The organism is Pseudomonas umsongensis (assembly GCF_012647205.1).
GTDB lineage: Bacteria > Pseudomonadota > Gammaproteobacteria > Pseudomonadales > Pseudomonadaceae > Aquipseudomonas > Aquipseudomonas umsongensis.
This window is the reverse complement of sequence record NZ_CP051487.1, coordinates 472,892-588,234: the sequence shown is the minus strand read 5'-3', so window position 1 is coordinate 588,234 and position 115,343 is coordinate 472,892. Positions and strand designations below refer to the sequence as shown.

The 115,343-nt window shown below is 60.6% G+C and carries 96 protein-coding genes and 2 pseudogenes (2 of these 98 running past the window's edge); 54 read left to right on the top strand and 44 right to left on the bottom strand.

Annotated elements, in window-relative coordinates:
* On the bottom strand, positions 1-987 hold the start of the coding sequence (glnE, locus tag HGP31_RS02580) for a bifunctional [glutamate--ammonia ligase]-adenylyl-L-tyrosine phosphorylase/[glutamate--ammonia-ligase] adenylyltransferase (protein ID WP_020796213.1). 1,953 nt of this gene lie to the left of the window's left edge; 987 of the gene's 2,940 nt are visible here — the first part of the coding sequence; it begins with the start codon at positions 985-987; the stop codon falls past the left edge of the window.
* A 383-nt stretch (positions 988-1,370) separates the two neighbouring features.
* Here glnE and aceE point away from each other — a divergent pair, with 383 nt between their 5' ends.
* The 5 genes from aceE to msrA all read left to right on the top strand — a co-directional run bounded on the left by aceE (position 1,371) and on the right by msrA (position 11,292).
* The gene (aceE, locus tag HGP31_RS02575; protein ID WP_020796211.1) at positions 1,371-4,016 is read left to right on the top strand and encodes a pyruvate dehydrogenase (acetyl-transferring), homodimeric type; all 2,646 of its coding nucleotides are present in this window, start codon (positions 1,371-1,373) and stop codon (positions 4,014-4,016) included.
* A gap of 11 nt (positions 4,017-4,027) precedes the next feature.
* The gene (gene aceF / locus HGP31_RS02570) at positions 4,028-6,004 is read left to right on the top strand and encodes a dihydrolipoyllysine-residue acetyltransferase (RefSeq protein WP_168757119.1); all 1,977 of its coding nucleotides are present in this window, start codon (positions 4,028-4,030) and stop codon (positions 6,002-6,004) included.
* Between the two features lie 259 nt (positions 6,005-6,263).
* A complete protein-coding gene (locus HGP31_RS02565; protein ID WP_168757118.1) occupies positions 6,264-7,658 on the top strand; it encodes an alkaline phosphatase D family protein in 1,395 nt (464 codons plus the stop codon).
* A 230-nt stretch (positions 7,659-7,888) separates the two neighbouring features.
* A complete protein-coding gene (locus tag HGP31_RS02560; protein WP_020796208.1) occupies positions 7,889-10,582 on the top strand; it encodes a putative bifunctional diguanylate cyclase/phosphodiesterase in 2,694 nt (897 codons plus the stop codon).
* A 62-nt stretch (positions 10,583-10,644) separates the two neighbouring features.
* Entirely contained in the window at positions 10,645-11,292 is a 648-nt protein-coding gene (gene msrA / locus HGP31_RS02555; protein ID WP_020796207.1) for a peptide-methionine (S)-S-oxide reductase MsrA, read from the top strand.
* Positions 11,293-11,338: 46 nt separating this feature from the next.
* On the opposite strand, the gene HGP31_RS02550 is transcribed toward msrA, so the two are convergent.
* Together HGP31_RS02550 and putP are read right to left on the bottom strand one after the other, a co-directional pair.
* On the bottom strand, positions 11,339-12,175 hold the full coding sequence (locus HGP31_RS02550) for a 23S rRNA (adenine(2030)-N(6))-methyltransferase RlmJ (RefSeq protein ID WP_020796206.1): 837 nt from the start codon (positions 12,173-12,175) through the stop codon (positions 11,339-11,341).
* A gap of 338 nt (positions 12,176-12,513) precedes the next feature.
* Positions 12,514-13,998, bottom strand: a complete 1,485-nt coding sequence (gene putP, locus HGP31_RS02545; RefSeq protein WP_168757117.1) for a sodium/proline symporter PutP — start codon at positions 13,996-13,998, stop codon at positions 12,514-12,516.
* 274 nt (positions 13,999-14,272) lie between these two features.
* Here putP and HGP31_RS30680 point away from each other — a divergent pair, with 274 nt between their 5' ends.
* The 3 genes from HGP31_RS30680 (at position 14,273) to HGP31_RS02535 (ending at position 20,454) form a co-directional block, all read left to right on the top strand.
* Entirely contained in the window at positions 14,273-14,407 is a 135-nt protein-coding gene (locus HGP31_RS30680) for a hypothetical protein (RefSeq protein WP_020796203.1), read from the top strand.
* A 51-nt stretch (positions 14,408-14,458) separates the two neighbouring features.
* Entirely contained in the window at positions 14,459-18,409 is a 3,951-nt protein-coding gene (gene putA / locus HGP31_RS02540; RefSeq protein WP_020796202.1) for a trifunctional transcriptional regulator/proline dehydrogenase/L-glutamate gamma-semialdehyde dehydrogenase, read from the top strand.
* A gap of 242 nt (positions 18,410-18,651) precedes the next feature.
* Complete coding sequence (locus HGP31_RS02535) at positions 18,652-20,454, top strand: acyl-CoA dehydrogenase (RefSeq protein WP_168757116.1); 1,803 nt, start codon at positions 18,652-18,654, stop codon at positions 20,452-20,454.
* A gap of 113 nt (positions 20,455-20,567) precedes the next feature.
* On the opposite strand, the gene HGP31_RS30875 is transcribed toward HGP31_RS02535, so the two are convergent.
* The 4 genes and pseudogenes from HGP31_RS30875 to HGP31_RS02520 form a co-directional block, all read right to left on the bottom strand.
* A complete protein-coding gene (locus HGP31_RS30875; RefSeq protein WP_420850693.1) occupies positions 20,568-21,299 on the bottom strand; it encodes a methyl-accepting chemotaxis protein in 732 nt (243 codons plus the stop codon).
* Positions 21,300-21,434: 135 nt separating this feature from the next.
* A pseudogene (locus tag HGP31_RS30870) lies at positions 21,435-22,460 on the bottom strand (HAMP domain-containing protein); the annotation flags it as partial.
* A 146-nt stretch (positions 22,461-22,606) separates the two neighbouring features.
* Positions 22,607-22,906, bottom strand: a complete 300-nt coding sequence (locus tag HGP31_RS02525) for a cell division protein ZapA (RefSeq protein ID WP_033045280.1) — start codon at positions 22,904-22,906, stop codon at positions 22,607-22,609.
* Positions 22,903-23,133 carry a hypothetical protein gene (locus tag HGP31_RS02520; protein WP_033045282.1) on the bottom strand — a complete coding sequence of 77 codons (231 nt, stop codon included), beginning with the start codon at positions 23,131-23,133 and terminating at the stop codon, positions 22,903-22,905. The genes HGP31_RS02525 and HGP31_RS02520 overlap by 4 nt, the downstream gene beginning before the upstream one ends.
* 355 nt (positions 23,134-23,488) lie before the next feature.
* Between HGP31_RS02520 and HGP31_RS02515 the strand changes: the two genes are divergently transcribed.
* The 4 genes from HGP31_RS02515 to trxC all read left to right on the top strand — a co-directional run bounded on the left by HGP31_RS02515 (position 23,489) and on the right by trxC (position 30,635).
* Positions 23,489-25,231: a potassium/proton antiporter gene (locus tag HGP31_RS02515; RefSeq protein ID WP_033045283.1), complete on the top strand. Its 1,743-nt coding sequence runs from the start codon at positions 23,489-23,491 to the stop codon at positions 25,229-25,231.
* A 34-nt stretch (positions 25,232-25,265) separates the two neighbouring features.
* A complete protein-coding gene (mscK, locus tag HGP31_RS02510; protein ID WP_033045285.1) occupies positions 25,266-28,616 on the top strand; it encodes a mechanosensitive channel MscK in 3,351 nt (1,116 codons plus the stop codon).
* Between the two features lie 48 nt (positions 28,617-28,664).
* A complete protein-coding gene (gene selO, locus HGP31_RS02505; RefSeq protein ID WP_020796195.1) occupies positions 28,665-30,128 on the top strand; it encodes a protein adenylyltransferase SelO in 1,464 nt (487 codons plus the stop codon).
* Positions 30,129-30,200: 72 nt separating this feature from the next.
* Entirely contained in the window at positions 30,201-30,635 is a 435-nt protein-coding gene (gene trxC / locus HGP31_RS02500; protein ID WP_168757114.1) for a thioredoxin TrxC, read from the top strand.
* Positions 30,636-30,768: 133 nt separating this feature from the next.
* On the opposite strand, the gene HGP31_RS02495 is transcribed toward trxC, so the two are convergent.
* A complete protein-coding gene (locus HGP31_RS02495) occupies positions 30,769-31,539 on the bottom strand; it encodes a ParA family protein (RefSeq protein WP_020796193.1) in 771 nt (256 codons plus the stop codon).
* 355 nt (positions 31,540-31,894) lie between these two features.
* Here HGP31_RS02495 and HGP31_RS02490 point away from each other — a divergent pair, with 355 nt between their 5' ends.
* Genes HGP31_RS02490 through HGP31_RS02400 form a run of 19 tightly spaced genes read left to right on the top strand, consistent with a single transcriptional unit; the run spans position 31,895 to position 49,267 of the window.
* Positions 31,895-32,620 (top strand): beta-ketoacyl synthase chain length factor, encoded by a 726-nt coding sequence (locus tag HGP31_RS02490; protein ID WP_033045287.1) that lies wholly within the window; start codon positions 31,895-31,897, stop codon positions 32,618-32,620.
* Positions 32,596-33,399 (top strand): lysophospholipid acyltransferase family protein, encoded by an 804-nt coding sequence (locus HGP31_RS02485; protein ID WP_168757113.1) that lies wholly within the window; start codon positions 32,596-32,598, stop codon positions 33,397-33,399. The genes HGP31_RS02490 and HGP31_RS02485 overlap by 25 nt, the downstream gene beginning before the upstream one ends.
* Positions 33,386-33,646, top strand: a complete 261-nt coding sequence (locus HGP31_RS02480) for a phosphopantetheine-binding protein (RefSeq protein WP_020796190.1) — start codon at positions 33,386-33,388, stop codon at positions 33,644-33,646. The genes HGP31_RS02485 and HGP31_RS02480 overlap by 14 nt, the downstream gene beginning before the upstream one ends.
* A gap of 9 nt (positions 33,647-33,655) precedes the next feature.
* The gene (locus HGP31_RS02475) at positions 33,656-33,910 is read left to right on the top strand and encodes an acyl carrier protein (RefSeq protein ID WP_020796189.1); all 255 of its coding nucleotides are present in this window, start codon (positions 33,656-33,658) and stop codon (positions 33,908-33,910) included.
* Positions 33,907-34,452 carry a COG4648 family protein gene (locus HGP31_RS02470; RefSeq protein WP_168757112.1) on the top strand — a complete coding sequence of 182 codons (546 nt, stop codon included), beginning with the start codon at positions 33,907-33,909 and terminating at the stop codon, positions 34,450-34,452. The genes HGP31_RS02475 and HGP31_RS02470 overlap by 4 nt, the downstream gene beginning before the upstream one ends.
* Positions 34,449-36,128: an acyl-CoA synthetase family protein gene (locus tag HGP31_RS02465; RefSeq protein WP_168757111.1), complete on the top strand. Its 1,680-nt coding sequence runs from the start codon at positions 34,449-34,451 to the stop codon at positions 36,126-36,128. The genes HGP31_RS02470 and HGP31_RS02465 overlap by 4 nt, the downstream gene beginning before the upstream one ends.
* On the top strand, positions 36,121-36,855 hold the full coding sequence (locus HGP31_RS02460; protein ID WP_168757110.1) for a glycosyltransferase family 2 protein: 735 nt from the start codon (positions 36,121-36,123) through the stop codon (positions 36,853-36,855). The genes HGP31_RS02465 and HGP31_RS02460 overlap by 8 nt, the downstream gene beginning before the upstream one ends.
* Complete coding sequence (locus HGP31_RS02455; protein ID WP_083350029.1) at positions 36,852-37,793, top strand: LpxL/LpxP family acyltransferase; 942 nt, start codon at positions 36,852-36,854, stop codon at positions 37,791-37,793. The genes HGP31_RS02460 and HGP31_RS02455 overlap by 4 nt, the downstream gene beginning before the upstream one ends.
* Positions 37,774-39,318 carry an HAL/PAL/TAL family ammonia-lyase gene (locus HGP31_RS02450; RefSeq protein WP_020796184.1) on the top strand — a complete coding sequence of 515 codons (1,545 nt, stop codon included), beginning with the start codon at positions 37,774-37,776 and terminating at the stop codon, positions 39,316-39,318. Before HGP31_RS02455 ends, HGP31_RS02450 begins: the two co-directional genes overlap by 20 nt.
* Positions 39,311-39,736, top strand: coding sequence for an acyl-CoA thioesterase (locus HGP31_RS02445; protein WP_020796183.1), 426 nt, complete (start codon positions 39,311-39,313; stop codon positions 39,734-39,736). Before HGP31_RS02450 ends, HGP31_RS02445 begins: the two co-directional genes overlap by 8 nt.
* A complete protein-coding gene (locus HGP31_RS02440) occupies positions 39,733-40,425 on the top strand; it encodes an outer membrane lipoprotein carrier protein LolA (RefSeq protein ID WP_020796182.1) in 693 nt (230 codons plus the stop codon). Before HGP31_RS02445 ends, HGP31_RS02440 begins: the two co-directional genes overlap by 4 nt.
* On the top strand, positions 40,409-42,748 hold the full coding sequence (locus HGP31_RS02435; protein ID WP_033044225.1) for an MMPL family transporter: 2,340 nt from the start codon (positions 40,409-40,411) through the stop codon (positions 42,746-42,748). The genes HGP31_RS02440 and HGP31_RS02435 overlap by 17 nt, the downstream gene beginning before the upstream one ends.
* Positions 42,745-43,905: a cation:proton antiporter gene (locus HGP31_RS02430; protein ID WP_168757109.1), complete on the top strand. Its 1,161-nt coding sequence runs from the start codon at positions 42,745-42,747 to the stop codon at positions 43,903-43,905. Before HGP31_RS02435 ends, HGP31_RS02430 begins: the two co-directional genes overlap by 4 nt.
* Positions 43,892-45,139, top strand: a complete 1,248-nt coding sequence (locus HGP31_RS02425) for an NAD(P)/FAD-dependent oxidoreductase (protein ID WP_151143865.1) — start codon at positions 43,892-43,894, stop codon at positions 45,137-45,139. The genes HGP31_RS02430 and HGP31_RS02425 overlap by 14 nt, the downstream gene beginning before the upstream one ends.
* Before the next feature lie 46 nt (positions 45,140-45,185).
* Positions 45,186-45,668, top strand: a complete 483-nt coding sequence (locus HGP31_RS02420) for a hypothetical protein (protein WP_020796178.1) — start codon at positions 45,186-45,188, stop codon at positions 45,666-45,668.
* Positions 45,665-46,858, top strand: a complete 1,194-nt coding sequence (locus HGP31_RS02415; RefSeq protein ID WP_168757108.1) for a beta-ketoacyl-[acyl-carrier-protein] synthase family protein — start codon at positions 45,665-45,667, stop codon at positions 46,856-46,858. Before HGP31_RS02420 ends, HGP31_RS02415 begins: the two co-directional genes overlap by 4 nt.
* The gene (locus tag HGP31_RS02410) at positions 46,855-47,316 is read left to right on the top strand and encodes a hotdog family protein (RefSeq protein ID WP_020796176.1); all 462 of its coding nucleotides are present in this window, start codon (positions 46,855-46,857) and stop codon (positions 47,314-47,316) included. Before HGP31_RS02415 ends, HGP31_RS02410 begins: the two co-directional genes overlap by 4 nt.
* A complete protein-coding gene (gene fabG / locus HGP31_RS02405) occupies positions 47,313-48,041 on the top strand; it encodes a 3-oxoacyl-ACP reductase FabG (protein ID WP_020796175.1) in 729 nt (242 codons plus the stop codon). Before HGP31_RS02410 ends, fabG begins: the two co-directional genes overlap by 4 nt.
* Complete coding sequence (locus HGP31_RS02400) at positions 48,041-49,267, top strand: beta-ketoacyl-ACP synthase (RefSeq protein WP_033044227.1); 1,227 nt, start codon at positions 48,041-48,043, stop codon at positions 49,265-49,267. The genes fabG and HGP31_RS02400 overlap by 1 nt, the downstream gene beginning before the upstream one ends.
* Positions 49,268-49,405: 138 nt before the next feature.
* Here HGP31_RS02400 and HGP31_RS02395 read toward each other — a convergent pair whose 3' ends face one another.
* Positions 49,406-50,308, bottom strand: coding sequence for a LysR family transcriptional regulator (locus HGP31_RS02395; protein ID WP_020796172.1), 903 nt, complete (start codon positions 50,306-50,308; stop codon positions 49,406-49,408).
* 119 nt (positions 50,309-50,427) lie between these two features.
* On the opposite strand from HGP31_RS02395, the gene HGP31_RS02390 reads away from it, so the two are divergent.
* A complete protein-coding gene (locus HGP31_RS02390; protein ID WP_033044055.1) occupies positions 50,428-51,708 on the top strand; it encodes an MFS transporter in 1,281 nt (426 codons plus the stop codon).
* Here the strand turns inward: HGP31_RS02390 and gspM are convergent.
* The 23 genes from gspM to HGP31_RS02275 form a co-directional block, all read right to left on the bottom strand.
* Positions 51,701-52,162 (bottom strand): type II secretion system protein GspM, encoded by a 462-nt coding sequence (gene gspM, locus HGP31_RS02385; protein WP_020796170.1) that lies wholly within the window; start codon positions 52,160-52,162, stop codon positions 51,701-51,703. The two genes, HGP31_RS02390 and gspM, sit on opposite strands and share 8 nt — an antisense overlap.
* Positions 52,159-53,265, bottom strand: coding sequence for a type II secretion system protein GspL (gene gspL, locus HGP31_RS02380; protein ID WP_033044052.1), 1,107 nt, complete (start codon positions 53,263-53,265; stop codon positions 52,159-52,161). The genes gspM and gspL overlap by 4 nt, the downstream gene beginning before the upstream one ends.
* A complete protein-coding gene (locus tag HGP31_RS02375) occupies positions 53,262-54,092 on the bottom strand; it encodes a type II secretion system protein GspK (RefSeq protein WP_033044050.1) in 831 nt (276 codons plus the stop codon). The genes gspL and HGP31_RS02375 overlap by 4 nt, the downstream gene beginning before the upstream one ends.
* Positions 54,089-54,631 carry a type II secretion system minor pseudopilin GspJ gene (gene gspJ, locus HGP31_RS02370; protein ID WP_020796167.1) on the bottom strand — a complete coding sequence of 181 codons (543 nt, stop codon included), beginning with the start codon at positions 54,629-54,631 and terminating at the stop codon, positions 54,089-54,091. The genes HGP31_RS02375 and gspJ overlap by 4 nt, the downstream gene beginning before the upstream one ends.
* Positions 54,624-55,007, bottom strand: coding sequence for a type II secretion system minor pseudopilin GspI (gspI, locus tag HGP31_RS02365; protein ID WP_033044049.1), 384 nt, complete (start codon positions 55,005-55,007; stop codon positions 54,624-54,626). The genes gspJ and gspI overlap by 8 nt, the downstream gene beginning before the upstream one ends.
* Positions 55,000-55,467 carry a type II secretion system minor pseudopilin GspH gene (gspH, locus tag HGP31_RS02360; protein ID WP_033044047.1) on the bottom strand — a complete coding sequence of 156 codons (468 nt, stop codon included), beginning with the start codon at positions 55,465-55,467 and terminating at the stop codon, positions 55,000-55,002. The genes gspI and gspH overlap by 8 nt, the downstream gene beginning before the upstream one ends.
* A gap of 3 nt (positions 55,468-55,470) precedes the next feature.
* On the bottom strand, positions 55,471-55,920 hold the full coding sequence (gspG, locus tag HGP31_RS02355) for a type II secretion system major pseudopilin GspG (protein ID WP_020796164.1): 450 nt from the start codon (positions 55,918-55,920) through the stop codon (positions 55,471-55,473).
* A 2-nt stretch (positions 55,921-55,922) separates the two neighbouring features.
* Positions 55,923-57,131 (bottom strand): type II secretion system inner membrane protein GspF, encoded by a 1,209-nt coding sequence (gene gspF / locus HGP31_RS02350; protein WP_168757107.1) that lies wholly within the window; start codon positions 57,129-57,131, stop codon positions 55,923-55,925.
* Positions 57,132-57,134: 3 nt separating this feature from the next.
* Positions 57,135-58,613, bottom strand: coding sequence for a type II secretion system ATPase GspE (gspE, locus tag HGP31_RS02345; RefSeq protein WP_168757106.1), 1,479 nt, complete (start codon positions 58,611-58,613; stop codon positions 57,135-57,137).
* Positions 58,610-60,538 carry a type II secretion system secretin GspD gene (gene gspD, locus HGP31_RS02340; protein ID WP_020796161.1) on the bottom strand — a complete coding sequence of 643 codons (1,929 nt, stop codon included), beginning with the start codon at positions 60,536-60,538 and terminating at the stop codon, positions 58,610-58,612. The genes gspE and gspD overlap by 4 nt, the downstream gene beginning before the upstream one ends.
* A gap of 8 nt (positions 60,539-60,546) precedes the next feature.
* Positions 60,547-61,065 carry a type II secretion system protein N gene (locus HGP31_RS02335; RefSeq protein ID WP_168757105.1) on the bottom strand — a complete coding sequence of 173 codons (519 nt, stop codon included), beginning with the start codon at positions 61,063-61,065 and terminating at the stop codon, positions 60,547-60,549.
* Between the two features lie 109 nt (positions 61,066-61,174).
* Positions 61,175-62,641, bottom strand: a complete 1,467-nt coding sequence (gbpA, locus tag HGP31_RS02330) for an N-acetylglucosamine-binding protein GbpA (protein ID WP_033044044.1) — start codon at positions 62,639-62,641, stop codon at positions 61,175-61,177.
* A 287-nt stretch (positions 62,642-62,928) separates the two neighbouring features.
* Positions 62,929-63,996: a uroporphyrinogen decarboxylase gene (gene hemE, locus HGP31_RS02325; protein ID WP_020796158.1), complete on the bottom strand. Its 1,068-nt coding sequence runs from the start codon at positions 63,994-63,996 to the stop codon at positions 62,929-62,931.
* Between the two features lie 252 nt (positions 63,997-64,248).
* Positions 64,249-65,667, bottom strand: a complete 1,419-nt coding sequence (locus tag HGP31_RS02320) for an FAD-dependent oxidoreductase (protein ID WP_168757104.1) — start codon at positions 65,665-65,667, stop codon at positions 64,249-64,251.
* Positions 65,668-65,699: 32 nt separating this feature from the next.
* Positions 65,700-70,145: a glutamate synthase large subunit gene (gltB, locus tag HGP31_RS02315; protein WP_168757103.1), complete on the bottom strand. Its 4,446-nt coding sequence runs from the start codon at positions 70,143-70,145 to the stop codon at positions 65,700-65,702.
* Positions 70,146-70,494: 349 nt separating this feature from the next.
* Entirely contained in the window at positions 70,495-72,084 is a 1,590-nt protein-coding gene (locus HGP31_RS02310; protein ID WP_168757102.1) for an AAA family ATPase, read from the bottom strand.
* 10 nt (positions 72,085-72,094) lie between these two features.
* The gene (gene aroB / locus HGP31_RS02305) at positions 72,095-73,195 is read right to left on the bottom strand and encodes a 3-dehydroquinate synthase (RefSeq protein ID WP_020796154.1); all 1,101 of its coding nucleotides are present in this window, start codon (positions 73,193-73,195) and stop codon (positions 72,095-72,097) included.
* 151 nt (positions 73,196-73,346) lie between these two features.
* Entirely contained in the window at positions 73,347-73,865 is a 519-nt protein-coding gene (gene aroK, locus HGP31_RS02300; protein WP_032831512.1) for a shikimate kinase AroK, read from the bottom strand.
* 4 nt (positions 73,866-73,869) lie between these two features.
* Complete coding sequence (locus HGP31_RS02295; RefSeq protein ID WP_168757101.1) at positions 73,870-75,921, bottom strand: type IV pilus secretin PilQ; 2,052 nt, start codon at positions 75,919-75,921, stop codon at positions 73,870-73,872.
* Between the two features lie 13 nt (positions 75,922-75,934).
* Positions 75,935-76,459, bottom strand: coding sequence for a pilus assembly protein PilP (locus HGP31_RS02290; RefSeq protein WP_033042554.1), 525 nt, complete (start codon positions 76,457-76,459; stop codon positions 75,935-75,937).
* Positions 76,459-77,079 (bottom strand): type IV pilus inner membrane component PilO, encoded by a 621-nt coding sequence (locus tag HGP31_RS02285; RefSeq protein WP_033042556.1) that lies wholly within the window; start codon positions 77,077-77,079, stop codon positions 76,459-76,461. Before HGP31_RS02285 ends, HGP31_RS02290 begins: the two co-directional genes overlap by 1 nt.
* Complete coding sequence (locus HGP31_RS02280; protein WP_168757100.1) at positions 77,076-77,639, bottom strand: PilN domain-containing protein; 564 nt, start codon at positions 77,637-77,639, stop codon at positions 77,076-77,078. The genes HGP31_RS02285 and HGP31_RS02280 overlap by 4 nt, the downstream gene beginning before the upstream one ends.
* Entirely contained in the window at positions 77,639-78,700 is a 1,062-nt protein-coding gene (locus HGP31_RS02275) for a pilus assembly protein PilM (protein ID WP_020796149.1), read from the bottom strand. Before HGP31_RS02275 ends, HGP31_RS02280 begins: the two co-directional genes overlap by 1 nt.
* 214 nt (positions 78,701-78,914) lie before the next feature.
* On the opposite strand from HGP31_RS02275, the gene HGP31_RS02270 reads away from it, so the two are divergent.
* Positions 78,915-81,356 (top strand): penicillin-binding protein 1A, encoded by a 2,442-nt coding sequence (locus HGP31_RS02270; protein ID WP_033042561.1) that lies wholly within the window; start codon positions 78,915-78,917, stop codon positions 81,354-81,356.
* A 241-nt stretch (positions 81,357-81,597) separates the two neighbouring features.
* Here the strand turns inward: HGP31_RS02270 and HGP31_RS02265 are convergent, their stop codons facing one another.
* Positions 81,598-82,866: a malic enzyme-like NAD(P)-binding protein gene (locus HGP31_RS02265; RefSeq protein WP_020796147.1), complete on the bottom strand. Its 1,269-nt coding sequence runs from the start codon at positions 82,864-82,866 to the stop codon at positions 81,598-81,600.
* Between the two features lie 286 nt (positions 82,867-83,152).
* On the bottom strand, positions 83,153-83,371 hold the full coding sequence (gene rpmE, locus HGP31_RS02260; RefSeq protein ID WP_008047849.1) for a 50S ribosomal protein L31: 219 nt from the start codon (positions 83,369-83,371) through the stop codon (positions 83,153-83,155).
* Positions 83,372-83,546: 175 nt separating this feature from the next.
* On the opposite strand from rpmE, the gene HGP31_RS02255 reads away from it, so the two are divergent.
* The 10 genes from HGP31_RS02255 to HGP31_RS02210 all read left to right on the top strand — a co-directional run bounded on the left by HGP31_RS02255 (position 83,547) and on the right by HGP31_RS02210 (position 96,536).
* Positions 83,547-85,766 carry a primosomal protein N' gene (locus HGP31_RS02255; RefSeq protein WP_020801245.1) on the top strand — a complete coding sequence of 740 codons (2,220 nt, stop codon included), beginning with the start codon at positions 83,547-83,549 and terminating at the stop codon, positions 85,764-85,766.
* A 237-nt stretch (positions 85,767-86,003) separates the two neighbouring features.
* Positions 86,004-87,740, top strand: a complete 1,737-nt coding sequence (gene argS, locus HGP31_RS02250) for an arginine--tRNA ligase (protein WP_033044373.1) — start codon at positions 86,004-86,006, stop codon at positions 87,738-87,740.
* Position 87,741: 1 nt separating this feature from the next.
* On the top strand, positions 87,742-88,452 hold the full coding sequence (locus HGP31_RS02245) for an SPOR domain-containing protein (protein WP_008058118.1): 711 nt from the start codon (positions 87,742-87,744) through the stop codon (positions 88,450-88,452).
* Between the two features lie 232 nt (positions 88,453-88,684).
* The gene (gene hslV, locus HGP31_RS02240; RefSeq protein ID WP_020801247.1) at positions 88,685-89,215 is read left to right on the top strand and encodes an ATP-dependent protease subunit HslV; all 531 of its coding nucleotides are present in this window, start codon (positions 88,685-88,687) and stop codon (positions 89,213-89,215) included.
* 54 nt (positions 89,216-89,269) lie between these two features.
* Complete coding sequence (gene hslU / locus HGP31_RS02235) at positions 89,270-90,607, top strand: ATP-dependent protease ATPase subunit HslU (protein ID WP_020801248.1); 1,338 nt, start codon at positions 89,270-89,272, stop codon at positions 90,605-90,607.
* Positions 90,608-90,722: 115 nt separating this feature from the next.
* Positions 90,723-91,100, top strand: coding sequence for a gamma-butyrobetaine hydroxylase family protein (locus HGP31_RS02230; protein WP_008058116.1), 378 nt, complete (start codon positions 90,723-90,725; stop codon positions 91,098-91,100).
* Positions 91,101-91,358: 258 nt separating this feature from the next.
* Positions 91,359-93,038 carry a class II poly(R)-hydroxyalkanoic acid synthase gene (gene phaC, locus HGP31_RS02225; RefSeq protein ID WP_020801024.1) on the top strand — a complete coding sequence of 560 codons (1,680 nt, stop codon included), beginning with the start codon at positions 91,359-91,361 and terminating at the stop codon, positions 93,036-93,038.
* A 157-nt stretch (positions 93,039-93,195) separates the two neighbouring features.
* Positions 93,196-94,050, top strand: coding sequence for a poly(3-hydroxyalkanoate) depolymerase (gene phaZ / locus HGP31_RS02220; RefSeq protein WP_168757099.1), 855 nt, complete (start codon positions 93,196-93,198; stop codon positions 94,048-94,050).
* Between the two features lie 128 nt (positions 94,051-94,178).
* The gene (gene phaC, locus HGP31_RS02215; RefSeq protein WP_033045329.1) at positions 94,179-95,861 is read left to right on the top strand and encodes a class II poly(R)-hydroxyalkanoic acid synthase; all 1,683 of its coding nucleotides are present in this window, start codon (positions 94,179-94,181) and stop codon (positions 95,859-95,861) included.
* Between the two features lie 57 nt (positions 95,862-95,918).
* A complete protein-coding gene (locus tag HGP31_RS02210) occupies positions 95,919-96,536 on the top strand; it encodes a TetR/AcrR family transcriptional regulator (protein WP_020801021.1) in 618 nt (205 codons plus the stop codon).
* Positions 96,537-96,677: 141 nt separating this feature from the next.
* Here the strand turns inward: HGP31_RS02210 and HGP31_RS02205 are convergent, their stop codons facing one another.
* From HGP31_RS02205 to HGP31_RS02195, 3 genes are all read right to left on the bottom strand, one after another.
* A complete protein-coding gene (locus HGP31_RS02205; protein WP_020801020.1) occupies positions 96,678-97,535 on the bottom strand; it encodes a phasin family protein in 858 nt (285 codons plus the stop codon).
* Between the two features lie 10 nt (positions 97,536-97,545).
* Positions 97,546-97,968: a phasin family protein gene (locus HGP31_RS02200; RefSeq protein WP_020801019.1), complete on the bottom strand. Its 423-nt coding sequence runs from the start codon at positions 97,966-97,968 to the stop codon at positions 97,546-97,548.
* A gap of 245 nt (positions 97,969-98,213) precedes the next feature.
* On the bottom strand, positions 98,214-98,489 hold the full coding sequence (locus tag HGP31_RS02195) for a polyhydroxyalkanoic acid system family protein (protein WP_033045330.1): 276 nt from the start codon (positions 98,487-98,489) through the stop codon (positions 98,214-98,216).
* A gap of 155 nt (positions 98,490-98,644) precedes the next feature.
* On the opposite strand from HGP31_RS02195, the gene ubiE reads away from it, so the two are divergent.
* From ubiE to HGP31_RS30860, 11 genes and pseudogenes are all read left to right on the top strand, one after another.
* Positions 98,645-99,415, top strand: a complete 771-nt coding sequence (gene ubiE / locus HGP31_RS02190; RefSeq protein ID WP_033045331.1) for a bifunctional demethylmenaquinone methyltransferase/2-methoxy-6-polyprenyl-1,4-benzoquinol methylase UbiE — start codon at positions 98,645-98,647, stop codon at positions 99,413-99,415.
* Positions 99,415-100,038, top strand: coding sequence for a ubiquinone biosynthesis accessory factor UbiJ (locus HGP31_RS02185; RefSeq protein WP_020801016.1), 624 nt, complete (start codon positions 99,415-99,417; stop codon positions 100,036-100,038). Before ubiE ends, HGP31_RS02185 begins: the two co-directional genes overlap by 1 nt.
* Positions 100,035-101,639, top strand: a complete 1,605-nt coding sequence (gene ubiB / locus HGP31_RS02180) for a ubiquinone biosynthesis regulatory protein kinase UbiB (RefSeq protein WP_020801015.1) — start codon at positions 100,035-100,037, stop codon at positions 101,637-101,639. The genes HGP31_RS02185 and ubiB overlap by 4 nt, the downstream gene beginning before the upstream one ends.
* Before the next feature lie 80 nt (positions 101,640-101,719).
* Complete coding sequence (hisI, locus tag HGP31_RS02175; protein ID WP_033045332.1) at positions 101,720-102,121, top strand: phosphoribosyl-AMP cyclohydrolase; 402 nt, start codon at positions 101,720-101,722, stop codon at positions 102,119-102,121.
* Complete coding sequence (locus HGP31_RS02170; protein WP_007899279.1) at positions 102,114-102,446, top strand: phosphoribosyl-ATP diphosphatase; 333 nt, start codon at positions 102,114-102,116, stop codon at positions 102,444-102,446. The genes hisI and HGP31_RS02170 overlap by 8 nt, the downstream gene beginning before the upstream one ends.
* A gap of 25 nt (positions 102,447-102,471) precedes the next feature.
* Positions 102,472-102,744, top strand: a complete 273-nt coding sequence (locus HGP31_RS02165) for a twin-arginine translocase TatA/TatE family subunit (RefSeq protein WP_020801012.1) — start codon at positions 102,472-102,474, stop codon at positions 102,742-102,744.
* Positions 102,745-102,754: 10 nt separating this feature from the next.
* Positions 102,755-103,180 carry a Sec-independent protein translocase protein TatB gene (gene tatB, locus HGP31_RS02160; protein ID WP_033045334.1) on the top strand — a complete coding sequence of 142 codons (426 nt, stop codon included), beginning with the start codon at positions 102,755-102,757 and terminating at the stop codon, positions 103,178-103,180.
* Positions 103,177-103,971 (top strand): twin-arginine translocase subunit TatC, encoded by a 795-nt coding sequence (gene tatC / locus HGP31_RS02155; RefSeq protein WP_008058092.1) that lies wholly within the window; start codon positions 103,177-103,179, stop codon positions 103,969-103,971. Before tatB ends, tatC begins: the two co-directional genes overlap by 4 nt.
* Entirely contained in the window at positions 103,968-104,675 is a 708-nt protein-coding gene (locus tag HGP31_RS02150; RefSeq protein ID WP_033045335.1) for a 16S rRNA (uracil(1498)-N(3))-methyltransferase, read from the top strand. Before tatC ends, HGP31_RS02150 begins: the two co-directional genes overlap by 4 nt.
* A gap of 180 nt (positions 104,676-104,855) precedes the next feature.
* Positions 104,856-105,917, top strand: a pseudogene (locus tag HGP31_RS30865) (methyl-accepting chemotaxis protein); the annotation flags it as partial.
* Complete coding sequence (locus HGP31_RS30860; RefSeq protein ID WP_371106624.1) at positions 105,909-106,772, top strand: methyl-accepting chemotaxis protein; 864 nt, start codon at positions 105,909-105,911, stop codon at positions 106,770-106,772. The pseudogene HGP31_RS30865 and the gene HGP31_RS30860, both read left to right, overlap by 9 nt.
* Positions 106,773-106,906: 134 nt before the next feature.
* Here HGP31_RS30860 and HGP31_RS02140 read toward each other — a convergent pair whose 3' ends face one another.
* From HGP31_RS02140 to pip, 7 genes are all read right to left on the bottom strand, one after another.
* Positions 106,907-107,641, bottom strand: coding sequence for an amino acid ABC transporter ATP-binding protein (locus HGP31_RS02140; RefSeq protein WP_168757097.1), 735 nt, complete (start codon positions 107,639-107,641; stop codon positions 106,907-106,909).
* Positions 107,634-108,593 carry an amino acid ABC transporter permease gene (locus HGP31_RS02135; RefSeq protein WP_042955487.1) on the bottom strand — a complete coding sequence of 320 codons (960 nt, stop codon included), beginning with the start codon at positions 108,591-108,593 and terminating at the stop codon, positions 107,634-107,636. Before HGP31_RS02135 ends, HGP31_RS02140 begins: the two co-directional genes overlap by 8 nt.
* Positions 108,594-108,732: 139 nt before the next feature.
* On the bottom strand, positions 108,733-109,530 hold the full coding sequence (locus HGP31_RS02130) for a transporter substrate-binding domain-containing protein (RefSeq protein ID WP_168757096.1): 798 nt from the start codon (positions 109,528-109,530) through the stop codon (positions 108,733-108,735).
* A gap of 242 nt (positions 109,531-109,772) precedes the next feature.
* On the bottom strand, positions 109,773-112,343 hold the full coding sequence (gene mdoH, locus HGP31_RS02125; RefSeq protein ID WP_033042739.1) for a glucans biosynthesis glucosyltransferase MdoH: 2,571 nt from the start codon (positions 112,341-112,343) through the stop codon (positions 109,773-109,775).
* Positions 112,336-114,153 carry a glucan biosynthesis protein G gene (locus HGP31_RS02120; RefSeq protein WP_033042742.1) on the bottom strand — a complete coding sequence of 606 codons (1,818 nt, stop codon included), beginning with the start codon at positions 114,151-114,153 and terminating at the stop codon, positions 112,336-112,338. The genes mdoH and HGP31_RS02120 overlap by 8 nt, the downstream gene beginning before the upstream one ends.
* 320 nt (positions 114,154-114,473) lie before the next feature.
* Positions 114,474-114,911 carry a D-aminoacyl-tRNA deacylase gene (dtd, locus tag HGP31_RS02115; RefSeq protein WP_020798516.1) on the bottom strand — a complete coding sequence of 146 codons (438 nt, stop codon included), beginning with the start codon at positions 114,909-114,911 and terminating at the stop codon, positions 114,474-114,476.
* Positions 114,908-115,343: the final stretch of a prolyl aminopeptidase gene (gene pip, locus HGP31_RS02110; protein WP_033042745.1), read on the bottom strand. 536 nt of this gene lie beyond the right edge of the window; the window shows 436 of its 972 coding nt (coding positions 537-972); its start codon lies off the right edge, out of view — the gene reads right to left on this strand; the stop codon is at positions 114,908-114,910. The genes dtd and pip overlap by 4 nt, the downstream gene beginning before the upstream one ends.

Below are 115,343 nucleotides of genomic sequence, written 5' to 3'. Positions count from 1 at the left end.
GCCCTTGCGCCGCACTTCCTGCTGGATCAACTGCTTCATGGTGCGCAATGCTTCGATCGCCGAGAAGTCCAGGTAGCGTCGATACACGAACGGTCGCAGCATCTCTTGCAGTTGCGCACCGGCCACTTGATCCCCGGCCACTACCCGCGACTTGATCATCGCGTAGCGTTCCCAGTCGCGGCCCTGGTCCTGGTAGTACTGCTCCAGCGCGTTGAAGCTCAACACCAGGGCACCCGACGAACCGTAGGGCCGCAAGCGCATGTCGACACGGAACACAAAACCGTCGACGGTCATCGGGTCCAGCGCCTTGATCAAGCGCTGGCCAAGACGGATGAAGAATTCCTGGTTGTCCAGCGGGCGCTTGACCCCGACCGTTTCGCCGCCTTCGGGATAGGCAAAGATCAGGTCGATGTCCGACGACAGATTGAGTTCGACCGCGCCCAGCTTGCCCATGCCGAGGACGACCATCTGCTGCGGCTCGCCGCTGCGCCGGCCGGTGGGCACGCCGAACTGCTGGCAATGCCGTGCGTACAACCATTGATAGGCCTGGTCGATGCTGGCATCGGCCATGTCCGAAAGGTCGCGGCACGTCTGGACCAGATCGGCCTGGCGGGTCAGGTCACGCCAGACGATCCGCACCTGGTGGCGCGCCCGTTGGCGGCGCAATGCCCGGCCGAGTTGTTCATCGGTCTCGGCGGCATTTACGGCTGCAGCGATCTGCGCGCATAACTCGCCGGGGGCATAGCCACGGTCCAGTTCACCGGAGCGCACCAGTTCCAGCAGCATCAGCGGATCGCGCACCGATTGCTCGGTGACAAAGTCGCTGGCGGCGGTTACCCGGGAAAATTGCGCCCAGCGCTCGGGCGTCCATGTGGACAGGCCATGGTCGTCATCCAATGCCTCGACAGCATCGCGCAACGACTGCTCGGCGCGGGTGACAAACGGCAAGAGAATAGCGGGCAGGTCGACAAGCGGGGGCAGGCTCATGGTCTATCCTTGATCGGCGTGTAACAGGCTGCATGTAGTGAATCTCGCATACCCACTACCTGAAGGAGTGTCGAACAAAAGTTAGAAATAGCTGAAAATTCTTTTTTATTGGCAGCCAACATCAAGGTTTCACCTTTTTCGGTTGGCAAAAGACCAACCTTAACGATTATTCTCACAACGCAGCCGGGGGCCACAAGCCGCTCATCTGTAGTTTTACTACTCGTATATACATTAGCAAGGCTGAAATGCCGGATGATTTGTAGTAAAACTACACACCGCCGGAACAACCTATCGGCAATCCAAGAATTCATAACGTCTGCCCACAAGGCCAGTCGCTAACTCAGGCAACCGATTCTGGTAGCCTTTCCGCCCTGGAGCAAGCCATGCAAGACCTCGATCCCGTCGAAACCCAGGAATGGCTGGACGCCCTGGAATCGGTTCTCGACAAAGAAGGCGAAGACCGTGCTCACTATCTGATGACCCGTATGGGTGAACTCGCGACCCGCAGCGGTTCGCAGTTGCCTTACGCCATCACCACGCCTTACCGCAACACCATCCCGGTAACCCACGAAGCACGCATGCCTGGCGACCTGTTCATGGAACGCCGCATTCGCTCGCTGGTACGCTGGAACGCGATGGCCATGGTAATGCGTACGAACCTGAAAGATTCTGACCTCGGCGGTCACATCTCCAGCTTCGCTTCCAGCGCGACCCTGTATGACATCGGCTTCAACTATTTCTTCCAGGCCCCGACCGACGAACACGGCGGCGACCTGATCTACTTCCAGGGCCACACTTCGCCAGGCGTCTACGCCCGCGCGTTCATGGAAGGCCGCATCACCGAAGACCAGATGAACAACTTCCGCCAGGAAGTCGACGGCCAGGGCTTGTCGTCCTATCCGCACCCTTGGCTGATGCCTGACTTCTGGCAGTTCCCGACCGTATCCATGGGCCTGGGCCCGATCCAGGCGATCTACCAGGCGCGTTTCATGAAGTACCTGGAAGCCCGTGGCTTCATTCCTGCCGGCAAGCAAAAAGTCTGGTGCTTCCTGGGCGACGGCGAGTGCGACGAGCCGGAATCCCTGGGCGCGATCTCCCTGGCTGGCCGCGAGAAGCTGGACAACCTGATCTTCGTCATCAACTGCAACCTGCAGCGCCTCGACGGCCCGGTTCGCGGCAACGGCAAGATCATCCAGGAACTCGAAGGCGTGTTCCGCGGTGCCCAGTGGAACGTGACCAAAGTCATCTGGGGCCGTTTCTGGGACCCACTGCTGGCCAAGGACGTCGACGGCATCCTGCAACGTCGCATGGACGAAGTCATCGACGGCGAGTATCAGAACTACAAGGCCAAAGACGGCGCGTTCGTACGTGAACACTTCTTCAACTCGCCAGAACTCAAGGCGATGGTTGCAGACTTGTCCGACGACGAGATCTGGAAACTCAACCGTGGCGGCCACGACCCGTACAAGGTCTACGCGGCGTACCACGAAGCGGTCAACCACAAAGAACAACCTACCGTCATCCTGGCCAAGACCATCAAGGGTTATGGCACCGGTGCCGGCGAAGCGAAGAACACCGCGCACAACACCAAGAAAGTCGATGTCGACAGCCTGAAGTTGTTCCGCGATCGCTTCGACATCCCGGTCAAGGACGAAGAACTGGAGAACCTGCCGTTCTTCAAGCCTGAGCCAAACAGCGCCGAAGCCCGCTACCTGAGCGAGCGTCGTACCGCACTGGGTGGCTTCGTGCCGCAGCGTCGCGCGCAAAGCTTCAGCGTGCCGACTCCACCACTCGATACCCTCAAGGCTATCCTGGACGGCTCGGGCGACCGTGAAATCTCCACCACCATGGCCTTCGTGCGCATCCTCGCGCAGCTGGTCAAGGACAAGGAAATCGGCCCACGCATCGTGCCGATCATTCCGGACGAAGCCCGTACCTTCGGTATGGAAGGCATGTTCCGTCAGTTGGGCATCTACTCGTCCGTCGGCCAGCTCTACGAGCCAGTCGATAAAGACCAGGTGATGTTCTACAAGGAAGACAAGAAGGGCCAGATCCTCGAGGAAGGCATCAACGAAGCGGGCGCCATGAGCTCCTTCATCGCTGCCGGTACTTCGTACTCCAGCCACAACCAGCCAATGCTGCCGTTCTACATCTTCTACTCGATGTTTGGCTTCCAGCGTATCGGCGACCTCGCGTGGGCCGCTGGCGACAGCCGTACCCGTGGCTTCCTGATCGGCGGTACCGCCGGCCGTACCACCTTGAACGGTGAAGGCCTGCAACACGAAGACGGTCACAGCCACCTGCTGGCTGCCACCATCCCGAACTGCCGCACCTACGATCCAACCTACGGCTATGAGCTGGCGGTGATCATCCAGGACGGCATGAAGAAGATGACCGAAGAGCAACAGGACGTCTTCTACTACATCACCGTGATGAACGAGTCGTACCAGCAGCCAGCCATGCCGGCCGGTGCCGAAGAAGGCATCAAGCGGGGCATGTACCTGCTCGAGGAAGACAACCGCGAAGCGGCACACCACGTTCAACTGATGGGCTCCGGCACCATCCTGCGTGAAGTGCGTGAAGCGGCGAAGATCCTGCGTGAAGAGTTCAACGTCGGCGCCGACGTGTGGAGCGTTACCAGCTTCAACGAACTGCGTCGCGACGGCCTGGCCGTTGAGCGCACCAACCGTCTGCACCCTGGCCAGAAGCCTAAGCTGAGCTATGTGGAAGAGTGCCTGAATGGCCGCAAAGGTCCGGTCATCGCCTCTACCGACTACATGAAACTGTTCGCCGAGCAGATCCGTCAGTGGGTACCGTCCAAGGAATTCAAAGTCCTGGGTACCGATGGTTTTGGCCGCAGCGACAGCCGCAAGAAACTGCGTCATTTCTTCGAAGTCGACCGTCATTTCGTGGTGTTGGCAGCCCTGGAAGCACTGGCTGACCGTGGTGACATCGAACCTAAGGTTGTGGCTGAAGCCATTGCCAAGTTCGGTATCAACCCGGAAAAACTCAACCCACTGGACTGCTGAGGAGAGATTCTGTGAGCGAACTCATTCGCGTACCTGACATCGGCAGCGGTGAAGGTGAAGTAATTGAACTGTTTGTGAAGGTCGGCGACCGCATCGAAGCTGACCAGAGCATCCTGACACTTGAGTCGGACAAGGCGAGCATGGAAGTGCCTGCGCCGAAGGCCGGCATCATCAAGAGCCTGAAAGTGAAGCTGGGCGATCGCCTGAAAGAGGGCGACGAACTGCTGGAGCTGGAAGTCGAAGGCGCCGCTGCTGCGGCTCCAGCGGCTGCCCCTGCGCCTGCTGCAAAAGCTGCAGCTGCACCTGCTCCTGCGGCAGCTCCAGCGCCGGCCGCTCCAGCTGCTGCACCGGCTGCCGCTTCGGTACAGCAAGTGCACGTGCCGGACATCGGCTCGTCGGGCAAGGCCCAGATTATCGAGATCCAGGTCAAGGTCGGCGACACCGTCGAGGCTGATCAGTCGCTGATCACCCTGGAATCCGACAAGGCGAGCATGGAAATCCCGTCGCCTGCCGCTGGCGTGGTCAAGGCCATCAGCGTCAAGCTCAATGACGAAGTTGGCACTGGCGACCTGATCCTGGACCTGGAAGTGGCCGGTGCTGCTGCACCTGCCGCCGCGCCTGCCCAGGCTGCCGCTCCTGCACCTGCCGCTGCGCCTGCTCCGGCAGCTGCTCCTGCTGCTCCCGTTGCAGACAGCGTTCAGGACATCCACGTTCCGGACATCGGTTCGGCGGGCAAGGCCAAGATCATCGAAGTGCTGGTCAAGGCCGGTGACTCGGTTGAAGCCGATCAGTCGCTGATCACCCTGGAATCCGACAAGGCGAGCATGGAAATCCCATCGCCTGCCGCTGGTGTGGTGGAAAGCGTTTCCATCAAGCTGGACGACGAAGTCGGTACCGGCGACCTGATCCTCAAGCTGAAAGTCAAAGGCGCAGCGCCTGCTGCTGCCCCGGCACCTGCTGCCGCTGCTGCGAGCGCGCCTGCGCCAGCCGCTGCTCCTGCTCCTGCTCCTGCTGCCGCCGCACCTGCTGCGGCCGCTCCGGTTGCTGCTCCAGCCAAGCCTGGCGCCAAGGTTCACGCAGGCCCGGCCGTACGCCAACTGGCCCGTGAATTCGGTGTCGAGCTGAGCGCTGTCGGCGCCAGCGGTCCGCACGGTCGCATCCTGAAAGAAGACGTGCAGGTATACGTCAAGGCCATGATGCAGAAGGCCAAGGAAGCACCGGCCGCCGCTGCTGCTGGCGCAACCGGCGGCGCGGGTATCCCGCCGATTCCGGTCGTGGACTTCAGCCGCTTCGGTGAAATCGAAGAAGTGCCGATGACCCGCCTGATGCAGATCGGTGCGTCGAGCCTGCACCGCAGCTGGCTGAACATCCCGCACGTGACTCAGTTCGATTCGGCTGATATCACCGAGCTGGAAGCGTTCCGTATCGCTCAGAAAGCCGTTGCAGAGAAGGCCGGCGTCAAGCTGACCATCCTGCCGCTGCTGCTCAAGTCCTGCGCGCATCTGCTCAAGGAGCTGCCGGACTTCAACAGTTCGCTGGCACCAAGCGGCAAAGCAATTATCCGCAAGAAATATGTGAACATCGGCTTCGCCGTCGACACCCCTGAAGGCCTGCTCGTACCGGTCATCAAGAACGTTGACCAGAAGAGCCTGTTGCAACTGGCAGCCGAAGCCGCTGCGCTGGCCGCCAAGGCCCGCGACAAGAAGCTCACCGCTGACGACATGCAAGGCGCCTGCTTCACCATTTCCAGCCTCGGCCACATTGGCGGCACCGGCTTCACGCCGATCGTCAACGCGCCGGAAGTGGCGATCCTCGGTGTTTCCAAGGCAACCATCCAGCCAGTCTGGGACGGCAAAGCCTTCCAGCCGAAACTGATGCTGCCGCTGTCGTTGTCCTACGATCACCGTGTGATCAACGGCGCCGCTGCTGCACGCTTCACCAAGCGTCTGAGCGACCTGCTGGCGGACATCCGCACCATCCTGCTGTAACACCGGCGGGCCCTCCTTCACGGGAGGGCCTGTCGCGTTTCACGTTTTCCGAGCGCCACGCTCGTACCTCAACCCCGCCAATTTGGCGGGGCTTTTTTTTGTCCGGCGTTCTAACCTCAACAGATACTTTCCTACATTTGTGGCTGATATCCCCCACAAGTCGAATCCATTTCCGCCCGGTATTTTTCAAGGCCAAATAACTAGCCTTGCCTGCAAGGCCATTTAAAGCCAATTGATTAAAAACCGAATGGATTCGAATATGTTCAAACCAACTGTCGGGCCAATCATTGGCCACACCACCACGAACCATGCACGTATATTCTTGCGTGGAGAATCAAGTAAAGACGCCCATGCATTCGCCGGCATTCGCTATCGGCAACTCGATGACGAGCATTGGTCAAACGGAATTTTCGCTGAACTCGAGAAAGCCCGGGACATGTCCGCCGTCCTGGCTCTCAGCGACCTGGCTGCCGACACCGTGTATGAATATCAGGCTGGATGGTTCAGCGCGATGCAGCCTGTGTGCTCTGCCAAGGCAATGCAGGAACTGAGCTTGCAATGGCCAGTGCGGATTCATCGCCTGCGTACCCGCTCGAACCAGGCCGGAAAATCCAGGGCCTATGTTGTGGGCTCATGTCGCTATCTACGCCTCACCGCAGGCATTGCCGCCGAACCTCATCTGGGTGACAGGATGTTCGCGACAATCTCAAGACTGGCCGAGCAGGCCGAACCGCCTATCAGCGCCATGCTGATGACCGGCGACCAGATCTATGTCGATGACTTGAACCTCATTGCTCCGGACCGCGAGCTCAAGGATATTCTTCTCAAGTATCGCGTGGCTTTTTCCCAGCCAAACATTGCAAAGTTAATGTCGACCCTGCCGACTTACATGATCCTGGATGATCATGAGATCGAAGACAATTGGCCGGCCAACAGAAACAAGTCCGATGACTTCCTATATGCCAATGCGATAAACGCCTATGAGATCTACCAGGCCAGCCATGGCCCGTCACACCCACTCTGCGCCGATGGCCAAATCGACAGGAAGCTGGACAAATACTGGTACTTGTTCGCCGATGGCGATATCGAGTGGTTTGTCACCGACAGCCGAACACGGCGCAATCTTGCAGCCAGCGACCGACGCATCCTCGATATCGAGCAGGAGCAGGCCTTGTGCACCTGGCTGATCAACAGTTCGGCCCGGGTCAAATTCGTGGTCACCAGCGTCATGTTCTACCCCGACAGCAAACGCCAGGGTGATGACGCCTGGAAAGGCTTTCCCGAACAGCGGCTGCGGCTGCTGGAAACGATTCGCACACACGCGATCAAGAATGTCTTTATCGTTTCAGGCGACGTCCATGGTTCACTGATCAGCCGCCTGACCCACAGCGAGGACCCGGCCTTTGAAGTTCATACCATCGTCTCCTCGCCCCTGTGCAACAGCAAACTGCTGCCCTATGCGCAAGCGTCTACCTTCCTGCTGGATCAGCCGCTCGCGCGAACCGCTCAAGGCAATTATCGGCACGAATTGAAGGGCAAGGTCATCAGCCAGGATAACTTCGCGCATGTGATCGTCGATACGGAACAGCTTCACGTGCGATATCACGACCGGGATGGCGGCCTTTTGCAATCGATCGCTATTTCGCTGCATTAAAAAGCAAAGATCGCAGCCTGCGGCAGCGCCTACAGGATGCGATTTTTTCGGCTCAATCCAATCTTTTAGTCGCGTGCTGGAGAAATCTTCTCCTCTGCCGACATATTCTTATAGCACTTGGCCTTCATCTCTCTTGTCAGTCAGTGTCGCAATGATGCAACCTTGCCGCAGGCAACAGTAAAGAGGGCGAGAGCCCGGCGCGATCAGCAAATTCGAAGCGAGTCCCCTCCATGAAAAGCCAACCCGATGCCGCCAGCCGTATGGTGGCCGAGGTAGTGACGCAGTTGCCTGTGCCCTCGCGGCTCGGCATGCTGCGTTTCGAACGGCTGAACGAACCAAGCTGGGCACTGCTGTTTCTCGATCCCAATTGCGAACGCCAGTTCGGCCTGCCGGCCGTGGAATTGTGCGCCCTGGTCGGTTCGCCCTACGCCAGCCTGATGGAGCCGCAAGCACGCTATCAGCTGCATGACGCGATTCAGGCGCAGTTGAGCGAGAGCACCCACTATCTGATCCGCTACACCCTGCACACCGCCTCGGGCGCGTTGAACCTGCTGGAGCTGGGTGAAGCCTACAAACAACACAATCGACATCTGCTGCGCGGCTACCTGCTGGTCATCGACGGCCTGTTCGAGGATGACCCACTGCTGCCAGCGCTGGATCTCGAAACCCAGAACTCGCGCCTGCAAATCGCCCTCGAACTCAATCAGCGCGCCCAGCGGGAACAATTGCAGCATCTGGATCGGGTCCGTGCCCAGCAGGACCTTATCCTGCTGCTGACCCGCCAGCGCTACAGCAGCAACAATTCCCTGCAGGAAGCCGCCGAACTGATCACCCGTAGCGCCTGTGAGATTTACCAGATCGACTGTGCCAGTCTTTGGCACCTGGAAGGATCGATGCTGGCCCCCATCTCGGCCTACCACCGCTCAACCCAGGAATACCTGCTGCCGGCGCCGATCGACGCCAGCGGTTTCCCCGATTACCTCGACGCCCTGCATACCGGTCGCGCCATCGACGCCCACAACGCCATGCGCGACCCGCGCACCCGGGAAATCGCCGAAAGCCTGCGCTCGCGTGATGTCAACGCGATGCTCGATGCCAGCATTCGAGTCGACGGCCAGGTGGTCGGCGTGTTGTGCCTGGAGCAAACCGGCGCGACCCGCGCCTGGCAGCAGGACGAAATCGCCTTCGCCGGCGAGCTGGCGGATCAGTTCGCCCAGGTCATCAGTAATCACAATCGACGCACCGCCACCAGCGCCCTGCATCTGTTCCAGCGTGCGGTCGAGCAAAGTGCCAACGCCTTTTTGCTGGTCAATTGCGATGGCATCGTCGAGTACGTCAACCCGAGCTTCACGGCGATCACCCAGTACACCACCGAAGAAGTCCACGGCCAGCGCCTGGCGCAACTGCCGGCACTGGAGAACCTCAGTGAACTGCTGTTCGACGCGCCCTCGGCGCTGGCCATGAGCAACAGTTGGCAGGGGGAATTCAAGAGTCGGCGCAAAAACCTCGAACCCTATTGGGGTCAGTTGTCGATATCCAAGGTCTATGGCGACAACCGCGAGTTGACCCATTACATCGGTATCTACGAAGACATCACACAGACCAAGCTCGCCCAGCAACGCATCGAGCGCCTGGCCTACACCGATAACCTGACCAACCTCGGCAACCGCCCGGCTTTCATCCGCAACCTCGATGAACGCTTCGCCCGCGACAGCGACGCGCCTATCAGCCTGCTACTGGTGGACATCGATAACTTCAAGCGGATCAACGACAGCCTCGGCCACCAGACCGGCGACAAGCTGCTGATCAGCCTGGCCCGGCGCCTGCGCAACAGCCTCAACCCGGGCGGCAGCCTGGCGCGGTTTGCCAGCAACGAGTTCGCGGTCTTGCTTGACAACACTGGCCTTGAACTCGGGCAGCAGGTCGCCAACCAGTTGCTCACGACCCTCGACAAACCGATGTTCGTCGACAACCAGCTGATCAGCGTGACCGGCTCGGTTGGCCTGGCTTGCGCGCCCCTGCATGGACGAGACCCGCAGACCCTGATGCGTAATGCCGGCCTGGCCCTGCACAAGGCCAAGGCCAACGGCAAACATCAGGTGCAGGTTTTCACCGAAGCCCTGAACGCCGAAGCCAGCTACAAGTTGTTCGTCGAGAACAACCTGCGCCGCGCCCTGACCCAGAACGAACTGGACGTGTTCTACCAACCCAAGCTCTGCCTGCGCAGCGGTCGCCTGCTGGGGATGGAGGCGCTGTTGCGCTGGAACCACCCGGAAAAGGGCATGATCCGCCCGGACCAGTTCATCAGTGTTGCCGAAGAAACCGGCCTGATCATTCCGATCGGCAAATGGATCGCCCGCCAGGCCTGCCGCATGAGCAAAGCGCTGAGCGCCGCCGGCCTGGGCAACCTGCAGGTAGCGATCAACCTGTCACCCAAGCAGTTCTCCGACCCGGACCTGGTAGCATCCATCGCCAACATCCTCAAGGAGGAAGCGCTGCCGGCGAGCTTGCTGGAGCTGGAACTGACCGAAGGTTTGCTTCTGGAAGCCACCGAAGACACTCGCCTGCAACTCGACCAGCTCAAGCGCCTGGGCCTGACCCTGGCCATGGACGACTTCGGCACCGGTTACTCGTCGCTCAGTTACTTGAAAAAATTCCCCATCGATATCATCAAGATCGATCGAAGCTTCATTCACGAAATCCCGGATAACCAGGACGACATGGAAATCACCTCCGCGGTGATCGCCATGGCCCACAACCTTAAACTCAAGGTCGTGGCCGAAGGCATCGAGACCGCCGAGCAGTTGGCTTTCCTGCGTCGCCACCGTTGCGACGTCGGCCAGGGCTACCTGTTCGACCAACCGATCCCGGGCCTCGACCTGATCGACAAGCTCAAACGCTATCCGCGCGGCCCGATTGCCTGACATCGCGTCAACACTCGGGCAAACTGCATTTCTGATTATTCCAACGACTGAGAGGACTGACGATGGTTCTGCGCTCGGAAATTCTGGTGAACAAAAACGTGCTCCCAACAAAAGAACAAGCTCTGCCTGGCCGCGAAACCCCCATGACCGTGCCGGAAAAACACTTCGTCCACGACGCCCCGCTACTGGGTCCATTCGCGATGGATGTGGATTTCGCGATCTTCGGCCTTGGCTGCTTCTGGGGCGCGGAACGCAAGTTCTGGCAGCGTGAAGGCGTGGTCAGTACGGCCGTGGGTTACGCTGGCGGCTTCACCCCGAACCCGACTTACGAAGAAGTCTGCTCCGGCTTGACCGGCCATAGCGAAGTCGTGCTGGTGGTCTACGAGCCGGCGAAAGTCAGCTACGAAGCGCTGCTGAAGATGTTCTGGGAACTGCACAACCCGACCCAGGGCATGCGCCAGGGCAACGACCTCGGCACCCAGTATCGCTCGGTGATCTACGCCACCAACCCGACCCAACTGGAAGCCGCGAAAAAAAGCGCACAGGTGTTCCAGGTCGAACTGACCAAGGCCGGCAAGGGCATCATCACCACCGAAATCGACGAAGCGCCGACGTTCTATTTCGCCGAGGCGTACCACCAACAGTACCTGGCGAAAAACCCTGAAGGCTATTGCGGCATTGGCGGCACCGGCGTGACCTGCCCGATCTGACCACTGACCGATCGTTCCCACGCTCTGCGTGGGAACGATCATCGCCTCATTCGGCGATCAACCAATCCATCCGCCACCCGCCCTGGGTCTGCCCAAGCTTCTCGGACAACCACGGCAGCAACTCACGCAACTCTTCCTCCAGCCCCCACGGCGGATTGGCAATGGCCAGACCGGAGCCGTTGAGGCTGTTCGGCGTATCCAGCGGATGCACCAGCAGCTCGACCCGCAACAACTTCGGCGCACCGGTACCGGCCAGGTCCTGATAGAACCGGCGCAGCGCGCGCTGATCCTTCACCGGGTACCAGATCGCCGCTACAGTCTGGCGCATCCGCCCGACCGCCTCTTTCAAGGCCGCGGCGCAGCGCTGCATCTCATCCAGTTTTTCGAAGGGCGGATCGATCAACATAACCGCACGCTTCTCCGGCACCGGCAGCAACGCCCGCGGCACATGCCAGCCTTCGCCAAGATGCACCTTGACCCGACGATCACCGGCCATGTTGTCCTTGAGCAGCACGCCATCTTCCGGATGCTTCTCGTTGAGCAACACGCGGTCCTGCGGGCGCGTCAGGCGCCGCGCCAACTCCGGTGAGCCCGGATAAAAGCGCAACTGGCCGTCCGGGTTCATCTCATGCAACACCTGCATGTAATCGGCGGTCAGGATCGGCAGATCCGGCTGATCCCACAACCGCGCAATGCCTTCCAGATACTCACCGGTTCGGCTGGCCTGATCGCCCTGGAGGTCGTACAGGCCAATGCCGGCGTGCGTATCGAGATAGGCAAACGGCTGCTCCTTGCGCGACATCAGGGCGATGAGGCGGGTCAAGGTCAGGTGTTTGAACACATCGGCGTGATTGCCGGCATGGAAGGCGTGGCGATAATTCATGGTTGCTCCTGCGAAGGCCGGCAAGTTTACCTTTTACTGGGCGGCAAGTCAGGAGCTCGCGGCTGAGTGGCAAACCCAGCCCTGTAGGAGCCGCCGGAGGCTGCGATCTTTTGATCTTGACCTTGTGGCATTACCTACCCCTGCTGAAGGCCGACCCCGCAACCAGTGCCCAACCACATCCAGCACATCGCATCCATCGCGCAACGCAATGGCGCAGAGCAAGGCAAGGTAGAAATGGACCTGCCATTAGCCTTCTGCCCACCCCCCAAAAAAAACGGCCCGCCTCCTGTAGGAGACGGGCCGTTTTTGCGAAAGGTTAGAGCCTCAGCTCATCCCCATCACTTGTTCAAACGGAAATCTGCCTCGGCAGCAGCAAAGCGCTGCAGCATGCCAGCAGTCGGCGTGCCCAGCTTGCTGACGATGTAGATCGCCAGGCTGGCGAAGATGAAACCAGGGATGATTTCGTACAGGCCCAGCAGTTCGAAGTGCTTCCAGACGATCACGGTGATCGCGCCGACCAGGATGCCAGCCAGTGCGCCGTTGCGGGTCATGTCTTTCCAGATCACGGAGATCAGCACGACCGGACCGAATGCGGCACCGAAACCTGCCCAGGCGTAGCTCACCAGGCCCAGTACACGGTTTTCCGGGTTGGCCGCCATGGCGATGGCGATCAGGGCAACCAGCAGCACCATGGCGCGGCCGACCCAGACCAGTTCAACCTGGGAAGCGGATTTGCGCAGGAAGGTCTTGTAGAAGTCTTCGGTCAGGGCGCTCGAGCACACCAGCAACTGGCAGCTCAGGGTGCTCATGACGGCAGCCAGGATGGCCGACAGCAGAACGCCGGCAACCCATGGGTTGAAGAGGATTTTGGCCAGTTCGATGAACACACGCTCGTGGTTTTCACTGACCGGCATGGCCACGGCCGGATTGGCCGAGAAGTAGGCGATACCGAAGAAACCGACAGCCACGGTGCCGCCCAGGCACAGGATCATCCAGGTCATGGAGATGCGACGGGCATTGGCAATCGACTTCACCGAATCGGCCGCCATGAAACGCGCCAGGATGTGCGGCTGGCCGAAGTAGCCCAGGCCCCAGCCCATCAGCGAGATGATGCCGATGAAGGTGGTATTTTTCAGCATGTCGAAGTTGCTTGGATCTTGCGCTTCAATGGCCAGGAACGTGGTGTCGACGCCGCCGGTGGCCAGCAGCACGATGATCGGCGTCAGCAACAGGGCGAAGATCATCAGCGTGGCTTGCACGGTGTCAGTCCAGCTGACCGCCAGGAAACCACCGACGAAGGTGTAGGCAATCGTCGCCGCAGCACCGGCCCACAGCGCCGTCTCGTAGGACATGCCGAAGGTGCTTTCGAACAGACGGGCGCCAGCCACGATGCCGGAAGCGCAATAGATGGTGAAGAACACCAGGATCACGACGGCGGAAATGATCCGCAGCAAGCCGCTTTTGTCTTCGAAACGGCTGGAGAAGTAGTCCGGCAGAGTCAGCGCATCGCCATTGTGCTCGGTCTGCACGCGCAGACGGCCGGCGACGAACAGCCAGTTCAGGTAAGCCCCGATGATCAGGCCGATGGCGATCCAGCTCTCGGACAGACCGGACATGTAGATGGCGCCCGGCAGGCCCATCAACAACCAGCCGCTCATGTCGGATGCACCGGCGGACAACGCGGTCACGACACTGCCCAGGCTACGGCCGCCCAGGATGTAGTCGGAAAGGTTGTTGGTGGAGCGATAGGCCATGAAGCCGATCAGCACCATTGCTGCGATGTAGATCACGAACGTGATCAGGGTTGGATTGCTTACGCTCATTGAGTGATGCCCTGGCTTTGTTTTTATGTAGCGGCGGCTGGTGAAGCGCTGGCAAACGGTGACGATTGACAGACGATCCGGGATCCCGCGCATTTATGACCGATGTTTCCCCAGGAAAGCCATCGGCCGGCACACCGGTCTTGCGACTGGTTGCACCTTGGGCGCGAATGCTATGCAACAAAGCAAATAAGGTGCAACCCATTTCTGGGGAATAAGTTGCACCTAGTCGGAAATTTATATCAAACCAAGGTTTTTGCTCCTTTTCGGAGCAAGAATGATCGTCTATCCATCCAAAAAGCACCAAGGCAACGCGGTAATGGCGCAGTGGAATTTTTTTCCTGACGAACTGCCGTTTATTCCCGTAAAAAAAGGGTTGCACCCGGTTGCACCTCATTCATCACACGGCTAATCTTTGCGCCAGCTGATGCCACGCAGTCGTGGCAAACATGAGGATAAAAACATGGCTACCACCACCCTTGGGGTCAAACTCGATGACCCGACCCGCGAACGCCTCAAGGCTGCCGCGACCTCGATTGATCGCACGCCGCACTGGCTGATCAAGCAGGCAATTTTCAATTACCTGGAAAAACTCGAGGGTGGTGCAACCCTGTCCGAGCTCAACGGTATCGCCCGAGACACTGACGAAGCGGGCGACGTCCATGTCGACCACGCGCACCAGTGCTTCCTCGAGTTCGCCGAGAGCATCCTGCCGCAATCGGTCTTGCGTGCGTCGATCACCGCCGCGTACCGTCGCCCGGAACCGGAAGTGGTGCCGATGCTGATCGAGCAGGCTCGCCTGCCGGCGCCGATGGCCGAAGCCACCAACAAGCTCGCTGCCTCTATTGCGGAAAAACTGCGCAACCAGAAGAGCGCCGGCGGCCGTGCCGGTATCGTTCAGGGCCTGCTGCAAGAGTTCTCCTTGTCGTCCCAGGAAGGCGTGGCGCTGATGTGCCTGGCCGAGGCGCTGTTGCGCATTCCGGACAAAGGCACCCGTGACGCCCTGATCCGCGACAAGATCAGTACCGGCAACTGGCAGCCACACCTGGGCAACAGCCCGTCGCTGTTCGTCAACGCCGCGACCTGGGGCCTGCTGCTGACCGGCAAGCTGGTGTCCACGCATAACGAAGCGGGCCTGACTTCGTCCCTCAGCCGCATCATCGGCAAGAGCGGCGAGCCGATGATCCGCAAGGGCGTCGACATGGCCATGCGCCTGATGGGCGAGCAGTTCGTCACCGGCGAGACCATTGCCGAAGCCCTGGCCAACGCCAGCAAGTTCGAAGCCAAGGGCTTCCGCTATTCCTACGACATGCTCGGTGAAGCCGCACTGACTGAGCACGACGCGCAGAAGTACCTGGCCTCGTACGAACAAGCCATCCACTCGATCGGCAAAGCGTCCCACGGTCGCGGGATTTATGAAGGTCCGGGCATTTCGATCAAGCTGTCGGCCTTGCACCCGCGCTACAGCCGTGCCCAGTACGAGCGCGTGATGGATGAGCTGTACCCGCGCCTGCTGTCGCTGACCCTGCTGGCCAAGCAATACGACATCGGCCTGAACATCGACGCCGAAGAAGCCGACCGCCTCGAGCTGTCGCTGGATCTGCTCGAGCGCCTGTGCTTCGAGCCGCAACTGACGGGCTGGAACGGCATCGGTTTCGTGATCCAGGCTTATCAGAAGCGTTGCCCGTACGTGATCGACTACGTGATCGACCTGGCTCGCCGCAGCCGTCATCGCCTGATGATCCGCCTGGTGAAAGGCGCGTACTGGGACAGCGAGATCAAGCGCGCCCAGGTTGAAGGCCTGGAAGGCTATCCGGTCTACACCCGCAAGGTGTACACCGACGTGTCCTACATCGCTTGCGCACGCAAACTGCTGTCGGTGCCGGAAGTCATCTACCCGCAGTTCGCCACGCACAACGCCCACACCCTGTCGGCCATTTATCACATTGCCGGTCAGAACTATTACCCGGGCCAGTACGAGTTCCAGTGCCTGCATGGCATGGGCGAACCGCTGTACGAACAAGTTGTAGGAAAGGTTTCCGAAGGCAAGCTGAACCGTCCGTGCCGTGTGTACGCACCGGTCGGCACCCACGAAACCCTCCTGGCTTACCTGGTACGTCGCCTGCTGGAAAACGGCGCCAACACCTCGTTCGTCAACCGTATTGCCGACCAGTCGATTTCCATCCAGGAATTGGTGGCCGACCCGGTAGCAAGCATCGAGCAGATGGCGACCGTGGAAGGTGGCTTCGGCCTGCCGCATCCTCGCATTCCGCTGCCGCGCGATTTGTACGGCTCCGAGCGCGCCAACTCCAGCGGCATCGACATGGCCAACGAACATCGCCTGGCGTCCTTGTCCTGCGCTCTGCTGGCTACTGCGCACAACAACTGGAAGGCCGCGCCGATGCTCGGTTGCGCTTCCAGCAGCGAAACCCCTGCACCCGTCTTGAACCCGTCCGATCTGCGTGACGTGGTTGGCCACGTACAGGAAGCGACTGTCGAAGACGTCGACAATGCGATCCAGTGCGCACTGAACGCCGCGCCGATCTGGCAGGCTACCCCGCCGGCCGAACGCGCCGCGATCCTCGAGCGCGCCGCAGACCTGATGGAAGCCGAGATCCAGCCGCTGATGGGCCTGCTGGCTCGCGAAGCCGGCAAGACTTTCGCCAATGCCATCGCCGAAGTGCGCGAGGCCGTGGACTTCCTGCGTTATTACGCGGTGCAGGCTCGCAACGATTTCACCAATGATGCCCACCGCCCGCTGGGTCCGGTGGTGTGCATCAGCCCGTGGAACTTCCCGCTGGCAATCTTCAGTGGCCAAGTGGCTGCGGCGCTGGCTGCCGGTAACCCGGTATTGGCCAAGCCTGCGGAACAGACGCCGCTGGTCGCCGCTCAAGCCGTGCGCCTGCTGCTCGAGGCCGGGATTCCACAAGGTGTCCTGCAACTGTTGCCGGGCCGTGGCGAAACCGTCGGCGCCGGACTGGTGGGCGACGATCGCGTCAAAGGCGTGATGTTCACCGGCTCCACCGAAGTTGCGCGCCTGCTGCAACGCAACATTGCCGGTCGCCTGGACAGCCAGGGTCGTCCGATTCCGCTGATCGCCGAAACCGGTGGCCAGAACGCGATGATCGTCGACTCTTCGGCACTGACCGAACAGGTGGTGATCGACGTGGTTTCGTCGGCCTTCGATAGCGCCGGCCAGCGTTGCTCGGCCCTGCGCGTGCTGTGCCTGCAGGAAGATTCTGCCGACCGCGTGATCGAAATGCTCAAGGGTGCCATGGCTGAAAGCCGCCTCGGCAACCCTGAGCGCCTGTCCGTGGACATCGGCCCGGTGATCGACGCCGAAGCCAAGGCTGGCATCGAGAAGCACATCCAGGCCATGCGCGACAAAGGTCGCAGCGTGTACCAGGTGGCCATCGCCGACGCCGAAGAAGTTAAACGCGGCACCTTCGTGATGCCGACGCTGATCGAACTGGAAAGCTTCGACGAACTGCAACGGGAGATCTTCGGCCCGGTGCTGCACGTGGTGCGCTACAAGCGCAAGGACATCGATCAACTGATTGCCCAAATCAACGCTTCCGGCTACGGCCTGACGCTGGGCGTGCACACCCGTATCGACGAGACCATCGCCAAGGTGATCGACAACGTCAATGCCGGTAACGTCTACGTCAACCGCAACATCGTGGGTGCCGTGGTCGGCGTGCAGCCATTCGGCGGCGAAGGCCTGTCGGGTACTGGCCCGAAAGCCGGTGGTCCGCTGTACCTGTACCGCCTGCTGTCGACCCGCCCTGCCGATGCGATCGAACAATCCTTCGCTCGCGGCGACGCTGCCGTAGCACCGGACGTTCGCCTTCGCGATGCCATGAGCAAACCGCTGACCGCCTTGAAAGCCTGGGCCGACAGCAACAAGTTCGCCGACCTGAGCACCCTGTGCGCGCAGTTCGCCGCACAATCGCAAAGCGGTATCACCCGCGTCCTGGCCGGCCCGACCGGCGAACGTAACAGCTATGCGATCCTGCCGCGCGAGCACGTGCTGTGCCTGGCGGAAGTCGAAGGCGACCTGCTGACGCAACTGGCTGCGGTATTGGCTGTCGGCGGTTCGGCGGTATGGCCGGAAGCTGAACTGACCAAGGCCTTGCTCGCCCGTCTGCCGAAAGACATCCAGGCACGCATCAAGCTGGTTTCCGACTGGAACAAGGACGACGTGGTGATTGATGCGGTTCTGCATCACGGCCATTCCGACCAGTTGCGCGCGGTTTGCCAGCAAGTGGCAAAGCGTGCCGGTGCCATTGTCGGCGTCCAGGGTCTGTCGCAGGGTGAAACCAACATTGCGTTGGAGCGCCTGGTGATCGAGCGTGCGTTGAGCGTTAACACCGCTGCTGCGGGTGGTAATGCCAGCCTGATGACCATCGGCTAAAACCGGTAAACCGGGCTGCCGCAATAGCCGCCCGGCACGCAATACCCTGTGGGAGCGGGCTTGCCTGCGATAGCGATGTATCAGTCACTGATGATGTTGACTGGTCTGACGCCATCGCGGGCAAGCCCGCTCCCACAGTTACTTATGGCGTCTGCTAAGTCACCATCACGCAGATCAATCATCCTGTTCAGCCTCTATTCCCCCGCCTAGACTCGCCCTACTCCAACAAAAGGTAGGCCGCCATGTCCGAGACGTTGCTCAGTTCCCGCAATCTGGCTTTCGAGCTGTATGAAGTCCTCGATGCCGAGGGCCTGACCCAGCGTGAGCGTTTCGCCGAACATAATCGCGAAACCTTCGATGCCGCCTTGGGCACCGCCCGCAACATCGCCGAGAAGTTCTTCGCCCCGCACAATCGCAAGGGTGACGAGAACGAGCCGCGCTATGAGGACGGTCAGGCAATCCTGATTCCGGAAGTGAAACCGGCAGTCGAGGCGTTCCTCGAAGCCGGCTTCCTCAATGCAGCGCGCAGTTTCGACGCTGGTGGCATGCAACTTCCTACCCTGTTGTCGCAAGCCTGCTTCGCGCATTTCCAGTCCGCCAACGCGGCGTCGACCTCCTACCCGTTCCTGACCATGGGCGCGGCCAACCTGATCGAAAGTTTCGGCACCGAGGAGCAGAAACGCCGCTTCCTGCAACCAATGATCGACGGCCGCTTCTTCGGCACCATGGCCCTGACCGAACCCCACGCAGGTTCGTCGCTGTCGGATATTCGTACACGAGCCGAGCCTGCGTCCGACGGCACCTATCGACTCAAGGGCAACAAGATCTTCATCTCCGGCGGCGATCATCCGCTGTCGGAAAACATCGTGCACATGGTCCTGGCCAAGCTGCCGGATGCCCCTGCTGGTGTGAAGGGCATTTCGCTGTTCATCGTGCCGAAATTCCTGGTCAACGATGACGACAGCCTCGGCAAACGCAACGACGTGCTGCTGGCGGGGCTTTTCCACAAGATGGGCTGGCGCGGCACCACCTCAACCGCGCTGAACTTCGGCGATAATGGCGAGTGCGTAGGCTATCTGGTAGGCAAGCCGCATCAGGGCTTGAGCTACATGTTCCAGATGATGAACGAGGCGCGAATCGGCGTCGGCATGGGTGCGGTGATGCTTGGCTACGCCGGCTACCTGTATTCGCTGGAATACGCCCGCGAGCGCCCTCAGGGTCGCGTGCCGGACAGCAAGGACCCGAACACCGCTCCGGTGGCGATCATCCAGCACGCCGACGTCAAGCGCATGCTGCTGACGCAAAAAGCCTACGTCGAAGGATCGTTCGACCTGGGGCTGTACGCGGCGCGGCTGTTTGATGACACCACGACACTGGAGACCGAGGCCGAACGCAAACAGGCCCATGAACTGCTGGACTTGCTGACCCCCATCGTCAAATCCTGGCCGTCGGAGTTTTGCCTGAAGGCCAACGAACTGGCGATCCAGATCCTTGGCGGCCACGGCTACACCCGCGAATACCCGGTGGAACAATACTACCGCGACAACCGTCTGAACCCGATTCACGAAGGCACCCACGGCATTCAGTCGCTGGACCTGCTGGGGCGCAAACTGGCACAGAACGGCGGTGCGGGCCTCAAACAACTGGTCCGCCTGATCGCCAACACCGCCGAGCGCGCGCACGCCCATGACTCGCTGACCGCGCTGCGTGAACCACTGGAGAAACTGGTGGCGCGCCTGCAGGCCGTGACCATTGGCTTGCTGACCGACCTGGCCCAGGGCAAGGTCAACAGCAGCTTGGCTAACTCGGCGTTGTACCTGAAAGTTTTTGGTCACACGGTAATTGGCTGGCGCTGGCTGGAACAGGCGATTCGCGCCGAGGAAGGGCTGGCCAAAGGCAATGCGGTCGATGTGAACTTCTATAAAGGCAAGCTCCAGGCGGCGCGGTACTTCCTGACCTGGGAAATCCCGGCTTGCCACCATGAGTTGACGATTCTTGAGGCGCGGGATGATGTTTGCCTGGGCATGCAGGATGAGTGGTTCTGATCCAAGTCTGAGGTGCTGCCGAAATCCATTCGCGAGCAGGCTCGCTCCCACAGTTGAACGCGTGACACTGTGGGAGCGAGCCTGCTCGCGAAGAGGACATCACCGACAACAGATCAGCTCAGACGAAACCCACCCATCTGCCGCGCCAGATCATCCGCCAACCGCTGCAACGTCAGGCAATCCTCCCGACAAGCCTTGACCTCCCCGGCAGTCGCCCGCGCCAGATCGGAAATCCCCTGCACGTTGCGGTTGATCTCTTCCGTTACCGCCGACTGCTCTTCCGTCGCCGTCGCCACCTGGTGGTTCATGTCGCTGATGCGCTCGACCTGCCCGGTAATCGCCGTCAACGAAGCCCCGGTGCGCTGGCTCGACTCGACACCCGTGCCCGTCGCGGCCTGGCCGGAATGCATCGACGACACCGCGTTCTCCGCGCCCTGCTTGAGGCTGCCGATCATCTGCTGAATCTCGTCGGTGGATGTTTGCGTGCGTCGCGCCAGGGTGCGCACTTCATCGGCCACCACCGCGAATCCGCGTCCCATGTCGCCGGCCCGCGCCGCTTCGATAGCGGCGTTCAGCGCCAGCAAATTGGTCTGCTCGGAAATTCCGCGAATCACCGCGAGCACCTGATCAATCGATGCCACCTGGTCTGCCAATGCGCCCACGGCTCTGGCGGCGACGCCGATTTCATCGGACATGCTTTCAATATGGCGGATCGAACCCCCGACCACTTCCCGCGCCTGCATTGCTTCATCACGGGCGTTTTGCGAAACGACTGCCGCGTTGCCGGCGTTTTGCGCAATTTCCTGCACAGTCAGGCCCATTTCGTGGACCGCGGTGGCGACCATGTCGGTCATCTCCTGCTGGCGCCCGGAACGCTCTGCGGTGTTATCCACCACCCGTGCCACCTGCCCGACCGCTGCGCGCAAGCGGTCGCTGGTGGTCAGCACTTCGCCGATCATTCCGCGCTGGCTTTCCAGGAAGCGATTGAACCCGCGCGCCAGGTCGCCCAGCTCATCGGCGCGGCTGGAATCTAACCGATGGGTCAAATCTCCACCACCGCTACCGATGGCCACCAGTGCCGCTGTTACCTGACGAATCGGTCGTACCAACCCACGGGCCAGCAACACCACCAGCAACAAGCACACCAGGGCCACCGCCAGGCCGATACCACCGCTCATCCACATGGCGCGACGGGCCTCGGCGTAGATTTGCGATTGCGGCACTTCGGCCACCAGGGTCCAGCCCAAATCCCTTAACGGCAGACTCAGCGCCAGATAATCCTCACCCTCACGGGAAAAACCGCTGCTGGTGGCAACTATTTGACCCATGACTGCTTGTGCCGCCGAGCCGCCGATTTGTTCGACCAGAGTACGCTTGCCGCTGAATTGAGCCTCGGGATGCACCTGGATCAAACCGTCGGAGCGCACGAGATAGACCTTGCCACGCTCACCAAAGCTGAAGTTGTGAATCAGCTCGGACAGCTCTTTCATGCTCAGGCCCAGTCCGGCGACGCCCACGACCTTCCCGGCCTTCTCGACTTTAATGTCGATGAAAAGCGCCAATTCTCCGGTGGCCGCGTCGTTGTCAATATTAAGGGTGCGCGGCTGGTCGCTGTCGAGGAACGCATAGAACCAGGCGTCTTTTGGATTGGAACGACTGAGGGTACGGTCCAGGCCTTTTTCGTTGAAGTAATGGTGGGTAGCCGTGCCGACCATCAACGCGGTAAAGGCTTTGTGTTCGGCACGCACGCCTTCGAGGTAAGTGGTAAACGTGCCGGCCTGGGCACTGTCTTCACCCGCGGCCAGCCAGTCGCGCACCATGCTGTTGCTGGCGATGTCCTTGGCGGCGGTTAGAGGCTGGACAAGGATGCGTTCGATGTCGTTGCGCATCGCCTCGATGCTCGACGGCAAGGCTTGCTCGACCAGATAGCTTTGAGCAAGGCGGTTGACCACGAGGGTATAAATGCCAACCACGATCAGAATGCTGACCAACAGGGCGGTGCCCATGCTCAGGATCAACTGCCACTGAATACTGCGTCGCCAGAACTGCATGGAGCACCCCCAAAGAATAAGAGGCTGAAACACTGCAACAGCCGTGCCGATTGTATACAACTAAATCGACAATTTTATTCTTTGGTTGTGCGCAAAGCCGATCAGACCTGATTGATCGTCTTGGAAATCACTTCAACCGTGGCGCTGACTTGCTCTTGGTAACGGTCGAGTTCCTGCTTGTGGCGCTTTTGCATTTCGATCTGTTGGGAACACAGATTCATAGCGGCCAGCACCAGTAGTCGGTCACCGATCAGGGTCGGGTACTTCTTCTTGGTCTCGGCCAGGGCAGCCTTCAACATCAATGCGGCGTCCAGCAGGGTCTGTTCTTCCCCGGCCGGCGCCTTGATCGAATAGTCTTCCCCCAGGATCGAGACGACTTTCACACCTGGGCCATAACTCATGCGTTGACAGGGCCAGCGCTGACGCGCTCAACCAGGGCCTGGATGCGTGCCACGGTGGCGCCTTGTTTCTCTTCCTGTTCCATCAGGCTCAGTTGCAGGCTTTCGTTTTCATCCTTGGCCTGGGCCAGTTCGGCGCTCAGGGTCTGGTTAGTGCTGACCAAGGCCTGGTTCTGTTGCACCAGATCGCTGACCAGTTGTTCCAATTGGCTTAGGGATGCTTCCAACATTTTGATTTTCCGGGCATTTTCAAAGGGCGCGTACGATAAAGAAAAGTCACGGTGGATGCCAGGGTTAAACAGGCGCAAGGCCTTGATTTTCCTGACCAGTGACCCTTCTCGCGAACTGTAGAGACTGTGATTGTCCCATCTGGTTCCTGCAGTTCGTCGCCATGAAGCGCAAAAGATCGCAGCCTTCGCCAGCCCTGCAAGAGATTCGCGTTTTCCTGTAGGAGCTGCCGCAGGCTGCGATCATTTGATTGGCAAAAGCTTTTTGACAGCATCACATTTCAACAGGTTAGAATCGCTGGCACGCAGACTGCATGGTCAGTTTGTGCCCGCTTTTCAGCCTTCCGGAGTACTGCCTTTGAATGCGACGACCATCAACAGCCTGTTCTTGATCGGCGCGTTGCTGGTAGGTGCGAGCATCCTGGTAAGTTCACTTTCGTCGCGCCTCGGCATCCCGATCCTGGTGATCATCCTGGCCGTGGGCATGGCCGCCGGCGTCGATGGCGGCGGCATTATCTTCGACAACTACCCCACCGCTTATCTGGTCGGCAACCTGGCATTGGCGGTAATCCTGCTGGACGGTGGCTTGCGTACTCGCGTATCGAGTTTTCGCGTGGCCTTGTGGCCGGCGCTGTCGCTGGCCACTGTAGGCGTGCTGATTACCACCGGGCTGACCGGCATGGCCGCGGCCTGGCTGTTCGACCTGAACCTGATGCAGGGCCTGCTGATCGGTGCCATCGTCGGCTCTACTGACGCCGCCGCAGTGTTTTCCCTGCTAGGCGGCAAAGGCCTGAACGAACGGGTGACCGCCAGCCTGGAAATCGAATCCGGCAGCAACGACCCGATGGCGGTGTTCCTCACCGTGACCCTGATCGACATGCTCGCCAGCGGCCAGACCGGCCTGCACTGGAGCCTGTTGACGCACCTGCTGCGCGAGTTCGGCATCGGCGGCATCATCGGCCTGGGGGGCGGTTGGCTAATGCTGCAACTGGTCAACCGTATCAACCTGGCCACCGGTCTCTATCCAATCCTGGTCATTGCCGGCGGCCTGGTGGTGTTCGCCCTGACCAACGCCCTGCACGGCAGTGGGTTCCTGGCCGTGTACCTGTGCGGCCTGGTTATCGGCAACCGCCCGGTGCGTAGCCGTCACGGCATTTTGCACATGCTCGATGGCATGGCCTGGCTGGCGCAGATCGGCATGTTCCTGGTACTGGGGCTGCTGGTCACGCCCCACGATCTGTTGCCGATTGCCCTGCCGGCACTTGCGCTGGCGCTATGGATGATCCTGTTTGCCAGGCCGTTGTCGGTGATGGTCGGCCTGCTACCGTTCAAGGCGTTTCACGGGCGCGAAAAGGCGTTCATTTCCTGGGTTGGACTGCGCGGTGCGGTTCCGATCATTCTGGCGGTGTTCCCGCTGATGGCGGGCCTGCCCAACGCCCAGCTGTACTTCAACCTCGCCTTCTTTATCGTGCTGGTATCGCTGCTGGTGCAAGGCACAAGCTTGCCGTGGATCGCCAAACTGCTGAAGGTGACGGTGCCACCCGAGCCTGCGCCAATCTCCCGCTCGGCCCTGGAAGTGAACGTCACCAGCGAGTGGGAACTGTTCGTTTATCGCCTCGGCGCCGAGAAATGGTGCATCGGTTCGCACCTTCGCGAGCTGAAAATGCCCGAAGGCACCCGTATCGCAGCCCTGTTTCGTGGCGAACAACTGCTCCATCCGTCGGGTAGTACGGTGCTGGAAGTCGATGATTTGCTGTGTGTTATAGGCCATGAACACAACCTGCCGGCCCTCGGAAAACTGTTCAGCCAGGCGCCGCAGCGGGGCCTCGATTTGCGTTTCTTCGGCGACTTCGTCCTTGAAGGAGACGCCCAGCTGGCCGCTGTTGCCGCCCTGTACGGGTTGAAGGTCGAAGGCATCGATCCGGACATGTCCCTGGGGCACTTCATTGCCCAGAAAGTTGGGGGTGCGCCCGTGGTCGGTGACCAGGTTGAATGGAACAACACCATCTGGACCGTTGCGGCCATGGAAGGGAACAAGATCGGCAAAGTGGGCGTCAGATTTCCCGAAGGAAGTCGCCCCGGCCCGGGACTCTTCCTCTAAACTCCATTCTTCGTCTCGTTTTCGATCGGTCACTATGTCAAGCCTGCGCACGTTTTTCGTCATGGTCCTGTTGGGCCTGAGCCTCTCTGTCGGTACCGTACAAGCCGCCGAACCGCCCACCCGTGAATCCGTACAGGCAAGCCTGGACAAGATCGCCGACCGCAAACTGCCGGAAGCCGATCAAAAGGCCCTGCAATCCGTCCTGCAGAGCACGCTGACACAGCTCAACAATCAGCGTGATTACGAGCAGAAGCTGGTCGAGCTCAAGCAACAGCTGGCCAGCGCGCCCAAACTGACCATTGAGAACCAACGCGAACTGGCCCGCCTGAAGGCCAGCAGCGTGGTACCGGTGGCGCAACGTTTTGCCAAAGAGTCGATTCAGCAACTTGAGCAACTGCTCACCGAACGTTCGACCCAGCAAAGCGATCTGCAAAAAGCCCTGGGCGACGCTAACAGCCTGATCATTACCGCCCAGACTCGCCCCGAACGCGCCCAAGGGGAAATTTCCGCCAGCCAGACGCGCATCCAGCAGATCAACAACATCCTCAAGGCCGGCAAAGACGCCGGCAAAACCCTGAGTGCCGAGCAGCGCGACCAGCTCAATGCCGAGCTCATGGCGCTGAACGCCCTGATCCCGCTGCGCCGCCAGGAACTGGCGAGCAACACTCAGCTGCAAGACTTGGGCAATAGCCAGCATGACCTGCTGACGGAAAAATCCGATCGCCTGGATCAGGAAATCCAAGAGCTGCAAAACCTGATCAACCAGAAGCGCCTCGCACAATCCCAGGAAACGGTCACCCAGCAATCGATCGAAGCGCAGAAGGCCGGCGGCAGCAGCCTGCTGGCCGTCGAAAGCACGGCGAACCTGAAACTCTCGGACTATCTGCTCAAAAGCACCGACCGCCTCAACGAAGTCACGCAGAAAAACCTGCAAACCAAGCAACAACTGGACAGCTTGACCCAGAGCGATTCGGCCCTGGACGAGCAGATCAACGTGCTCAAGGGCAGCCTGCTGCTGTCCAAGATTCTCTACAAGCAGAAACAGGCCTTGCCACGCCTGCGGGTCGACCGTGACCTGGCGGACCAGATCGCCGACATTCGCCTGTATCAATTCGAAGTCAGCCAGCAACGGGAGCTGCTGAGCAACCCGGCGAGCTACGTCGACAACCTGCTGTCGACCCAACCGCCCGAGCAGGTCACCCCGCAATTGCGCAAGAGCCTGCTGGAGCTGGCCACCACCCGTGCCGACCTGCTGGAGCGGCTGAACCGCGAACTGAGCGCGGTACTCAACGAATCCATCACCCTGCAACTGAATCAGAAACAACTGCTGAGTACCGCGCAAAGCTTGCGGGCGACACTCGACGAGCAGATGTTCTGGATTCCCAGTAACAAACCGCTGGATGTGGAGTGGTTCAGTACTGTGCCGGAGCGCCTGAGCCGTCAGGTCGATACCCTGCCCTGGGCTTCGAGCCTGAGTGAACTGGTCGACGGCCTGACCCAGCGTCCACTGCTGTTCCTGCCGCTGGCATTGCTGATTGGTGCACTGCTATGGCGACGCAAGCAGCTGTATGCCCGCCTGAACAAGGTTCACCAGGACATCGGGCATTTCAAGCGTGATAGCCAGTGGCACACACCCCAAGCCATTTTGATCAACATCCTGCTGGCGATGCCAGTGTCACTGGCCCTCGCCTTGTGCGGCCTGGCCCTGCAAATCGACGCCCGCGGGCAGAACGCGAGCATGGGCGCGGCCTTGCTGCAAATGGCCGGGGCGTGGCTGGTGTTCTACACCGCCTACCGAATCCTCGCGCCGGGTGGCGTGGCGGAATTGCATTTCCGCTGGGAAAAACCCCAGGTCGAATTCCTCCGGGGCTGGGTCCGCCGCCTTGGCATGGTGGTGATGGCACTGGTCACCGTGGTGGCGGTGGCGGAATTGCAACCGGCGGCGCTGGCCGATGACGTGCTCGGCATGCCGGTGGTGCTGATCTGCTACGCCTTGATGACCTGGCTGCTCAGTCGCTTGCTGATCAGCAGCCCGACCCACGAAAACGCCTCGTTGTTCCGCAAGGTCCTGGGCATTCTGTTTACCGCGCTGCCCATCGCACTGTTCGTGGCCGTGTGCTTCGGCTACTACTACACCGCACTCAAACTCAGCGACCGACTGATCAACACCCTTTACTTGCTGATGTTCTGGCTGGTGATCGAAGCGACCTTCGTGCGCGGCCTGAGCGTGGCGGCACGGCGCCTGGCTTACCAGCGCGCCCTGGCCAAACGCCAGGCGGCAAAAGAGGCCGGCGACGGCGAAGCGGTCATCGAAGAACCGACGATGGACATCGAGAAGGTCAACGAACAATCCCTGCGCCTGATCCGCCTGGCGCTGCTGGGTGGCTTCATCGCTGCGCTGTATTGGGTCTGGGCCGACTTGATCACGGTGTTCTCGTACCTGGACAACATCACCCTTTACGAATACACCAGCGGCACCGGTGCCAACATGAGCATGGTGCCGATCAGCATCGGCGACATGCTCGGTGCACTGATCATCATCGGTATCACCTTTGCCCTGGCGCGCAACTTACCCGGCCTGCTGGAGGTGTTCGTGCTCTCGAAGCTGAACCTGGCCCAAGGCAGCGCCTATGCCACCACCACGCTGCTGTCCTACCTGATCGCCGGTATTGGTTTCGTCTCTACCCTGTCGACCCTCGGCGTGAGCTGGGACAAATTGCAATGGCTGGTCGCGGCGCTCTCGGTCGGCCTCGGCTTCGGTATGCAGGAAATCTTCGCCAACTTCATCTCCGGCATCATGATCCTGTTCGAACGCCCGGTGCGCATCGGTGACACCATCACCATCGGCAACCTGTCGGGTACGGTGAGCAAGATTCGCATCCGTGCCACCACCATCACCGACTTCGACCGCAAGGACATCATTGTCCCGAACAAGACGTTCATTACCGGGCAACTGATCAACTGGTCGCTGACCGATACCATCACCCGGGTCACGCTCAAGCTCGGGGTCGATTACGGTTCGGACCTGGACCTGGTCAAGGAATTGCTCCTCAAGGCTGCACGGGAAAATCCGCGGGTGCTCAAGGAGCCCGAGCCGCACGTGTACTTCCTCAACTTCGGCGAAAGCACTCTTGACCACGAGCTGCGCATGCACGTGCGCGACCTCGGCGACCGCAACCCGGTGCTCGATGAGGTCAACCGCTTCATCAACCGCGAGTTCAAGAAGCAGCACATCAACATCTCCTTCCGCCAGATGGAGGTCTACCTCAAGAATCTCCACGGCCAGGAATACAAGATGGTGCCGATCGAGCCAGAAGCGAAAACCATCGTGCCACTGGTCGATGGCAAGCCGGTGCAAGAGCCACCTTCCGCCAAACTCGACTAACCGGCCATTCCCCAGCAGAATGCTCGGACATTCTGCTGGAGCCGGCCTTTGAAAGCCCTCGACGAACTGACCTTCGACAATCGCTTCGACCGCTTGGGCGATGCCTTTTCCGCCCATGTGCTGCCCGAGCCAATCGATAACCCACGTCTCGTGGTCGCAAGCCCCGCTGCCATGGCGCTGCTCGACCTCGACCCCGCCGTGGCCGAAACCCAAGAGTTCGCCGAGCTGTTCAGTGGTCACAAACTCTGGGCTGACGCGATTCCCAGGGCGATGGTCTATTCCGGTCACCAGTTCGGTTCCTACAACCCGCAACTGGGCGATGGTCGCGGCCTGTTGCTGGGCGAGGTGTACAACGAGGCCGGCGAGCACTGGGACCTTCACCTCAAGGGCGCCGGTCAGACGCCGTTTTCGCGCATGGGCGATGGGCGCGCAGTGCTGCGTTCCTCGATCCGCGAGTTTCTCGCCTCCGAAGCCCTGCAGGCCCTGAACATCCCGACCACTCGGGCGCTGTGCGTGATTGGCTCCGACACCCCGGTCTGGCGCGAAAAACAAGAGCGCGCGGCCATGGTCCTGCGCCTGGCACCGAGCCATGTACGCTTTGGGCATTTCGAATACTTCTACTACACCAAACGTCCCGAGCAGCAGAAAATCCTGGGCGACCATGTGCTGGCCATGCACTTCCCGCAGTGCCTGGAACAACCGGAACCGTACCTGGCGATGTTCCGCGAAGTGGTCGAGCGCAATGCCGAACTGATCGCCAAGTGGCAAGCCTACGGTTTCTGCCATGGCGTAATGAACACTGACAACATGTCGATCCTCGGCATTACCTTCGACTTCGGCCCATTCGCCTTCCTCGATGATTTCGACGCCAACTTCATCTGCAACCACTCCGATGACCAGGGCCGCTATTCATTCAGCAACCAGGTGCCCATTGGCCAGTGGAACCTCAGCGCCCTGGCCCAGGCGCTGACACCGTTCATCAGCGTCGAGGCCCTGCGCGAAACCCTCGGCCTGTACCTGCCGCTGTTCCAGGCTCATTACCTGGACCTGATGCGCCGCCGTCTCGGCCTGACCACCGCCGAAGAGGACGACCAGAAGCTGCTGGAGCAATTGCTTCAACTGATGCAGAACAGCGGCGTCGATTACAGCTTGTTCTTCCGGCGCCTGGGCGAAAAAGCCCCCGAAGCGGCCGTTGGCCATTTGCGCGATGACTTCGTCGACCTCAAGGGTTTTGATGCCTGGGGCGAGCGCTACGTCGCCCGAGTGGCCCGGGAAGGCGAGGTGGATCAGGAGCAGCGGCGCGCCCGGATGCATGCGGTCAACCCGCTGTACATCCTGCGCAACTACCTGGCGCAAAAGGCCATCGATGCGGCAGAGAGCGGCGACTACTCGGAAGTCCGCCGGCTGCACGCGGTGCTAAGCAAGCCGTTCGACGAACAACCCGGTATGGAGAGCTACGCCGAGAGGCCGCCGGAATGGGGCAAGCATCTGGAGATCAGTTGTTCGTCGTGAAGTGCCGCGCGATTGAAAATACAAGCGAGTGGCTCCAGATACAGACTACTCGCTCCTCACTGGACATCCGTCATGACCGACCCACTCCTCATCCCCTGCCCCCACTGCAACGGCCTCAACCGCATTCCCGCCGAGCGCCTGGGCGACCATCCAAAATGCGGACGTTGCAAGGCCGAGGTCCTGCTGAACAAGCCCTTCGAACTCAAGCAAGGTGATTACGCCAGTCAGATCAAAGGCGATCTGCCGCTGTTGGTGGATGTGTGGGCAGACTGGTGCGGACCGTGCAAATCGTTTGCGCCGGTGTTCGAGCAGGCGGCAGGGCAATTGGCCGGCAAGTGTCGGCTGGCCAAGCTGGACAGCGAGGCGAACCAGCAATTGTCGGCGCAGCTGGGGATTCGCTCGATACCGAGCCTGATTTTGTTCAAGAACGGTCGGGAGGTCGCCCGCCAGAGCGGGGCGCTCCCGTTACCGCAACTGATGAGCTGGTTGCGTAGCCAGGGGATCTAAAGGCCACCCGAAAACCAAATGTGGGAGCGAGCCTGCTCGCGAAGAGGGATTCACATCCAACGTCTCTGTTGACTGAACTCCCGCCTTCGCGAGCAGGCTCGCTCCCACAGTGTTTTCGTTTTGCCCTTGGGAATCAGGTGTTTTCCAGCAAGTTATGCAACTCAACGAACTGCTGTGTCAGCTTGTGCCGCGGGTCCAGATGGATCAGCGGCATGTTGGCCTGATGGGATTCGCGCATGCGCACCGAACTGCCCAGGTACACCGGTAGCACCGGCAGACCTTCGGCGATCAACTCGTCGAGGATTTGCTGGGGCAGGCTCGCACGGGCCTGGAACTGGTTAACCACGATGCCTTCGACTTCCAGGCCTTCGTTGTGGTCGTCCTTCAGTTCTTCTATTTCTGCCAGCAAACCGTAAAGTGCTTGGCGGGAGAAGCTGTCGCAATCAAAGGGAATCAACACACGATCGGCGGCAATTAACGCAGAAACCGCATAAAAATTCAGGGCCGGCGGTGTATCCAGGTAGATCCGGTCGTAATCACCATCAAGCTCTTCGAGCAACTTTCGCAGCTTGTTGATCTTGTGCTTGGCCTCAAGCTTGGGCTGCAAGTCGGCCAGCTCGGCGGTGGCGGTGATGACGTGGAGGTTGTCGAACGGCGTTTCGTAGATATCGACCTGGTTCTTCTTGGCAAAAGGCCCGGAGGACAAGGTTTGCTTGAAGAAATCGGCGATACCCATCGGGATATCGTCACCGGTGAGTCCCGTCAGGTACTGAGTGGAGTTGGCTTGGGCATCGAGATCGACCAACAGGGTGCGATAGCCCTCGCTGGCGCTGACCGCCGCCAGATTGCAGGCAATACTGGATTTGCCCACGCCACCTTTCTGATTGAACACCACGCGCCGCATTGCAAAACCTCCGTGTACCAAAGAATGACCGAGTGTAGTGGTGCAGGGCATGGCTTCGCTAGCTCGCATGCGCATGGACTACATGGTCATCAGTGTTTTCTTACGGAAAAAGCCGCTGGGGGCACTATACGCCGAGACCTGAGCCGACAGACGGCCCGATGAAAATGTGAATAATTGCCAAACGTTCAGTTTTTGTGAACTGACCGGTACATCTCATCGAGCAAAACGTAACCAGTGTTTGCTACACGTTCGTCGCACCGGGATAATGCGCACCACTCGGCGCCAAGCGCCACGTAGGGTGTGCCGTGCCGTTGCGCCACTCACCGCGTCAGGAAGCCTGCAAGGGCGGGATTGAATGTCTGTGATTAATTTCAACATCGCCCAGTGGCGCGCTTGGGCCCCGGGGCTCGAAAGCGTGGATGACTGGCAGGCCTGGTGCCGGCAACCGTTGATGTTACCGGTCAGCGATGCCGCACCCGATGTCTCGTTCCTGCCGGCCATGCAACGCCGGCGGCTCAGCCGTCTGGCGCGAATGGCATTCAGTGTCGGCTGGCCATTGGCCGAAGGTCGCCAGGACCTGCCACTGGTCTTTGTTTCCCGTCACGGCGAAACCCCGCGCACCTTCGACATTCTCAGCGACCTGGCCGTCGAGCAACCGTTGTCGCCAACCCAGTTCAGCCTATCGGTGCATAACGCGATCATCGGCCTGTGGTCGATCATGCGCGGTGAAACCAGCGAAATGACTGCCTTGGCCGCCGCCGGCGACGGCCTTGAAAATGGCATGCTGGAGGCGGCGGCCCTGCTGGCTGAAGGCTCGCCCGCGGTTTTACTGGTGGTTACCGAAGAGCAACCGCCGCAGGCCTATTCGGCCTGGATCGACGACGTGCCCTTCCCTTATGCCGTCGGCCTGCTGATTACCCCGGGCAATGACTGGCAGCTGTCCCTGAACAGTGCCACGGATGCGTTGTCAAACGCTCGATGGCCGCACGCGTTGAATCTGTTGTGCACGCTGCTGGGTCCGCAAACCACCTGCCAACATGCCTGGAAAAATCGTGTATGGACTTGGCAACGCAAGCTGTGACTGAAAAAAACCGCGATGCCTATTACTGGCGCCTGCTGGCCACCGCCGCGAGCTTTGCCCTATTCGGGTTGGGCGGCCTGTGCCTACGCCTGGTGATTTTCCCGCTGCTGGCCTGCCTGCCAGGTGATGCCCATACCCACCGGATGCGGGCGCGCCAGACTGTCAGCCGCTGTTTCTGGCTGTTCGTGCGCTTCATGGCCCGCGCCGGCGTGCTGACCTACGAAATCGAGGGCGCGGAAAAACTCGGTCGGCCCGGCCAGATGATCGTTGCCAATCACCCATCGCTGATCGACGTGGTATTTCTGATCGGTTTGGTCCCACACGCCAACTGCGTGGTCAAGCAAAGCCTCTGGGATAACCCATTCACCCGCACGCCCCTGCGTCGCACCGAATACATCAGCAACGATGGCAGCATGGACATGCTCGATGCCGCCGCCGATGCGCTGAAACAAGGCCAGACCCTGATCATTTTTCCCGAAGGTACACGCACCCAGCCAGGCCAGGCGCCCGCCTTTCATCGGGGCGGCGCGGCAATTGCCGTGCGTGGTGCGAAAATCCTCAGCCCCGTGGTGATCCGGGTCAGCCCGACCACACTGACCAAGGCCGAACCCTGGTATCGGATCCCCAAGCGCCGCGTACACTTCAGTTTCCGTGTGGGGGACGATATAGACCCCCAGGCCTTCGCCGCGCTCGGCCCGCCCCCCCTGGCCTCGCGCAAGCTCAACGATTACTTGCATTCTTACTTTATCAAGGAGCTCGCCGAAGATGAGCAATCTTAACCGTGAAATAAAAGATCTGATCATTGAAGCCCTCGGCCTCGAAGACATCAGCGCCGACGACATCGACGATCAGCAGACCCTGTTCGGCGAAGGTTTGGGCCTGGACTCGGTGGACGCCCTGGAACTCGGCCTGGCCATCCAGAAAAAATACGGCATCAAGATCGATGCCGACGCCAAGGACACGCGCAATCACTTCAGTAACGTGGCGAGCCTCGCGGCCTTCGTCACTGCAAAACAGGCAGCTTGAGACCGGACCATGCAAACTCGTGACGACATTTTCAACACCCTGCGCGATGCCTTGGTCGAACTGTTCGAACTGGACCCGGACCGGGTGAGCCTCGAATCCAACCTGTACCAGGATCTGGAAATCGACAGCATCGATGCGGTCGACCTGATCGATCACATCAAGCGCCAGACCGGCAAGAAAATCGCGGCCGAAGAATTCAAGTCGGTGCGAACCGTCAGCGACGTGGTCGAGGCGGTCTACCGTCTGGTTCAACCGGCCGCATGAGTCGATTGATCGGCCTCGGCTTGCTGCTGGCGGGCCTGCTATACCCTTTTGCGGTGTATTTCGGCATGGAGCATTTCGCCCCGTGGCAGTTCGGGTTGCTGCTGGGCAGCCTGTGGCTGGCCCGCGCGCTGACCGGCAAGCGACGGCCAGGCAGTTCGTGGATGGCGGGCGTGGCTATCCTGTTCTGCCTGTTGCTGGCGTTGTTCGACAGCCCGGCACTGCTGCGCTGGTATCCGGTATTGATCAGCGCCTTCATGCTGGGGCTGTTCGGACTGAGCCTGAAGTACGGCCCACCGATGGTCGAACGCCTGGCCCGCCTGCGCGAAGCACATTTGCCGGCCAAGGCCATTCGCTATACCCGCCAGGTGACTATCGCCTGGTGTGTATTTTTCCTGTGCAACGGGATCTGCGCCGCAGCCCTGACACTGTGGGCGCCGCTGAGCTGGTGGATGCTGTACACCGGCCTGATCTCCTATGGATTGATAGGCCTGATGTTTGCCATTGAATGGCTAATACGCCAACGGGTAAGAGGCGGCGCATGAACTGGATAAAACTTGAGCATCTGTTGCTCAAGGCCGAGCCGGGGCGAGCCGTGACGGCCGACCCGCAGCTTGATCACGCACAATTGCGCGAGCAGGCCCTGCGCCTGGCCGCCGGCTTGCAAACCCGCGGTGTGCGGCGCATTGCCGTGCACCTCGAAGACGCCGCGGACCTGGCGATTGCCTTGTTGGGCGCCTGGCGCGCGGGGGTCAGCGTGTTGCTGCCGGCCGACTTGCAACCGCAAACCCGCCAGCGCTGGTCGGGTGAAGTCGATTTATGGCTCACCGATCAGCCCGACGACACACACCCGGGCGATTATCAGGATGCGCCCCTTGGCGCCGCTGCCCTCGATCTTGACGGCTGCTCGCTGAGCCTGTGCACTTCCGGCTCCAGCGGCGAACCCAAGCGCATCGAAAAAGCCCTGCGCCAGCTGGTCAATGAAGTCCAGGCCCTGGAACAGCTGTGGGGCGCCGACCTGGGCCCAGCCTGCATCATTGGCAGCGTCGCCACCCAGCACATCTATGGCTTGCTGTTCCGGGTATTGTGGCCACTGTGCGCGGGGCGCCCGTTCGTTCGCAGACAACTGGCCTTCCCCGAAGACCTGCAGCGTGCCAGTCTCGAACACCCGGCCTTCGCCTGGGTGGCCAGCCCGGCGCTGCTCAAGCGCATGGGCGACAACCTCGACTGGCCGGCGCTGAGCGCAGTACGTCGGGTATTTTCTTCCGGTGGTGCATTGCCCGCCGAGGCCGCGCAGCGTCTGCACGAACGCCTGCACCAATGGCCGACGGAAATATTCGGCAGTTCGGAAACCGGTGGCATCGCCTGGCGCCAGGGCCAGTCACTGTGGCAGCCCTTTGCTGGCGTCCAGTTGACCCAGGACAACGAGGGGGCTTTGCTCATCGCCTCGCCCTACTTGCCTGACGGCCATATCGAGCACACCGCCGATGCAGCGCGAATCGCGGCTGATGGCCGCTTCGAGTTGCTTGGACGACTGGACCGAATCGTCAAGCTGGAAGAGAAACGGATCTCGCTGCCGATGCTGGAGCAGGCACTGATGGCCCACGACTGGGTGGCCGAAGCGCGCCTGGGTGTCGTCCAGGAAAACCGCGCCTCGCTGGGCGCATTGTTGGTCCTGACTGACGCAGGCTTGCATGTGCTGCGCAATCAAGGCCGGCGCACACTCACCGAACAACTGCGCCAACACCTGAGCCTGCATTGTGAAACCCTGGCCTTGCCCAGACGCTGGCGCCTGTTGCAGCAACTGCCGCTGAACGCCCAGGGCAAACTGCCCCAGGCCGACGTCGAAGCCGTGCTGCTGGCACCGCGCCCCAAGGCTCCGCAGGTGCTGGAACAGGTGGAAGCCAATGGTGAGTGGAGCCTGCAGCTGGCCGTGCCGCCGGATCTTGCCTATTTCAGCGGGCACTTTCCCACAGCTCCCGTATTGCCCGGCGTGGTGCAGGTGGAGTGGGCGCTGCTTTTGGGCCAGCAACTGATGAACCTGCCGCAGAAATTCGCCGGCATGGAAGTGCTGAAATTCCAGCAATTGGTGCGTCCCGGCGACGAAGTCCAACTGCACCTGCGCTTCGACCCAGCCCGCGGCAAGCTGTATTTCGCCTATCGCAACGAAACCGCCACCTGTTCAAGTGGGCGGATTTTGCTGGAGCCGGCACATGCATAACCCCTGCGCCGTCGTCCCGGTCTACAACCACGAGACCGCCATCACCACCGTGGTCGATGCGCTGCTGGCCAACCACCTGCCGTGCATTCTGGTGGACGACGCCAGCAGCCCGCCCTGTGCCAGGGTGCTCGATCAACTGGCGCTGCGCGACAACGTGTATCTGATCCGCCTCGCCACCAACCAGGGCAAGGGCGGTGCGGTGATGACCGGTCTGCGGGAAGCCTCGCGCCTGGGCTTCAGCCACGCCTTGCAGGTGGACGCCGACGGCCAGCACGACCTGCAGGATGTGCAACGTTTTGTCGAACGCTCCCGCGCCCATCCCGACGCCGTGATCTGCGGCTATCCGCTGTATGACGACAGCGTGCCGAAGGGTCGTTTGTACGCCCGCTACCTGACCCATGTGATGGTGTGGATCAACACACTGTCGCTGCAGATTCGCGACTCCATGTGCGGCTATCGCCTCTATCCCTTGGCCCCGGTCCTGGCGTTGATCGAATCGGCAAAAATCGGCAAGCGTATGGACTTCGATTCGGACATCCTGGTGCGCCTGGCGTGGCGCGGGCAGCCGATGCAATGGCTGCAAACCAGAGTCCATTATCCGCTGGACGGTGTTTCGCATTTCCGCATGTTCCACGACAACGTACTGATTACCAGCATGCACACCCGGTTGTTTTTCGGCATGCTGCTGCGCTCGCCGCTGATCCTCTGGCGTCGGTGGCGCACATGAACGTCGACAAGCAACACTGGGCCGACCGCGAGGAGCGCGGCAGCTTCTGGCTGATGAAATTTACCGCGGTCGCCGCCAAGGTGCTTGGGCGTCGACTGCTGAGCCCGCTGCTGTACGGCATCGTGTTGTACTTTTTCCTGTTCGGCCGCAGTGCCCGTCAAAGCGCCTGGGAGTATCAGCAACGACTCGCCGACTGGAGCGGTCGCGACGAACTGCGCCCGAGTCATTGGCGTGTATTCAGCCAGTTCATGGCCTTCGCCGACTCCCTGCTCGACAAGCTCGACGTGTGGAACGGCAAGCTGGGCATCGAGCACATCGAAATCATCGACCCGGCATTGCTGCGCAACCAGTTACGCGGCACGCGCGGGCAAATGCTGGTGGGCGCCCACCTGGGCAACCTCGAAGTCTGCCGCGCACTGGCGGAAATCGGCGAGAAGGTCACCATGAACGTGCTGGTGCACACCAAGCACGCCGAGCGATTCAACCGCTTGCTGGGCGAAGCCGGGGCGACCAATCTGCGACTGATCCAGGTCAGTGAACTGGACCCAGTGATCATGCTGCAACTGCACGAACGCCTGGAACGCGGCGAATGGCTGGCGATTGCCGGCGATCGCGTGCCGCTGCACGGCGGGCGCAGCGTGACCGTGGACTTCCTCGGCCATCCGGCAAAGTTCCCGCAAGGACCGTGGCTGCTGGCGGGGCTGCTGAAATGCCCGGTCCACCTGCTGCTGTGCCTGAAAAAGGCCGATGGCCATTATCGACTCACCCTCGAACCCTTCGCTGACGCGATCACCTGGAAACGCAGCGACCGCGAACAGGTCATACATCAGTGGGCCACCCGCTATGCCGAGCGCCTGAGTCACTATTGCCTCCAGGCACCTCGACAATGGTTCAACTTTTACCCTTTCTGGAAGACCGATGACGACGCCAACGCTTGAGCCTGTAATCTTCGGCGAACGCCCTTTGCGCATCGACGATGTGCTGGCCCTGGCCAACCGCCAGGCGCCCACGCAGTTGCAGGGCGACCCGCAGTTCCGCCAGCGCATCGCCAAAGGCGCGCAGTTCCTCGACTCCCTGCTCGACAAGGAAGGCGTGATCTACGGCGTGACCACCGGCTACGGCGATTCCTGCGTGGTCGCCGTGCCGTTGCATCACGTCGAGGCGTTGCCGCGTCATCTGTACACCTTCCACGGCTGCGGCCTGGGCAAATTGCTGGACGCGCAAGCCACTCGCGCGGTACTGGCGGCACGCTTGCAGTCGCTCTGCCAGGGTGTCTCCGGGGTGCGCGTGGAGCTGCTGGAACGCCTGCAGGCATTCCTTGAACACGACATCCTGCCACTGATACCAGAAGAAGGATCGGTCGGCGCCAGCGGTGATCTGACGCCGCTGTCGTACGTTGCCGCCACGCTGTCCGGCGAGCGTGAAGTGATCTATCGCGGCGAGCGCCGGCAAGCCGCCGATGTTCACCGCGAACTCGGCTGGCAGCCACTGGTGCTGCGTCCCAAGGAAGCCCTGGCACTGATGAACGGTACCGCCGTGATGACCGGGCTCGCCTGCCTGGCCTACGCCCGCGCCGATTATCTGCTGCAACTGGCCACGCGCATCACCGCGCTGAACGTGGTGGCGCTGCAAGGCAACCCGGAACATTTCGACGAGCGCCTCTTCGCCGCCAAGCCACACCCTGGGCAGATGCAGGTCGCCGCCTGGTTGCGCAAGGACCTGGCCATCGACGCGCCGACCGCACCGCTGCATCGCCTGCAGGACCGCTATTCGCTGCGTTGCGCACCGCATGTCCTCGGTGTGCTGGCCGACAGCCTGAACTGGCTGCGCTCGTTCATTGAAATCGAACTCAACAGCGCCAACGACAACCCGATCATCGATGCCGAGGCCGAACGCGTGCTGCACGGTGGGCACTTCTACGGCGGGCACATCGCGTTCGCCATGGACAGCCTGAAAAACCTCGTGGCCAACGTCGCCGACCTGCTGGATCGACAACTCGCCCTGTTGGTGGATGAGCGCTACAACCACGGTTTGCCCAGCAACCTGTCCGGGGCCACGGCCGACCGCGCCATGCTCAACCACGGCTTCAAGGCCGTGCAGATCGGTGCCAGCGCCTGGACCGCCGAAGCGCTGAAAAACACCATGCCCGCCAGCGTATTCTCCCGTTCCACCGAGTGCCACAACCAGGACAAGGTGAGCATGGGCACCATCGCCGCCCGTGATGCGATCCGCGTGTTGGAGCTGACCGAACAGGTCGCCGCCGCCACCTTGCTGGCTGCCAACCAAGGCGTCTGGTTACGCGCCCAGGCCGAGGATGCGCGGCCACTGCCACCGGCTCTGGCGGCCATGCATGAAGCATTGGCCAAGGATTTCCCGCCGGTCATCGAAGACCGTGCGCTGGAGGGCGAACTGCGCCTGTGCCTGCAACGTATCGCCGCACAACACTGGAGGCTGCATGCGTAGCAAGGGAGTGCTCTACACCGATACGCAAATCCTCGTGCCGTTCTTCGACGTCGACAGGATGAACGTCGTCTGGCACGGCCATTACGTCAAATACCTGGAAATCGCCCGCTGCGCCTTGCTGGACAAGATCGGCCACAACTACACGGCAATGTCCGAATCGGGCTATGCGTGGCCGGTGATCGACCTGCAATTGCGCTACATACGCGGTGCCCAGTTCGGCCAGACGCTCAACGTGCGCGCCAATCTGGTGGAATGGGAGAACCGGTTGAAGATCAATTACCTGATCAGCGACCTGGAAACCGGCGAACGCCTGACCCGTGGTGTTTCCGTACAGGTCGCCGTCGACATGAGCAATCGCGAAATGCAATTGGCCTCGCCGAAGGTATTTACCGACGCCGTGGCGAGGGCCTTACCATGATTTCCGGCCCTGTAGGAGCGAGCCTGCTCGCGATGGTCGCTAACGATGACGCTGGGCGCCTGTCACCCCGCGGTGCCCTCAGGTTTTTCGCGAGCATGCTCGCTCCTACAGTGTTCTGGCTGTTACTGGGCATTCCTGGGCTGGCCAACGCCTTCGATCTACAGCAGCTCAGCGAGCAACTGGCCAGGCCCGATGTCATCCATGGCAACTTCATTCAGGAAAAACGCCTGCGCGCCCTGCCCCAGCCACTGACCAGCAAGGGCACTTTCGTCCTGGCGAAGAATCACGGGTTGTTGTGGCTGCTGAAAACGCCGTTGCAACAGGACTACCGCATCACCCCCACAGGCATTGCCCGGCGTGATGCCAGCGGCTGGCAGATGTTGCCGGGCAAGAGCGCCGGCGCTGAGCAGAACCGCTTGTTCCTGGCCGTCCTGCAAGGCGACAGCAGCGGACTGCAACGGGATTTCGAGCTGGCGCTCAGTGGCGATGCACAAAACTGGACACTGAAGTTGACGCCACGCTCGATGCTGCTCAAGCAGGTGTTCAACCAGATCAACATCACCGGCGGCGAACTGGTCCACAGCATCGAGCTGCTGGAAACCCAAGGTGACAGCACGCTGTTGCGCATGCAAGACAGCACCAGCGCGCAACCGTTAAGCGACACGGAGCAGCATGACTTTGCCGAGTGAACGCAGGCTACCCTGGCTGTTCCTGATCCTGCTGCTGGCAGTGCTGGCGCTTGCCGGCTGGCAATGGCGCGACGGCGCCCCGCTGTCGGCCAACCTGATGGAGCTGGTGCCCGGCACCGCGCCGGATGCGCTGGAACTGCGTGCCGAACAACGCATGCAGGAACCGCTGAATCGCGAAATGCTGGTGCTGGTTGGCCACACCGATCGCCAGCAAGCCATTGCCATGGCGCAAACACTGGGCGATCAGTGGCAAGCCAGCGGCCTGTTCGACAAGGTCCAATGGAACCTGCAAGCCGACTTGCCGGCCTTGCGCACGCAACTGCTGCAAGGCCGATTGGCCATGCTCGCGGCAGAAGATCGCGAGCAGTTGATCGAACACCCCGATGCTTTTATCCAGCAACGGGTGCAGGCGCTGTTTGACCCCTTCACCGGTTTCAGCCTGGTGCCGAGCCAGGATGACTGGCTGGGCCTGACCGGGCGCATCCAGAACAGCCAGCCACAGCACGGTGCCGTGCAACTGGACATTGGCAGTGGCGCCTTGATTGCCGAGCAAGATGGCAAGCACTGGGTGCTGCTGCGGGCGCGCGCCACCGGCAATGCTTTCGACATGAACCTGCCGCTGCAAGTGGCCGACCTGCTCCAGCACAGCCGTGAAGAGGCCGCCCGGGCCGATGTGCAACTGCTCGCCGCAAGTGGTTTGCTGTACGCGGCCAACGGCCAGCGCCAGGCTTCCCGTGAGATGACCTGGGTGGGGGGCGGTGCCACCGTCGGGATCCTGTTGTTGCTGTTGCTGGCTTTCCGCCGTTGGCGTGTCGTGCTGGCGTTTGTCCCGGTGCTGGTGGGCATGCTGTTCGGCGCGGTGGCCTGCGTGGCATTGTTCGGCCACATGCATGTGATGACGCTGGTGTTGGGTTCGAGCCTGATCGGTGTCGCCGTCGATTACCCGCTGCATTACCTGTCCAAGAGCTGGAGCCTGAAGCCCTGGCACAGTTGGCCGGCGCTACGCCTGACCTTGCCGGGCCTGACCCTGAGCCTGGTCACCAGCGCCATCGGCTACCTGGCCCTGGCCTGGACGCCCTTCCCGGCGCTGACCCAGATTGCCGTGTTCTCGGCGGCGGGACTGCTCGGTGCCTATTTGTCCGCGGTGTGCCTGCTGCCGGCGCTGCTCAAGGGTGCCGAGCTGCGCCCGGCGCAATGGCCGCTGCGCCTTAGCGAATTTTTACTGGGACGCCGCGAAGCGTTGCTCAGGCATTTGAGCACGCCGGTATTGCTGGCACTGCTGATCGCTTTTTGTGCCGGCGGCCTGGTGCAGCTCGAGACCCGCAACGACATCCGCCAATGGGTGGGCGCCCCGCAGCAGTTGACTGACGAAGCGCAGACCATTGCGCGAATCACGGGCTATCAACCCACCAGCCAGTTTTTCCTGGTGCAGGCGGCCGATCAACAGCAACTGCTCGAACGCCAGGGCGCCCTGAGTGAACGCCTGGATCAGTTGGTTGGCCTGCAGAAACTCCAGGGTTACCTGTCGCTCAACCAACTGGTCAGCCCGCCCAGCGAACAGCGCAAGGTGCGTGAGGCGTTGAGCAAATTGCCGGCGTTTTGGCAGCCGTTACTCGATATCGGCGTACCGGCACAGGCGCTGCAAGCAGAGTTGAGCCAATTGCAGGCCCTGCCCATCGAAGACATCGACAGCGCACTGGCCGGCCCCTTAGCCGAGCCTTATCGCCTGTTGTGGCTGGGGCCGACCGCTGACGGCGTGGCGGCGATGGTCAGCCTGCAGGGCCTGAACAATCCTGCCCTGTTGCGGGTACAGGCCGAAGATTTGCCGGGCGTGAAGCTGGTGGATCGACTGGGCGAGTTGAACAACGTGTTCGCCGCCACCCAGGTCAGTGCCGCAGAACTGAAACTCGCCTCCTGCGCGCTGATCGTCCTGGTGCTTGCCCTGCCGTTCGGTCTTGGCGGCGCGTTGCGCATTGTGTCCCTGCCATTGCTGGCGGCGTTGTGCAGCCTGGCCAGTCTCGGCTGGCTGGGACAGCCATTGACCCTCTTCAGCCTGTTCGGCCTGCTGCTGGTGACGGCGATCAGCGTCGACTACGCCATCCTCATGCGCGAACAGGTCGGCGGCGCCGCCGTGAGCCTGTTGGGCACTTTGCTGGCGGCACTGACCACCTGGCTGTCCTTCGGCCTGCTGGCAGTGTCGAGCACGCCAGCGGTGAGTAACTTCGGCCTGTCGGTAAGCCTGGGCCTGATCTTCAGCTTCCTGCTCGCGCCCTGGGCCGGTCGCCAGGTGCATGCCGCCAGTATCACGGAACCGACAACATGATGATCGCGCTGTTTTGGGCGATGGCCCTGGTACTGTTCGCCGTAGCGACCCGGGTCGGTCGCCATTTTGGCCTGATTCCAATCGTCAGCCAGTTGCTGCTGGCGACCCTCGGCTTGCCATTGCTGATGTACTTCTGGATCGAACCGCAATGGCAACTGAGCGGCGCGGCGCTGGTGTCACCGTCCTGGCTGAAGAACCTCTACAGCCTGAGTTTCCCGCTGCTGCTGGGCTACATCCTCAGCGACGTGATCGATCTGCAACTGGACCGCCAGAGCCTGAAAATCGCCCTGCCGAGTTTCTGCATTCCGTTTGCCTGCGGCCTCGCCACGGCCATCTGGCTGCTGCCACCGCAACCCTGGATCAGTTCGCTGGCGGTCGGCCTGCTGTTCGCCATTACCGCGATCCCGGTGTTGTACCTGTACCTGCGGCACATCGCTTACCCGCACGCCGCCACCCGGCGACTGGTGCAGACTGCGATTATCATCGACCTGACTTGCTGGACCCTGTTCGCTTTCGCCCAGGGCAGCCTGCACCTGAGCAGCCTGTTGCTACCCTTGGCCGGGGCCTGCCTGCCCGTGCTCCTGCGGCTGCTGGGCCTGCGTCAAACCTGGCTGTACAGCCTGGGCTTTTTCGCGTTACTGGTGGTCGCCGAGCACTACAAGCTCAATGCCCTCATTTTCGGCATCGGTTATGTACTGATCATGGCAGCACTCAAGGCACCGCTTGTCCTGCCGTTGCCGGCAATCTGGATGAGTCGCTTGCAGACGTACATCGCCATTCCACTGATACTCACCTTCGGTATCGTCCAGATCAACGTGCACAGCGCAATGGACAGCCTTGGCTGGGTGCAGCTGGCGGCCCTGCTGTTGTTGCCGATTGCCAGCAAGCTGCTGGGCAACTGGCTTGGCCTTGGCTGGGCCGGTGCCTCGTTCCAGGGCGCCAGCCGCTGGCGTGAAAGCATATTGCTGAATATTCGCGGCTTGAGCGAGATCGTCTTTCTCAACCTGCTGCTGCAACAACAGCTCATCAGCCCGGCGCTGTACTTTGCGTTGATGCTGATGGGCCTGGTCGCGACCCTGCTGCCGGCACTGGCCGGCATGCACCGTATCCCATTGATAGCTGCCGCCCCGGCAAGGAGCCCCCATGCCAATCGTTGAAATGCAACGTCGCCAGATCGTGGTCATCGGTGCAGGTCCGTCCGGCGCCATCGTCGCCGCGCTGCTCAAGCGCAAGGGACATGATGTACTGGTGATCGAGCGCCAGCATTTCCCGCGCTTTTCCATCGGCGAAAGCCTGCTGTCCCACTGCCTGGATTTCGTTGAAGAAGCAGGCATGCTCGACGCCGTCAATGCTGCGGGCTTCCAATTGAAAACCGGGGCCGCGTTTGCCTGGGGCGAGCGTTACAGCACGTTCGATTTCGGCGACACATTCACTCAGGGCAAGCCGACGACTTTTCAGGTGCAGCGCGCGGATTTCGACAAACTGCTGGCCGATCAGGCCGCACTGCAAGGCGTTGAAATCCGCTATGGCGAAACCATCGTCAGCGTCGATATCGACCAGGCCAAACCGCTGCTTGGCGTACGTCGCGAAGACGGCAGCGAGTACCACATCGAGGCTGACTTCATGCTCGACGCCAGCGGATACGGTCGCGTCCTCCCGCGCTTGCTCGACCTTGAAGCACCGTCGAATTTCCCGGTGCGCCAGGCGGTGTTCACCCATGTCGAAGACCGCATCGTCCACCCGAACTTCGATCGCACCAAGATCCTCATCACCACCCATCCTGTCCAGCGTGACATCTGGTTCTGGACCATTCCGTTCAGCGGCGGCCGCTGCTCGGTCGGCGTGGTGGCCGCCGCGGAACATTTCGAAGGTCGCAGCGATAACCTCGACGATTGCCTGCGCGGCTTCATTGCCGAGACGCCCAGCCTGGCCGGGGTACTGGACAACGCCGTATGGGACACGCCAGCACGCACCATCGGCGGTTACTCCGCCAACGTGAAAACCCTGCACGGGCCTGGTTTTGCGTTGCTGGGTAATGCGGCGGAATTCCTCGACCCGGTGTTTTCCTCTGGCGTGACCATCGCCATGCGCTCGGCGAGCATGGCCGCGGGGGTGCTGCACCGTCAGCTGCAAGGCGAGTCCGTGGACTGGCAGCGTGAATTCGCCGAACCGCTCAAGCGCGGGGTCGATACGTTCCGCTGCTACGTCGAGAGCTGGTACGCCGGGACTTTCCAGGACGTGATTTACTACCCGGATGGCAATGCGGAAATCCGCCGCATGATCAGCTCGATCCTCGCCGGCTATGCCTGGGACGAGCGCAATCCATTCGTCGCCGAACCGAAACGTCGCCTGCGGATGTTGTCAGAACTCTGTGCAAGGGATGCGACATGAGCGACTTGAGCAACGTGCTGCGCAAGCCCGTTGAAGGGTGTGCCTGATGATTCGAGTTCTGCTGCTCGGCTGCATCCTGCTGCTGAGCGCCTGCGCGAGCCAGGCGCCACTGCCCGCGCAGACCCCAAGCATGGCGTTGCCGCTGCAATTGCACATCCAGCGCCTGCAGGCCGAACAACGCCAGGACTGGGTACTGGTCATCCAGCGTGAAGGCCCTGCCATACGCTGGTCGATGATGGACTTGCTGGGTATTCCGCAGGCCCGCCAGAAACTGGTCGATAGCCATTGGCAAGCCGATGGCCTGTTGCCGCCTAACCCGGAAGCCCGTGAGCTGTTCGCCGCGTTGCTGTTTGCACTGACCCCCAGGGATGAACTGCCTGGCAACTATCCAAAGGCGTGGCAATACGGGGCGCAACGCTCGCTGCCAGCGCGCTGGGACGTCCGTTATTCACAACCATTGAGCTTCGAATTGAATTTGCCCAAAGGCCCGAAATATCTAATCACCCCCCTGAGCGGTGACGCACCATGACGGCTTACCTCAATGCCCTCGGGGTCGTCTGCGCCCTGGGCCGTGACAAACAAGAAGTCGCCCGCCACCTGTTCGCCGGCGATTGCTCAGGCATGCGCAGCGAAGCCGGCTGGGTGCCAGAGCGTTCATTACCGGTAGGCGCGGTGCGTGGCGATCTCGTGCCGATTCCCGCAGAACTGGCCTGCCAACGCAGTCGCAACAATCAATTGCTGATGGAGGCCACGCTGCAAATTCGCGGTGACATCGATCAGGCCATCCAGACCTACGGCCGCGATCGCATCGGCATCGTGCTGGGCACCAGTACGTCGGGCATCGACGAAGCCAGCCAGGGCCTGGCTCGCTACTTGCGCGAACAGCAATTTCCGGCGCAATACGACTATCAGCAACAGGAACTCGGCGCACCGGCAAACTTTCTCGCCGACTGGCTGCAAGTAAGCGGCCCGGCCTATGTGATTTCCACTGCCTGCACCTCCAGCGCACGCGCATTGATGAGTGCCCAGCGCCTGCTCGATCTGGGCATGTGCGATGTGGTGCTGTGCGGTGGAGTCGACACACTGTGCAAGCTGACGCTCAACGGCTTCTCGGCACTCGAAGCCGTGTCCGGGCAGCGCTGCAATCCGTTTTCAGTGAACCGCAACGGCATCAATATCGGCGAAGCAGCCGTGCTGTTCCTGATGAGCAAGCAGCCTGGCGACCAGCCGATTGCCCTGCTTGGCAGTGGCGCCAGTTCCGATGCGCACCACATTTCCGCGCCAGAACCCACCGGCCGCGGCGCCCAACAGGCAATGCGCAAGGCCTTGAGCCGGGCCAGACTGCGGCCTGAGCAAATCGCCTACCTGAACCTGCATGGCACCGCCACCCAACACAACGACGCCATGGAAAGCCACGCAGTGGCGGCGGTGTTCCCGGCCGGCGTGCCCTGTTCTTCGACCAAGCCCATGACCGGCCATACCCTTGGCGCGGCCGGCGCGCTGGAAGCCGCCTTCTGCTGGTTGAGCCTGAGTGACGACAACCGCGAGCACCTCCTGGCCCCGCATGTCTGGGACGGCCAAGCCGATCCCGAGCTGCCCACCCTCAAATGGGTGACTCCCGCCGATCGCCTGGCGTCCACTGGACCTCGCTACCTGATGAGCAACTCCTTCGCCTTCGGTGGCAACAACGTCAGCCTGATTATCGGAGACGCCCCATGATTGATTGGCCGCTCGCCGAACTGCTGCCCCATGCTGGCGACATGATTCTCATCGAGCAGATCCTGGCATTCGATGAAGAGCAGATTCATACACGCCTCAGGGTCAAGCCCGACGGTCTGTTCAATTTGCCCGACGGCAGCCTGCCGGCCTGGGTCGGGATTGAACTCATGGCCCAGAGCGTCGCGGCCTTCGCCGGTTGCCATGCGCGCCAGCGCGGCGATGCAACGCAGCTGGGCTTTTTGCTCGGCTCTCGCAAGTTCGAATGCAACGTCGACCGTTTTCCCGCCGGCACCGAACTGACCCTGCATGGCATCCGCTCCCTGGAAGATGACAACGGCATGGGCGTGTTCGAGTGCCACATCAACGCACCCGGCATTCACGCCAGCGCCCGCCTGAACGTGTATCGCCCGCCTCAGGCGGCTCAATATCTTGATGAATCCGAAGGAGTCCAGTCATGACTGAATTCGTACTGGTCACCGGTTCCAGCCGTGGCATCGGCCGCGCCATCGCCCTGCGCCTGGCCCAGGCCGGGCATGACATCGTGCTGCATTGCCGCAGTGGCCTGGCGGATGCCCAAGCCGTACAAGTCGAAATCGAGACCCTGGGTCGCACTGCGCGCATCCTGCAATTCGATGTGTCCGACCGCGCCGGCTGCAAAGCCATCCTTGAGGCCGACGTCGAAACCCATGGCGCCTACTACGGCGTGGTGCTCAACGCCGGGCTGACACGTGACGGTGCTTTTCCGGCGCTGAGCGAGGATGATTGGGATGTGGTGATGCGCACCAACCTCGACGGTTTCTACAACGTGCTGCACCCGGTGATGATGCCGATGATCCGTCGTCGCGCTGCCGGGCGAATCGTTTGCATCACGTCGGTGTCCGGCTTGATCGGCAATCGCGGCCAGGTCAACTACAGCGCCTCGAAGGCCGGGTTGATCGGCGCGGCGAAGGCGTTGGCGATCGAGTTGGGCAAGCGCAAGATCACCGTCAACTGTGTCGCACCCGGCCTGATCGACACAGCCATGCTCGATGAAAACGTGCCGGTGGAAGAACTGATGAAAATGATCCCCGCACAACGCATGGGCACCCCGGAAGAGGTGGCCGGCGCGGTGAATTTCCTGATGTCGGCGGAAGCCTCGTACATCACCCGGCAGGTGCTGGCCGTCAACGGAGGCCTGTGCTGATGAAACGTGTCGTCGTCACCGGCATGGCCGGCATCACCTCGCTGGGCAGCGATTGGGCAACCATCGCCGACCACTTCGCAGCCAACCGCAGCGGCATTCGCCGCATGGACGAATGGGACCGCTTCACTGAACTCAATACGCGCCTGGCCGGGCCCATCGATGACTTCATCGTGCCGAGCCACTGGACGCGCAAACAACTGCGCAGCATGGGCCGCGTTTCGCGACTGGCCGTCGGCGCAGCGGAGCGGGCGTTGGCCGATGCCGGATTGCTCGGTGACGAATCGATCAAGGACGGGCGCATGGGCGTTGCCTGCGGGTCCTCCACGGGCAGCACCGACGAGATCAAGGCCTTCGGCAACATGTTGCTGAACTCGGTGGCCGAAGGCCTGAACGCCAACTCCTACGTGCGCATGATGCCGCACACCACCGCGGCCAACATCAGCATCTTCTTCGGCCTCACCGGCCGCCTGATCCCCACCTCCAGCGCCTGCACCAGCGGCAGCCAGGGCATCGGCTACGCCTACGAAGCCATCAAGTTCGGCCGCCTGCCGTTGATGCTCGCTGGCGGTGCCGAGGAACTGTGCCCGACCGAAGCCATGGTGTTCGACGCACTCTACGCCACCAGCCTGAAAAACAACGCCCCGCACACTACCCCGCGTCCCTATGACAAAGGGCGCGACGGCCTGGTGATCGGTGAAGGCGGCGGCATGCTGGTGCTCGAAGAACTGGAACACGCGCTGGCGCGAGGTGCCCGTATTCATGCCGAACTCGTTGGTTTCGGCAGCAATGCCGACGGCCAGCACACCACCCGCCCGGAGCAAGTCACCATGCGCCGGGCCATGGAGTTGGCCCTGGAAGATGCGGGCTTGAGCCCTGCCGACATCGGCTACGTCAACGGTCACGGCACGGCCACCGAACAGGGCGACATCGCCGAAACCCTGGCCACCAGCAGCCTGTTTGGCGAACACATGCCGATCAGCTCACAAAAGAGCTTCCTCGGCCACACGCTCGGCGCCTGCGGTGCGCTGGAGTCCTGGTTCAGCATCGAAATGATGAACAGCGACCTGTACGCCCACACCTTGAACCTTGACGAAGTCGACCCGCATTGCGGCAAGCTCGACTACCTGCGCGGCGAGTTCCGGCAGATGAGCAATCAGTACGTGATGAACAATAATTTTGCGTTTGGCGGGGTGAATACGTCGCTGATTTTCAAACGCTGGGCGTAGGCGGCGAGCGCACTTCAATCCCTTGTAGGAGCGAGCATGCTCGCGATGGACTAAAGAACGCCGCGTGTCACCAGGAAACAAGCGTCATCGTTGACGACCATCGCGAGCATGCTCGCTCCTACAGGGACGGTGCAGCCTTCATGACTTTAACGGCTCAACCTTCCTCGTCAACAACTCCACGAACGCCCGCGCCATCGGCGACTTCTGGTCCTTGCGCTGCACCAGCCACACCGCCGACACCGCCGCCGGGTCGAGCAACGGCCGATAGACCACCCCGTCGATGCGCATCCGCTGATAAGACGCCGGCAGCACCGACACACCCAATCCTGCGGCTACCAGACCAATGATAGTCATCGCTTCGCCGGCCTCTTGGGCAAAGTGCGGACTGAAGCCGGCATCACGGGCCAGGCTGAGTAATTGTGCGTACAGGCCACTGCCATAGCTACGGGGGAAAAATACGAAAGGCTCCAGTGCCAGGGCGGACAGGAACAGGCCTTCTTCACTGCCCTGCGCCAAAGGGTGCTTGGAACTGAGCACGGCCACTAACGGCTCACGCATCAACTCGACGACGCTCAAGCAATCCGGCAGCCCCAGCGGCCGCATGATCCCGACTTCGATCGACTCATCCACCAGCGCATCGGCCACCTGGGTGCTGCTCATTTCCCGCAAATTCAAATGCACTGCCGGAAAACGCTGGCGAAACGAAAAAATCGCCTGGGGAATCGTTGAGTTGAACGGTGCCGACGATGTGAAGCCGATTTTCAGTTCGCCCAACTCGCCCAACTGCGCCCGCCGCGCAACATCCGCCGCCTTGTCGACCTGCGCCAGCACCAGCCGTGCCTCTTCCAGGAACAGTCGACCGGCCTCGCTCAGCTCGACCCGACGATTGGTACGCTCGAACAATCGCGCACCCACTTCCTGCTCCAGGGCCTGGATCTGCTGGCTCAGCGGCGGCTGCGAGATACCAAGCGCCTGCGCAGCGCGGCCGAAGTGCAGTTCTTCGGCGACGGCGATGAAGTAACGCAGATGACGCAATTCCATGAAAACCCCATTAGGTCGTTAAAGCTATCAAACAGGTCGAACAATATATTGGATTGAATCATTAGCCAGCTATATGCTTTTTTCATTGCCTGACGGGCTGCGCTCCTCCGAGGTCCACCGTGAAAACTGCTGTCGCTCCACTTACCCATGAAGTTCCTCCCGCCACACCAGACGATGTGGCTGCCGAGCTGGAAGAGATCTACATCGAAAAAGGCACGCCAGCCTTCATGCGCACGGTGCTGGCGCTGTTCTGCGGCGGCTTCGCGACGTTCGCCCTGCTCTACTGCGTGCAACCGATGATGCCGCTGCTGTCCAACGAATACTCGATCAACGCGGCGCAGAGCAGCCTGATTCTCTCGGTAGCCACGGGCATGCTTGCCATTGGCCTGCTGATCACCGGCCCGATCTCCGATCGCGTCGGGCGCAAAACGGTGATGGTGGCGGCGCTGTTTGCCGCCGCACTGTGCACCATGGCCAGCGCGATGATGCCGAGCTGGCACGGTGTCCTGGCGATGCGCGCGCTGATTGGACTGTCGTTGAGCGGCCTGGCGGCGGTGGCGATGACCTATTTGAGCGAAGAGATTCACCCGCAGCACATCGGCCTCGCCATGGGTTTGTACATCGGCGGTAACGCCATCGGCGGGATGAGCGGGCGTCTTATCACCGGCGTCTTGATCGACTTCGTCAGCTGGCACACGGCAATGCTGGTGATCGGCGGCCTGGCACTGATTGCGGCAGCGGTATTCTGGAAAATCCTCCCCGAATCGCGCAACTTCCGTGCCCGCTCGTTGCACCCGCGCAGCCTGGTCGACGGTTTCACCATGCACTTTCGCGACGCCGGGCTGCCACTGCTGTTCCTCGAAGCCTTTGTGTTGATGGGGGCGTTCGTCACCCTGTTCAACTACATCGGCTACCGCCTGCTGGCCGAGCCTTACCACATGGAACAGGCCTTTGTCGGATTACTCTCGGTGGTGTATCTCTCGGGTATCTACAGTTCGGCGAAAATCGGCTCGCTGGCCGACAAAATCGGCCGCCGCAAAGTGCTCTGGAGCACTATCGCGCTGATGATCGGCGGTCTCGCCCTGACGATGTTTACGCCATTGCCGCTGGTCATCATCGGCATGCTGGTCTTCACCTTCGGTTTCTTCGGCGCCCACTCCGTCGCCAGTAGCTGGATCGGCCGTCGTGCCACCAAGGCCAAGGGCCAGGCATCGTCCTTGTACCTGTTCAGCTACTACGCAGGAGGAAGCATTGCTGGCACGGCGGGCGGCGTGTTCTGGCACTTGGCTGGCTGGAATGGAATCGGCTTGTTCATCGGTGGACTGCTGGCCGTGGCATTAATGGTCGCCTTGAAGCTTTCAAAGTTGCCGCCACTGCCAGGCACCGGTGCGACTATCTGAGCACTATCTGCGCCTCCAGTACCGCGTTGCGCTTTTCCAGGGTCAAGGATTGCAGCGCGGTGCCGTCACGTTCGATGCGGTCCAACCATGCCAGTAATGCCTTGGCGTCACCGCTGAGGTTCAGGCGCAACTGATCACCGTCGGTGTTGACCTGATGCAGTTCGAGTCCGGCCTCGGTAGCACTTTCGCTGACGTGCAGTGACAGCGGCTGAGTGACAGGCTCGCGCATGCTGCGCGGACGCGCCAGCTGCAGTTGCGCCGTCAGTGCCAGCTGCTGCTGATACTGACGCTCGGCCGCTGCAAGACGCTGTTGCGTCGGTTGCCAGACCAGGCTGAATGCCGCTACACCAAAGACAAACGCGACCAACACCAGCAACAATCGTTGTTCGCGCAGCGACAGGCGCTGCCAGCGCTGCAGCAGCACCGGCCATGTGACCAACCCGCTCAGCTTCATGCGCCTTGCTCCAGGGTCAGGGTCGCCTGCACCCGATCGCCTTCCTTGCTCGCGCTGTCGAGTCGCACAGGCAAACCTTGCTGGCGGCCACGCTCACGCAGTAATTCCAGTTCGGTAAAACTATTGGCGGTCAGCCGGACTTTCCAACCATCGCTTTCGCGAAATTCAATGCGCTGGACATCGACATTGCTGGCGCCGATGACTTGTTCGACGAGTTTGACCAGCCCGGCGATATGGCCGTCCTGAGGGGCCGCATTTTGGCTTTGCATTACATTGAGTTGTAACGCCAGGTCAACGATGCGGGTCTGCTCCGGGTAAAGCCCTTTGAATTGCTCCACGTTGCGACTGTAGAGCTGGCGGGTCTGGTTTTCGAGAAAGCCGATACGTGCCGCGCTGGCACCCCAGTCGAGCAGCAGCAGCGACAACACGACCAGCCCGCCGAAACGCCAGGGCAGGCGCTTTCGAGGCGCCGCGAAATCGCCGTGCAACAGATTGATTGCCGGTCCATGCACCGGGATCAGCCACTGATCGATATCAGTGGCATCCTTACGCTCGTCACGCCACTGAACGTCCCTGGGCAAGCCTGGCTCGAGCGCCACCAGATCTTCATCCGACAACGTCAGGCGTGCAGGCAAGCCTCCACCGAGCAACCAGCGGCCAAACCACCAGATGCCGAGTGCCTGGTCACGAGGCAACACATCGGCATCGACGAACACAGATCGCACCTTAATACTCACTTCGGCCAGCAGCGCGAGGACAACGGCAAATCGTTCGCGGTCGATCACCATCACCGGATAGCGACCTTGTGGATCGCGCGCACCGGTACTCAGGTGCAGCTTTTCCAGGGCTTGGCTCAACTGCTCTTCGACAGCGTAAGCGATGGCCTGGGCATCAGGTTGGCGCCTGGATGGCCATGGATCGCTGAGCAACCAACTGCACAGTTCCATGGGCAACAGCACATCGACCGCCTGCCCAGCCAGTGACTGTGCCGCTTGATCCAAGGGCAAGCGCTGCCGTTCGCCGGTCGAAGTCCATAGACAACAAGGCCAGGCGAGCGTGGGCAGGCCCAAGCCTTCGGCTGTTAGATAAAGCCAGGTTTTCATTGCTGGATCTCGCTTGCATTCGAGGGGAGAACACGCCGTTGCAGGATCTTCAACTGACGCGTCTTGGGGTCGCGTTCGACATCGGTTGCCAGCCGCAGATGCCCCTGCCCCTGGGTTACTTGAACGGTGATCCGGTACCAGCGGCTATCAACGCCCAGGCCATGGCCGCTCAAGCCCAAACCGGATATCAGCGGGTCCTGGGTAAAGGCCTGAACGCTTGGCCAGCCTGCCGGGGAACGCTGGCGTACCAAGGTTTCGGCCGTGGTGCGCTCGATACCGTCGAGCGTACGCAATACCAGCGCTGGCGCTGTGTTGATGTTCATCGTGGCCTTTGCCGGCAACAGCGCGACCCAGGGCGCCAAACGACGCAACAGCTCAGCATCGACACCAGGAAGCAGTCGCAGCTGGCTGAGCTCGAGCAGCGGCCCTACTTGCTGCAGTTGCAACGACGGCAGTTCGAGCAGCGTCAGCAAACGCATCCAGCGCTTGAGCGTGACTTGATCGATCTGCCCCTGAATCAACAGGGTATTGAGATTGAAACGACCGGCCAGATCCTCGATCTCGACGCGTATCTGCGCATCTTCAATGGCAAAAGCGCTGGAAGGTTCGGCCATCGGCTCGCTGTCTTTTTGCTGAGCCTTGAGCAACACCAGGCCCCAGGTTTCCCCGGCTACACCGAGTTGCCGCAGGTGCATCTGCTGTAACTGCTGCCCGGTGCTTTGCAGCAATGCGCGATGGCTGCGCAGCATGCCGCCGATGATCAATAACGCCAGGCTCATGACCAGCAACACACTGATCAGAGCAACGCCGCGTTGACCGGCCCTCATGGCAGTGCTCCCGGCAATAACAGCACCCGACGGATCGCCTCGAAGCGCCCTGCCGACATTTGCATTTCCACCGCCAAGGGCGCCTTCGGGCTCTGCCCGGACGGCCAATCGCCGCGCCAACCAACCTGGCTGTCGTACAGACGCCAACGCACCTCTCGAACATCGTCGAGCAGTTTTTGCCGCTGCACGCTCTGCGCCCCTTCCGCCCGGCTGTCACGCCAAAGCGCGCCGTTGTCGAGTCGATAAGTCAGCAACTGCCGCTCACTGCGCGGTAAGTCCAGCGGATTACGCCAATTGCCGCGCAGCAGTTGCAACTGCGACGGGTCTTGCACGACAGGCGGCTGCGCGATGTGCATAAGGTCACGTTCGATTACTGCCACGGCGCGTTGCAGGTTCCTGAGTTCACGTTCGTGGCTCAGGGTGCCCCGCTGCACGCGCACCACACTGTCGAACAGCGTCCAGCTGGCCAGCCCCAGCAAGGCAAAAATCGAAATGGCAATAACCAGTTCGAGCAGGGTGAATCCGCCTTGCTCATTCATGACGATTGGCTATCCAACCGGTGGCGCGGAACAGGGTCTGGTCACGTCCGGCAAGGCCGACCTCGACTTCGACCAACAACCCGGGAGGATCGCGCGTCGGGTCGACGTTTTGACGTACAACCCAGTCGCGTTGACCCAGGCTCACCATCCGTTGTGGCTGCGCAAGCACGGGGGACGATTGCAGTCGCAGCTCGCTCAGCTGATTGTCTGCCACCCAGGCCGCGAGAAGACGCTCTTCGGCAGCGCCTGCCTGCCTGACCACGTATTGGCTTGCGGACAGCACCGCCGTCGCCAGGGTCGCGAAAATCGCCAGGGCCACCATGACTTCAAGCAAGGTGAATCCACTCATGCGAACAATGGCCGGTGGCTCACTCATCGATCATGATCTCGCCCATGCCATCACCGGACAGGGTCGCCCAAATCTTGTCTTTGCCAGCGAACGTCAGTGTGAAGTTGCTGGTTTCATCGCTGCTGTACAGCAGAATCTGCGGAGGGCCGACGTCAGCGCCCAGCCTCAGGGCATACCCCTCCTGCTCAAGGCTCAGTTGCAAGCTCTCGGGCCATCGGTTGAAGGCGGCCAGCGGTTCCCAGCCACGCCCATCCAGACGCATCGACCGGTACCCCAGGACGCTCAGCCGCAGACCGTATTCGCGCCCCTCCAGCACTGCCTGTTGCCGCAGCTGGCGGATGACGCCACCCAGGGCGCTCGCTTCCTGCCTCGCTTGCTGTGCCGGGTGGATGCCCGTGGCCAGACTCACCATGCCCAACAGCACGCCGATCAGGACGGTCACGATCATCATTTCCAGCAAGGTAAATCCCCGACTACGGCGCGGCATGGTTCAACTACCCCAATTGCCGATTTCCGCTGCGTGCCCTTCGCCACCCGCTACGCCATCGGACCCGAGGGAATACAAGTCATAGCCGCCATCCGCCGATTTAACACCGGGATTGAGGTACTGATAGGGCGTGCCCCACGGATCAACGGGCAAGGATTTCAGGTAACCCTGAGGGTTCCAGCTCCTCGCCGCCGGCATTCCGGAAGGTCGCTTGCTCAAGGCCTCCAGCCCTTGTTGCGTGGAGGGGTAGTGGAAGTTGTCGAGACGATACATTTCCAGGGCGGTGCCGATGGCCTGGAGATCGACTTTGGCCGCGGTGACTTTGGCCTGATCGGGGCGGCTCATGAACTGCGGCACCACGATTGCCCCCAAAATGCCGATGATGACTACCACCACCATGATCTCGATCAGGGTAAAGCCGTGCTGGGAAGTTCTGTGACGTAAAGCGTGCATGGTCAATTCACCAATTGGTTGAGGCTGAGAATCGGAAGCAGAATGGCCAGGACGATCAGCAACACGACGCCGCCCATCAGCACGAGCATCGCGGGCTCGAACAGACTCACCACCAGGGCAATTCGCGCCGCCAGGCTGCTTTCCTGTTGTTCGGCGGCGCGGGCCAGCATGCGATCGAGTTCGCCCGCCCGCTCGCCACTGGCGATCATGTGCAGCATCATCGGCGGGATATCGCCGCTCAATTCCAGGCCATGGGTCAGGGTTGCGCCTTCGCGGACCGAGCGGGCGACATCGGTCATTCGCGCACGGATGGTCAGGTTGCCGATCACGGCAGCGGCAATTTCCAATGCGTCGACCAAAGGCACGGCGCTTTTGCCGAGGATGGCCAGGGTGCTGGCAAATCGTGCGGCCTCCATTGCGCGCAGCACGTCGCCAAAAACCGGGACGTTCAACGCCAGGCGATGCCAGCGCAGGCGCCAGGCTCTTTGACTCAAGCTCCAGCGCCAGAGGGCGACCAGCAGCGCCAGCGCAGCTATCAACAACAAGCCATGGCTACGCAACCCGTCACTGGTACGTATCAATGCCCGCGTCAGCCACGGCAGCGGTTGGCCGCTGTCGACGAAAATCTTCACTACGTCGGGCACCACGTAACCGAGCAGAAAGCCGACGATGACCACGCTGGCCGACATCAGGATCAACGGATACACCAACGCCATCTGGATCTTTTGCCGTGAGGCCTGGCGAGCCTGGGTATACGCGGCCAATTGCTCCAGCACATGGCCCAGATGGCCGGAACGTTCGCCAGCGGCCACGGTGGCACGGAACAGGTCGGGAAACGCCTTGGGAAACTGCGCCAGCGCATCGGCGAGGGCATGCCCTTCCATGACCCGACTCCTGACCATCGACAGCAAACTGGCAACCCGACGCTTGGCACTCTGTTTCGCCACGGCCTCAAGAGATTCCTCCAAGGGCAATCCGGCCTGAACCAGCGTGGACAATTGCAGTGTCAGCAGTGCCAGGTCGGCGGCACTCAAACGCCCTGCGCTGCCTGGCTTGTTTGTGCAACCAACGACCTGGATTTCCTTCAAGTCCCGCGGCCACAACCCGCGCTCACGCAACAGTTGCCGAGCATGACGGGGGTTGTCTGCCTCCAGCCGTCCCTTGCAACGGCGACCCTGACCGTCATCGGCCCGGTAATCGAATGTCGGCATGACCTAGTCCTCCCGCGTCACGCGCAACAACTCGTCGAGACTGGTCAGCCCGTCCAGCACCCGTTGGCGGCCGTCCTGGAACAGACTGCGCGACATCTGGCGGGCCTCGTTGGCCAAGGCTTGTTCACTGGCCCCCTGGTGAATCAGCGATGCCAGTGACGGTGTCACGCAGATCAACTCATAGATGCCGACGCGCCCGCGATAGCCGTGCTGACACTGCTCACACCCCACGGCCCGGAACAGCTGCAGCGATGCGGTGCCGAGCCCCAGGCGCTGGCAAGCTGTTGCATCGGCGCTGTAGGGCACCTTGCAATGAGGGCACAAGGTGCGCAGCAGTCGCTGGGCTAGAACACCCACCAGCGACGATGCCAACAGGTAGGCATCGACACCCATGTCCGCCAGGCGAGTCACCGCACCGACCGCACTGTTGGTGTGCAGCGTCGAGAGCACCAGGTGACCGGTCAGCGAAGCCTGGACGGCAATTTCAGCAGTCTCGCGGTCACGGATTTCGCCGACCATCACCACATCCGGATCCTGACGCAGGATCGCTCGCAACCCCCGGGCAAAAGTCATGTCCACTTTGGGGTTGACCGGCATCTGCCCCACGCCCGGCAGGTGGTATTCGATGGGATCTTCGACCGTAAGGATATTGCGGGTCTGGTCATTCAGACTGTTGAGCGCGGCGTAGAGGCTGGTGGTCTTGCCTGAGCCGGTGGGCCCGGTCACCAGCAAAATGCCGTGCGGTTTGCCCAGCAGGTGGCGCAGGTTCCGGAGGATGTCCTCCGGCATGCCCAGACGCGACAACTCAAGGCGCCCGGCCTGCTTGTCGAGCAAGCGCAGTACCACCCGTTCGCCGTGTGCCGAGGGTAGGGTCGAGACCCGCACATCGACTTCATGCCCGGCCAGGCGCAAGGCCATTCGACCATCCTGGGGCACACGCTTTTCAGCGATATCCAGGCGCGCCATGACCTTGATGCGCGATACCAGCAGCGTTGCCAATTCACGTCGGGGCCGGAGCATTTCGCGCAACTGCCCGTCGACCCGCATGCGCACCGACAGGTACTGCTCGAACGTTTCCAGATGCACGTCCGAGGCGTGTTCGCGCATGGCCTCGCTGAGTAATGCATTGATCAAACGGATGATCGGCGCATCGCCCTGCTGCTCCAGCAAATCGGCGGTTTGCGGTACCTTGTCCACCAGGCTGAGCAAGTCCAGTTCTTCGTCCAGCCCTTGGGCGACCTGCTCGGCGGCGCTCTGGCCTTCGCGGTAGGCGGCGGCCAGGCGGGTCGCAAAAATATCAGGGGTGAGCACCTGCAGCGACAGCTCGCGAGCGCATGCCCGGCGAGCTTCCGCCAGGGCGGTGAGCGGCGTATCGGCCCGCACCGCAAGGCTCGCCTTGTCGCCTTCGCTCTCCAGCAGCACGCCGAAACGACGGGCAAAACCGAAGGGCAGTGGTGGGCAACCATCGCTCGAATGGGTCATGGCGTCTGCGGTGCCGGCTTGCGCAGGTCGAACACGGGCGCCTTGGAAACCGGTTCGAACAGCTGACGCGAATCTGACGGCAGCAGCAACGAGTTGTTATCCCGCGCCCCCGCCTGGCTCAAGTCGCGCAGTGCGTTGTAACGCTGCTGGCTGATACCGTTCAGGTCTTCCTTGCTGCGTACAATCGTGGGCCGCAAGAACACCATGAGATTGCTTTTACTCTGGGTGTCTCGGTTCCAGCGAAACAGAGCACCCAGGTAAGGAATATCCCGCAGTAACGGCACCCCGCTTTTTTGTGTTCTTACGCTGTCTCTGATCAGCCCGCCAATGACGATGATTTCGCCATCGTCGGCCAGGATGGTGCTCTTGAGTGCACGCTTGTTAGTGATCAGGTCCGAAGAATCGATGCCTGATACCGACGGCGCGATGTCCGACACTTCCTGCTCAACCTCCAGCCGCAGCGTCGAGCCTTCGTTGATGTAGGGCTTTATCTTCAGGCTGATTCCCACGTCCTCGCGGGTGACTGTGGTAAACGGATTATCCGCCCCATTACTGTTTGTGGCGTAGGAGCCGGTCTTGAACGGGACGGTCTGGCCGACGATGATGTGCGCTTCCTGATTATCCAGCGTCAACAGGCTGGGCGTAGAAAGCAGGTTGCTGTGGGTATTGCTGGCCAGGGCCGAAATCAATGCGCCAAAGCGATCACTGCCCAGGCGTAACAGCGCGCCTTCGGGTGCGGATTTCTTCTCGTCGAAATCCAGGCCGCCGACAATCGGGATATCGGTGCCGGGGAAGTTGATGAAGCCTTTCGCGTCGCCGGTACTGAAGCCCCATTGCACGCCAACCGCTTCAGCGATGTCCCCGGAAATCTCGACGATGGCGGCATGGATCAGCACCTGCGCGCGCGGCTGGTCCAACTGACGCACGATGCTTTCAATGGTCCTGACCTGCTCCGACTCGGCGATCAGCACCAGCGCATTCTGGCTTTCGTCAGCCTTGATCATGAAGGCAGTCCCGGTTGGTGCGTCCTTATTGCTGCCAAGGGTTGGGGCCGTTTTTCGGCCCTGCCCCATGCTTTCCAGAATCTCGGCCAATTGCTTGGCGTCGCTGTGACGCAGGCGGATCACCCGAGCGTTGTCCGGAGCCGCCGTGGCAGGAACATCGAGACCGCGCGCCAGTTCGGCCAAGCGTTGGCGAACGGCTGACGGGCCAATCAGGATCAGCCGATTGGTTCTGCTGTCGGCCAATACCTGGACCGCGTTCTCGGCAGTGCGCTTGCCCAGGGAGGCTTCCATGACGGAGGCCACGTCACTGGCCTGGGCGTGACGTAACTGCACTACGGCGTGCATATTGTTTTGTCCAGAGTCCAGCTGGCGGATGACTTGGACGATGCGTTGCGCATTGGCTGCCGTTTCCGTGACCACCACTGCATTGGCCGACACGGACGGCCCGACATAGCCGTTGACCGAGACCAAAGGCCGGACCAGCCCGGCGATATCGGCGGCACTGCCATTGTTCAGCTCGATCACTCGAGTGACAAATTGCGAGGGCGTAGCGTTCTTTGCAGCGCTGCTGCCAGCGCGAGTCCTGGCTTCTGTCACTGGCGTGATCAGGATGCGGTCACCTTGGTCGATCACCGTGAAGTTGTGGGCGTCGAGCACCCCGTAGAACAAGCGGCGCACGCCTTCGCGATCAAGGGCTTGCCGAGACACAACGGTGATGCGTCCGGAGACCCTGGGATCGAGCACCACGGTGGTCCCCAGAATGCCGGAGATTTCTTCAACGATGTCGCGCAACTCAGCGTTGTTCATCGCCAGCTGCCACTTTTCCTCAGCTGCCTGCAACGCGCCCGGCAAAGCCAGACTCGCCAACACGACAAGGAAACGCATCGAGCGCAAGGCCTGCGCGCCAATGAAACTGTTCATTATGTTGATTACTCTGACGGCCCGGAAACCGGGCGTAGAAAACGCGTGGAAACAGCGGGAGCCTGTGTGTCGCCGGGTGACTCGAGCTTTCGCAGGAACCGCGCAACGGACGGTCGCAGCGTTAGTCGCTCTTCGCGCCCCTTGTTCCACAGCACCACTTGATTGGCCTCGACGCGACGCAGCACGCTGCCACCGGGCAAACGTTCGCCCACCTGATACACACGTGAACCTTGATCATCGGCGAGCAACGCTCTGGACACGCCGCCGCTCAAGACAAAACTGGCCTGCAAGGTCAGCGGTTCGGCACTGGCGAGCAATGAGGCTCCTTGGGTCAGGCCGAGCACCGACACCACCGCACCAGCATCCAGCGGTACATGGGCGGGACCAGGGATTGGCGCCGCCATGGGTAGCGGCGGCGCGGCAAGGCGCTCCCGAAAGTGCCACTCCTGCCAGATCAGCAGCGCTGCATAACCCAACGGCATGACTACCAGGCCGAAACGGCTCAGCACCCGCCACGAATTCTTCATGAGTAGTTCACTCGAGCCGTTCGATAACCTGAATCCGTCATTTGCAACTCGAAAAAAAGAGAACCTCCAGGCGACCTTCACAGATCACCTGGAGTACTGCGCGATAGACTTAGAGTTTGTCCCAGGCCATGTGCCAATGCGCACCGATGCCAGGTTCAAAACCATTGGCAGTCGGGCTGTATTGCTTGCAATAACCGGACTCAGGGAATGGCTTGCACTCAAAGACTTCGTTGGTCTTCGGCTGCAGTACCTTGGTACCGGCGGTGTACTCGCCAAGGCCTTGCGGGAACACAAAGTCGTAATCGGCGCCCGCGCCTTCGCCGGTCAACTGGGTTACCTGGGTGTCCTGGCGGGTGGTCCGGCCATCCAGGGTGGTGCCGACCAGGGTCAGGGTGTGCTTGCCAGGATTGCTGCGAACATCCATCGCCAACCAGGTCGGGCCGCTGCCCACTTGTGTGGAAGTGGAGCCGACCGGCTTGTTGCTCTCATCGAACAGCGTCGCTTCGACGTTCATCTTGCGATTGGACAGGATGCTGAACTCGATCTTGGCCAAGCCTTTGTCCAATACGTACTCAGCTTGCTGGGAAGCTACCGACAGACGAGCCGCGGCATCTTCCTGCATGTTCAGTTGCACTTCGTAGCGTGTCACGCCGCTGTCTTTTTGCGCGTACACGCTGTTGTTGCCCTTGACCGGCTCGATCTTGCCGTTTTCATCTCGAACGCCCGCACGCACAAGTGTGTGCGCTTCATTGATGGCTTCTGCCAACTTGAACGACCAGTTGTTTGGCGAGCCTTCCTCGGCACTATTGATGGGGATCTCTATGCTGTATTCCGGGCTCTCGCCATTGGCGGAGAATGCACGGGCCCTGACCTTGTCACCGACCAGCAACGAAGTCGATGGGGCGATGCTGCCTACGGAAGACCAACCACCCGGAAGCTCCGGCTCTGCAAGGATGTTTACATCCCCCACGTTATAAAACGCTGCATCGGTATCACCGACCGTCCAGATCGCCAGGATGACATGCTGCCCGGATTTGTCCGCGGGGATGTTGCAGTTGTGTTTGGCTCCCGACTCCGGTTTCTGGTTGCCGCCGTCAATGGTGCAGAACGGCGCACTTTCAAAGGTGGCACGCTTGAGTGCTTCGTTCGGGTTCCAGCCGTTTCGGGTGATGAAATACTCATGTTTTGTGGCTGGATGCACAGCGGTGTAGCGCCACTGGAAATCGATGTTGCGTTCCTTGATTTCCGTCATATGCCAACGGGTGGCTGATTGCGCGTCCAGCGCGGAAAACAGCGAGTGACCGCCACTCGGGATCTTGCCATCCACCGGCCCTTGCAGAGGCGCGCCGCCCACTCCCGCTGGAAAACCCTTGAAGGTTTCACCAACGCTTTGCGGTTCGTATTGGGCGCCACCGCACTGGGTGTTCAAGCCTTTCTGGCAGGCTAATGCGCGCGAGGGTGGCACTTCCAGATAGCCATGCGCGGAAACACTTTGAGAGGCGAACATTGCCGATAACAGGATCATTGAAGAAGTGCAGGCGGCCAGCGCACTTCCCTTGTAGTAAGCATTTTTCATCCAATAAATTCCAGACTGCTTATCGAAATAAGGCGTGCATTGCAGACGCCTTTAATTGCAATTCTGCTCACCACGGGGGAGCACGAACCGTTCAATCTACTTGGATGAAAGAACTTTATATGTAGGGAAAATCTCTACTTCCTGCAGGATTAATCCGCTTAGACGTTATCTGATACAGAATGAGAAAAAACCTTACAGAGAAAATATTTAAACTAGTTACGAAACTAAAAGTATAAAAAAACCCGTCCTGCGCTAGGCCGGACGGGTTTTAAACAACTTAAACGCAGTTATTCGTGATACTGCGCCGACAACTCATGCACGGCGCGCAAGAACGCACCCGCATGTTCCGGATCGACTTCCGGAGTAATGCCATGGCCGAGGTTGAACACGTGGCCGCTGCCTTTGCCGTAGCTGGCCAGGATACGCCCGACCTCAGCGCGAATGGCTTCAGGCTTGGCGTAGAGCACGGTCGGGTCCATGTTGCCTTGCAGGGCAACTTTGCTGCCGACACGCTCACGGGCGCTGCCGAGGTCGCACGTCCAGTCCAGGCCCAGCGCGTCGGCGCCAGCGTCGGCAATGCTTTCCAGCCACAGGCCGCCGTTCTTGGTGAACAGGATGACCGGAACCTTGCGGCCTTCGTGCTCGCGGATCAGGCCGCTGACGATTTTGCGCATATAAGCCAGGGAGAATTCCTGGTACGCCGCCGCCGAGAGGCTGCCGCCCCAGCTGTCGAAGATCTGTACCGCTTGCGCGCCGGCCAGGATCTGGCCGTTGAGGTAGCTGGTGACCGTCTGCGCGAGCTTGTCCAGAAGCAGGTGCAAGGCTTGCGGGTTGTCGTAGAGCATGGTTTTGGTCTTGCGGTAGTCTTTCGACGACCCGCCTTCGACCATGTAGGTAGCCAGTGTCCATGGGCTGCCGGCGAAGCCGATCAGCGGCACGCGGCCGTTCAGTTCACGGCGAATGGTGCTGACCGCGTCCATCACATAACCCAGGTCTTTCTGCGGATCAGGAATCGGCAGGGCTTCGATGTCGGCCAGGGTGCTGACGACTTTCCTGAAGCGCGGGCCTTCGCCCGTTTCGAAATACAGGCCCTGGCCCATGGCATCGGGAATGGTCAGGATGTCGGAGAAGAGGATCGCCGCGTCCAGTTGCGGATAGCGGTCGAGCGGCTGCAGTGTGACTTCGCAAGCGAACGCCGGGTTCATGCACAGGCTCATGAAATCGCCGGCCTTGGCACGGCTGGCGCGGTATTCAGGCAGGTAGCGACCGGCCTGACGCATCATCCACACGGGAGTGACGTCTACGGGTTGCTTGAGCAGGGCGCGCAGGAAACGGTCGTTCTTCAGGGCAGTCATGTCGGCATCCGGAAAAAAAGTGCGGGCATTTTCTCAGAGCCGGACGCAAAAGGCACGAATGCAGGTCAGCCTTTTGTCTATCGGGTCAATTTGTCGCGCTGAAACGCGACATTCGTATCACCACCAAACGACTGTGGGAGCGAGCCTGCTCGCGAAGGGGCCTGTAACATCCAACATTGATGTTGACTGACAGACCGCTTTCGCGAGCAGGCTCGCTCCCACAGGGGTATTGCTTTTGGCTCTAGAGCGGGCTTAGACGCCCAGGTAATCCAGGATCCCTTCGGCTGCATTACGGCCTTCGAAGATCGCCGTCACCACCAGGTCAGAGCCGCGAACCATATCGCCACCGGCGAAGATTTTCGGGTTGCTGGTCTGGTGCTTGTACTGACCCTGTTCCGGAGCTACTACACGGCCCTGGCTATCAGTCTGGATGCTGAACTGCTCGAACCACGGCGCAGGGCTCGGACGGAAACCGAAGGCGATGACCACGGCGTCGGCCGGGATGATCTCCTCGGAGCCCGGGATCGGCTCGGGGCTGCGACGGCCACGGGCGTCCGGCTCGCCGAGACGGGTCTCGACCACCTTCACGCCTTCGACCCTGTCTTCACCGACAATCGCGATCGGCTGGCGGTTGTAGAGGAATTTCACGCCTTCTTCCTTGGCGTTCTTCACCTCTTTGCGCGAGCCCGGCATGTTCGCTTCGTCACGACGATAGGCACAGGTCACCGACTTGGCGCCCTGGCGGATCGAAGTACGGTTGCAGTCCATCGCGGTGTCGCCACCGCCCAGTACCACGACCTTCTTGCCTTTCATGTCGATGAAATCTTCCGGCGACTTTTCGAAGCCCAGGTTGCGGTTGACGTTGGCAATCAGGAAGTCCAGGGCGTCGTACACGCCCGGCAGGTCTTCACCGGCAAAGCCGCCCTTCATGTAGGTGTAGGTGCCCATGCCCATGAATACGGCATCGTATTCTTCGAGCAGTTGCTCCATGGTCACGTCCTTGCCCACCTCGGTGTTGAGGCGGAACTGGATGCCCATGCCGGTGAAGACTTCGCGGCGATTGCTCAGCACGGTCTTTTCCAGCTTGAACTCGGGGATGCCGAAGGTCAGCAGGCCGCCGATTTCCGGGTTCTTGTCGAACACCACCGGCGTCACGCCACCGCGTACCAGCACGTCGGCACAGCCCAGGCCCGCCGGGCCCGCGCCGATGATCGCGACACGCTTGCCAGTCGGCTTGACCTTGGACATATCCGGGCGCCAGCCCATGGCGAACGCGGTGTCGGTGATGTACTTCTCCACCGAACCGATGGTGACCGCGCCGAAACCGTCGTTCAGGGTGCAGGCACCCTCGCACAGACGGTCTTGCGGGCACACGCGGCCGCAGACTTCCGGCAGGGTGTTGGTCTGGTGGGACAGCTCGGCGGCCTGGAGGATATTGCCCTCGGCCACCAGTTTCAGCCAGTTGGGAATGAAGTTGTGCACCGGGCACTTCCATTCACAATACGGGTTACCGCAACCCAGGCAGCGGTGGGCCTGGTCGGCCGACTGCTGGGGTTTGAACGGTTCGTAGATTTCCACGAACTCTTTCTTGCGTTGACGCAACAGTTTCTTCTTCGGATCCTTGCGCCCGACCTCGATGAACTGGAAGTCATTATTCAGACGTTCAGCCATTTTAAAACCTCATCAAACTCTTCAGGCGCATATCACTGCGGGTTGGCACGGGTGCTGGAAAGCAACGATTTCAGGGAGGCAGCCTTGGGCTTGACCAACCAGAAACGACGCACGTAATCATCGAGGTTCTCGGCGAGTTCACGACCCCACTCGCTGTCGGTTTCCTCAACGTACTCGTTCAGCACGCGTTGCAAATGGCTACGGTAGGCTTCCATCGCCTCGCCGCTGATCCGCTGGATTTCCACCAGTTCGTGGTTGACCCGGTCAACGAAGGTGTTGTCCTGGTCGAGCACGTAGGCGAAACCGCCGGTCATGCCAGAGCCGAAGTTATAACCGGTCTTGCCCAGGACGCAGACGAAACCACCGGTCATGTACTCGCAGCAGTGATCGCCAGTGCCTTCCACGACGGTGTGGGCACCGGAGTTACGCACGGCGAAACGCTCGCCCGCGGTACCGGCGGCGAACAACTTGCCGCCCGTGGCGCCGTACAGGCAGGTGTTGCCGATGATGGCACTGTCCTGGGTCTTGTAGATGCTGCCCTTTGGCGGAACGATCACCAGCTTGCCGCCGGTCATGCCCTTGCCGACGTAGTCGTTGGCGTCACCTTCCAGGTACATGTTCAGGCCGCCGGCGTTCCATACACCGAAGCTCTGGCCGGCCGTGCCCTTGAAGCGGAAGGTGATAGGCGCATTGGCCATGCCCTGGTTGCCGTGCTTACGGGCGATGTCGCCGGAGATCCGCGCGCCGATGGAACGGTCGCAGTTGCAGATATCCAGTTCGAACTCCGCGCAGCTCTTGTCGTTGATCGCCGAGGTGGCCATTTCGACCATTTTCTCGGCCAGCAAGCCTTTGTCGAACGGCGGGTTACGCTCCACACCGCAGAACTGTGGCTTGTCCGCCGGCACGTGGTCGCTGCCCAGCAACGGGGTCAGGTCGAGGTGATGCTGCTTGGCGGTCTGGCCTTCGAGGACTTCCAGCAGATCGGTACGACCGATCAGCTCTTCGAGGGAGCGCACGCCCAGCTTGGCCAGCCACTCACGGGTTTCTTCGGCGACGTAAGTGAAGAAATTCACCACCATGTCGACGGTACCGATGTAGTGATCCTTGCGCAGCTTCTCGTTCTGGGTCGCGACGCCGGTGGCACAGTTGTTCAGGTGGCAGATGCGCAGGTATTTGCAGCCCAGGGCAATCATTGGCGCGGTGCCGAAGCCGAAGCTTTCAGCGCCGAGGATGGCTGCCTTGATCACGTCAAGGCCGGTCTTCAGGCCGCCGTCGGTCTGCACCCGGACTTTGCCGCGCAGGTCGTTGCCGCGCAGGGTCTGGTGAGTTTCGGCCAGGCCGAGTTCCCACGGAGCGCCCGCGTATTTGATCGAGGTCAGTGGCGATGCGCCGGTGCCGCCGTCGTAGCCGGAGATGGTGATCAAGTCCGCGTAGGCCTTGGCCACACCGGCAGCGATGGTGCCGACGCCCGCTTCCGCTACCAGCTTCACCGAGACAAGCGCCTTCGGGTTGACCTGCTTGAGGTCGAAAATCAGCTGCGACAAGTCTTCGATCGAATAGATGTCGTGGTGCGGCGGTGGCGAAATCAGGGTCACGCCCGGCACTGCATAACGCAGCTTGGCGATCAGGCCGTTGACCTTGCCGCCTGGCAGTTGACCACCTTCGCCAGGCTTGGCGCCTTGGGCAACCTTGATCTGCAGCACTTCAGCGTTGACCAGGTACTCCGGGGTCACACCGAAACGGCCGGTCGCAACCTGCTTGATTTTCGAGCTCTTGATGGTGCCGTAGCGCGCCGGGTCTTCACCACCTTCACCGGAGTTGGAACGCGCACCGAGGCGGTTCATGGCTTCGGCCAGGGCTTCGTGAGCCTCAGGCGACAGGGCGCCCAGCGAGATACCGGCGGAGTCGAAGCGCTTGAGCACCGATTCCAGCGGTTCGATTTCGCTCATGTCCAGCGGGGTATCGAGGGTCTTGACCTTGAGCAGGTCACGGATCATCGACACCGGGCGGTTATCCACCAGCGAGGTGTATTCCTTGAACTTGCTGTAGTCGCCCTGCTGCACGGCGGCTTGCAGGGTGTTGACCACGTCCGGGTTGTACGCGTGATATTCGCCACCGTGGACGAACTTCAGCAGGCCGCCTTGCTGGATCGGCTTGCGCGGGCTCCAGGCTTCGGTGGCCAAGGCTTTCTGCTCGGCTTCGATGTCGACGAAACGCGCGCCCTTGATGCGGCTCGGCACGCCCTTGAAGCTCAGGTTGCAGACTTCCTCGGACAGGCCGATGGCTTCGAACAACTGTGCGCCACGGTACGAAGTGATGGTCGAGATGCCCATCTTCGAGAGGATCTTGAGCAGGCCCTTGGTGATGCCTTTACGGTAATTCTTGAACACCTCGTAGAGGTCGCCCAGCACTTCACCGGTACGGATCAGGTCGCCCAGCACTTCGTAGGCCAGGAACGGATAAACGGCAGAGGCACCGAAACCGATCAACACGGCGAAGTGATGCGGATCGCGAGCAGTCGCGGTTTCCACCAGGATGTTGGAGTCGCAACGCAGGCCCTTCTCGGTCAGGCGGTGGTGTACCGCGCCGGTGGCCAGGGAGGCGTGGATCGGCAACTTGCCCGGGGCAATGTGACGGTCACTCAGGACGATCTGCGTACGACCGGCGCGCACGGCTTCTTCAGCCTGATCGGCGACGTTGCGGATGGCTGCTTCGAGGCCGACGCTTTCGTCGTAGTTGAGGTCGATGATCTGGCGTTCGAAGCCTGGACGATCGAGGTTCATCAGCGAGCGCCACTTGGCCGGGGAAATGACCGGCGAGCTGAGGATCACGCGCGACGCGTGTTCCGGCGACTCCTGGAAGATGTTGCGCTCGGCACCGAGGCAGATCTCCAGCGACATGACGATGGCTTCACGCAGCGGGTCGATCGGCGGGTTGGTCACCTGCGCGAACTGCTGGCGGAAATAGTCGTAAGGCGTACGCACGCGCTGGGACAGCACGGCCATCGGCGTATCGTCGCCCATCGAGCCCACGGCTTCGTAGCCTTGCTCGCCAAGCGGGCGCAGCACCTGGTCGCGCTCTTCGAACGTGACCTGGTACATCTTCATGTATTGCTTGAGCTGATCGATGTCGTAGAACGCCGAACCGTGGTCGTTGTCTTCCATGGTCGCCTGGATGCGCAGGGCATTCTTGCGCAGCCATTGCTTGTACGGATGACGTGACTTGAGACGGTTGTCGATGGCATCGGTGTCGAGGATCTGACCGGTCTCGGTGTCCACGGCAAAGATCTGGCCAGGCCCCACGCGGCCCTTGGCGATCACGTCTTCAGGCTGGTAGTTCCAGACACCGATTTCCGAAGCCAGGGTGATGAAACCGTTCTTGGTGGTGACCCAACGCGCCGGACGCAGGCCGTTACGGTCGAGCAGGCACACCGCGTAGCGACCGTCGGTCATAACCACACCGGCCGGGCCATCCCACGGTTCCATGTGCATCGAGTTGTACTCGTAGAACGCACGCAGGTCCGGGTCCATGGTCTCGACGTTCTGCCACGCAGGCGGAATGATCATCCGCACGCCGCGGAACAGATCGATACCACCGGTGACCATCAGCTCGAGCATGTTGTCCATGCTCGATGAGTCGGAACCGACACGGTTGACCAGCGGGCCGAGTTCTTCCAGATCCATCAGATCGTTGGCGAACTTGGTGCGACGGGCCACGGCCCAGTTGCGGTTGCCGGTGATGGTGTTGATCTCGCCGTTGTGCGCCAGGAAGCGGAACGGTTGGGCCAGCGGCCATTTCGGCAGGGTGTTGGTGGAGAAGCGCTGGTGGAACACGCAAATCGAGGTTTGCAGGCGCTCATCGCTCAGGTCTGGATAGAAGGCGGTCAGGTCCGCCGGCATCATCAGGCCTTTATAGATAATGGTCTTGTGCGAAAAGCTGCAGACGTAGTGGTCGGTATCGGCGGCGTTGGCCACCGATGAACGACGACGGGAGGTGAACAGCTTGACGGCCATGTCCTGGTCGCTCAGGCCTTCGCCACCGATGAACACCTGCTCGATCTGTGGCAGGCGCTCAAGGGCCAGGCGGCCGAGGACGCTGGTATCGATCGGCACTTTGCGCCAGCCGACCAACTGCAGGCCGGCAGCCAGGATCTCGCGGTTCATGTTCTCGCGAGCGGCTTCAGCCTTGACCGGGTCCTGGTTGAAGAAAACCATGCCCACAGCGTATTGCTTGGGCAGTTCGACGCCGAAGGTTTCCTGGGCGATCGCTCGCAGGAACACGTCCGGCTTTTGAATCAGCAGACCGCAACCGTCACCGGTCTTGCCGTCAGCATTAATCCCACCGCGGTGGGTCATGCAGGTCAGGGCCTCGATGGCCGTTTGCAAAAGGGTATGACTGGGCTCGCCCTGCATATGGGCAATCAGGCCGAAACCGCAGTTATCCTTGAATTCATCTGGTTGGTACAGACCTGCTTTCATAGACACTTTCTCACCAGGCTGCCCCTTATCGAGGCAAATTTCTTTTCAATTCAACCACTTACCATCCGCACCGAACGTACGCCAGCTTTGCGGGGGCAAAAGGGAGGTCATTGTACACACCGACACTTGGCCTCACAAATTTGGCGACGAAATGTCGCAAATCTATGTCGCATTTGTGAAAGGTTTAAAGCGATCTGCTGTGCTAGTCAAAACTTTTTTAATTTTGACCGCTACGACTCAAAGACTACTGTGACGCAGACACCACAAGGCACGCAGCCCGAAAGGTTGCGCGCACTTGTAGAAATTTTGAGGTGCTTGGAGAGGCGGCCTGGGTAAGGCCGCCGAATCTTCAGCGAGTTGTTGCCAGTTCCTGTTGGACGCTGGCGACAGTGCGAGGCCAAGGTTTACCAGCCTGGACCTTCGCTGGCAAGGCCTTGATGGCGGAAACGGCTGCATCACGATTGGCGAAGTTGCCGTAGGTGATCACGTAGAGCGGTTTGCCGTTGAGGACTTTCTTGAAATAACGGTACTCGCCGCCTTGCTCCTTGACGAAGTTTTGTGCGGCGGTTTCCGAGCTGGTGCCGAGGATCTGCACCACGTAATTACCCGGTGCCTGACCGGCGTACCAGGTGCCACCGGCAGCCTTGGCGACGGTCGCTGGCTTCTCGGCCGGCTTGGCAGCAGCGGCGGCTGGCTTGGCTGGCGCCGGAGCTGGAGCCGGCTTGGCAACCGGAGCAGGCGCTGGCTTGGCGGTAGCGACCTGGGTCGGTGCAGGCGTCGGCTTGGCGGTTGGCGTGGGCGTTGGCGCAGGACCAGCCGGAACGCCCGCTGGCGGTGCGATCGTAGTCACGGTCGGTGGCGTTGCGCTGGAACCCTCGACCGGCACGCCGTCATCGCCCTCGGTAATGCCACCCGCTGCTTCGGCCAATGGAGCACGCATGACAGGTTGCGAATTGCCGACCAACGGCAATGGCGTAGGCTGCGTGTTGCCGGCGAATTCGACGGCCGGAGCACCGCCCGACGAGCCCTGGCCAAGCGGCAGTTGCGCCTGTTCGTTGGCAGGCGCACCGGTGGTCGGTGTCTTGCTGCGACCAGGCATCAACCAGGCGGCGGCTACCGCGACCACAACGACGGCGGAAATCGCCAATACGTGTTTCTTCGGCATATTGAACCCCATACTTGGACGCTTCACCGCTGAGCGGCTGGCAATCATGGCTTCGATCATCGCATCGCGGGCAGCCTGGTTGATGTTGCCAGGCCAACCCTCGGAGCTTTCGTGAATATCAGAGATCTGATTTACAGTGAAAAGTTCGATACCCCGGCCGGCGCCTTCAAGCCGCTGCTCCAGGTATTCACGCGTTTCCTCTTCGGTGTAAGGCTGCAGCTCGATGACGTGGAAGCGTTCTTCCTCGAGTTGCAAAGCCTCAAGCTGAGCGATCATCGAGGACTCGCCGAACAGGAACACATGCGGACGGCCTTCCGGCGCACCCGCGCCCAAGGCCATCAAGGCTTCAAGCCCGGACTCGTCGAGCTGCTCGGCATCATCGACCAGCAGATAGACTTCCTGCCCAGTCAGAGCAAGCTGCACCACCTGTTTCAGAATTGCCCCGATCTCAGCCTGGGCAACGTCCAGTGCCTGGGCAACCTGGCGCAACACGCCAGCCGAATCACCCGCACCACGGGCGGAAACCACCACGCTTTGCACGGTCTGCTTGTTGGTACTGGCCACCAGGGCCTGGCGCAGCAGGGTCTTGCCACTGCCATGCGGACCTGTGACCACCAACAGCAACTGGCTGTAACGCGCCAGATGGTGCAACTGCCCCAGCACCGGCTTGCGCTGGGCAGGGAAAAACTTGAAGCCAGGGACCCGTGGAGCAAAAGGGTCATGACTCAACTGGTAGTGGCCGAGGAAAGCCTCGTCGGCATGCAAACTAGTCATCGCGTTCTTATTAACCTTTAAGCTGAGCCAGGGCGCGGTAATCCGCTCCCAGCGTGGCCTGTAGAACCTCTTTCGGATAATCGTCGGTCACTACCGCTTCGCCCATGTGGCGCAGCAGCACCAGGCGCAAACGACCGTCGATCACTTTCTTGTCAATTGCCATGTGTTCGAGAAAATCGGCCGGGGTCATCTCTTCAGGCGGAATAACCGGCAGGCCGGCACGCTGGAACAGGCGAATGCCGCGGTCGCGCTCCTGTTCGCTGATCCAGCCCAGGCGCGCGGACATCTCCAAAGCCATGACAGTGCCAGCAGCCACCGCTTCACCATGTAGCCAGACACCATAGCCCATGTGGGTCTCGATGGCGTGACCGAAGGTGTGCCCCAGGTTGAGCGTTGCCCGTACACCAGTTTCTTTCTCGTCGGCGCCGACCACGGCCGCCTTGGCCGCACAGGAGCGCTCGATGGCATAGGTGAGGGCTTGCTGATCCAGGTTGCGCAGGCGGTCGACGTTGTCTTCGAGCCAGGTCAGGAACGGCTCATCGCAGATCAACCCATACTTGATGACTTCGGCCAGGCCGGCGGACAGCTCGCGGGCCGGCAGCGTATTGAGGGAGGCGGTGTCGATAAGCACGACGTTCGGCTGATAGAAGGCGCCGACCATGTTCTTGCCCAGCGGATGATTGATACCGGTCTTGCCACCCACCGAAGAGTCAACCTGCGACAGCAGCGTGGTCGGAACCTGGATAAAATCGACACCGCGCTGGTAGCAGGCTGCCGCAAAGCCGGCCATGTCGCCAATCACGCCGCCACCCAGGGCGATCACCGTGGTGCGCCGATCGTGCCGCGCGGTCAGCAGACCGTCGAAAATCAGTTGCAGGGTTTCCCAGGTCTTGAAGGCCTCGCCGTCGGGCAACACCACGGAAATCACCGAGAACTGCGCAAGGCTGCGGGTCAGGCGTTCGAGATAGAGAGGCGCAACGGTTTCATTGGAAATGATCGCCACTTGCCGTCCGCGAATGTGCGGGGCCAGCAGCTCAGGCTGGTCCAACAAACCTTCGCCAATATGAATCGGGTAGCTGCGCTCGCCTAGATCGACCTTGAGTGTCTGCATGTGTCCCCACAGTGAAGATGGAATCAGGCAACCTGCCTTGGGTTAACGAATGTCTACGGCCACCGCGGGTGTGACGTCGCTCGATGGCCATTCGCCACAACCTCGAGCGGTCATGGCAGGAGGCCGAGGATAGCGCATTTCGTGCGACGCTTTAACGGGGCGGCAATTGCTGCAAACGCTCCAGGATATCGAGCACGACCATTCGCGGCGGTCGTTCATCCGTTTCCACCACCAGATCGGCGATTTCCCGATAAAGAGGGTCGCGAATGGCCAAAAGGTCCCTGAGGGTCTTGGCCGGATCGGCTGTACGCAACAATGGCCGATTGCGGTCGCGTGAAGTGCGGCCGACCTGCTGCTCGACGGAGGCATGCAGATAGACCACACGTCCGCCAGCGCGCAGCGCCCGACGATTGGCCTCGCGCATGACCGCGCCACCGCCTGTCGCCAGCACCACGCCGTCGTAATCGCACAGCTCGGCAATCATTGCCTGCTCGCGCTCACGAAAGCCCGGTTCGCCTTCCTTGTCGAAGATCCATGGGATATTGGCGCCCGTGCGTAATTCAATTTCCTTATCGGAATCTTTGAATGGCAAGCGCAGCTCTTTGGCCAGCAATCGGCCGATGGTGCTTTTTCCAGCCCCCATCGGTCCTACAAGTATCAAATTTCGCACAGAATCAACGACTCACAGCAATCGCCTGGTTATTCATGATACGCGGTGTGAGAAACACCAACAGCTCGGATTTTTTCTCCGAAACCACGTCACGCCGGAAAAGGCGGCCAAGATACGGCACATCGCCAAGAAATGGCACCTTATCTACAACCTTGCTTTGAGTATTTGAGAAAACACCACCAATGACGATGGTCTCGCCATCGTTGACCAGGACCTTGGCATTGACTTCGTTTTTCTTGATCGGCGGCACATCCTGGACCTTGTTCAGGTAATCCGGCTCATCCTTGGTGACCTTGACCTCCATGATGATCCGGTTGTCCGGCGTGATCTGCGGCGTCACCTCCAGCGATAGCGAAGCCTCTTTGAACGAGACCGAAGTAGCGCCGCTGGAGCTGGCTTCCTGGTAGGGAATCTCGGTGCCCTTGAGGATCTTTGCGGTTTCCTTGTCGGAAGTGACGACCTTGGGTTGCGAGACGATTTCGCCATTGCCGGTCTTTTCCATGGCCGTCAATTCAAGGTCCAGCAAGACGTTGTCGGTGATGAAGGCGATGCCGATGCCCGATGTGTTGTTGGCGACCCCCAGGTCGACGAACGGCGAGCTGGTGCTACCGCCGTCGCTGGTGCCGTTACCGACTCCCGAGGCATTCCAGTTGCCTTTGTTCTGTATTGAGCCTCCCCAACGCACGCCAAGGCTCTTGTCGTAGTCAACGTTGGCTTCAACGATACGCGCCTCGATCATCACCTGACGTACCGGAATATCCAGCTGCGCAACGATGCGCCGCAGTTCGTCGAGCCGGTCCTGGGTCTGGTAGGCAATGATGTTGTTGGTGCGTTCATCGACCGTGATCGATCCCCGTTCGTCGGCTTTCGCCTCGGCGTTGGTCACCGACTGGAACAGTTTGGCGATATCGGCCGCCTTGGCGTAATTGACCTGCAACAGCTCCCGACGCAGTGGTGCCAGGTCGGCAATCTGCTTTTGCGACTCCAGCTCCTGGCGTTCACGGGCGGCAATTTCGTCGGCCGGAGCGACGAGCAACACATTACCCAGCTTGCGCTTGTCCAGGCCCTTGGTTTTCAGTACCAGGTCCAGCGCCTGGTCCCAGGGTACGTTTTGCAGGCGCAGGGTAATTCCCCCCTGGACCGTGTCACTGGCGACGAGATTGAGGTTGGTGAAATCGGCGATCAGTTGCAGTACCGAGCGCACGTCGATGTCTTGGAAATTCAGCGAAAGCTTTTCACCGCTGTAGGCATTGCGATCGGCGTTGCGCTTTTGCAGGTCGTCGACCGTCATCGGACGAATGCTGACAGTCAGCTTGTTGTCGGTCTGGTAGGTCGAATAGTCAAAGGCACCGTTGGGTTCTATGGTGATGGTCGCCTTGTCCCCCGTGGCACTGGCATTGACGAATTGCACCGGTGTGGCGAAATCCTTCACATCCAGGCGCACACGCAACGGCTCGGGCAATCGGGTCTTGTTGAAGCCGAGAACGATCTTGCCTTCGCGCTCCTGGATATCGGGTGCAATGGACGGATCCGACAAGTCGATCACGACATTGCCTTCGCCCTGGGTACCCCGCTGGAAATCCACCGCACGAATCGCTTTGCCTGTCGGTGCAACCGCGCGCGCCGGAACCGGGACCGGTACAGCAGCAGCGGCCGCTCTTGGCGCACGGCTTTTACCTCCCTGCCCGACGACCACAAACAGGTTATTGCCTTCGACCCGCATGTCGTAGGGGCTCAACTGGGTCAGGTTGATGATCAGCCGCGCACGATCCTTGGCCTCCACCACGGTCGCGCTGCGGGCATTGCCACTGCCCAGGTCGCGAGTTTTGCTCGCCAGCTGACTGACGACACCGGGCAGATCCAGGGCAATCCGGGCAGGAGAGTCCGTTGTATAACCACGGGGCGTCGGAGGCGGTTGGTCGAACACCAGCTTCAACTCGACGCGATCTCCCGGCAACGCGGCGACATCCAGCGCCTTGAGGTTGGCCGCTTGTACCATCGGTGACAGCAACGCTATCCATAGCGATACTCCGAGGGTGGAGAAAATCCTGTTCATTGTACGAGTTCCACTATGAGTGCTCTTTCAAAGGAAGGATCCGCGGCCGCTCCAGCCAGGCACCTTCGCCGTCAGGAACGATTTCTACCACTTCGACTTGCGAGCCACTGATGGCGACAATCCGGCCGTCGTTACGCCCCAGGTAATCACCGACTTTCAGCCGATGCACCCCACCAGCGCCGCGCAGCAGTGCAAAGGAGCCTGCCGCATTGGAAATCGTACCGACCATTTCAAACTGCTCGATATTGAAACCCTCGAGGTACTGCTTGACCCGGCTGGGGTCAGGCTTGACGTTGCGCGCACCTTGTTGGTGTGCCAGATCGACCTTGACCTGCCGTGAAAACGGGCTACGCAAGTTGGCGGCGTTGTAGGTGAACGTCGGGTAAGACCGAAATGTCGGCGTTGGTTCAATTTTGCCCGGCGCCCGAAGGCGCATTTCGTTCATGTAGGCGTCCAGGTCGCTGAAATCATCGCCGCCGTCACAGCCAGCCAATAAGGCGACCAAAACCACTATCGAACAACCACGTAGCGGGCTCATCAATTCAGTCCCTTGTCGTTGTAGCGGTAAGTCCTGGCCAGGATGCTCATGCGCAATTTCGGTCCGTCGTCTGGATTGACCGGCGCGAGGTCGAAATCATGCAGGGTGACGATACGCGGCAACCCGGCCACGCCACTGACAAAAGTGGCCAGGTCGTGATAGGCACCGGTGACCGTGATCTTGATCGGCAGTTCGATGTAGAACGGCTGGGTGACCTCCGGCAACAGCTTGATCTCTTCGAACTCCAGGCCGCTGCCCAGCCCTGTTCGAGTGATATCTTCCAGCAGGCCTGGGACTTCAGTGTCGCTGGGGAGTTGCCGTAGCAGAACACCGAAGGCATTCTCCATCTCCTTCATCTGCTGGGAGTAAAGTTCCAGATTCGCCGCCATTTGGGATTTGCTGGCAAATTGCTCCTTGAGGGTCGACTCCTCCTCTCGCTTGAGCTCAAGCTGGTTTTCAAGCTCGCTCGTGGAAAAGTTGTAGCCGATCGACAGCACCAGGACCGCGACCACAATGCCCATCAGGACTTTAATCGCGGGTGGCCAGGCCCCCATGTTGTGAGTATCCAGATCGTTGATATCGATCCTGCGCAAACCGTCGAGCCATTCGGACGGACTCATTCGCCATCCTCCACGGCCGCGGTCCGGGTTTGACGAACGGTCAACTGAAAAACATTGGCCTGGTCCAGTTGGCCCGAGGTCGTCTTGACCTCAGTCAAGCTGGGAGCATCGAACCAGTCGGACGCCTCCAGGTTTCGCATCAGGTCTGAAACACGGTTGTTCGATTGCGCCGCCCCAGTGATGGACAAGGTCTTGCCCGTCATTTTGACTTCGGTGAAATACACCCCATCGGGCAAGGTCCGCGCCAGTTGATCAAATATTCGCCCGCTGATCGGGCGATTACCTTGCAAGTCCTGGATGATGCTCATGCGCTCGACCAATTGTTGGCGACGAGCCTTGAGATCGCTGATCTGCTTGATCCGCTCGTCGACCATGGCGATCTGTCTGCCGATGTAGTCGTTACGTGCAATCTGCCGCTCGATAGCTCCGCCGATGACCTGGTTGAGCACGAGCAAGGCGCCTGCCGAACCCAGCACTACAGCTGCCAGCACCACGAGGAAGCGCTTGCGCCGCTCTTCCCGTCGCTCTTCGCGCCAGGGTAATAGATTGATCCGCGCCATCAGTCGAAACTCCTGAGGGCCAACCCGCAGGCAATCATCAGCGCCGGCGCATCGCTGGCCAGGGCCACGGCATTGACCTTGCTGCCCAACGTCATGTCGCAAAACGGGTTGGCCACCAGCGTTGGCGTTCCCAATTGCTGCTCGATCAACCGCTCCAGACCGGGGATTGACGCAGTACCGCCGGCCAGCAGAATCTGGTCGACCGCGCTGTACTGGCCCGAAGCGAAGAAGAACTGCAATGAGCGCGATACTTGCTGTACCAGCGCTTCGCGAAACGGCTGCAGCACTTCGCCGACATAATCATCCGGCAAGCCGCCTTGTCTCTTCGCCAAGCCGGCCTGCTCAACGGTCAGGCCATATCGGCGCTGAATTGCCTCGGTGAGCTGACGGCCGCCGAACAATTGCTCTCGGGTATAGATAATCCGCCCCTCAAGCAGCACGCTCAGGGTGGTCATGGTTGCTCCGACATCGACTACTGCCACCAAGCGCCCTTGAGCGCCTCCCTGCTGGATCTTGAGCAAACCGAACGAACGCTCCAGGGCATAGGCCTCCACGTCGACCACGCGCGCAGTCAAGCCCGCCAGGGCCAGTGCGGCCTCACGGACCTCGACATTTTCCTTGCGACAGGCGGCAAGTAACACGTTGACCCGCTCAGGATTGCGCGTGGAAGCGCCCTGGACTTCGAAATCGATGGCGACATCGTCCAGCGGATAAGGGATGTACTGGTCGGCCTCGATCTTCAACTGGTCTTCCATCTCGTCATCGGTAAGGCCGGCATCCATTTCAATGGTCTTGGTGATCACTGCAGAACCGGCCACGGCCACCGCTACGTACTTGAGGTCGGTCCTGGCCTTGACCAGCACGCGCGCCAGCGCCTGGCCCACCCCATCGAGCTCGGCGATATTTTTCTCGATGACCGCCTTGGCGGGCAACGGCTCGACTGCGTAGGCTTCGACCCGATAGCCATTGCCCTGGCGGCTCAGTTCCAGCAACTTCACCGAAGTGGAGCTGATATCGATTCCCAGGAGCGACCTGGCTTTTTTATTGAAGAGTCTTAGCACTACCAATTCCCTATGACTTTCCGTGAGTTACGGACTCCATAACGGGTGTTGCGTTCAATCCACCCGTCTTGACAGCTAGCGCAAATAACGCCTTGGACGGAAAAATGCTTATAATGCCCAGCGTTTTTTTCCGGTTTTTCTCAAGCGCGGGTCGTTCTCCTTTAGCCTGAACCCTGATGCCAAATTCATTTTTTGCCCTGGATGTCCAAAAGCCTTGATTCGTCTGCTGAAATTTTTCGGTTGGTCCATCGTCGCCGTATTCTGCGGACTGCTTCTGGGTCTGAGTGGGGCGTTTCTTTACCTTAGTCCTGGATTGCCCTCCGTTGAGGCACTGAGAAGCATCCAGTTGCAGATTCCCCTGCGGGTCTACAGCAGCGACAACAAGTTGATCGCAGAATTTGGCGAAATGCGCCGTACACCGATCCGTTTCGCCGACATTCCCCCCAACTTCATTAATGCGTTACTAAGTGCTGAAGACGATAACTTCGCCAATCACTACGGCGTCGATCCCAGCAGCCTGATGCGCGCTGCCACTCAACTGGTCAAAAGTGGCCATATCCAGTCCGGCGGCAGCACCATCACCATGCAGGTGGCAAAAAACTTCTTCCTGACCAGCGAACGCAGCTTCTCGCGTAAAACCACCGAAATCCTCTTGGCCCTGCAGATCGAACGGCAGCTGACCAAGGATGAAATCCTTGAGCTGTACGTCAACAAGATCTATCTGGGCAACCGCGCCTACGGCATCGAGGCAGCGGCGCAGGTGTATTATGGCAAGTCGATTCGCGACATCAGCCTGGCGCAGATGGCGATGATCGCCGGCTTGCCCAAAGCGCCTTCGCGATTCAACCCGCTGGCCAACCCGGCCCGTAGCAAGGAGCGTCGCGACTGGATCCTGGGGCGCATGTACAAGCTGGGCAAAATCAGCGAAGCCGACTACACCACTGCCGTCAACGAGCCGCTGAACGCCAGCTATCACGTACCGACTCCAGAAGTGAACGCGCCCTACATCGCCGAGATGGCCCGCGCCGAAATGGTTGGCCGCTATGGCAGCGATGCGTACACCGAAGGTTTCCGCGTCACCACCACGGTGCCGAGCAACCTTCAGGAAATGGCCAACACCGCCCTCCACGAAGGCTTGATGACCTATGACCAGCGTCACGGCTATCGGGGCCCCGAGTCTCGTCTGCCGGGCAAGACGCGCGAGGCGTGGGCGACCGAACTGACCAAGCAACGCACCATCAGCAGCCTTGAACCAGCCATCGTCACCCAGGTCGACAAGAGCGGCCTGCAGGTGCTGACCCGCACCGGCAGCGAACACGTTAGCTGGGACACCATGAAATGGGCTCGCCCATTCCTGAACACCAACAGCATGGGTCCAAACCCCAAGCAGCCTTCGGATGTGGCCCAGGTCGGCGATCTGATTCGCGTGCAACGCCAGGCGGACAATTCGCTGAAATTCAGCCAGATCCCGCAGGCTCAGGGCGCATTGGTCTCCCTTGATCCGCAAAACGGCGCCATCCGCGCGCTGGTCGGCGGTTTCGCCTTTGAGCAAAGTAACTACAACCGCGCCCTTCAAGCCAAGCGCCAGCCGGGTTCGAGCTTCAAGCCTTTCGTCTACAGTGCCGCACTGGATAACGGCTACACCGCGTCCAGCCTGGTGAACGACGCACCGATCGTGTTTGTCGACGAATACCTGGACAAAGTCTGGCGCCCGAAAAACGACACCAATACCTTCCTCGGCCCGATCCGCCTGCGTGAAGCGCTCTACAAGTCACGTAACCTGGTTTCGATTCGCCTGTTGCAAGCGATGGGCGTTGGCAAGACCATCGACTACATCTCCCGCTTTGGCTTTAACAAGCAGGATCTGCCACCCAACCTTTCCCTGGCCCTGGGTACCGCAACCCTGACACCAATGGAAATTGCCACGGGCTGGAGTACCTTTGCCAACGGTGGCTACAAGATCACCCCGTACATCATCGAAAAGATCGAAAGCCGCAATGGCGATACACTGTTCGTTGCGAACCCACCCAGCGTGCCAAAAGGCGCTGTCGCGACCGACGGTATCGCCGCACCCGCCGCCGAAGCCTTTACGGTCAATGCAACACCTGGCCAGGCACCGGGCGAGCAACCAGCACCACAAACACCTGCCGTGGCTGAACGCATTGTCGATGGACGAACCACCTACATCCTCAACAGCATGCTGGAGGACGTGATCAAGCTCGGTACCGGTCGTCGCGCGCTGGCCCTGGGCCGCAGCGACATTGCCGGCAAGACCGGCACCACCAACGAGTCCAAGGACGCCTGGTTCTCCGGCTACAACGCCGATTACGTCACCACCGTCTGGACAGGCTTCGACCAGCCCGAAAGCCTGGGTCGCAAGGAGTTTGGTGGCACCGTCGCCCTACCCATCTGGATGAACTTCATGGGTGCCGCGCTCAAAGACCTGCCGCCTCACACCCAGCCAGAGCCGGAAGGCATCCTGAGCCTGCGGGTAGATCCAATCAGCGGCCGTGCAGCCACTCCAGGCACGCCTGGGGCCTACTTCGAGCTGTTCAAGGTCGAAGATACGCCGCCGACGGGCAATGAGCTGGGCAACGGCAACGCTCCAGGCAGCCCGCTACCGGCGGATGAGGGCGCGCCGATCGATTTGTTCTGATCGCAAGCCACATCAAAGAGCCCTGCCCTCGTGAGAAGTGCAGGGCTTTTTATTGCCTGCCAGATTTGCATTTATTTAACTGCCGCCTTCGCGGGCAAGCCCGCTCCCACAGGAATCGCATAAACCCTGCGGGAGCGGGCTTGCCCGCGAAAAGGCCTGCACAATCGACGCAAAACTCACGGATGTAAAAAAGCCCCGGCTCAAAACGAGCCGGGGCTTTCGGTTGAAGCGCTACAACGGCTTAGCCGTTGAACACGTCATCCACGCTTTTGAGCGGGTAGTTCTTCGGGTACGGCAGGGTCGCCACGCCGGTCTCGATCGCAGCCTTGGCCACAGCGTCAGAGATCAGGGTGATCAAGCGAGCATCCATTGGTTTCGGAATGATGTACTCACGACCGAATTCCAGCTTGATGCCACCGTAGGCATCGCACACTTCCTGAGGCACTGGCAGCTTGGCCAGTTCACGCAAGGCGTTGGCCGCAGCCACTTTCATTTCTTCGTTGATGCGCTTGGCGCGAACGTCAAGGGCACCACGGAAGATGAACGGGAAGCCCAGCACGTTGTTGACCTGGTTCGGGTAGTCCGAACGGCCGGTGGCCATGATCACGTCGCTACGGGTAGCGTGTGCCAGCTCCGGGGAGATTTCCGGATCAGGGTTGGAGCACGCGAACACGATCGGGTTAGGCGCCATGGACAGCAGGCCTTCAGCGCTCAGCAGGTTCGGGCCGGACAGGCCGACGAACACGTCTGCACCTTGCAGGGCGTCTGCCAGGGTGCGTTTGTCAGTCGCGTGAGCGAAGACGGCCTTGTACTGGTTCAGGTCGTCACGGCCGGAGTGGATCACACCGGTACGGTCAACCATGTAGATGTTTTCGATGTTGGCACCCATGCTCACCAGCAATTTCATGCAGGAGATGGCGGCAGCACCGGCACCCAGGCACACGATCTTGGCTTGCGGCAGGGTTTTGCCAGCGATTTCCAGGGCGTTGATCATGCCGGCTGCGGTCACGATCGCGGTACCGTGCTGGTCGTCGTGGAATACCGGGATGTCACACTGCTCGATCAGGGCGCGTTCAATTTCAAAGCACTCAGGCGCCTTGATGTCTTCCAGGTTGATGCCACCGAAAGTGATGGAGATCCGCTTGACGGTGTCGATGAAGGCCTGCGGGCTTTCAGAATCGACTTCGATGTCGAAAACGTCGATGCCGGCGAAGCGCTTGAACAGCACGCCTTTACCTTCCATCACTGGCTTGGAGGCCAATGGGCCGAGGTTACCCAGGCCCAGAATCGCGGTGCCATCGGAAATGACTGCAACCAGGTTGCCTTTGCCGGTGTATTTGTAGGCCAGCTCAGGATCGCGGGCGATCTCGCGTACTGGTTCAGCTACGCCGGGGCTGTACGCCAGCGACAGGTCGCGGGCGGTAGCAGTGGCCTTGGTGAGCTCGACACTCAGCTTCCCTGGACGAGGATTGGCGTGATATTCGAGAGCGGCAGTTTTCAGATCAGACATTTTGGCATTCCGCTTTTACTGTTGGACAGACTGGTCAGCGAGGATACGCGCCTGGCAAAATCCCCACAAGACTGACCGGTCACCCCTGTCAAGCGCCCGGCCCTACGACTTTGGGCCAAGAGCCGCGGAACACAAGGGATAGACTGTTCACAATCCAAGTAAAAAATGTCTACAATTATTTGAAAATGGCCATTGCAGCCAAATCACAGACACAAAAAAGGCGTCCCGAGGGACGCCTTTTTCATCAGCATGGGAAAACTGCAGCGTTTTCCCATGATGATCGGCCTTAGGCCTTTTTCGCACCGAAAGCACCGAAACGGTCTGCGAAGCGCTGAACGCGGCCGCCAGTGTCCAGAGTCTTCTGCTTACCGGTGTAGAACGGGTGGCATTCGTTGCAAACGTCGATCGCCAGGGCTTTGCCGAAGGTCGAACGAGTTTCGAACTTGTTGCCGCAGCTGCAGGTAACAGCAACTGCTGGGTATTCTGGATGGATATCAGCTTTCATGGTGTCTTCCTCGGGCTAGCGTGCCGCCACCCAACACTATTGTTGAATACCGCACGTAATTAGGCCGCGGATTCTACCAGACAATGCCAATCACGCAAGCTGTCCCTCAAACCGGTCGTCTGCTAGGCTCCCGGCCCTGAGTCATCCTTTGTACCGTCTATCGAGATCCCCCCGCGTGCCCGACGCCATTTTGCGCCTCGCCCTGCCTTCGCCCCTGCGCCGCCTGTTTGACTACCGGGCGCCGGCTGGCGTTCTGCGTGCGCAGTTGCACCCCGGTATGCGCTTGCGGGTGCCGTTCGGCCGGCGGGAGATGATCGGGATTCTGGTGGAGGTCGCCGACACCAGCGAAGTGCCGGCGGAAAAACTCAAACCCGCCCTCGCACTGCTTGACGCAACTTCGCCCTTGCCGCCCGCGCTGTTCAAGCTTTGCCTGTGGACCTCGCAGTATTACCAGCATAGCCTCGGCGACACCTTGAGCTGGGCACTGCCGGTATTGCTGCGCCAGGGCGAACTGGCTGAGGCGCGCCAGGAGCGCTTCTGGTCCGCTGCGCCGGGCGCCAGCCTCGATGACCCGCGCATCGCCCGCGCCCCGCGCCAGCGCGAAGCCCTGGCAACGCTGGCCCAGCACCCCCATGGCGTTGCCCATCAGCTATTGAGCAAGCTGATGCTGAGCAAGGACAGCCTCGACCTGCTGCTGGCCAAGGAACTGGTCCAGGTCGACATTCGCAGGCACGCCCCCGGAGCCCGGCATGATCACTGGCTGGCCCAACCGGAGCTGCCGCTCAACCCGGAGCAACGCGCCGCCTATGAAGCGATTCGCTCAGGGTTCGACAGTTATCATGCGTTTCTGTTGGCCGGTGTCACCGGCAGCGGCAAGACCGAAGTCTATCTGCAGCTGATTCGCGAAACCCTGGAGGCCGGCAAGCAAGCACTGGTACTGATCCCGGAAATCAACCTCGGCCCGCAGACCCTGGCGCGCTTCGAGCAACGTTTCAACGCGCGTATCGCGCTGATTCACTCGGCGGTCAATGATCGCGAACGTCTCGAGGCCTGGCTCGCCGCCCGCGATGGTGAAGCCGACATCATTATCGGCACCCGCTCGGCGCTGTTCACGCCGATGAAAAACCCGGGGCTGATCATCATCGACGAAGAACACGATGGTTCCTATAAACAGCAGGAAGGCTTGCGCTATCACGCCCGCGACCTGGCGCTGGTCAGGGCACGCCAGGAAAACATCCCGATTGTCCTGGGCTCTGCCACGCCCTCACTGGAAAGCCTGCACAACGCCTACACCGGCCGGTATGGCCTGCTGCGGCTGAACGAGCGTGCTGGCGGCGCCAAGCAACCGCGCTTCCTACGCCTGGACGTGAAAAGCCGTCCACTGGACAGTGGCATTTCCGGACCCATGCAACAAGCCATCGGCCAGACCCTCGCTGCCGGCCAGCAGGTGCTGGTGTTCCTCAACCGCCGCGGCTTTGCCCCAACCCTGCTGTGTCATGACTGCGGCTGGATGTCCGAGTGCCAACGCTGCGATGCGCGCATGACGGTGCACCAGCGCTACGGCGAACTGCGTTGCCATCATTGCGGCTACGTCGAACGCGTACCGCGCCAGTGCCCCAAGTGCAACAAGGTCGACCTGCGCCCAGTGGGGGCCGGCACCGAACGGGCCGAGGAACGCCTGGGAATCCTGTTCCCGGACTATCCGGTCTTGCGGGTCGACCGCGACAGCACGTCGCGCAAGGACGCGATGAACCAGTTGTTCGCCACCATCCACAAAGGGCAGCCGTGCATCCTGGTCGGCACGCAGATGCTCGCCAAGGGCCACCACTTCCCACGGGTCACCCTGGTGTCGATCCTGGATGCGGACGGCGGGCTGTTCTCCGGCGACTTCCGCGCCAGTGAGCGCATGGCGCAACTGATTGTCCAGGTCGCCGGTCGAGCAGGCCGGGCGGAAGAGCCGGGCAAGGTGATCATCCAGACACACCTGGCCGACCACCCGCTGCTGGTGCAGTTGACCGAACAGGGTTACTTCGCCTTTGCCGAGCAGGCCTTGAGTGAACGTCGCGCAGCCGGCTTGCCGCCGTTTGCGCATTTGGCATTGCTGCGCGCCGAGGCCCACAAGCCCGGACAGGCCGAAGGGTTCCTCGATGAGGCCTGCAGCGAGGCCGAGCGCTTGCTCGCCGAACAGAATCTGAGCGCAATCGAACTGCTCGGGCCGGTACCTGCACCGATGGAGCGACGCGCCGGGCGTTATCGTGCCCAGTTGTTGTTACAGGCTACGGCCCGGGCACCGCTGCACCGGTTGCTTGCCAGCTGGCTGTTGGTGCTGGAGCAGATGCCAAGCGGGCGGGCGGTGCGCTGGTCGCTGGATGTCGATCCCGTCGATTTGTATTGATCGCAAGGTCGCCTTCGCGAGCAGGCTCGCTCCCACAGGGGTTAAGGTGAATGCAGAGTTTATGCACACCCTTGATCTACTGTGGGAGCGAGCCTGCTCGCGAAGGGGCCCGATTTGTCACCGCATATCCATAACCTGCCAGCTATGGTTGGCAAGGTCGCCTCGGCAACGGATAATGCCCAGTTTTTCCACCAGCGCATTGATGCGCCGCCGCGCCTGCGGTCGAAAGAGAAGACCATGAAAGACACCATTCGCCAGCTGATCCAACAAGCCATCACCCAACTCGTCAACGAAGGTGTGTTGCCTGAAGGCCTGTCGCCGGCGATCCAGGTTGAAAACTCTCGCGACAAGAAAAACGGCGACTTCGCCAGTAACATCGCCATGATGCTGGCCAAGCCTGCGGGCATGAAACCGCGCGACCTGGCGGAAAAAATCATCGCGGCCCTGCCGGCTGACGAGAACGTCTCGAAGGCCGAAATCGCCGGCCCTGGCTTCCTGAACTTCTTCCAGAACACCCAGGCCTTGGCCACTCGCCTGGACGCCGCCCTGGCCGATGAACACATCGGCGTACGCAAGGCTGGCCCGGTACAGCGCACCGTGGTCGACCTGTCGGCACCGAACCTGGCCAAAGAGATGCACGTCGGCCACTTGCGCTCGACCATCATTGGCGACGGCGTAGCCCGCGTATTGGAATTCCTCGGTGACGAAGTGATCCGGCAGAACCATGTCGGCGACTGGGGCACCCAGTTCGGCATGCTGATGGCTTACCTGCAGGAAAACCCGATCACCAGCGACGAACTGTCGGACTTGGAAAACTTCTATCGCGCCGCCAAAGGGCGCTTTGACGAATCCGAAGAGTTCGCCGACCGCGCCCGTGGCCTGGTGGTCAAGCTGCAGGCTGGCGATCCCGATTGCCTGGCACTGTGGACCAAGTTCAAGGACATCTCGCTGTCCCACTGCCAGAAAATCTACGAGCTGCTGAACGTCAAGCTGACCATGGCCGACGTGATGGGCGAAAGCGCCTACAACGACGACCTGATCAATGTGGTCAACGACCTGAAGGCCGCCGGCATGCTGGTCGAGAGCAACGGCGCCCAGTGCGTGTTCCTCGACGAGTTCAAGAACGCCGACGGCGACCCGCTGCCCGTGATCATCGTCAAGGCCGACGGAGGCTACCTGTACGCCACCACCGACCTGGCCGCCGTGCGCTACCGCAGCGGCACGCTCAAGGCCGATCGCGCCCTGTACTTCGTCGACCAGCGTCAAGCCCTGCACTTCCAGCAAGTGTTCGCAGTCGCCCGTAAAGCGGGCTTCGTGACGCACCCGATGGAAATGGAACACATGGGCTTCGGTACCATGAACGGCGCTGACGGTCGCCCGTTCAAGACCCGTGACGGCGGCACCGTGAAGCTGATCGACCTGCTGACAGAAGCCCAGGAGCGCGCCTACACACTGGTGAAGGACAAGAACCCGGAGCTGGCCGAAGCCGAGCTGCGCAACATCGCCAAGGTGGTGGGTATCGGTGCGGTGAAATATGCCGACCTGTCCAAGCACCGCACCAGCGACTACAGCTTCAACTTCGACCTGATGCTGAACTTCGAGGGCAACACCGCCCCGTACCTGCTGTACGCCTACACCCGCGTGGCTGGCGTGTTCCGCAAACTCGGCAAGGACTTCAGCGAAGTCGAAGGCCAGATCGTTCTCGAAGCCCCGCACGAACTTGAACTGGCGGCAAAACTCGCGCAGTTTGGCGAGGTGCTGAACAACGTTTCCGAGAAAGGCACCCCGCACATCCTCTGCACCTACCTGTATGACGTCGCCGGCCTGTTCTCCAGCTTCTACGAGAACTGCCCGATCCTCGCCGCCGATACCCCGGAACAAATGCAGAGCCGTCTGCGCCTCGCCGCGCTGACCGGACGCACTCTCAAACAAGGCCTGGAACTCTTGGGCCTGGAAACTCTGGAGCGTATGTAAGTTGGCTGCCAAGAAAAAACCTGCACCCAAGCGTGGCGCCAGCCGTTACCAAGCTCCAGCGAAGCAACCGATCCCGGGATGGCTGTGGATGGCCATCGGCCTGACGGTCGGTGCTTTCATCGTATTCCTGATGAAGCTGGAGCCCGGCAAGGGCAGCGACACGGTCAAGCGCGAGAAAGTCGAGCAGCAACAGAAAGCCACCAAGATCGCCGAGGCCAACAAGACCCCGCCGAGTCCGACGCAACCGGTGAAGCCGAAATACGACTTCTACACCCTGTTGCCGGAATCGGAAGTGATCGTGCCACCGGATGCCGTGCCGGAAAAAACCCTGCCGACGCCGCAGGTACCGGCCATTCCGACAACGCCGGTTACACCGGCGGAAGCGGCGAAGATCGATACCGCCCGTGCCCAGGCAGCGCTGGCGGGCATTACGCCGCCGCCAGCGCCACCGGTGGCCAAGGCCGCACCGGTGACCAAGTTCTTCCTGCAGGCCGGATCGTTCCGCAAGGAGGCTGACGCGGATAAGGTGCGGGCGCAAATCATCCTGCTTGGCCAGGCGGTGGCGGTTGAATCGGGTACGGTGAAGGACGAGACCTGGTATCGGGTATTAGTGGGTCCGTTCAGTAACCGTGAGCAACTGACCACGGCACAGAAACAACTGGCCGGCGCCGGCTTCAGCAATTTGTTGTTACAACAACGCCAGAATCGCTGATTCCACCAAGGCCGCTGATCGTTCCCATGCTCCGCGTGGGAATGCAGCCCGTGACGCTCCGCGTCACTGGACGCGGAGCGTCCCTTGAGGCGTTCCCACGCGGAGCGTGGGAACGATCACCGCTGCGCAACACCACTCGTCTCCTGCCAACACCCACAGTTGAAATCCACTCCACCACCCCCATATGAATGGGCATACGGCATTTTCGCCCCGCAGCGTGGAGACTCTTCCCTTGACCACCATCGTTTCAGTTCGCCGCCACGGCAAAGTCGTCATGGGCGGCGACGGCCAGGTTTCCCTTGGCAATACCGTGATGAAAGGCAACGCGAAAAAAGTTCGTCGCCTGTACCACGGCCAGGTCATTGCCGGTTTTGCCGGTGCCACCGCTGACGCCTTTACCCTCTTCGAACGCTTCGAAGGCCAACTTGAAAAGCATCAGGGTCACCTGGTACGCGCCGCTGTCGAGCTCGCAAAGGAATGGCGTACCGATCGTTCCCTGAGCCGCCTCGAAGCCATGCTCGCGGTTGCCAACAAAGACGCCTCCCTGATCATCACCGGTAACGGCGACGTGGTCGAACCCGAAGAAGGCCTGATCGCCATGGGTTCCGGCGGCGGTTACGCCCAGGCCGCCGCTAGCGCACTGCTGAAGAAAACCGACCTGTCGGCCCGGGAGATCGTCGAGACCGCTCTCGGCATTGCCGGCGACATCTGTGTATTCACCAACCACACCCAGACCATTGAGGAGCAGGACTGCGCCGAGTAAGCCTGATTTGGCCCCGCGCCACGGCTCATTCTTGCTTGAGGTCCATTAAATATTATGTCCATGACTCCCCGTGAAATCGTCCACGAACTCAATCGCCATATCATCGGCCAGGACGATGCCAAGCGCGCCGTCGCCATTGCCCTGCGCAATCGCTGGCGCCGCATGCAGTTGCCTGAAGAACTGCGAGTTGAAGTCACACCCAAGAATATCCTGATGATCGGCCCGACCGGTGTCGGCAAGACCGAGATCGCACGTCGCCTGGCGAAACTGGCCAACGCGCCTTTCATCAAGGTCGAAGCCACCAAGTTCACCGAAGTCGGCTACGTCGGCCGTGATGTCGAATCGATCATTCGTGACCTGGCCGATGCCGCGATCAAGCTGCTGCGCGAACAGGAAATCGTCAAAGTGCGCCACCGCGCCGAAGACGCTGCCGAAGAGCGCATCCTTGACGCCCTGCTGCCTCCTGCACGCATGGGCTTCAGCAGCGACGACGCCCCGACCCAGGACTCCAATACCCGCCAACTGTTCCGCAAGCGCCTGCGCGAAGGCCAGCTGGACGACAAGGAGATCGAAATCGAAGTCGCCGAAATGGCCGGCGTCGACATCTCCGCGCCACCGGGCATGGAAGAAATGACCAACCAGCTGCAGAGCCTGTTCGCCAACATGGGCAAGGGCAAGAAGAAAGCCCGCAAGCTCAAGGTCAAAGAAGCGCTGAAGATGGTGCGCGACGAAGAAGCCAGCCGCCTGGTCAACGATGACGAGTTGAAAGCCAAGGCCCTGGAAGCAGTCGAACAGCACGGCATCGTGTTCATCGACGAAATCGACAAGGTCGCCAAGCGCGGCAACTCCGGCGGTGTCGATGTATCCCGCGAAGGCGTGCAGCGCGACTTGCTGCCGCTGATCGAAGGCTGCACCGTCAACACCAAGCTGGGCATGGTCAAGACCGACCACATCCTGTTCATCGCCTCCGGCGCCTTCCACCTGAGCAAGCCAAGCGACCTGGTGCCGGAGCTGCAAGGTCGACTGCCGATCCGTGTCGAACTTAAGGCCCTGAGCCCGGAAGATTTCGAACGCATCCTCAGCGAGCCCCACGCCTCGCTCACCGAGCAATATTGCGCGCTACTGAAAACCGAAGGCCTGGGTATCGAATTCCTGCCGAGCGGGATCAAGCGCATTGCCGAGATCGCCTGGCAGGTCAACGAAAAAACCGAAAACATCGGTGCGCGTCGCCTGCACACCTTGCTTGAACGCCTGCTGGAAGAAGTGTCTTTCAGTGCCGGCGACCTGGCCAGCGTCCATGATGACAAGGTAATCCAGATCGACGCCGACTACGTCAACAGCCACCTGGGCGAATTGGCGCAGAACGAAGACCTGTCCCGTTATATCCTGTAGGTCATGTGATTCCTTGTAGGAGCCGGCTTGCTGGCGATGGCGTACCTGAGATCGCCATCGCCAGCAAGCCGGCTCCTACAAGGGTCAGGCCACACATACAAACGGACATCCGGTCATGACCCAACTCCCCACCGACATCAAGCTGCACAAAGCCTCGAAAACCCTGACGCTCAAATACGCGTCCGGCGAGGAATACACCCTGCCCGCCGAGTTCCTGCGCGTGCACTCTCCTTCCGCCGAGGTCCAGGGCCACGGCAAACCCATCCTGCAATTTGGCAAGATCAACGTAGGACTGAGCAAGATAGAACCCGCCGGTCAGTACGCACTGAAACTGACCTTTGACGATGGCCACGACAGCGGCCTGTTCACCTGGGAATACCTCTACGAACTGGGGCGACGTCATGACGCGCTTTGGGACGATTATCTTGCCGAGCTAAAAGCCGCAGGAAAAACCCGCGACCCGAACGAATCTGTCGTCAAGCTGATGCTCTAGCCTGCGCCTCTTGCTCTTTAGAGGGCATTTTCTAATTCCATCTGTTTGAATGCTCGGCTTCAGGGTCGACGCCTGGCCCGCTTGCGAAAAAAATTAAACTCGGGTAACCAATGGACTGGCAAGGTCCCTGCAGTGCTCTCTGAATTAAAAAAGCAGTGATGCAGAATCAAAGGTCACCCGAGCAGTAGTACCTGGCAATTGCTGTGTGACTACACAGCTGGACCAAGGTACTCGTCTCAGGGCAATGGAGCGTCGTAGATGAGTAACAAGAGTAACGATGAGTTGAAGTATCAAGCCTCTGAAAACACCTTGGGGCTTAATCCTGTCGTTGGGCTGCGTGGAAAGGATCTACTGGCTTCTGCTCGAATGGTGCTTAGGCAGGCCATCAAGCAACCGGTGCACAGCGTCAAACATGTCGCGCACTTTGGTCTTGAACTCAAGAACGTACTGCTGGGTAAATCCGGGCTGCAACCGACCAGCGACGACCGTCGCTTCGCCGATCCGGCCTGGAGCCAGAACCCGCTCTATAAACGTTATTTGCAAACCTACCTGGCGTGGCGCAAGGAACTCCACGACTGGATCGATGAAAGTAACCTCGCCCCCAAGGATGTGGCGCGTGGGCACTTCGTGATCAACCTCATGACCGAAGCCATGGCGCCGACCAACACCGCGGCCAACCCGGCGGCAGTCAAACGCTTTTTCGAAACCGGTGGCAAAAGCCTGCTCGACGGCCTCTCGCACCTGGCCAAGGATCTGGTACACAACGGCGGCATGCCGAGCCAGGTCAACATGGGTGCATTCGAGGTCGGCAAGAGCCTGGGCGTGACCGAAGGCGCGGTGGTGTTTCGCAACGATGTGCTGGAACTGATCCAGTACAAGCCGACCACCGAGCAGGTATACGAACGCCCGCTGCTGGTGGTGCCGCCGCAGATCAACAAGTTCTACGTTTTCGACCTGAGCCCGGACAAGAGCCTGGCGCGGTTCTGCCTGCGCAACAACGTGCAAACGTTCATCGTCAGCTGGCGAAATCCCACCAAGGAACAGCGAGAGTGGGGCCTGTCGACCTACATCGAAGCCCTCAAGGAAGCGGTTGACGTCGTTACCGCGATCACCGGCAGCAAAGACGTGAACATGCTCGGGGCCTGCTCCGGCGGCATCACTTGCACCGCGCTGCTGGGCCATTACGCGGCGATTGGCGAAAACAAGGTCAACGCCCTGACCTTGCTGGTGAGCGTGCTTGATACCACCCTCGACAGCGACGTCGCCCTGTTCGTCAATGAACAGACCCTTGAAGCCGCCAAGCGCCACTCGTACCAGGCCGGCGTACTGGAAGGCCGCGACATGGCGAAGGTCTTCGCCTGGATGCGCCCCAACGATCTGATCTGGAACTACTGGGTCAACAATTACCTGCTAGGCAACGAACCGCCGGTGTTCGACATCCTGTTCTGGAACAACGACACCACACGGTTGCCCGCGGCGTTCCACGGCGACCTGATCGAACTGTTCAAAAATAACCCACTGATTCGCCCGAATGCACTGGAAGTGTGCGGCACCCCCATCGACCTCAAGCAGGTGACGGCCGACATCTTTTCCCTGGCCGGCACCAACGACCACATCACCCCGTGGAAGTCCTGCTACAAGTCGGCGCAACTGTTTGGCGGCAACGTTGAATTCGTGCTGTCGAGCAGCGGGCATATCCAGAGCATCCTGAACCCGCCGGGCAATCCGAAATCGCGCTACATGACCAGCACCGAAGTGGCGGAAAATGCCGATGAATGGCAAGCGAATGCCACCAAGCATACAGATTCCTGGTGGCTGCACTGGCAGGCCTGGCAGGCCCAACGCTCGGGCGAGCTGAAAAAGTCCCCGACAAAACTGGGCAGCAAGGCGTATCCGGCAGGTGAAGCGGCGCCAGGCACCTACGTGCACGAACGGTAACTGACACACCCCGCCTTCACCTGTAGGAGCGAGCCTGCTCGCGAAAAAGTGAGGACAACGCGTTAACTCAGACAGCACGCGTTATCGTTAACGTCCTTCGCGAGCAGGCTCGCTCCTACAGGGGTTCGGGGATGAATTCATAAACAGGGCTAGAAGCATGCCGCAACCGTTCATATTCCGCACCGTCGACCTGGATGGCCAGACCCTCCGCACGGCGGTGCGCCCCGGCAAGCCTCACTTGACGCCCTTGCTGATTTTCAACGGCATCGGCGCCAACCTGGAGCTGGTGTTTCCGTTCGTCGCAGCGCTGGACCCGGACCTCGAAGTCATCGCCTTCGACGTACCCGGTGTTGGCGGTTCATCGACGCCCAATCGTCCGTATCGTTTCCCAGGCCTGGCAAAGCTCACGGCACGCATGCTCGACTACCTCGATTACGGGCAAGTCAACGTGATCGGCGTGTCTTGGGGTGGCGCCCTTGCGCAACAGTTCGCCTATGACTATCCAGAGCGGTGCAAGAAGCTGGTCCTGGCAGCGACAGCCGCGGGTACGGTGATGGTGCCGGGCAAGCCGAAAGTCTTGTGGATGATGGCCAGCCCACGACGGTACATCCAGCCATCCCACGTGATCCGCATTGCGCCGATGATCTACGGCGGCTCGTTCCGTCGCGACCCGACGCTGGCTGCAAGCCATGCGGCAAAGGTCCGTTCGGCGGGCAAGCTCGGTTACTACTGGCAACTGTTCGCCGGCTTCGGCTGGACCAGCATCCACTGGCTGCACAAGATCAATCAGCCGACCCTGGTCCTGGCCGGCGACGACGACCCCTTGATTCCGTTGGTCAACATGCGCTTGCTGGCCTGGCGGATCCCCAATGCCCAACTGCACATCATCGACGACGGCCATCTGTTCCTGATTACCCGGGCAGAAGCGGTGGCGCCAATCATCATGAAGTTCCTCGAGGAGGAGCGCCAGCGGGCGGTGATGCACCCGCATCCGGCGCCACTGGGTGGCTGAGCGGCTCATTTCTTGTATAGCAAAGAGGAGGTGGCAGGACATCGCACCGCGCAACAACCTGCTACAGCGTCTATGGTGTTCTGGTTCGGTGTTTTGTATTTGGCCTGAAGACGAAGGAGTGTTGAGACATGCGCGATAAACCTGCGAGGGAGTCACTACCCACCCCCGCCAAGTTCATCAACGCACAAAGTGCGATTACCGGCCTGCGTGGCCGGGATCTGGTTTCGACTTTGCGCAGTGTCGCCGCCCATGGCCTGCGCCACCCCGTGCACACCGCGCGACACGCCTTGAAACTGGGTGGTCAACTGGGACGCGTGTTGCTGGGCGACACCCTGCATCCCACCAACCCGCAAGACCGTCGCTTCGACGATCCGGCGTGGAGTCTCAATCCCTTTTATCGTCGCAGCCTGCAGGCGTACCTGAGCTGGCAGAAGCAGGTCAAGAGCTGGATCGACGAAAGCAACATGAGCCCGGATGACCGCGCCCGTGCGCACTTCGCGTTCGCCCTGCTCAACGATGCCGTGTCGCCGTCCAACAGCCTGCTCAATCCGCTGGCGATCAAGGAAATCTTCAACTCCGGCGGCAACAGCCTGGTGCGCGGGATCGGCCATCTGGTCGATGACCTCTTGCACAACGATGGCTTGCCCCGGCAAGTCACCAAGCATGCATTCGAGGTTGGCAAGACCGTCGCCACCACCACCGGCGCCGTGGTGTTTCGCAACGAGCTGCTGGAGCTGATCCAATACAAGCCGATGAGCGAAAAGCAGTATTCCAAACCGCTGCTGGTGGTGCCGCCACAGATCAACAAGTACTACATTTTTGACCTCAGCCCCCATAACAGCTTCGTCCAGTTCGCGCTCAAGAACGGCCTGCAAACCTTCGTCATCAGCTGGCGCAATCCGGATGTACGTCACCGCGAATGGGGCCTGTCGACCTACGTCGAAGCGGTGGAAGAAGCCATGAATGTCTGCCGGGCAATCACCGGCGCGCGCGAGGTCAACCTGATGGGCGCCTGCGCTGGCGGGCTGACCATTGCTGCCCTGCAGGGCCACTTGCAAGCCAAGCGACAGTTGCGCCGCGTCTCCAGCGCGACGTACCTGGTGAGCCTGCTCGACAGCCAACTGGACAGCCCGGCCACACTCTTCGCCGACGAACAGACCCTGGAGGCGGCCAAGCGCCGCTCCTACCAGAAAGGTGTGCTGGAAGGCCGCGACATGGCCAAGGTTTTCGCCTGGATGCGCCCCAACGATTTGATCTGGAGCTACTTCGTCAACAATTACCTGATGGGCAAGGAGCCGCCGGCGTTCGACATTCTCTACTGGAACAATGACAACACACGCCTGCCGGCCGCCCTGCATGGTGACTTGCTGGACTTCTTCAAGCACAACCCGCTGAGCCATCCGGGTGGCCTGGAAGTGTGCGGCACCCCGATCGACTTGCAAAAGGTCACCGTCGACAGTTTCAGCGTGGCCGGCATCAACGATCACATCACGCCGTGGGACGCGGTGTATCGCTCAACCCTGTTGCTCGGTGGCGAGCGTCGCTTTGTCCTGGCCAACAGCGGTCATGTGCAGAGCATTCTCAACCCGCCGAACAATCCGAAAGCCAACTACCTCGAAGGTGCAAAACTAAGCAGCGACCCCAGGGCCTGGTACTACGACGCCAAGCCCGTCGACGGTAGCTGGTGGACGCAATGGCTGGGCTGGATTCAGGAGCGCTCGGGCGCGCAAAAAGAAACCCACATGGCCCTCGGCAATCAGAATTATCCACCGATGGAGGCGGCGCCCGGGACTTACGTGCGCGTGCGCTGATGTTCAACGACCGCGGCCTTTAACGGCCGTGGCATGACCCGATCATAAGAAGACTGGATGAAAACCCGCGAACGGATACTCGAATGTGCCCTGCAGTTGTTCAATGAGAAGGGCGAACCGAATGTTTCCACCATGGAAGTCGCCAACGAAATGGGCATCAGCCCGGGCAATCTGTATTACCACTTCCACGGCAAGGAGCCGCTGATTCTCGGCCTGTTCGAACGTTTCCAGGCCGAACTGTCCCCGTTGCTCGATCCTCCGGCCGACGTCGAACTGGCTCCTGAGGATTACTGGCTGTTCCTGCACCTGATCGTCGAGCGCCTGTCACACTATCGCTTCCTGTTCCAGGACCTGTCGAATCTGGCCGGGCGCCTGCCGAAACTGGCCAAGGGTATTCGCAACTTGCTCAATGCGCTCAAGCGCACACTGGCGTCGCTGCTGGCTCGACTGAAGGCCTTGGGGCAATTGGTCAGCGACACCCAGGCGCTGGGGCAATTGGTGGAGCAGATCACCCTGACGCTGCTGTTCTCACTGGACTATCAGCGGATTCTGGGCCGTGAAGGCGAAGTTCGGTTGGTGGTCTACCAGATCATGATGCTGGTGGCGCCGCATCTGTTGCCCTCGATCAAGGCGGCGACTGAGCAGATGGCGATGCAGTACCTGGAGGAGCATTAAGATCAAAAGATCGCAGCCTGCGGCAGCTCCTACATTGGATCGCATTGACCTGTAGGAGCTGCCGCAGGCTGCGATCTATTCAAGCCTCAAACAAAAACGCCCGACCTTGGCAGGCCGGGCGTTTTTTTGAGCCCTGAACTATCAGGACTGACTGGTTGGCGTCGATGGAGCTGACGCGGCAGTCTGGGTTACAGCAGGGGTCGGCGCGGAAGCGGAGTTCGAAGTGCTTGCCACAGCTGCCGAAGTCACCGGAGTTGCCGGTTTGGCGGTAGCCTCTGCTGGTTTGGCTGCGGCAGCTTTCGGAGCCGCCGGTTTTTTCACTGCTGGTTTCTTCGCTGCAGCAGGTTTTGCCGCTGGCTTGGCTGCCGGTTTAGCGGCAGCGGTTTTCGCTGCAGGCTTGGCGGCGGTTTTAGCAGCTGCCGGTTTGGCCGCTGATTTTGCAGCTGGCTTGGCGGCGGCTGGCTTGGCGGCAGCAGTTTTTGCAGCCGGTTTGGCCGCCGCTTTGGCCAATGGCTTGGCTGCGGTTTTGGCAGCCGGTTTAGCGGCTGGTTTGGCTGCCGCGGTTTTCGCCGCAACAGGCGCAACCTTGGCACCGGTAAGTTTTTCGATTTGCTTGGTCAGGGTATCGACCTTGCTGTGCAGAGCCTTGACTTCATTGCGGCTCGGCACGCCCAGGCGCGAAATGGCGCTGTTCAGGCGCTTGTCGAAAGCCCCTTCCAGCTCATCCCACTTGCCCAGTGCACGATCTTTTACGCCGCTGATGCGCGACTTGGCCGACGATGCGGAGTCCTTGGCGGCGTCGACAGTCTTGCCAACAGCGCTCTTGGTCAGCTTCTCGGCTTTCTCGCCGTCCTTTACCAGCGAGTCGAAGAGTTTGCTGCCGTCAGTGTCGATCTTCGAGTACACGCCTAAACCAGCCAGCCAGATTTTGCGGGAGTAGTCTTCGACTTTTCCGATCCACGAGCTGCTTTCTTTTTCGGTGTTCTTTTTACCAGCCATCCCGTTCTCCTTAAGATTTACGCGCGACGCGTTCGAGCAGTGCCGTCAGCTCATCGAGCTTGGCAGAGAGTGTCTCAACGTCATGTTTAGACGGAATGCCGATGCGATTCAAGGTACTTGCGACACGCGTGTCGAACGCTCTCTCGACTTTGTCGAGCTGAACTTCGACCTTGCCTTTGAAAGTGCTCACTTCACTCTTGGCTTCGTCGATCTCGGCATTGGCTGCTTCAAGCTTCTGGGCAACTGCTTTTTTGCCTTTGGTTTCAACTGCTTGCCCAGCCTTGATCAGCTCTTGAAAGTACTCGCTACCCTCTTGGCCGACCTTGGTGTAGGCACCCAGGCCTGCCAGCCAGATCCTGCGGGCATACGATTTGACGTCATGCAGAGCGGTCGTCGATGCGTCGATTTTTTTCTTCAAAATAACTTTGGCCATGGTCCACCTCACGCGCAGAAGGTTTGAGGAATTGCCCGCGAAAGTGTCGGGCTCCGGCACAAAGTAGGGAGAAAAATTAGAAACGGCACCCTAACAACTGACATACATGCTTGGACGCACCGCAAATCAAACTGTGGGAGCGAGCCTGCTCGCGAAGGCGTCAGGCCAGTCAATATACATATCGAATGACACATGGCTTTCGCGAGCAGGCTCGCTCCCACAGGGGATCTCATTCCAACCAGAAATCAGACCAACGCTTTATCGAGCGCCTTTTCGATTTCCGCTTTGATCATGCCGCTCATGGCCGACATCATCAGGCCCAACTCCACATCGACCTTGATCGAGTCTTCAGTGACATGCACCGCACCTTTCACACCGGAGCGCTTGAGGTTCAAGGTGTCGCCAGACCACTGCGGTTCCAGGCCATACTGATCGGAAAGTTTCTGCGCCAGCTTGTCGGCCTTCTCGCGGGCCGCTTCCTTACCCAGGCCATGGGCACGTTCAACACTAATATGGGCCATCAAATGACTCCTGCTTTATGGGGGCGATCCTGAGGCATCTTGACCTCTGCTGCGTCAAAACGTCCCGATGGTTGCCCATCTTACCTTCAGCCTTGCCAAGACAAAGCATGCCTTGGGGATTAGAATGTCGCGCATTCTCTTTTGGTGACAGCGATATGACTGATCAGCGCAAAGGCAACGATGCCGAACCCACCACTCACTTCGGCTTCAAAAACGTTCCGGAAAGCCAGAAAGCGGAAAAAGTCGCTGAGGTTTTTCACTCCGTAGCCGCCAAGTACGACCTGATGAACGACCTCCTGTCGGGCGGCATGCACCGTCTGTGGAAGCGTTTCGCAATCGAACTGTCGGGCGTGCGCACAGGTAACCGGGTGCTGGACATCGCCGGCGGCACGGGTGACCTGACCCGCAAGTTCTCGCACCTCGTTGGCCCGACTGGCCAGGTGGTGCTGGCCGACATCAACGAATCCATGCTCAAGGTCGGTCGTGACCGCCTGCTGGACCTGGGTGTGGCCGGCAATGTCGAATTCGTCCAGGCCGATGCGGAAAAACTGCCGTTCCCGGACAACCATTTCGACTGCGTGACCATCGCCTTCGGCCTGCGCAACGTCACGCACAAGGAAGACGCCCTGCGTTCGATGCTGCGCGTGCTCAAGCCTGGCGGTCGCCTGCTGGTGCTGGAGTTCTCCAAGCCGACCAACGCGCTGATGTCCAAGGCCTACGACGCCTACTCGTTCGCCTTCATGCCACTGATGGGCAAGCTGATCACCAACGACTCGGAAAGCTATCGCTACCTGGCCGAATCGATCCGCATGCACCCGAACCAGGAAACCCTGAAATCGATGATGGTCGAGGCCGGCTTCGACCGCGTGACCTATCACAACATGACCGCAGGCATCGTCGCCCTGCACCGTGGCATCAAGCCCTGATGCTGCTCGCCGGCCTGCTCGCCAGCGTTGAGCTCGGCCTGAACCGAGTGCTGCGTCTCGACAGCACGGCACTGCCGCGGCTGGCGCATTTGGCCGGCAAGGTGATTGCCGTCGACTGCCGCAGCCCGGCGCTGCAAGTGTTCATCCTGCCCAGCGATGAAGGCCTGATGCTCGCGTCCCAATGGGAAACCGGCGCCGACTGCACCCTGCGCGCACCGGCCTCGAGCCTGCTGAAACTGGCGATGAGCAAAGACAAGACTTCGGTACTGCATGCACCCGAAGTCGAGCTCGACGGCGACAGCGGTGTATTGCTGGAACTGGCGGCGATCCTCCAGGACCTCGAGCTGGATTGGGAGTACGAACTCTCGCGCTGGCTTGGCCCTGTCGCCACGCAATTGGTCGGCGGTCATCTGCGCAGCCGTGCCCGCTGGTATCAGCAAGGATTCGCCAGCCTCGGCCAGAACCTGGGCGAATACCTGGCTGAAGAATCACGTACCCTCGTCGGTCAGCGCGAAGCCGAAGCCCGATTCAGTGAACTGGACCAGATCAAACTCGATCTGGAACGTCTCGAGGCGCGTTTCGAGCGCCTTTCCCGATCCCTCGACCCAAGCGATAACGCATGAAGCTGCTTGCCGTCCGCCGTTTGTTGCGCATCCAGCGCGTCGTGATCCGCTACCGCCTCGATGACCTGCTGTTCGCCCTGCCGCTGCCCTGGTTTCTCCTGGTGCTGCGTTACGCCTTGCCGTGGCGCTGGTTCCCGCGCAAGACGCTGGACCTGAGTCGTGGCGCACGATTGCGCTTGGCGCTGCAGGACCTGGGGCCGATTTTCATCAAGTTCGGGCAGATCCTGTCCACCCGCCGCGACCTGCTGCCCGAAGACATCGCCGATGAGCTGATGATGCTGCAGGACCGCGTGCCGCCGTTCGACTCGCAAGTGTCGGTCAATCTGATCGAAGAGCAGCTGGGCAAGAAAATCAGCGAAGTGTTCAGCCGCTTCGACGTCGAACCACTGGCCTCGGCATCGGTGGCCCAAGTGCACGCTGCACAGCTGAAAACCGGCGAGGAAGTCGTGGTCAAGGTGATCCGGCCTGGCCTCAAACCAGTGATCGCGCAAGACCTGGCGTGGCTGTTCATCCTCGCCCGCGCCGCCGAAAAACTCTCGGCCGATGCGCGCCTGCTGCACCCGGTGGACGTGGTCCAGGACTACGAAAAAACCATCTACGACGAACTCGACCTGCTGCGCGAAGCGGCCAACGCCAGCCAGCTCAAGCGCAACTTCGAGGGTTCGCCACTGCTGTACGTACCACAAGTCTATTGGGACTGGTGCCGGCCGAAAGTGCTGGTGATGGAGCGTATCTACGGCATCCAGGTGACCGACCTCGCGACCCTGGCGGACCAACGCACCGACATGAAAATGCTCGCCGAACGCGGCGTGGAGATCTTCTTCACCCAAGTGTTTCGCGACAGCTTCTTCCATGCCGACATGCACCCCGGCAACATCTTCGTCAGCACGGTGCAGCCGTGGAGCCCGCAATACATCGCGATCGACTGCGGTATCGTCGGCAGCCTTACCCCCCAGGACCAGGATTACCTGGCGCGCAACCTGTTCGCGTTCTTCAAGCGCGATTACCGGCGAGTGGCACAGCTGCACATCGATTCGGGCTGGGTGCCGGCAGAAACCAAACTCAACGAATTCGAAGCGGCGATCCGGACGGTCTGCGAACCGATCTTCGAAAAACCGTTAAAAGATATTTCCTTCGGCCAAGTGCTGATGCGCCTGTTCCAGACAGCTCGTCGCTTCAACATGGAAGTGCAGCCGCAACTTGTCCTGTTGCAAAAAACCCTGTTGAACATCGAAGGCCTGGGCCGCCAGCTGTACCCGGACCTCGACCTGTGGAACACCGCGCAACCCTTCCTCGAGCGCTGGATGCGTGACCGCGTCAGTCCCAAAGCCTTGTTTGGCAACGTGCAATCCCAGATCGAACAGATCCCGCACTTGGCCAATATGACCCGTGACCTGCTCGAACGCCTGTCCCAGCCCCATGCCAACGATCCGCCGCCACCCTGGCATCGACGCCGCGACGACTGGTTCCTGCGCCTGCTCGGTACGGCCCATCTGGCCGGTGGCGCGATCCTCGCCGCGGGCGGGCCATTGAACGATCTGGCCTATTGGCCAGCGGGCATCATGATGGCGGTCGGCTTGTATCTGGTCGTTCGCCGATAGCCAGTTGTGCTGCGCACTGGCACACTGTTTCAACGTTGAGCCCGACTAATGATGTGTCGGGCTTGCTGTCGGAGTCGAAGATGAAAAACTGGCTGGACGAGATCAAATGGGACGCCGACGGCCTGGTGCCGGCGATTGCCCAGGACCACAAGACCGGGCGCGTCCTGATGATGGCTTGGATGAACCGCGAAGCACTGGAACTGACGGCTGCCGAGAACCGCGCCATCTACTGGTCGCGCTCGCGCGGCAAGCTGTGGCGCAAGGGCGAAGAGTCCGGTCATGTGCAGACCCTGCATGAGATGCGCCTGGACTGCGACGCCGACGTGATCATCCTGATGGTCGAGCAGATTGGCGACATTGCCTGTCATACCGGCCGCCAGAGCTGCTTCTACCGCGTTTTCGAGAACGGCGACTGGACGACTGTCGACCCGGTCCTGAAAGATCCGCACGCCATCTATTGCGCAGGACACAAACATGAGTGACACGTTGACCCGTCTGGCCCAGGTGCTGGAAGAGCGCAAAGGCGCCGCCGCCGACAGCTCGTACGTCGCCAGCCTGTACCACAAGGGCTTGAACAAGATTCTGGAAAAAGTTGGCGAAGAGTCAGTAGAGACCATCATTGCCGCCAAGGACGCCGCCATCAGCGGCGACTGCAGCGATGTGATCTACGAAACCGCCGATTTATGGTTCCACAGCATGGTCATGCTCGCCCAATTGGGGCAGCATCCCCAGGCTGTACTCGATGAACTGGACCGTCGCTTCGGTCTGTCCGGACACGCCGAGAAAGCCTCGCGCCCGTCCGCCTGAATAACTATTAGAGAGGAGCAGCAGCATGGGCATTTTTGACTGGAAACACTGGGTCGTCATCCTGGTTGTCGTGGTACTGGTATTCGGCACCAAGAAACTGAAAAACCTCGGCACCGACGTCGGCGAGTCCATCAAGGGCTTTCGCAAGGCCATGAACGACGACGAAAAACCGGCCGACCCGACCGCGACGCCGGCCCAACCGGTTCCGCCGGTTCAGCCACAGGCCACTGTTAACCAGCCGCACACCATCGACGTGCAGGCGCAAAAAGTCGAAGAGCCGATCCGCAAAGACTCGTGAGCACTGACTAATGTTTGGTATCAGCTTCTCTGAACTGCTGCTCGTTGGCCTCGTCGCCCTGCTGGTGCTGGGCCCCGAGCGCCTGCCGGGCGCTGCGCGTACCGCCGGCCTGTGGGTTGGCCGCCTCAAGCGCAGCTTCAACGCAATCAAACAGGAAGTTGAACGTGAAATCGGTGCCGACGAGATTCGTCGGCAACTGCACAACGAGCACATCCTGTCGCTTGAGCAGGAGGCCCGCAAGATCTTCTCGCCGACCCAGCAGCAACCGACACCTGTCGAGCCTGCAGCGTCGCCGACGATTCATGCGCCTGTCGTTGAATCTGCGCCAGTCGAAGTTGTACCTGTCGCAACGACCCCGGTCGAACACGTTGCACCTGCGGCGGCGCCCGTTGCGCCGGCCCCTCAAGACCCAACATTGCCGCCGCGAGCCCCATGAGCGATCTTCCTGAAAACGACCAGCACATGCCGCTGGTTTCGCACCTCACTGAGTTGCGTACCCGCCTGCTGCGCTGCGTAGCGGCGATCTTCATCATCTTTGCCGGGCTGTTCGCCTTTACCCAGCAAATCTACACCTTCGTCTCGACACCGCTGCGGGCCTACCTGCCAGCCGGTGCGACGATGATTGCCACGGATGTGTCGTCGCCGTTCCTGACGCCACTGAAGCTGACCATGATGGTGTCGTTGTTCCTGGCGATTCCGGTGATCCTGCACCAGATCTGGGGCTTCATCGCACCGGGCCTGTACAAGCATGAGAAACGCATCGCCGTGCCCTTGCTGTGTTCGAGCATCGTGCTGTTCTACGCCGGCATGGCGTTCGCCTATTTCCTGGTGTTCCCGCTGATCTTCAAATTCTTCGCCGCCGCCACCCCGGCCGGCGTGGAAATGATGACCGACATCACCAGCTACCTCGATTTCGTCATGACGCTCTTCTTCGCCTTCGGCGTGGCGTTCGAAATCCCGGTGGCCGTGGTGCTGCTGGTGTGGATCGGCGTGGTCGACGTGAAGTACCTGAAGAAAATCCGTCCGTACGTGATCATCGGCTGCTTCGTGGTCGGCATGATCCTGACCCCGCCGGACATTTTCTCGCAGACCCTGCTGGCCGTACCGATGTGGCTGTTGTTCGAGATCGGCATCCTGTTCGGCAGCCTGATCAGCAAGCGTGGCGAGCATCCGGACGACCAGCCTGCCGACGATAACAACGACCAGCCGCCAGCGACCCAACCGTGAACCTGCTGCTCCTTGAAGAGGCCGACTTTATTGCGGCCGACCGGGTGGTTCTGCGCGATCGGCGGTTGACCCACATGCAGGAAGTCCACCGCTGCGAAGTGGGTGACAGCATGCGTGTCGGCCGCATCGACGGGCTGATGGGCTCGGCGGAGGTTCTGCGCCTGGACGCCAACGAGGCGGAACTGCGCGTCACCCTCGACCAGCCCCCACCCGCCAAGTTGCCGTTGACCCTGGTCCTGGCCCTGCCGCGGCCCAAGATGCTGCGCAGGGTGTTCCAGACCGTCGCGGCCATGGGTGTGCCACGGGTCGTGCTGGTGAACAGCTATCGCGTCGAGAAGAGCTTCTGGCAGACACCGTTCCTGGAGCCCGAGGCCATTCGCGAGCAATTGATCCTGGGCCTCGAACAAGCCAGGGACAGCGTGTTGCCGCAAGTCGTGATCGAGAAACGCTTCAAGCCGTTCGTCGAAGATCGCCTGCCTGCCATTACCGAGGGCACTCTCGGCCTGGTTGGTCATCCAGGCCAATACCCGCCCTGCCCCCGCGCCCTCACCGAGCCCGTGACCCTGGCCATCGGCCCGGAAGGTGGCTGGATCCCCTACGAGATCGACTTGCTGGGCAAGTCCGGCCTGCAACCGGTGCAGCTGGGCGAGCGCATCCTGCGCGTGGAAACTGCCGTTACCGCGCTGCTCGCCCGGCTCTTCTAACCAAACACCGCCCCCCTGTAGGAGCGAGCATGCTCGCGATGGCCAACAGAGCGCCGCAGGGTTTCAGGCAGCCAGCGTCATCGTTAACGACCTTCGCGAGCATGCTCGCTCCTACAGGATTTCCCCCGCCTGCCGATATACCTCCCATGAAACCAATGTTTGCTTCGGGAGAGTTGCAGCATGTACCAATCGCTAGCCGATAAACTGGGGAACGTAAGCGTAAACCGCAAGCTGGGCGTCGGCTTCGGTCTTGTGCTGCTGCTGACGATGCTGATCACCTTCACGGGCTGGACCGGCCTGAGCGACGTCACCCGTCGCGGTGATACGCTGGGGTTCATTTCCGATATCAACGGGATGACCAAAGACCTGCGCATCGCCCGCCTGGATTACGAAATGCGCCGCGGCGAACAAGGACCCGCCGCCGTCAATGATTTGCTGGGCAAGCTCGACACCAGCCTGCAAGCGGCTCGCCGGATGATCGAGCAACCCGCCGACGTGACCATGGTCGACCAGCAATTGGCCGCCGTCAGCCAGTACAAGCAAGCCTTCGCGTCCATGACCCAGATCAGCGCCAGTCGCGAAGATGCTCGCAGCAAATTGGGCGCCACCGCCGACAATGCCGTGGCCAAAGTCGCCGAAGTCGAACAATCCCTGCTGCAAGGCGACAGCGTGGCGCAGTTCAATAGCGTGATCGACTTGAGCAAATTGATCCAGCAAGCGCGTTTTCAGGTCCGTGGCTACACCTATAGCGGCAAGGCCGAGGCAGAACAGCCAGCGCTGGACGCCATCGACAACGCCCTGAAATATCTGCAAAGCCTGCCGTCGAAGCTGCCAGAACAACACATCGCTAACTTGCAGCAAGCAACAGACTCGCTCAGGGCCTACCGCGCCGCGGTCATCCAATACCACGATTCCCAGACCGCCAGCGCCGATGCATTCAAACATATGGCTGCCCAAGGCGAGATTCTGCTCGACGTCAGCAAGAAGCTCACCGTCTCGCAAACCCTGGTGCGCGATACCGACGTAGCGCACGCCAAGAACATGCTGTTGCTGGCCACCCTCCTGGCCTTGGTCATAGGCCTGTTTGCCGCCTGGGCCATCACCCGGCAGATCGTGATTCCGCTGAACCAGACCCTCAAGGCGGCCGAACGCATCGCCGCCGGCGACCTGACCCACAACCTGGTGTCCCGTCGCCAGGATGAACTTGGCCAACTGCAGCGCGCCATTCAGAGCATGACCCAAGGCCTGCGCGAATTGATCGGCGGCATCAGCGACGGCGTCACGCAGATCGCCAGCGCCGCCGAGGAACTGTCGGCCGTCACCGAGCAAACCAGTGCCGGGGTCAACAGCCAGAAGGTCGAGACCGATCAGGTGGCGACCGCCATGAACGAGATGACCGCAACGGTGCAGGAAGTCGCACGCAACGCCGAAGAAGCCTCGGAGGCCGCTGTAGCAGCCGACCAGCAGGCCCGCGAAGGTGACAAGGTAGTCGGCGAAGCCATCGCGCAGATCGAGCGCCTGGCCAAGGAAGTGGGTCACTCCACCGAGGCCATGGGCGAGCTCAAGCGCGAAAGCGACAAGATCGGCAGCGTGCTCGACGTGATCAAGTCGGTGGCCCAACAAACCAACCTGCTGGCGCTCAACGCGGCTATTGAAGCCGCCCGTGCCGGTGAGGCGGGGCGCGGTTTTGCCGTGGTCGCTGATGAAGTGCGCAGCCTGGCCCAGCGTACCCAGAAGTCCACGGAAGAAATCGAAGAGCTGATCGTCGGCCTGCAAAGCGGCACCCAGCACGTGGCCAACATCATGGACAACAGTCGCGCCCTGACCGACAGCAGCGTGGAACTGACCCGTCGCGCCGGCGGCTCACTTGAAAACATCACACGCACGGTGTCGGCGATCCAGGCGATGAACCAACAGATTGCCGCCGCGGCTGAACAACAGAGCGCCGTGGCCGAAGAGATCAACCGAAGCGTGCTGAACGTGCGTGATGTGTCGGACCAGACGTCGGCTGCGAGTGAAGAGACGGCGGCGTCCAGCATCGAGCTGGCGCGATTGGGGACGCATTTGCAGATGCTGGTGGGCAAGTTCAGGGTTTGAGGTGATGCGAGAGCCTCGGTTCGCCTGGGACCGAGGTGATGCCTTCGCGAGCAGGCTCGCCCCACAGGGTTCTGTCGTACACAGATCCACTGTGGGGCGAGCCTGCTCGCGAAGGGATTGAGCAGCCGGTGAAGTTACAGAACTTGACGAAGAAACGCCTGCGCCCGCGGATCCTTCGGCGCATCAAAGAACTCTGCCGGCGAAGCGTCTTCAAGCAGCTTGCCATGGTCAAAGAACAACACCCGGTCCGCCACTTCACGGGCAAAGCCCATTTCATGGGTGACGCAGACCATGGTCATGCCTTCCACGGCCAGTGTCTTCATCACATCCAGCACTTCGCCAACCATTTCCGGGTCGAGCGCCGAGGTCGGCTCATCGAACAGCATCACCTTCGGTTCCATCGCCAGCGCACGGGCAATCGCTACCCGCTGTTGCTGACCGCCGGACAGCCGCGACGGAAATTCGTTGGCTTTCTGCGCAATACCGACCTTTTCGAGCAGCCCCATGGCCTTGGCCTCGCGCTCTTTCTTGCCGCGCTTGCGCACGACTTTCTGCGCCAGGCACAGGTTTTCCAGCACGGTCATGTGCGGGAACAGGTTGAAATGCTGGAATACCATGCCAACTTCACGGCGGTAGGCGTTCACGTCGGTTTTCGGATCGGCCAGTTGCAGGCCGTCGATGCTCACTGAACCGGAATCGAACTCTTCCAGGCCATTAAGGCAACGCAAGAAGGTCGACTTGCCGGAACCGGACGGACCGATCACCACCAGTACTTCACCCTTGGCGACGGTCGTGCTGACGTTGTCCACCGCGCGCACCACTTGGCCGCGGGTGTCGTAGACTTTTACCAGATCGCGGACTTCAATCACTTTGCGCGAGCCTCCGCTCGAGCCGGCTGGCGATTTTCGACAGCGGCAGGTTAATCAACAGGTACAGGCCGGCGACGCAGAACAGGATTTCGAATGGCGAGAACGAGGTGGTGATGACTTCGCGACCGCTCTTGAGCAGTTCGGTAATCGCGATCACCGACACCAGCGACGTGTCTTTCACCAGACTGATGAATTGCCCGGCCAGCGGCGGCAATACGCGCTTGAACGCTTGCGGCAGCACCACGTGGCGCATCGACTGGCCAGCATTCAAGCCCAGCGAGCGCGCGGCTTCGTTCTGCCCACGGGCGATCGACTGCACGCCGGAGCGGATGATCTCTGCGACGTAGGCGCCGGTGAACAGCGACAGCGCGGCGATCCCGGCGAATTCCCGGGACAGGTTCATTACAGTGCCGATGAAGAAGTAGAAAATGAAGATTTGCACCAGAAGCGGCGTACCGCGCACCAGTTCGACGTAGATGGTCGAGAGGTCGCGCAGGGTCGGGTTATTCGACAGCCGACACAGGCCCGTCGCCAAGCCAATCAACAGGCCGAGCACGCCGGACACCACGGACAGCCACAATGTGGTCCAGAGACCCCACAACAGCGGTCCGGCGGCCCAGTGGCGGGTTACGCCAATCACATCGCCTTCGGCCACATCATCGCCCTGGGCGACTTGCAGGCTGTTTTCGTCGACGATCAGGTGTTGTTCGTCGCCTGCGTCATTGCGCAGCGTGACCTCAGCTTTATCGCCCTTGCGCACTAACTCGCTGACGGTGGAGATGTCGGCGGCGCGCTGGGATTCTTCGGCGTGGTAGGCAAAGTACTGCGGTACGCGGTTCCAGCGCCATTCGTACGACATCAGCGAGGTGGCGTAATACAACGCGCCAGCCAGGCCGATCAGCACCAGCACGGTCAGGACGTGCCAGGGCCATTGGGCTTTTTTCTGTTTCATGAACGCTTCTCTGATTCGCTCGTTCCCACGCTCTGCGTGGGAATGCATCCTGTGACGCTCTGCGTCACGCTTGCGAAGGGACGCGGAGCGTCCCGGGCGGCATTCCCACGCAGAGCGTGGGAACGATCAAGTAGAGGTGTTACTCCATATCCTTCTGCCATGCGGTGTCTTTGAACCACTTGTCATGGATGCGATCGTAGGTGCCGTCTTCTTGGATCTGGTGCAGGAAGTTGTTGATGAAGTTGATGCTGTCGTAGTCACCCTTCTTCAGGCCGAAGGCCAGCGGCTCGTAGGTGAACGGCTTGTCGAGGAACACCAGCTTGCCGTTGCCGACCTTGTTCACGGCGACAACGTTGTAAGGGGCGTCGTAGATGAAGGCATCGGCCTTGCCGTTGACCACGTCGAGCACCGCTTCCTGCTCGTTGTCGTAGCCGTGGTACTTGGCTTTGGCAATGAGCTTTTTGGCGACCATCTCGCCGGTGGTGCCGAGCTTGGAGGTGATGCGGTAGTCGGCGGTGTTCAGGTCTTTGTAGGACTTGATGGTGCCTTCCAGCTCCTTGCGGATCAGCAGGGTCTGGCCGACCACGATAAACGGTTCACTGAAGTTCAGGCGCAGGTTGCGCTCCTGGGTCAGGGTCATGCCGCTGCCGATCATGTCGAACTTGTCGGTCAGCAGGGCCGGGATGATACCGTCGTAACCAGTGGACACCAGCTCCAGCTTGACGCCCATGGCCTTGGACATGGCTTTGAGGATGTCGACTTCGAAACCGATGATCTCGCCGCGCTTGTTGGTCATTTCGAACGGCATGTAGGTCGGGTCCATGCCGACTTTCAACGTGCCGCGCTTGACCGCGTCATCAATGGCACCGGCCTGCGCCGCGCTGACTGCAACCAATGCCGTGACGCCGACCAGCAGCATCGACAGATACTTCTTCATCTTCAAGCCCCCAAAACCATTGCGTTTGCGGCACGAAATCGACAGTTTTCCTGAGAAAACCGATAGATACGGACGCAAAACGGTCCGGGCGCACCAATTCGGGGACGGATGCTAACGCACCTGTCCAATTGCACAAGTTTTTTGGGCAATTGATCGTTCCCACGCTCTGCGTGGGAATGCAGCCAGGGACGCTCCGCGTCCCAACGATCAATAAAAAACCCGCTTTCGCGGGTTTTTTTTCGTTACGCCAACTGAGGCTGTGCGCTCAGCGGCTGAAGCGGCAACAGCGGTGCATGGGGGTCGGCCTGGACCGACTTGCGCCAAGCACCCAGCCACTCAGGGTGACCCTCGCTCCAGACCTGATCATGCAAACGAGCCAATGCAACCGGGTCGCTCAGCAACTGTACCCGCTCATTGTTGGTCAAGCCTTCAGGCCCGACTTTCATCGCGTGCCGGACCCGCTCCACCCGCAGCCATTCGATCGGCTCGGCCTCACGGTGCCGCGAGGTCGCCAGCGCACACGCCAGGGCGTTCTGCTGTGGATCGACCACCGCGCGGATGAAGCCTTCCTTGAGCGCGTGATAACGGTTTTCATGAGTGTACTGGTCAGTCGCCAGCAACGCCTGCGGTGGATTGTATTCCTCTGGAATCAGGAACAGGCTCTCGTCACGGGACTTGAGGCCCAGGCCGACGCGGCTGGAAATCACCGACACCGGGATCGACAACATCAGCGAACCGACGATCGGTACCAACCACCACAGGAAGCTTGGGTTCAGCCAGATCACCAGCAGTGCCCAGAAGAAACCGAGCAAGGTCTGCGGACCGTGGCGCTTGACCGCTTCGCTCCAGGGTGTGGAGTCGTCGTCACGCTGCGGCGAGTTCCAGGTCGCAGCCCAGCCGAGGAATGCGGCGAGCACGAAACGGGTGTGGAAAATCATCCGCACCGGCGCCAGCAGCATGGAGAACAGCATCTCCAGCAGCATCGACAGCGTGACCTTGAACTTGCCACCGAACTCTTTCGCGCCCTTGGCCCAGATCAGGATGATGCTCAACAGCTTCGGCAGGAACAGCAGCACGATGGTGGTCGAGAACAGCGCAATCGCCTTGTCCGGATGCCATTGTGGCCACAGCGGATAAAGCTGGCGCGGTTCGAGGAAGTATTGCGGCTCCATCAACGTATTGACCGCCAGCAGCGCCGTCGACAACACCAGGAAGAAGAACCACAGTGGCGCCGACAGGTAAGACATCACGCCAGTCAGGAACACGGCGCGGTGCACCGGGTGCATGCCCTTGACCAGGAACAGGCGGAAGTTCATCAGGTTACCGTGGCACCAGCGTCGGTCACGCTTGAGTTCGTCCAGCAGGTTGGGCGGCAATTCTTCGTAGCTGCCTGGCAAGTCGTAGGCAATCCACACGCCCCAACCGGCACGGCGCATCAGCGCGGCTTCGACGAAGTCGTGGGACAGGATCGCACCGGCAAACGCGCCTTTACCCGGCAACGGCGCCAGGGCGCAGTGCTCGATGAACGGCTTCATGCGGATGATCGCGTTGTGGCCCCAATAGTGGGATTCGCCCAACTGCCAGAAGTGCAGGCCAGCGGTGAACAGCGGACCGTACACACGGGTGGCGAATTGCTGCATACGCGCATAAAGGGTGTCCATGCCCGACGCACGTGGCGCGGTCTGGATGATCCCGGCGTCCGGCGTGGCTTCCATCAGGCGCACCAGGCTGGTCAGGCACTCGCCGCTCATCACGGAGTCAGCATCGAGCACCACCATGTACTTGTAGTCACCCCCCCAGCGACGGCAGAAGTCGTCGAGGTTGCCGCTTTTACGTTTCACACGACGACGGCGGCGACGATAGAAGATCTTGCCGAAGCCACCGGCTTCGCGGCAGACGTCCAGCCAGGCTTGCTGTTCGGCGACGCAGATGTCGGCGTCGTTACTGTCACTGAGCACGAAGAAGTCAAAGCGATCCAGGTCACCTGTGGCGGCGACCGACTCGAACGTTGCACGCAAGCCGGCGAATACACGAGGCACGTCTTCGTTACAGATCGGCATCACCAGTGCGGTGCGCGCATCCTTCGGAATCGGCTCGTTGCCAGCGCTTTTGCCGGAGATACGATATTTATCGTGACCAGTGAGCAACTCGAGAAAGCCCATCAGTGCGGTCCAGAAACCGGCCGAGACCCAGCAGAACAAAATTCCGAACAGGATCAGGATGCTGGTCTGCAACGCGTACGGCAGCACTTGCGTGGCGGTCTGCAACAGCGGTTGGTGCAGGACTTCATCAAGGTCGACGAACGACCAGCCCTGGTACGGCATGATGCCTTTCATGTACCAGCCGGCGACGATGGTTTGGCCGAGCATCAGCACCAACAGAATGTAGCGACGGATCGAACCGACCGTGCGCCAGCGCGCCGCCGGCAGCACGTTCTCGTCTTTCGGTGGTTTCGGCGGGTTGGTGCGACCGGTTAGACGTCGCCAGCCGCGCACCAGGATATTGGTACGCCATGGCTCCGGCACGACCTTGGTCCGTCGAATCGGCGGGGTCGCCTTCAGGCAGACGCGACCGCTGGCGTCGAGCGCCAGCATTTCAGCGTCCTGCAACTCTTCGGCGGTGCTCAGGGTCAGGCGCTTGCCAACCGATGCCTGGGCGGCCTCGGTCGGGGCGTCAAATGTCGAAGACGACAAACGCTCGTGCAATTCGCTGAAGGACTTGCAGCCCGCGAGTTCCGCGCGCTGCTGGTCGGTCATCGGCAGATGTGCCAGGTACTCGGACAGAGTCTCTGGCTGAACTTGAGAATTACTCATCGGCAGGCAACTGGTAGCTCCAGGTCTCGGTCAGGACTTCTTCAGTCGATGCCGATTCCGGTGTGGCTGGGACCGCGTCGGCAGCAGCAGGCTGCTTGGCGTCATTGTTGTTCGCCTTGTCCTTGGCATCTGCGACTGGCTTGGCTTCGGCCTGCTTGGCCTCGGCGGCCTTCGCTTCCTTGTCCGCTTTCTCCGCTTGCTTGGCGGCAACTTTGTCGGCCTTGGCAACGGAAGAAGTGGATGCTGGAATCGAAGTCTTGGCCAGATCGGCAGGCACGATGTTCTGCACCAGTGCAGCACGCATCTCGGTGGACTTGCCCGGGTCCTTGATCTTCATCCGCAGAGTCAGGCGCCAGCCCTTGGTTTCAGGGTTGTAGCGCACGCTGTTCTCGACCAGTTCGGCGTTTTCGCCGACGCTGACCTGGCTGCGAACATCCGTATCCGGGGCCAAAGCTGCCAGGGACGGACCTTCGAAGTCCACCAGATAGGCAACGCTGCCGTCCGGCTGACGAATCAGGTTGGACTGCTTGACGTCACCGGTGGATTTGAGGGTCTGACTGACCCAGGCACTGTCCGGTGCGTGCAGCGCCGCTTCGTCCATGGTCCAGTGCATGCGATAAGCGAAGTCCAGCGGCTGGCCTGGCTCCGGCATCTTTTCCGGGCTCCAGAACGCCACGATATTGTCGTTGGTTTCGTCGGCGGTCGGAATCTCGACCAGATCGACGGTGCCCTTGCCCCAATCGCCCTTCGGTTCGATCCAGGCGCTTGGGCGCTTGTCGTAGCGATCGTCGAGGTCTTCATAGTGGCTGAAATCACGACCGCGTTGCAGCAAGCCGAAGCCACGCGGGTTCTCGACGGAGAAGTTGCTCACCGCCAGGTGTTTCGGGTTGTTCAGCGGACGCCAGATCCACTCGCCGTTGCCGGCATGGATCGCCAGACCGCTGGAATCGTGCAGCTCACGACGGTAGTTCAGCACTTTCGACGGCTGGTTGGCGCCGAACAGGAACATGCTGGTCAGTGGCGCGATGCCCAGTTTGCCAACCTTGTCGCGCAGGAACATCTGCGCCTTGACGTCGACAATGGTGTCGCTGCCCGGACGCAGGGTCAGGCGGTAGGCGCCGGTCGCCCGTGGCGAATCCAGCAGGGCGAAGATCACCAGGTGCTTGTCGCCCGGTTTCGGCTGTTGAATCCAGAACTCGCGAAAACGCGGGAACTCTTCGCCGGACGGCAGTGCGGTATCGATCGCCATGCCGCGAGCGGACAAGCCGTAGACGTGACCCTTGCCGACCACGCGGAAGTAACTCGCGCCCAGCATGGTCATGATTTCGTCTTGCTTGTCAGCCTTGTTGACCGGGTACAGGACGCGGAAACCGGCGTAACCCAGTTGCTCGGTGGCCTTGGGATCGAACTTGACGTCGCCGAAATCGAAACGACTCGGGTCGTACTTGATCTCTTCGACGGTGTTCGCCGTGATTTCGTTGATTTTCACCGGCGTATCGAAATGCATGCCCTGGTGATAGAACGACAGCTTGAACGGGGTCTTCTGATCGGCCCATTCGGCTTTTTCAGTCAGGAAGCGAATTTTCTGATAATCGGCGAATTTCATCTCGCGGAATTCGTTCGGCAGGTTACTGCGCGGAGCTTCGTACTTTTGCCCGGCCAGCTCTTTTGCCTTGACCGATACATCATCCAGACTGAATGCCCAAAGCTGGCCGGCGCTGAGCAGGCACAGCAGTGCCGAGCCCGCTACCAATGCGCTACGAAACCGTTTGGCAGTCAATTTTGGTGCGTTACAGGGACTAACAATCACGAGCAACCCTCGCCGAAAACAGATCAAAAAACCAACGGCCAGTTAAAGGGCCAGCAGGTATCCGGCGCGAAAAAGCCGACCCTGCAGACCACTCTTGCCAAGTTGGCGAGCATTGTTCCGACTCCGCTGGGGCAAAATGATTCCCCAATCGGATCCGGACAAGTCTCTACCTAAGTCAAAATGGACCAACGAACGCTGATCCCCGTAGCGCGCGATTATCTAGTAGGCCGCGTTACAACGCATCAGGGATAACAAAGTATTTATCGGGATAAACGCCTGTTTTCGACCGAAAAGCGCTTAAAAAGATGTTTCAAGCGCTTTCAGGTCTGTAACAGAAAGGTAACCGGGCCATCATTGACCAGGTGCACCTGCATATCCGCGCCGAATCTACCTGATGCCACAGTGCCATGCACCTGTTTCGCTTTGCTTAATAGATAGCCGAAAAGCTCCTCGCCCAAGGCCGGGGGGGCCGCGGTCGAGAAACTCGGTCGCAGCCCGCTCTTGGTGTCGGCGGCCAGGGTGAACTGCGAGACCAGCAACAACCCGCCACCCACATCCGCCAGGGACAGGTTCATCTTGCCCTCAGCGTCGCTGAACACACGATAGTTAAGCAGCTTATTGAGAAGTTTGTCGGCGCTGGCCCGCGTGTCGTCGGGCTCGACGGCTACCAGCACCAGCAAACCCTGGTCGATTGCGCCGACCACCTGCCCCGCTACCTCGACCCGCGCGCCGCGCACGCGTTGCAGCAAGCCCTTCATGCTTCTTCAGGCGACAGGTCGAGCAAGCGCCGAGCCATTCGGTCGGCAGCGCGTACCAATGCATCGGTAATCCCCGGCTCAGCGGCGGCATGGCCCGCGTCCCGGATTATTTGCAATTCGCTATTGGGCCAGGCCTGGTGCAGCTCCCAGGCGTTATCCAATGGACAGATGACGTCATAGCGACCATGGACGATCACGCCAGGCAAATGGGCGATCTTGCCCATGTCGCGAATCAGCTGATTCGGTTCGAGGAAGGCGTTATTGGTGAAGTAGTGGCACTCGATGCGGGCGATCGACAACGCACGCTGCGGCTCGGAGAAACGATCGACCACCAGCGGGTTCGGACGCAGCGTCGCGGTCCGGCCTTCCCACGTGGACCAGGCTTTGGCCGCGTGCATCTGGGCGATCTGGTCGTTGCCGGTGAGTCGTTTA

Bases quoted from the DNA above. Each gene is read 5' to 3' on its own strand.
- gspH (WP_033044047.1), bottom strand. From the start codon at position 55,467: ATGCCGCGCCGTAGTCGGGGATTTACCTTGCTGGAAATGATGATCGTG.
- HGP31_RS02295 (WP_168757101.1), bottom strand. From the start codon at position 75,921: ATGAACAGGATTTTCTCCACCCTCGGAGTATCGCTATGGATAGCGTTG.
- HGP31_RS02185 (WP_020801016.1), top strand. From the start codon at position 99,415: ATGCTGCTCGCCGGCCTGCTCGCCAGCGTTGAGCTCGGCCTGAACCGA.
- phaZ (WP_168757099.1), top strand. From the start codon at position 93,196: ATGCCGCAACCGTTCATATTCCGCACCGTCGACCTGGATGGCCAGACC.
- HGP31_RS02375 (WP_033044050.1), bottom strand. From the start codon at position 54,092: ATGAGGGCCGGTCAACGCGGCGTTGCTCTGATCAGTGTGTTGCTGGTC.
- HGP31_RS02135 (WP_042955487.1), bottom strand. From the start codon at position 108,593: ATGAAACAGAAAAAAGCCCAATGGCCCTGGCACGTCCTGACCGTGCTG.
- HGP31_RS02335 (WP_168757105.1), bottom strand. From the start codon at position 61,065: ATGAAGAATTCGTGGCGGGTGCTGAGCCGTTTCGGCCTGGTAGTCATG.
- HGP31_RS02320 (WP_168757104.1), bottom strand. From the start codon at position 65,667: ATGGCTGAACGTCTGAATAATGACTTCCAGTTCATCGAGGTCGGGCGC.
- HGP31_RS02310 (WP_168757102.1), bottom strand. From the start codon at position 72,084: ATGACTAGTTTGCATGCCGACGAGGCTTTCCTCGGCCACTACCAGTTG.
- hemE (WP_020796158.1), bottom strand. From the start codon at position 63,996: ATGACTGCCCTGAAGAACGACCGTTTCCTGCGCGCCCTGCTCAAGCAA.
- HGP31_RS02265 (WP_020796147.1), bottom strand. From the start codon at position 82,866: ATGTCTGATCTGAAAACTGCCGCTCTCGAATATCACGCCAATCCTCGT.
- rpmE (WP_008047849.1), bottom strand. From the start codon at position 83,371: ATGAAAGCTGATATCCATCCAGAATACCCAGCAGTTGCTGTTACCTGC.
- HGP31_RS02460 (WP_168757110.1), top strand. From the start codon at position 36,121: ATGCATAACCCCTGCGCCGTCGTCCCGGTCTACAACCACGAGACCGCC.
- trxC (WP_168757114.1), top strand. From the start codon at position 30,201: ATGACCGACCCACTCCTCATCCCCTGCCCCCACTGCAACGGCCTCAAC.
- msrA (WP_020796207.1), top strand. From the start codon at position 10,645: ATGGTTCTGCGCTCGGAAATTCTGGTGAACAAAAACGTGCTCCCAACA.
- HGP31_RS02395 (WP_020796172.1), bottom strand. From the start codon at position 50,308: ATGGAATTGCGTCATCTGCGTTACTTCATCGCCGTCGCCGAAGAACTG.
- HGP31_RS02415 (WP_168757108.1), top strand. From the start codon at position 45,665: ATGACGGCTTACCTCAATGCCCTCGGGGTCGTCTGCGCCCTGGGCCGT.
- HGP31_RS02435 (WP_033044225.1), top strand. From the start codon at position 40,409: ATGACTTTGCCGAGTGAACGCAGGCTACCCTGGCTGTTCCTGATCCTG.
- putP (WP_168757117.1), bottom strand. From the start codon at position 13,998: ATGAGCGTAAGCAATCCAACCCTGATCACGTTCGTGATCTACATCGCA.
- gspJ (WP_020796167.1), bottom strand. From the start codon at position 54,631: ATGAATGAGCAAGGCGGATTCACCCTGCTCGAACTGGTTATTGCCATT.
- HGP31_RS02495 (WP_020796193.1), bottom strand. From the start codon at position 31,539: ATGCGGCGCGTGGTGTTCAATCAGAAAGGTGGCGTGGGCAAATCCAGT.
- fabG (WP_020796175.1), top strand. From the start codon at position 47,313: ATGACTGAATTCGTACTGGTCACCGGTTCCAGCCGTGGCATCGGCCGC.
- HGP31_RS02535 (WP_168757116.1), top strand. From the start codon at position 18,652: ATGTCCGAGACGTTGCTCAGTTCCCGCAATCTGGCTTTCGAGCTGTAT.
- HGP31_RS02200 (WP_020801019.1), bottom strand. From the start codon at position 97,968: ATGGCCAAAGTTATTTTGAAGAAAAAAATCGACGCATCGACGACCGCT.
- aroB (WP_020796154.1), bottom strand. From the start codon at position 73,195: ATGCAGACACTCAAGGTCGATCTAGGCGAGCGCAGCTACCCGATTCAT.
- argS (WP_033044373.1), top strand. From the start codon at position 86,004: ATGAAAGACACCATTCGCCAGCTGATCCAACAAGCCATCACCCAACTC.
- HGP31_RS30875 (WP_420850693.1), bottom strand. From the start codon at position 21,299: ATGGTCGCCACCGCGGTCCACGAAATGGGCCTGACTGTGCAGGAAATT.
- gspF (WP_168757107.1), bottom strand. From the start codon at position 57,131: ATGCCGACATTCGATTACCGGGCCGATGACGGTCAGGGTCGCCGTTGC.
- dtd (WP_020798516.1), bottom strand. From the start codon at position 114,911: ATGAAGGGCTTGCTGCAACGCGTGCGCGGCGCGCGGGTCGAGGTAGCG.
- gspE (WP_168757106.1), bottom strand. From the start codon at position 58,613: ATGACCCATTCGAGCGATGGTTGCCCACCACTGCCCTTCGGTTTTGCC.
- HGP31_RS02165 (WP_020801012.1), top strand. From the start codon at position 102,472: ATGGGCATTTTTGACTGGAAACACTGGGTCGTCATCCTGGTTGTCGTG.
- HGP31_RS30860 (WP_371106624.1), top strand. From the start codon at position 105,909: ATGACCCAAGGCCTGCGCGAATTGATCGGCGGCATCAGCGACGGCGTC.
- gspI (WP_033044049.1), bottom strand. From the start codon at position 55,007: ATGAGTGAGCCACCGGCCATTGTTCGCATGAGTGGATTCACCTTGCTT.
- HGP31_RS30680 (WP_020796203.1), top strand. From the start codon at position 14,273: ATGATCGTCTATCCATCCAAAAAGCACCAAGGCAACGCGGTAATGGCG.
- HGP31_RS02445 (WP_020796183.1), top strand. From the start codon at position 39,311: ATGCGTAGCAAGGGAGTGCTCTACACCGATACGCAAATCCTCGTGCCG.
- HGP31_RS02285 (WP_033042556.1), bottom strand. From the start codon at position 77,079: ATGAGTCCGTCCGAATGGCTCGACGGTTTGCGCAGGATCGATATCAAC.
- HGP31_RS02400 (WP_033044227.1), top strand. From the start codon at position 48,041: ATGAAACGTGTCGTCGTCACCGGCATGGCCGGCATCACCTCGCTGGGC.
- HGP31_RS02440 (WP_020796182.1), top strand. From the start codon at position 39,733: ATGATTTCCGGCCCTGTAGGAGCGAGCCTGCTCGCGATGGTCGCTAAC.
- mdoH (WP_033042739.1), bottom strand. From the start codon at position 112,343: ATGAGTAATTCTCAAGTTCAGCCAGAGACTCTGTCCGAGTACCTGGCA.
- gspG (WP_020796164.1), bottom strand. From the start codon at position 55,920: ATGCACGCTTTACGTCACAGAACTTCCCAGCACGGCTTTACCCTGATC.
- HGP31_RS02210 (WP_020801021.1), top strand. From the start codon at position 95,919: ATGAAAACCCGCGAACGGATACTCGAATGTGCCCTGCAGTTGTTCAAT.
- tatB (WP_033045334.1), top strand. From the start codon at position 102,755: ATGTTTGGTATCAGCTTCTCTGAACTGCTGCTCGTTGGCCTCGTCGCC.
- HGP31_RS02525 (WP_033045280.1), bottom strand. From the start codon at position 22,906: ATGAGTTATGGCCCAGGTGTGAAAGTCGTCTCGATCCTGGGGGAAGAC.
- gspL (WP_033044052.1), bottom strand. From the start codon at position 53,265: ATGAAAACCTGGCTTTATCTAACAGCCGAAGGCTTGGGCCTGCCCACG.
- putA (WP_020796202.1), top strand. From the start codon at position 14,459: ATGGCTACCACCACCCTTGGGGTCAAACTCGATGACCCGACCCGCGAA.
- hslU (WP_020801248.1), top strand. From the start codon at position 89,270: ATGTCCATGACTCCCCGTGAAATCGTCCACGAACTCAATCGCCATATC.
- phaC (WP_020801024.1), top strand. From the start codon at position 91,359: ATGAGTAACAAGAGTAACGATGAGTTGAAGTATCAAGCCTCTGAAAAC.
- HGP31_RS02455 (WP_083350029.1), top strand. From the start codon at position 36,852: ATGAACGTCGACAAGCAACACTGGGCCGACCGCGAGGAGCGCGGCAGC.
- gbpA (WP_033044044.1), bottom strand. From the start codon at position 62,641: ATGAAAAATGCTTACTACAAGGGAAGTGCGCTGGCCGCCTGCACTTCT.
- HGP31_RS02475 (WP_020796189.1), top strand. From the start codon at position 33,656: ATGCAAACTCGTGACGACATTTTCAACACCCTGCGCGATGCCTTGGTC.
- tatC (WP_008058092.1), top strand. From the start codon at position 103,177: ATGAGCGATCTTCCTGAAAACGACCAGCACATGCCGCTGGTTTCGCAC.
- ubiE (WP_033045331.1), top strand. From the start codon at position 98,645: ATGACTGATCAGCGCAAAGGCAACGATGCCGAACCCACCACTCACTTC.
- HGP31_RS02420 (WP_020796178.1), top strand. From the start codon at position 45,186: ATGATTCGAGTTCTGCTGCTCGGCTGCATCCTGCTGCTGAGCGCCTGC.
- HGP31_RS02280 (WP_168757100.1), bottom strand. From the start codon at position 77,639: ATGGCGCGGATCAATCTATTACCCTGGCGCGAAGAGCGACGGGAAGAG.
- HGP31_RS02290 (WP_033042554.1), bottom strand. From the start codon at position 76,459: ATGAGCCCGCTACGTGGTTGTTCGATAGTGGTTTTGGTCGCCTTATTG.
- HGP31_RS02550 (WP_020796206.1), bottom strand. From the start codon at position 12,175: ATGAATTATCGCCACGCCTTCCATGCCGGCAATCACGCCGATGTGTTC.
- mscK (WP_033045285.1), top strand. From the start codon at position 25,266: ATGTCAAGCCTGCGCACGTTTTTCGTCATGGTCCTGTTGGGCCTGAGC.
- HGP31_RS02425 (WP_151143865.1), top strand. From the start codon at position 43,892: ATGCCAATCGTTGAAATGCAACGTCGCCAGATCGTGGTCATCGGTGCA.
- HGP31_RS02520 (WP_033045282.1), bottom strand. From the start codon at position 23,133: ATGTTGGAAGCATCCCTAAGCCAATTGGAACAACTGGTCAGCGATCTG.
- HGP31_RS02230 (WP_008058116.1), top strand. From the start codon at position 90,723: ATGACCCAACTCCCCACCGACATCAAGCTGCACAAAGCCTCGAAAACC.
- HGP31_RS02195 (WP_033045330.1), bottom strand. From the start codon at position 98,489: ATGGCCCATATTAGTGTTGAACGTGCCCATGGCCTGGGTAAGGAAGCG.
- HGP31_RS02450 (WP_020796184.1), top strand. From the start codon at position 37,774: ATGACGACGCCAACGCTTGAGCCTGTAATCTTCGGCGAACGCCCTTTG.
- gspM (WP_020796170.1), bottom strand. From the start codon at position 52,162: ATGAAGCTGAGCGGGTTGGTCACATGGCCGGTGCTGCTGCAGCGCTGG.
- HGP31_RS02565 (WP_168757118.1), top strand. From the start codon at position 6,264: ATGTTCAAACCAACTGTCGGGCCAATCATTGGCCACACCACCACGAAC.
- HGP31_RS02480 (WP_020796190.1), top strand. From the start codon at position 33,386: ATGAGCAATCTTAACCGTGAAATAAAAGATCTGATCATTGAAGCCCTC.
- phaC (WP_033045329.1), top strand. From the start codon at position 94,179: ATGCGCGATAAACCTGCGAGGGAGTCACTACCCACCCCCGCCAAGTTC.
- gspD (WP_020796161.1), bottom strand. From the start codon at position 60,538: ATGAACAGTTTCATTGGCGCGCAGGCCTTGCGCTCGATGCGTTTCCTT.
- HGP31_RS02130 (WP_168757096.1), bottom strand. From the start codon at position 109,530: ATGAAGAAGTATCTGTCGATGCTGCTGGTCGGCGTCACGGCATTGGTT.
- ubiB (WP_020801015.1), top strand. From the start codon at position 100,035: ATGAAGCTGCTTGCCGTCCGCCGTTTGTTGCGCATCCAGCGCGTCGTG.
- aceE (WP_020796211.1), top strand. From the start codon at position 1,371: ATGCAAGACCTCGATCCCGTCGAAACCCAGGAATGGCTGGACGCCCTG.
- HGP31_RS02430 (WP_168757109.1), top strand. From the start codon at position 42,745: ATGATGATCGCGCTGTTTTGGGCGATGGCCCTGGTACTGTTCGCCGTA.
- hisI (WP_033045332.1), top strand. From the start codon at position 101,720: ATGAAAAACTGGCTGGACGAGATCAAATGGGACGCCGACGGCCTGGTG.
- HGP31_RS02465 (WP_168757111.1), top strand. From the start codon at position 34,449: ATGAACTGGATAAAACTTGAGCATCTGTTGCTCAAGGCCGAGCCGGGG.
- gltB (WP_168757103.1), bottom strand. From the start codon at position 70,145: ATGAAAGCAGGTCTGTACCAACCAGATGAATTCAAGGATAACTGCGGT.
- HGP31_RS02410 (WP_020796176.1), top strand. From the start codon at position 46,855: ATGATTGATTGGCCGCTCGCCGAACTGCTGCCCCATGCTGGCGACATG.
- HGP31_RS02485 (WP_168757113.1), top strand. From the start codon at position 32,596: ATGGACTTGGCAACGCAAGCTGTGACTGAAAAAAACCGCGATGCCTAT.
- HGP31_RS02205 (WP_020801020.1), bottom strand. From the start codon at position 97,535: ATGGCTGGTAAAAAGAACACCGAAAAAGAAAGCAGCTCGTGGATCGGA.
- HGP31_RS02170 (WP_007899279.1), top strand. From the start codon at position 102,114: ATGAGTGACACGTTGACCCGTCTGGCCCAGGTGCTGGAAGAGCGCAAA.
- HGP31_RS02560 (WP_020796208.1), top strand. From the start codon at position 7,889: ATGAAAAGCCAACCCGATGCCGCCAGCCGTATGGTGGCCGAGGTAGTG.
- HGP31_RS02470 (WP_168757112.1), top strand. From the start codon at position 33,907: ATGAGTCGATTGATCGGCCTCGGCTTGCTGCTGGCGGGCCTGCTATAC.
- HGP31_RS02490 (WP_033045287.1), top strand. From the start codon at position 31,895: ATGTCTGTGATTAATTTCAACATCGCCCAGTGGCGCGCTTGGGCCCCG.